This window comes from Acinetobacter sp. ANC 3813 (assembly GCF_002135435.1).
Lineage (GTDB): Bacteria > Pseudomonadota > Gammaproteobacteria > Pseudomonadales > Moraxellaceae > Acinetobacter.
The window spans coordinates 287,927-403,269 of sequence record NZ_NEGK01000001.1; the positions used below are offsets into that span (position 1 = coordinate 287,927).

Consider the following 115,343-nt stretch of genomic DNA (forward strand, 5'->3'; position numbering starts at 1 on the left):
ATCAATAATAAGATGCTTAGCGCTTTGACCAGCCCTTGCTGATAAGAAATAGCCCAAGACAGCATGACCAGCAAAAGAAAAATTTCAAAATAGCCCATCGCAATCAGCACAATGCCCAAAATCCCCAATAGCCATTTCTCTAAGCCCGAATAGCCCTGTTCAACAGCAATATAAACGCCAAGCCAGAGTAGCGGCAGCGCATAAACAATGACTGAACGCATAGCTTGAAGCTGAGTGTAATCAGCATTCATTAAACTGCTGGACAGCGTTTGTAATACCACACCAGCTAAAACAATAAACAGCATCCAAAGTGCAAAAGTTTTGCGGTAAATCGATGACAGCCAATACGGCGCGGTGCATAACAGCGAGATAAGTAAAATATAATTCAAACCCATCACCGCTAAAATCAAAGTATCTTCACCGCGGAAAAACTCCTCCAGTCCCATAGCGGCAACAGTTAATCCATAACATGCAATCAGCTGAATCAGAACAATAAACCAATGCATTCGGCTAAATATGCACAGCAAGGTAAATCCAATTTGCAGCAGAAGAATCAGTAAAAAACTGTCAGTTAAAATCTGGGTATGAACCAGTACTGCTGTTTGCCCGCACACCCAGAGACAGTAAGCAAACTGCCTGCTGAATGCGCTGATTGAACGGTGAATCATCCACCATGCCAAAGCAACAAACACTAAGCCCATAACGATTGAAAAAGCCTTCCAAAATGTCAGCAAAAGGCTCGCCAAAATAATCCCTGCCAGCCACGCGCCAATCGCCAAAGGAATGGCTGCAAATTTTGTTTGGGGAAAAAATTTCATCAGTACCGCACTAATCGCGGCAAACCATGCAAAAATCAGCAGCGCTAAAACCAGCAGACCGCCAATTGAATCCGTCAATAAATGTTCTGCGAACTGGAAAATTAAAATACTGAAACTTGCAGCAAGACCTGCGGTTTGTAAACTGGTTTCGAGCGCGCGGCGCTGCAGATAAAAATACGCAATGAGATATGCAGGCAATGCAATAGACAGCAGCAGATACGGCCATTGATACTGATCTGCCCCCATGCCGCAAAAGAGAAACATGCAATAGATCGACATTAAGCTGATAAACGCGATAAAGACATAACGCAAGGCTGGATAGAATTTTAAGCTCATCGTCACGCAGAGAATGGTCAGCACACTCATACAGAGTAAATACATCGGCTGATGATCCAGCATTAAATAGCTCTGTTTAAAATACATCAATAAAGCCAGCTGACTGACAATACAAAATAGCGCAAACACACCGATATTGGGTCTATACAGCCAAGGTAAAAGCAGCAAAGCCCAGACCACAAACAGCAAATAGCTGTCTGCCCCAGTCTGGTAAACTTGCCCGATCACAGCCATGCTTAAACCCAGCATCAGACCGCATACCGTATCCAAACTCTGCTGTATCCATTGTTTTTGTGAAAAATACATACTGGCAAGCGCACTGCACAACAGCAGAAGCATTGGAATGAGCAACTGAATAAATTTTGGAATCATCAGCCAATTGGCCGCAATCAAATATAAAAAACTTGCCGCAATCAGCGCCAGTCCGATGACTTGCAGATATTGAACAACGTGCAGATCGCAAAATAAGCGCGGTGAGAACTCGTTATACGGCTTTGAATTAAGATGCTGTTTTAGACTTGAATCTGTCATTTTTATCATTATGCAGTCATTATTACTTAATTAAAAAGATAGCATGCTTTTTTACTGACTATAAAATTGCTTACAAATCAATTCATCTGCTTTACTTATCTTAAATTTTGCATAGGTTTCTATACCCCAGCTCCCCCCCGAAACGTTAAAACGGTCTATACTGGCTGCACATCGCTTCAGGGCGGGGCGCAATTCCCCACCGGTGGTAAGTTCAGCATAAAATCATTATGACTGAATCAGCCCACGAGCCAATTGCGCTTTGCAATTTGCAGATTTGGTGAGAAACCAAAGCCGACGGTATAGTCCGGATGAAAGAAGACGACGTCACATATTAACAGCTTGAAATCTCAAGCTGTTTCGTAACGCCACACTATTTCACACGTCCTGAAATGTTCAACCGTATCTTAAAACTTACGAGAGCGTTTCAATGTCCAGCTTAATACAACCCGAAATTTTCTTTTCTGCACTGCCACCTTTCGAGCAGCGCATCGCGCAAGCGCTTGAAGATATGCGCCAAGGCAAGCCTGTTTTGGTCATGGATGATTTTGACCGTGAAAATGAAGCCGACCTGATTGTCGCCGCAGAAACCCTAAATGTCGAAACGATGGCGCGCATGATTCGAGACGGTTCAGGCATAGTTTGCTTAACGTTGACCAATGCGCTGGCCGACCATCTCCAATTGCCGCCTATGGTGACAGATAACTCAAGTCAATTTAAAACGGCTTTTACCATCACCATTGAAGCCGCTGAAGGCGTCACTACCGGTGTGTCGGCCCAAGACCGCACCACAACCATTCATGCAGCCATTAAAGACGGTGCTGCAGCCAGTGACTTAAACAGACCGGGACATGTATTTCCACTGCGCGCACGTGACGGCGGTGTATTAACACGCCGCGGACATACTGAAGGCAGTGTAGATCTTGCGCGTTTAGCTGGACTAAAACCCGCTGGCGTCCTATGTGAGGTCACCAATCCAGATGGCTCAATGGCTGCTGGCATTCAAGTCCTTTCCTATGCGCAAACACACAATCTCACTCTAATTACCATTGATGAAATTGTGCAATATCGGCTTGCGCACCAAATCTAATATAAAGCTTTAACAAAAAGCCCAGCCTGTACGCTGGGCTTTTTTCTATAGGTCGAAAAATGTTTGCTTTTTAAGCACAGTTAATTTAATAAAAGAATATAACCAATAATTAAAAATAAATAAGGTTCAATCATGCTCAGCCATTTTTCAGATTTAAGCCGTGAAGACACCCAATTCATCCAGCGTACTTATCAGGTGCTTTTCGGCGCTTTGGCACTAATGACTTTATTAGGCATATTTTCTTATACCCAGCTCCCACCTGCCTCCGCTGGCCCGCTGATGCTTTTAGATTCTATTATCTGGATTGCATGCGGCTGGTTTGGTCTGCGTAACCCCATTAAAGCGGTTTTTCCAGCATTTCTAGTGATTACAGGATTATGCCTAGGGCAAATCGCGCATTTATACCGTCCAGATGTTTTCTTGACCGCTGCAGCGACCACCTTGGCTATTTTTGCAGGAACAAGCGCCTATGTATTTTTCAGTAAAAAAGATTTCTCTTTTTTACATGCCAGTTTAAATATCGGTTTTTGGGTCATTCTTGCCCTATCGGTTGTTTCGCTCTTTGTTCATATCAACGCTTTATCCATATTTATCGGTATTTTTGGCTCTATCATATTTATTGGCTGGATTCTTTACGATACCAGCCAAATTTTATTACGCGCAGATCAGCTCGGCTATAACGCTCATATGGGTGCTTTCGATTTATTTATGGATATTATCGGCTTGTTCAGCTTTGTTCGTCATCTATTTAATTTCATTGACGATTAATTCAACTGAATCATGCAGCGTCTGAATGCTTTCACGCTGAATATTCGGCTTTAATGCACTTAAATACAAAATCGATTTGCTGCGAAAATTCTGCTTATTTTACGGTGCCATATTAAGCCCAAACACCGTAAATGCCATAGATGGCAACGGCAATCAAAATCAGTCCGCATAAAGCCAGCAGCTTTGGATACCATGCAGATTTCGCTAAACGGTTAAATGACAGATAGACCACACTCAAAGTAACAAAATCCAAAATAATCCAGCTGATGGTCAATATCATTAAACTGAGGTTTAAATCGGAGCTGACGCCAGTAAATTGCGGGAAAAATGAGGCAAAAAAGATTATATCTTTAGGATTGGAAATACCGACGAGAAAGCCTTTTTTAAAGCCGCCAGATACCGCATTAAGCGTCATCGCATTTTCACTGGAAGAGCTTGTGATAACGTCTTTCAGAATGTCAAAACCAATATAAGCAATATACAAACAGCCCAGCACTTTAATGCCATTCAGCCATTGCTCATTAATATTCAGCGCACCTTTTAAAATCAGTATAGACAGTACGATTAATACCAATGACGCCAAATTAGTTCCAAAAATCGTTTGCAGCGCACGCTTATATCCACCTTGCAGGCCAGCACTGGCCACCAGCAGCATGACTGGCCCTGGTGTCGCAATCATCACCACTACAGCCGCGCAATATAAAAAATACTCCGCAAAATTCACCGCCAACCTCTTTATTGATTTTTAAAGGTTCATAAAAAAAGAGGACTCAGTCCTCTTCTGCCATATATTGCATCAAATGAATACTAATGCCGTCTGCCCGTAAAAAAGCCAAGTCATAGCTTGCGGTCGCCAGCGCCAATATGCGGCGCTCAAATTCGTCCCACAATGGGCGCACTTGTTTATAATGAATGCCTAAACCGCTTTCATCGGTAAAATGACGGTTTTTTTCACATAATTTCAAGGCATGGTACAGCTTGCGTCCGCGTGTAGCATCTGGGCGCAGCCGCACACGTTTAGACAGCACAAAACCTTCGACATGGCGTATATCCGCCAGCGGCAGCAGAGGCACTAAAATCTGATCCAGCTGCGCATCCAAGCGATGCCATACCGCACTTTGCTGATCGGCTGTATAGGTATTCCACCGAATGACTTCATGATTAAAACGGCGGCAGCCGCGGCAAACTGAATCCCCAAATACCGTCGAACAGCGTCCCGCACAGGGGGTTAATGAGGCAATCCGGCGATCCGTAGTCAATGCAAGCTCCAAAAACATTCATAAAATCTGCATCGCCGGCATTTTTCCGGCTGGTCAAGAATATACACGCTCTGCTGCTGGATGAGAAGCCGTGAATCTGTAATGGATCACTCGCTTATTCGCGCAATTCACGTTAAAATATGCGCCTTTCAAAATTCTTAATTTTCAATTGGAGTATCCATGAACGCTACTGTAGAACAGCTTGCACCTGTAGAACAGCATGCGGCCGATGGCTGGGTTGTTGCGGCGCTTTATCAATTCAAAGAAGTACAAGACTCTGCTGATTTACAGCAGCGCTTACTGAATTTGGTAAAAACCATCAACCTCTGCGGTACTCTGATTGTTGCTGATGAAGGCATTAACGGCACAGTTGCCGGCGACCGCCAAGCAGTTGATACGATTCATCAATTCCTTCTGAATGAAGGTTTTGCTTCGATGGAATATAAAGAGTCTCATAGCTCTGAAAAACCATTCCGCAAAATGAAAATCAAACATAAAAAAGAAATTGTAACTTTAGGTGTGGAAGTGAAGCCGCGCGACTTGGTTGGCCATTATCTAGACCCGAAAGAATGGAATGAACTGATTGCACGCGACGATGTGATCTTGATTGATACCCGCAACGACTATGAATATAAAGCGGGTACTTTCAAAGGCGCGATTGATCCTCAAACAGAATCATTCCGTGAATTTCCAGATTATGTGAAGAAAGAATTGGAACAGCATAAAGACAAGAAAATTGCGATGTTCTGCACAGGCGGCATCCGCTGTGAAAAATCGACATCTTTATTGCTTCAAGAAGGCTTTAGCGATGTCTACCACCTCAAAGGCGGCATCTTAAAATACCTTGAAGAAACGCCTGCAGAAGAAAGCATGTGGGAAGGCGAATGTTTCGTCTTTGACGGACGTACCGCCGTAACGCATGGTATGGAAGAAGGTGCAAATATTAAATGTCACGCGTGCGGCTGGCCGTTGCTTCCAGAAGAAGTGGAATTGCCAAGCTATGAACATGGCGTGTCATGTAAGTATTGCATCGACAAGACCTCAGAACAGCAAAAGTCTGGCTTCCGCATGCGCCAATCACAAATTTTGGCGGCTAAACGCAAACGCCTCTAAGTACATTGCAAGGTCTCTGTAAAATTTCCGAAAAAGGCGCTCAAAATTGAGGGCCTTTTCTTTTATCTGGCTGAAGCTTTAATTTGTAAGCGATATTTTGATTAATCAAAGGCCATCTCTTCTGTTTAGCCCTTTCTTTAACATTGCACATCTGTACTTTACCTCCGCTGCAATTAAACTTAGGATATTTTCAGCGCTTTTGAATAATGACCTATGAATTTAACTGAATGGATTATTTCCGTTATGGAACAGCTGGGCTATCTGGGCATTGCCTTGCTGATGTTTTTAGATAATGTCTTCCCTCCTATTCCATCAGAAATTATCATGCCTTCTGCCGGCTACACGGCATCCCAAGGCCAGCTGCTTCTCATCGGGGTCATTATTGCCGGCTGTATAGGCTCTTTAGCTGCAGCAGCTGTACTGTATTGGGTTGGGCGCCAATTCAGCCATGCTGCAATTTTTCGATTTGTAGACCGTTACGGCAAATATTTGTTTATTAAATCTGCAGATGTTGAAAAATCCTTAGCTTGGTTTGAACACTATGGACATCGGATTGTGTTCGTCGGCCGTATGGTTCCAGCGGTACGCTCTCTAATCAGCATTCCTGCAGGAATGAGCCGAATGCCCTTTTGGAAATTCATGTTTTACAGCTCACTCGGCACGATTATTTGGACCACTTTCTTGGCCTATGTCGGTTTTTACTTCGGTGAAAATCAAGCCATGATGCACCAAATTTTCAGTCAGGTCGGCTATGTCATTATGGCAATTGTTGTAGTGATTATTCTTTGGATTCTTTACCGCCGCTATCAGCGTAAAAACAACAGAAAAGGCTGAATAATACTGAGTAAATTGACTGCATACCTGACCACACAATCCCGCTTCAAGCCAAAGGACTGTTTGCAGCATCTTTCATCTTGCTGAAAAAATAGATACATTTAAATAAATTTAAGCACTGCCCTTGCCGCTTTTAATAATGACAATGGAGCCAAGCGACATGATAAAAAAATATACCTTCTACTTCGCGCTTTGTTATGGCGCCGCTATGCTGATTACCGGCATTATCATCAGTTTCTTTGATCTGCCCGGCGGCACATCCGTTGCCTGCCTCGTTGCCGCAGGTTTTGCAGCAGCGATGAAATTTGTGCAGGATCAGCAGCGCGCTCCAGAAGCAGCAGAAAAGAAACAGCTGATTTGGGGCTGCCTCATCGCTTCTGTAGCCGTAAGCGTACTTGCTTCTATGGTGTCTTTAATAATTTTTGCCGAAACTGCAGATTTCTTCAGTATGCTGAGTACTGTTCCACTGTGGATCTGGGCAATTGCCATTCTCTTTACCCTGCTCATCCACTATTTTATCTTGGCTTTGTCATTTGGCTGGTTTGCCCGCTGGAATCAAAAAAATATGCTTAAAAAATAATACAGTCCGCACCAACACGCGAAACTACAGCACATAAAAAAGCGCCCCTAAAGGCGCTTTTCAATATCTAAATCAATTAGTTTGGTGTGTGATACATCAAATATAATTCATTCAAATTTTCTGGAATTTCTTCTGCCAGTTCGTCCATCAATTGGCCGTTGCGGCGGAAAGTTTCCATTTGCGGATCTTCTTCATCAATGCCGCTAAACACCATAATCGGCAAAGTTAAATCAATCAGCTGCTCTTCAAATTCTTCTGCAAACCAAGCGTCTTCATTCAGGAACATGGCATCAACAAAGCCCACACTCCAGTCGCCTAAGCTTGATTCAACGTCAGCTTCTTCAATTTCGAAAGGAAACTCAATTCCTTCTTCGTTCGCCAAGTTTTGACGAATCGATTCCAGCCATGCTTTAACTTGAGCGATAATTTCGGCAGGCACTTTCTTTTGATTATTATCAAAAAGCTCATCCAGCCATTTCGCAAATGCAGGGCCTACGGCAATTGCACACAGAAAACCGTGAGTCGCAGCAAAATCCAGACCGTGCTCATTGTCATCACCGTCTAGATATTCACTTAATAGGTCTAAGTTTAAAGCACTCATTTCACATCCAAACTTGGAAACTTAAAGGCGTAGCATAGCATTTTCAACGCTTAGGCAGAATCAGATTTTATTCGTCATCATCATCCAAATCGTCATCGTCGAAATCGTAATCAAATTCTTTTAGTTCTCGCTCCAAACGGCGCTGTGCCAATAAATCATCGATCAAGCGGCGCTTTTCCAATGATTCCTTTGCACTGATCTTGCTGCCGGCTTCATCGAAATTAACGTCATCATCACTGTAGCTATCATCTAGTTCAAAATCTGTAGAAGACACTTAAACTACCTCATAATGAAAAAATGTGAAGGGTCCTAGGCGCTATTTATATGGGTTCTAGAACCATGTCAAGTTTTATTTGTTTTTTTACATTTAATTTGCGTTTAGGGCTATATTTCAGAGCAAATTTTATGGCATGATATAATCCACCCTGCGTCTTTCAGTTTTATGACAGTCCATCTGTGTTAAGCACTGGTTATTGAGTAAAAGTCATAAAGAGAAATACGGTAGGGCTGAACTTGAAAACAACAAATTCACCCCCATCTCATTTACTGAATTAATATTTTAAAATTTTATCAGGCAGCGCCGCGCTGGTTTACCCTGATGAAATACGCAAGCTATTCACAGCTAAATTTAAGCGAATTGTGCTAAAATGCACGGTTTTTTACTGTCACAAATTCAACGATGAGTGAGCAAAGATGAGCGATATGAATTCCCCTACTTCACAAGTAGCGGCGCTGATTAGCCGAGGCAAAGAACAAGGTTACCTAACTTTCGCTGAGGTTAACGATCATCTCCCGGACTCGATCACAGAAAGCGAACAGATTGAAGACATCATTCAAATGCTGAATGACGTTGGTATTCCTGTACATGACCGCGCGCCTGAATCTGACGATACCATGTTTGAAGGCGGCAACGAAGCTGCCGATGAAGTTGCAGAAGAAGAAGCTGCTGCGGTACTTGCATCTGTAGAAAACGAACCTGGCCGCACCACTGACCCCGTCCGCATGTATATGCGTGAAATGGGTACTGTTGAGCTTCTGACACGCGAAGGCGAAATCAGTATTGCAAAACGCATTGAAGAAGGCATCCGCGATGTTCTTCACTCAATTGCTTACTGGCCTAATGCGGTTGAAGTTGTACTGCAAGAATACAAAGATTATGAAGCAGGCGAACGCCGTCTTGCTGACCTTCTTTCAGGCTATTTAGACCCTGAATCAGATGAAGAAATTCCAGAAGTTCTAGAAGAAGAATCCGAAGAAATTGATGAAGAAGAATCTTCGACCAGCAAATCAGCCAAAGATGTAAAATTGGATGATGATGAAGAGGAAGAAGAGTCTGAAAGTGACGACGATTCTGAAGGCGATTCTGGCCCAGATCCTGAAATTGCAAAAGCGCGTTTCACTGAACTTGAAAATGCGTGGAAAAACACTAAAGTTGTAATTGAAAAGCATGGCCGCAGCAGCAAGCAAGGCGAAGAAGCCCTAGAAGCGCTTGCATCTGTATTCATGATGTTCAAGTTCACTCCGCGTTTATTCGATATTATTTCTGAACTGATCCGCGGCACACACGACCAGATCCGTACATCTGAGCGTGAAGTAATGCGTTATGCAATCCGCCGCGGCCGTATGGACCGTACTCAATTCCGTACATCTTTCCCGGGCCAAGAATCAAACTTTGCTTGGTTAGATGAACAAATTGCCAAAGCGCCTGCAGATCAAAAAGGCTACTTGGAAAAAGTCCGTCCAGACATTCTTGCATTCCAGCAGAAAATTGCGGATATCGAAAAAGAACTTGTTCTGAACGTAAAAGAAATTAAAGACATTTCTAAACGTATGGCTGTGGGTGAAGCAAAAGCCCGCCGTGCTAAAAAAGAGATGGTTGAAGCCAACTTGCGTTTGGTAATTTCAATTGCGAAAAAATACACTAACCGCGGCTTGCAATTCCTGGACTTGATTCAAGAAGGCAACATCGGCTTGATGAAAGCGGTTGATAAATTTGAATACCGCCGCGGCTACAAGTTCTCGACTTATGCGACATGGTGGATTCGTCAGGCGATTACCCGTTCGATTGCCGACCAAGCGCGTACCATTCGTATTCCAGTGCATATGATTGAAACCATTAACAAGATCAACCGTGTATCTCGTCAATTGCTTCAAGAAATGGGCCGTGAACCGACACCTGAAGAATTAGGTGAACGCTTAGAAATGGACGAAGTAAAAGTCCGTAAAGTCCTCAAAATTGCCAAAGAACCGATTTCAATGGAAACGCCGATTGGTGATGATGAAGATTCGCACTTGGGTGACTTCATTGAAGACAGCAACATCACTTCTCCAGTCGATGCTGCAACTTCAGAAGGCCTGAAAGAAGCGACTCGCGAAGTGCTGGAAAACTTGACTGAACGTGAAGCCAAAGTCTTGAAAATGCGTTTTGGTATTGATATGCCAACGGATCATACTTTGGAAGAAGTGGGCAAACAGTTTGATGTAACACGTGAACGTATCCGTCAGATTGAAGCCAAAGCGCTGCGTAAGCTGCGCCACCCTTCTCGCTCAGAACATTTACGTTCATTCCTTGAGAATGACTAACCCATTCCTGAGATAATGCAGACTTGAATATTCAGGGTACTCCCCCATAATATTGAGTATGCAGTAAATGAATCAAAATACCTGCTCTGGCAGGTATTTTTAATATAAGAGGTGTCCCATGACTGACATGATCGACCGCACGCCATCACGTGAACTACAAGAGCATCTTTGGGTTTTCCCAATGGACTATCCAATTAAACTCATTGGTAATGCTGGAGAAGAGTTGCGTCAAGCTGTTGCCGAAATCTTTATCAAGCATTTCCCTGATTTTGACGGCGAAAGCATGACAGTGACACCTTCACGTACTGGTAAATATCACTCTATTACCGCACAGCTTCGTTTTATAGAGCTGGAGCAGGTTCATCTGGTTTATGCTGACCTTGCGGCTTGCCCGCACATCAAAACAGCTCTCTAATAAAAAAACACGCTTTCGAGCGTGTTTTTTTATGCGTATTGCAACCCCTCACTTTATCCTTCTCCTCCTCTTTTCTATCAATTTCACTATAATAAGCTTTTCTATCCAGCCATTTTGTCAGGACATTCAGCATGGAGACCGAGGCGTCTAAACCGCAGCTCATCATTCGTCAATACACAGCGCTCACGCCTTATGAAGAACGCTTTTTAGAGATGAAGGCGCTGACCGAACAGCGTGATGAAAACACCCCAGACGAGTTATGGATTCTGCAGCATCCAGATGTGCTGACCCAAGGCCAAGCAGGCAAACCAGAGCATATTTTAATGACCAGCAGCATTCCTGTCGTTCAGTCTGACCGCGGCGGTCAGGTGACATGGCATGGGCCAGGCCAATTGGTGGCTTATTTCATGTTTGATTTAAACCGCCTTGGCTGGAATGTACGCACACTGGTCACTTATGCAGAAAATCTAATGATTGAACTGCTGAATAAGTACGGCATTCAAGCCTATGCCAAACCAGATGCGCCCGGCGTCTATGTCAATGAACGTAAAATTGGCTCACTGGGCTTTAAAATCCGCAAAGGCCGCTCATACCATGGACTTGCGCTGAATATTGATTGTGATCTCTTCGGTTTTCACACCATCAATCCTTGCGGCTATGCAGGGCTGGAAATGGTGCGCGTTATGGATTTAGTGCAAGACTATCCAAAATTTGAAAACTTATGCGTCGATATCATTGAAACATTAAAAAACAGCGGTTACTTTAAAGATGTTCGAATCGAACAGCGATAAAGCTTTTGCTTTCAGCACAAAAATAAATTAGAGTATTTACTCTAAACAAAATAAAACACTAAAAGGGATGAACGCGTGATTGCAGCAAAATCCGTCAAGCCCGCCCTGCAGCTAGCCTATGTCAAACTCATGATGGATGTGATTGGCAGAGGCTTAGTTATGGCGAGCCAAGTAGATGACGAAATCAAACAGGAAGTCTCTAAATTTCCAGAACAATTCACTTTGTCGATGAATGTTTTCCCAAATGGGCCGGCATTCATTGCACGTGTAACTGCCAATAAGCAGCTGGAATTGGTGCCCAATTTGCCTACCAAACCAGATCTGACTATTACTTTTAAGCATCTTAGCCACGCATTTTTAGTTTTTTCTTTCCAAGAAAGTACGGCGCAGGCGTTTGCCAATGACCGTATGATTGCGAATGGCGACATTTCCTATGCAATCCGCCTCGTCCGCTGCCTCAATAAAATGGAAGCGCTGATTTTGCCTAAATTGGTGGCAGAGCTTGCAGTCAAGGAATACCCAAGCGAACTCAGCCTAAAAGAAAAACTTACAGGAGCTGCCAGCATTTATCTCAAAGTGGCTCAATCATATTTCAAACGGAGCGCATAACTCATGGCTAAGCCTTATTACGAATTTTTCTGTCCAGTTAAAGTGATTGCAGGCCATGCAGCTTTAGAACACATTCCGTTTGAACTTGCGACTTTGGGTGCAGCCCGCCCAATGATCATTACTGACAAAGGCGTGCGCAGCAATAATCTATTGACGCCCATCGAAGCGGCTTTTGAATCGACTGATGCAGTCATTGGCTGTATTTTTGATGATGTCCCGCCAGATTCAAGCCTTGAAACTGTGCGCAAGGCCGCGCAGCTGTACCGCGATAACAACTGCGACGCCATCATTGCTGTCGGCGGCGGTTCAGTCATTGACACCTCAAAAGCGACCAACATTTTGGTGTCTGAAGGCGGCGACGATCTGCTGAAATATTCAGGCGCTCATAATCTGCCAAAGCCGCTCAAACCATTTTTTGTGATTCCAACCACGTCAGGTACAGGTTCTGAAGTCACAATGGTTGCTGTGGTTTCTGATAATCAGAAAAATGTAAAAATGCCGTTTGCGTCTTATTATTTGATGCCGCATGCTGCCATTTTAGATCCGCGCATGACGCAGACACTGCCGCCACACTTAACGGCAATGACAGCAATGGATGCCATGACGCATGCGGTTGAAGCTTATACCTGTTTGGCAGCCAACCCCATTTCTGATGCTTATGCAACAGCGGCAATTAAAAAAATCAGCGCCAGCTTATTTAATGTCTTGGACAATCCGACGGATGCCAACGGCCGTTTAGAACTGGCGCAAGCTTCGACCATGGCGGGGATTGCCTTCTCAAACTCAATGGTGGGGCTGGTACATTCACTTGGACACTCTTTAGGCGCAGTTGCACACCTGCCGCATGGTTTATGCATGAACTTGTTCCTGCCTTATGTATTGGAATACAACAAAGAAACCAATAGCGATAAACTAGCGGATTTGCTGCTGCCTTTAGCAGGACCTGATATTTACGCGCAGACCCCTGCCCATCTGCGCGCAGATAAAGCGATTTCAACGATTCAAACCATGCGTGACCGCATTTATGCGCTGACTAAATTGCCGCGTACTTTGCGTGAAACCGGTAAAGTCACTGAAGTGCAGTTTGAAGAAATTGCAGAAAAAGCGCTGAATGACGGATCGATTATTTACAACCCGAAAGAAGCGACCTTGCAAGATCTCAAATCTATCCTAGAAAAAGCTTGGTAATTGCTGAAAAATAAGCGAATATAGCCCCAAATAAGCCTGATGTTTTTTTAAACATCGGGCTTTTATCATGCTGAGCAGATATTTAATTATTATTCAGCATAATTGGCACAATTTCTGCTAAAAAAATCATGCAAAGTTACTGACAAATTGCGTCGTTTTAGAGTAGATTGGCGCGCTTTTGAATCAAATGCTTTTGAATTACACATAGGGGGGATCGTTCGTCTCAAACGGTCCTTATTGTATATGACTGATCCTTGATCAACGATTAAGAGGAAACGCCGTTGACAAATAACTCTGGGACTCAATCGGCAGCTAAACTGCAAAAAACGCTAGGGCTCTGGCACATCATTATTATTGGTTTAGCTTATATTCAGCCAATGACGCTATTTGATACTTTCGGCCTCGTGTCGGAAGAAAGTCATTATCATGTGCCTACCTCTTACATCATTGCCTTAGTTGCAATTCTGTTTACTTCCATCAGTTACGGACATATGATCCGCCGCTATCCATCTTCGGGTTCTGCATATACCTATGCGCAAAAATCCATTCACCCGAATGTTGGTTTCATGGTGGGCTGGTCATCTTGGCTGGACTATTTATTATCGCCAATGGTCAATATCATATTAGCGGTAATCTATTTGGAAGCTCTTTTCCCAGACGTTAATCACTGGGTTTGGGTAATCGGCTTGACCGCATTCATGACAGCAGTGAACTTGCGCGGCGCTAAATTCGTAGCAAACTTTAATGGCTTAATCGTATTTGTACAGCTTGGCGTTATTGCCTACTTTACCTGGATGGTTTACAGCTTGCTTGCAGGCGGTATAAATGCCGACGGCACATTAATCAACGCACCATATCAGCTCTGGAGTTTAGAGCCGTTCTGGAACGAAATGACCCAACTTGGCGCATTAATTACGGGTGCGACCTTGCTGTGCTTCTCTTTCACAGGATTTGACTCACTCAGCTCACTTGCAGAAGAAACCAAAGATACTGAAAAAACCCTGCCTAAAGCCATTTTCTTAACCGCTTTAATTGCAGGTATCATTTTTATTATCAGCACGTACTTCATGCAGATCTATTTCCCGAATGACCCTAAAACCTACTTTGAAGACGTAGCTGCAACTCAGCCAGACATTCTTCAAGCAGTAGGCGGCGCAGCATTCAAAACAGTTGTGCTGTATTTTGCAATTGTGACGGTGATGGCTTCAGGTATTTCTGCACATGCCGGCGTTTCACGCTTAATGTATGTGATGGGCCGTGACGGTGTCATCAATAAGAAGATTTTTGGCCATATCAGCCCGAAAAGCTTTACTCCGTCATACAACATTTTAATTGTTGGCGCAGTGGCTCTAACAGCAGGCTTCATGGATCTGGACATTGTGATTTCAATGATCAGTTTTGGCGCTTTAACAGCATTCACTTTCGTTAACTTGTCAGTGATTTCACGCTATGCACTGCGTGATGGACGCACCAAAAACTTCAAAGACATTCTGAGCTTTGTCATTATTCCAATGCTTGGTTTCCTCAGCATCTTTGCGATGTGGCTGGAAATTGAAGAAACAGCGCTGAAATTCGGATTATGGTGGGCGATGTTCGGTATCTTGTACCTTGGCTATAAGACCAAAGGCTTCAAGCACCCTGCACCGCAGCATAACGAATTCGATGATACTCATCATTAATCGCTGCAATACGGACAATAAAAAAGGCGCTTCATGCGCCTTTTTTATTGTGTACTGATTGAATGGATTAAGGGTCTTCTCTCACCAAACCTGTATTAAGAATCTGATCCACATTACTCTGCTGCAATTTTAAACCAATAGGCAAAACTAAAGGCTGGCATTCTTCCTGCGGCATATCCGGCACGGTTATTTTAAGCTTAGGATGAACCGACCACTGCCCCTCTATCGGCTGATCAAGCTTATATTTCAAATGAAATGATCTCGTCTGCTGCGGCGCAATGATTTCAGTTTTAGATACAGTGCATTCTCTAATTGGAAAATACTGCGTATCTCCCTGATTATTTTGAAGCATCATTGGCACATCACATGATGGATATTCAATACTTATATCTTTGTTATAAACATTATCCAGACTCAAATACACTTCTATCGGCACTGTTCCGCTTTGATCAAAATTTACCGCAACATCTTGCTGATCATATAGCACGTTTTGAGTTTTAGGATCGATAAACAGTATTTCACGGATCAGCATATTGCAGGCATCGATTGCTGCAGCACCCAGTGTAAGCCGCATTGGGCTTTGCTCCCAATGCGAAGGCGGCCCTACATTATCATCACCAGCATTTCCAAGACCTGGCGCTGGCGGCTGGCCATTGCCTGTGCCTTCCAGACTTGCGCCGCCTGCACCAAAATCCAGACCACACCCCGTCAATGCAATGCATAAAATTGATAATGGAAATAGCTTCTGCGGCCTATTCACTATCATGCTGATAAACTCCAAATCTGAAAGACTTATTGGCATCTGCTTTTCCCTCATCTAAAGCACAGCGCTCCGATGCCAACTTTAAAAGCTGCAGTGAATACTGCTGCCACAATTTTAAACTTTGATCATGTAATATATTGATTGATTCTTCTGTTAATTCATCAGCACAAATAGCCTGTTCTAAATAGGAGATCTGATCGGGCTGAAATAGATTATGTAAGCCCGCTGCCATATGAGACTGCAAATTATTGGTTAAAATTTTACGTGCTTCTTGCAAAGAAGGGTCAGGAATAAATTGACCTTTCTGCAACAAAATATGTTCATTTTCTTCTAAAACAACACCTAAACGGAGCAGTTCATTCAGTACCGAACGCGGATGACGCTCTGTAGATACACGCTTAACCAAATGCTCAAAACTATTTTCAGTTTCACTATGAAAAGGCAGGCTCTCCTTCCAGCCCTCGGCAATCCACAGGCCAATGACCCGTGAAGGCACACTTACAGGTTCAGATACCGTCGCTTCTGTTAAAGCCATCCCTGCCGCAGCAACCTCTTTATATGCAGTAACATCCTTGCGGTGTAAACCGGAAAGCAGGCTAAGAGCAGAAATTGTGGTTTTCTGATCGATACGTTGTAATTCTTCCATGGCTTGCTGATAGAAAATAGGTTTTAAAGCCGCAGTAAACTCCGTATAGCCCACCCCTGACCGGATAAGCCACTGGCTTAAATAATTCATCAATACAAGCACTTGCTGTAAATTGAATTCTGCATCGTTGGTGGGAAGTTTGCTCATTGAGTGCCAATACTAGATTGCTGGTTTATAAGTGAAATTTTCGCATTATTTGAACTGTTTAACAATTTCAAAATGATGCGTCCTTGTAGATATTCTAAATAAAAGTGTTTATTTTGATTAATTTCGTAAATTAATCATCTTCAAACAGCCTGTTACATCACCCAAAAAAAATTTAGCAATTGATGATTTAATTTCTGCCTCTCGCTCCATTAGCTGAGCAGTATCCATTCATCATGGCATAAGCAAAAATGTGCCGCTAAGAATAAAAAATTAAATTGAATAAGGCAATTAGACTCCAATTTCAGCTCATGCATTAAGCAACGTATTCAGCTGCCAATGCTTTATACCCTATCAGCGAAATTCTATTGCCATGCTTGTACAAGATTCGCCTTTACAAATTCAGTGAATTTTCCCACTTTACAGAGCAAGTATAATTGAACTATCCTAAAAATGCTAAATTTTCGCATTTATAAATAGCCATAATTTAAATTTTGTAGACCTAAATGTCGCAACTTAATTATTTGCCCCATACAGGAGTGAAAACGATGAAAAAACTAGCCTTAGCTTTAACTGCCGCAACGATATTCTGTGCGCAAGCCCATGCAGGATTTGCAGACTCTATGCGTGATCTGCGCGGAACTCTAAGCCAAATTACCGATACAACCAAAGAAATTACAGGTGTAACGAAAGAATTAGGCGGCTTTAAAAGCGGCGGAAATGCTAACAGCAGCAACTTTAAGTCTGGACAAAGCCTTTATCCGAAAATCAATAATCTTGCCCTCTATCAATCTGCAAATAAGTCGAGCTCTGTGCTGACAAAGCTAACTAAAAATACCGATTTAATCTTTTCAGGGAATGCATCCAATAACGGCTTTATTGAAGTAACAACAGAACACGGTAATGGCTGGGTAGAAGCCCATCTGGTGCAATAAAGCTCTGAACAAAAAAATTATTAAATTGAATGGCCTAGATACTGCTTGAAACACGCTCCGCACATTTAGGCCTCATCCATTTAAGCGCTAGATGCCCTGCCCTCATTTGACGCTTAAATGACTGAAAAATAGAGGAAATGTCATGAACACTTTTACTAAAAGCGGTTTAGCCCTTTCTATACTGATTGGCTTAACAGCTTGCGGCGGCTCTAGCTCGGATGACGCACCATCGGAACCGACACCGACACCGACACCAACGCCAACGCCAACGCCAACGCCAACAACAGTAGCCGATAAATTCACAGGTGAATGGATTCAAGGCAACTCAAGCCTTGGAAATAGCAATTGTAATGTTCCGCAAATTACAATCATTAAAACTAGCGACAATTCAGTCCAAGCTGTGAATGAAGAAGCCGCATATGCCACACACAATAGTACTGAAAAGAGCTGCAGTGGAGAGCTAATTTCTAAACGCTATCAATTACTGCATGATTTGGTCATTAGCGATATACAACCTGCAGCGACTCTTAGCAATTTCCAATATCATGCAATTAAATTTCAACCTGAAAGAGGCAACACTGCGAACAATCGTGTACTGACTTTCTTAAATAACAATAGCTTCTGTATTATTAACAGCACCATTTCAAATCCGAATTACATCATCATGGAGCGAGGCCTGATCAAAGACCCGCTGAAAGATAGCCGCTGCTATACCAAAAATACCGTTGGATTTTTTACCGCCCTCAAACCAAAAACTAAAGTGACTACAGCTGAATTTAAAACTGCCAGTTTTGTAAATTCCATAAGCACAACTGATTTTTTAGCGCAGCTGAATGAAATGGGTCAAAATGGCTATAAAATCATAGGCTATAACAGCAAAACGAATGATCAAAGCAATGTAAACAGCTATATGAAATTAGCCAATGATACGGCACGTTTCAGCCATATCGTTGCTGACCGTAATGCAGCATCTCTCGCTGATAACTATTTCTCATGGCGCAATCAATTAAATGAAAAAGGCAAGTCTGGTTATCAGCACCTGCATAGTGTTAGACCGTCCACCGCACTTAATTACAAAGATTATTTCATTAAAAAAGAGAATGATACTGCGACTTATACCTATGACAGCGGTTATGTTTATCCATTAGTCGATTCCACCCTGCTCATAAATACACTCAATGCACTCGGTGCACAAGGATGCAAAATCATTGGGTTTTCAAGCTACTTCACCGGTTTGCGCTCAGATGTTCTAGGCGGTAAGGAAAATAGTCCTAAAATTGCAACTTGTGTAAATAGCAGTGCACATAACGGCACCTATACTTACCGCTATAAAGACTATCCAACCAACAGCACCAGTGTAGAACGCACTATAGCCCTGCAAACAATGATTGATGAACAGGCTAAAGAAGGCTACCGCATGGTCAGCCGTTCATTAGATATGAGTTCGACCACAAAAAATGGTTTGCTGTTTATGAAAGACAGCGAAAATAGCAATGTAGGCGAGTTTAAAGTCTTCAGCGAAACAGCATTTGGAACATCGACCTATAATGATGTATTGCTGAAACGTTTAAATCAGCAAGGCCAATTAGGCTGGATTTTCACCAATAGCCAGCTGATATATGCCACCCAGCCTAAACATCTGCAGACTGATTTGGTGAGCTTCCAGCTTATTGACTAAATCATCCAGTTTTTTTTGTACGGATGCGCCAATCTTCCAACATTGCCTTCAGCTTGCATAAAGCCGGAGGCAAACTTTTTTCAGCCTACTTTAAGCGGCAATTAAAGCCCATTTGCGTATCGACGATATTATTCTGATACCCCAAAGACTGTATAAATGCATTTCGGTCGTCCAGTAGTTTTTGGTCCGCTTCTGGCAAACGGCTGCGGTTTTGCACGGCCAATTTCAGTGTTTCATCTACAATGCTTTGATAAATACCGCAGACTTCTTGCCGTTTCTGTTTTTTCAAAATGCGCCCAAACCAGCTGCGCTCAAAATCTTCAGGCTTTAATGATGCTCCCCATGCTTCAATACGCTGATTCTGCAGCTCACGTAAATCTGTAATGCCCTTCTGTATTTCTTCTTTCGTCAAAGGCTGTACAGGTGATGCCGCAGCATCATCTGCATAGCTAAATACGCTGCAACCCGTTGCTGTCACAAAAGCTAAAATTGCAGGGAGCTTTTTTAATTTTTTTAAAGTTTTCAAATTGAACCTTAATTTCACCTATTCAATAAATTTCGTTATACACAATTCATCCTGCAATACAAAGCTTTAACAAAAAAACATTACATTTATCTTTCATAATATTTTTGTTAATAAAATATATTTATATTGTTTTCCCACTATTTTTTATAATCTAACTCCATATTATCTTTTAAAAGATGATTTAAATAATCAGGCACTATTATTGCTTTAAATAAATCCTTATTTATACATTTTCTAGGATTTATTTTAATGAAAAAGATGTTTCCATTAGGCTGTGCTGGTTTGGGTATTCAAGCATCTAGTTTTGAACAGCCAGTATCACTTAATGAACCTTCTATTGCTGAAAAATTTGAATTATTGCAAAAAGCCGAGCTTTGGGATTTTATAGATCATATTCCGCTTCATGCAGACTTCATTGATGATTATATCCAAGGCAGTCAAAAAACAGGCATTCCTATTTATTCAGGTTATGGTTGCTATGTTTGGGGTAATCATGAAACTGAATTTAAAACCAATATAGATTTAAGCGCTGCTGTCGGCGCAAAATATCATAATATTATGATGGCCGCTAAAGACATCAGCCGTTCATATTTAAGCAATGAACAAGTCGCTAAGGCTTACCTATATTTTTATGAATATGCACTTAAAAAAGGTGTAAATATCACCTTTGAAAATCATGTCGACAATTGGTCTGAAGACTACCGCCGCGTGATGCAGGTTGCTGAGTTAGTCCAAAAGCAAGGCATACCGTTTCAACTGGCTATGGACTATAGCCATTGTATTTTTAAAATTGAAAACCCAGTGGAATGCCATGTTTCCTTTCAAGGCAGCCCAGATGCCATCCGTAAATTAGATCCCTTTAATACAGACAGTTATGCCGATGACTGGCTCAACAGCAACCTTGTGCATTGGGGGCAAATCCGTCCTGCTGTACCCAATGGCCCTTTAAATATGTGGGCTTCTGAAAGCAGTCCATGGGAAGGTTTTGGTGTAGACCGTCCGGGACGCGGCATTCAGTACCCCTTTGCACAGCCGAATGCAGGCGAATGGCCAACGGAAGTTTGGCATGCGCATAAATTAGCTTGCACTAAAGAAGTCATTAAAAAGCTTATAGACAGCTACCTGTACAATCCTGAATCCAAACTTGAAATAATGACCGTAGACAATATTAATTTATGGTCCTATGGCTTAGGCTGGAAATACAACATGTTCCAAGACAGCTGCCATGTAGCAGCTTATATCCGTGAACTGTACGCAGAACGCAGCGCTATTTATGAAGCTAAACAGAAACTCAGCGTGCAGGATTTTGTGAAACAATACCGCGCCTAAAAACTTTTATTCCGCGCAAAAAAATAAAGCATTATTTTCATAATGCTTTATTTTTATTAACTCAATAGAAAGGATTAAGCGACTGCATTTTCTGCAGCCTTGTTATATGAACGGTTATACATTTGCTCTAGATGTTCGCCTACGGTACAAGGTTCAAATTTAGCCTGCTCGCCTTCTTGCAGCGTTCCTAGCACAGGTGTAATCACGGCATGATAATCAGGCTCATAGAAGAAAGGAATTGAATAGCGGTACTGTCCTTTAGAAAAAGTATTTTTCACCCGGTGCGGGTTGGAATGATAGAGGCCATTGGTCCATTTCGGGATCATATCGCCCAAGTTCACCACAAATGTACCTTCAATAGGCGGAGCGGCAACCCAAGTACCATCCGGCATGCACACTTCCAGACCGCCCACTTGATCCTGCGCCAAAATTGTCACTGAACCCCAATCGGTATGTGCCCCCACGCCATAGGTCAGGCCATCTTCATCTTCCGGTGTAGGCGGATAGCGGATCATGCGCAAAGTCCCCATTGGATCTTGGCTTGATGCATCAAAATAGTCTGCGGGCAATTTTAAAGTTAAGGCCAAAAGTTTCATCAGGTAATCTGCCAGCGAATACATCGCCTCTATATACTCTTGGCAAATTTCTTCGCATTCTGGCAACTCTTCAGGCCATTGATTCGGCCCATAGTTTTGATATTTGGCAATTGCAAATCGATGATCTTGCGGATAATTTTTACCGCAATAAAATCCTTCCTTATGATCTGGCTTACCATAAGGGTCTAACTGCTGGCCGTTCAGCTTGTCAAAACCGCGAAAGCCAAAGAAGTTCTTTACATCATACTTCTGCTTTACTTCATCAGAGAGCGCCAAGAGATCTTTAGAAAGCGCAAACTGGCGCGCAATCATTTGTAATGGAACACTGTGATTTTTCACATAAAAGAAACCCGAATGCATTGCCGCTTTACGCAGTTCTGCCACCACTTTTTGTGTAGCTTCGCATTCTGGATTATTTACATCTACATCTTTTAAATCAATAACTGGGATACTCATACCATTTCAACCTAAAATATAATTCAGCAAAGTTTCAATTCAGCGCATTTGAATTAAAGCAATTCATATGCCATTTAAATATTTTAAAAACAGAAAATAAAAAGCGACTTAATACTCAATTAAATCACTTTTAAACATTAACTTTTTTCAGCCAGCATATTTTCTGTGACAGCTTCCTTTTGCTTTTTCTTACGGTTAAATACAAGGTTCAAAAGAATCCCTGCAAATGTTGCTGTGGTAATCCCGCCCAGATCTAAACTGCCAATATAAATCGAATAATTTCCTGCGCCCATAATCACAGTTACTGAAGCGACAATAATATTGCCGTTTTGGGTAAAATCGACTTTGTTTTCAATCCAGATTTTAGCACCGGCAATCACAATCAAACCAAATACAATCATGGATGTGCCCGTCAAAATAGCAGCAGGCAGTGTACTGATCACTGCACCAAACTTAGGCGACAATCCCAGTAAAATAGCCGCAAGCCCTGCGATCACAAAAACAACCGTAGAATAAATCCGTGTTGCCGCCATGACGCCAATATTTTCTGCATAAGTGGTCAAGCCCGTACCGCCAGCAGCGCCAGACATGGATGTACAGAGACCATCCGCAAGGAAAGCGCGGCCCATATATGGCGTAATATTTTTACCTGTCATTTCACTGACGACTTTAAAGTGTGCAAGATTTTCTGCAATTAAAATGAAGGCAATAGGCAAAATCAGTAAAATTGCATTGAGCTGAAATTCTGGCTGATGAAATGTAGGCAAACCAAACCAAGCCGCATTGGCCACTGGTGCAAAATCAATTGGCTTGCCCAAACCTAGTACGTTAGCCAAAACAAAATAAGCCAAATACGCAATAATAATCCCCACCAGCAGCAGCAAGCGGCGCAGCATGCCTTTGGTAAATACCGCAACACCGCCTATACACATTGCAGTTAGTAACGCCATCCATGTATCAAAAGCATTGCCAGCTACCGCTTTAATTGCGCCAGGCGCAAGATTTAGCCCTACAATCATAATAATCGCGCCAGCAACAACAGGCGGCAGCAGATTTTCCATCCATTTTGAGCCAGTTTTCATCACCACTAAGCCCATCAGTGCATAGAAAAGTCCACAAACAATAATTGCCCCTAAGGCAATGCCAATATTGGGGTTAAGTCCTGAGCCGCTATATCCTGTAACTGCAATGACTGCGCCAATAAAAGCAAAGCTGCCGCCCAAATAGCTTGGCACTCGTCCGCCGGTAATTAAGAAAAATAGAATCGTTCCTATACCTGAAAGCAAAATGGTCAGGCTGGGATCAAAGCCCATTAATAGCGGAGCTAAGACAGTGGCGCCAAACATGGCAAAGGTATGCTGCAAACCTAAAATGACAGATTGGCCTGCTGGCAAGTACTCATTCATTGCCACAGGTGTTGTTTCAATATCACCTTTAAACGGTGTAAAATTTATAAACCAGTTTTCTTTCATCACATATTCCCCAAACCCTTCGGCTATGTGACTGATGCCTATTCTGCTAACTGAATAAACATCAGTAGACCTGCACGCATGTGCTTAAACAGCGTGAATTAAATGCTCGTGCTTGTATTAATTCAATAACCAACACAGCTGGTCAGGATTATGCAACTTATATACCAATGATTAAAAATTATCCAAATTAAGGACTTATTCGCAGATTTTTTTATTTTTACTACTTAATTGCTGTAAATACTGAATAAATCAAAGAATAAATTTGCACCAATTTAAATATTCATGAACTTTATTTGATCAATGAGTAAAAAATGCCCAGTAATTTCATAATTAAACCATCCGAAATTTACAGTATTTTTATAATTAAATTTACAGATTTAATGAACAGAAAATTCCTGACTTACCCTTGATATTGACTGAGTAACTTTCACTCTGCTGTATATCAACCAACAAACACAAAAAAGCCACCTCAATTGAGATGGCTGCTTCACCGCTGCTAAGCTTAAACCAATTCTTTAAAATCTTGCTGACGCCACGCTTCATACAAGATCACAGCAGTTGCATTCGATAAATTCAAACTGCGTGAATTTGGCGCCATCGGCAAGCGAATCCAGTGCTTTTGCGGAAACATCATGCGTACATCTTCTGGCAGACCGCGAGTTTCAGGCCCCATTAGAAGCGCTACTGGACGATTCAAATCTGAAGTATGCGGTGTTTCCGTGCCCTTTGTGGTTAATGGATAAATCGCATCCATATCAATACCGTTGTCTTTCAAATGCGCCAAACACTCTTCAAAGTTTTCCCATACTTTCATGTGCGCCCATTCATGATAATCCAAACCGGCACGGCGTAATTTTTTGTCATCCAGCTCAAAGCCTAATGGCTTGACCAAATGCAGCTGCGCCCCTGTATTGGCGCACAAACGAATGATATTCCCTGTATTTGCTGGAATTTCTGGCTCGTATAAAACTACATGGATCACTGGATTTCTCTACTCTTTAAAAAATGAAGTAAGGTGATCATCACCTTACACTCTGGTACTGACTAAGCTGATGGCTCCAACGCCAAGATATCGACTTATCTTTACGTTGGATAATTTTGGCCTTGTGCTCGGGCAACACAATCATGCTTACCTTTTTACTTAAGCGAAAACAAGACCGCGGCTTATCCTCTTTGCTCGGGCAACGCTTCGCGTTGTTTACCCTCGCTCATGCCATTGAAGCTGATCACGCAGGCTGACCACATCACCAATAATCGTCAGTGTAGGCGCTTGAATCTGGTATTCAGATACTTTAGAAGCAATATCGGCCAAAGTGCCAACCACCACTTTCTGCTCTGGTGTGGTTCCCTTGGAAATTAAAGCCACAGGCATATCTGGGCGCTGTCCATGCTCAATCAGCTTTTCACAAATGCTTTCTAAACCAACCAAGCCCATATACAGTACAAGTGTCTGATTTTGATAAACAAGTTCATTCCAAGGCAATTCTGGTGAACCTTCCTTTAAATGACCTGTTAAAAACCGCACACTTTGCGCATAATCACGATGGGTTAAAGGAATACCCGCATAAGCTGAACAGCCTGAAGCGGCAGTAATACCTGGCACCACTTGAAAAGCGACACCCGCAGCAAACAGCTCCTGAATTTCTTCACCGCCACGGCCAAAAATAAAGGGATCCCCGCCTTTTAAACGGCAAACACGTTTACCCTGCTGCGCGTATTTAACCAATAAAGCATTAATGCCTTCTTGCGGCACAGCATGATTTGAACGCGCTTTCCCCACATAAACTTTTTCAGCATCGCGTCGGCAAAGCTCCATAATTGCTGGCGAAACCAAACGGTCATAGATCACTACATCCGCCTGCTGCATCAGACGCAACGCTTTCAACGTCAGCAGTTCTGGATCGCCTGGACCTGCCCCGACCAAATACACTTCACCTTTAGGCTTAGTCCATTCAATCAGTGCCTGTTCAATTAAACGGTCTGCTTCTGCAACGTTGTCATTAAACACCTGCTCTTTCAGCGGGCTGGCATATAAGTCTTCCCAAAAGATACGGCGTTCATCGGGGTTCGCAATTTTTGCTTTTACAGCTGCGCGCCATTTTCCAGAAAACTCTGCAAGTTTACCCATACCATGCGGAATGCTGGCTTCAAGCTGAGTTCGAATTTGACGTGCAAGTACTGGCGATGCGCCATTGGTTGCAATAGACACCACCAACGGTGAACGGTCGATAATTGCAGGAACCATAAAACGGCAATGCGGTGGATCATCCACACTATTGACCAGTACGTTGTCGCTTTCACAGGCTACAAAGACTGCTTGATTGACCACTGAATCATCTGTGGCTGCGATCACTAAGCGGTAATTGCGTAAAGGCAATCCTTCACGGTACGCCGCTTGTTGATATTCACCGCCGCTTTGCTCAACGATCTCCAATAGATTGGCGTCGATTTCAGGTGCAAGCACATGAACCGCAGCCCCTGCTTTCGCAAGCAAGAGCGCTTTGCGGTAAGCAATATGACCGCCGCCGACAATCAGACAAGGCTGCTGTTGCAGCTTTAACGAGATTGGAAAAATATCCACACAAAACCTCAATATTTTTGTTCTGATTGCCTTAAGCAATTATCGTGCACAAAACTCTGTTAAACATCGGCAATATCAGTCGATATACGTCGCACCGCCCATGTATGGACGCAATACTTCTGGAATTTCAATCGAACCGTCTGCACGCTGATAGTTTTCCATCACTGCAAGCAGTGTGCGGCCCACAGCTAAACCAGAACCATTTAAAGTATGAACCAATTCAGTTTTCTTTTGATCTACACGGTAACGCGCCATCATGCGGCGTGCTTGGAAGTCACCCATGCTTGAGCAAGATGAAATTTCACGGTAAGTATTCTGGCTTGGCACCCAAACTTCTAAATCGTAAGTTTTGGTTGCCCCAAAGCCCATATCACCGCCGCACAGTACAATTTTACGGTATGGCAAGCCTAAAGCTTGAAGAATGCCTTCGGCATGACCCGTCAATTCTTCCAATGCATTTAAAGAATCTTCAGGTTTTACAATTTGCACCATTTCAACTTTATCAAATTGGTGCTGACGGATTAAACCGCGTGTATCACGGCCATAAGAGCCTGCCTCACTGCGGAAACATGGTGTATGCGCAGCATATTTCAAAGGCAGGCGGTCAGCATCAATAATTTCGTCACGGACAAAGTTCGTCACTGGCACTTCAGCTGTAGGAATAAGATAAAATTCTTTTTCGCCTTGAAGCTTGAACAAATCTTCTTCAAATTTAGGCAACTGGCCTGTACCGCGTAAAGAATCTGCATTTACAAGATAAGGAACATAAGCTTCGGTATAGCCGTTCACATCGGTATGTGTGTTCAGCATAAATTGCGTAATTGCACGCTGCAAACGCGCTAATGGGCCTTTTAATACACTAAAGCGCGTACCTGTAAGCTTAGTTGCCGTTTCAAACTCCAAACCGCCCATCATTTCGCCAAGATCGGTATGGTCTTTGATTTCAAAATCAAATTCGCGCGGTGTGCCCCACTTCAGAACTTCAACGTTGTCGCTTTCATCTTTACCTTCTGGCACAGATTCATGCGGCATGTTCGGAATAGACAGAGATTTAGCTTCAATTTCAGCTTGCAGTTCTGTTAATGCAACTTCGGCCGCTTTAATTTCGTCACCAATTGATGACATGCGCGCCATGATTTCAGATGCGTCGCCGCCTGATTTTTTAATTTGGCCGACTTGCTTCGCGCCCGCATTGCGTTCTGCCTGCAAGTTTTCAGTTTTAGATTGGATTTCTTTACGGCGCGCTTCAAGTGCAGACCATTCTGCTGCGTCCAGCTGAACACCGCGTTTTGCTAAGGCTAAATTTACAGCCTCAATATTATTTCTGAGTAATTTCGGGTCGATCATAGCCAATTATTTGCAAAGAAAAAAACTGGCTATAGTGTAAGCTCTTAACAGTAAAAAATACAGTAATCGAGCTTACAGCTGGGGCTTATTAGAACAATAAAATACAAGATTTCTGCAAATTACTGATTTTCATAACTCGGCAAATTGGGCAAATATTCAGGCTTAAACAAAGCTTTCACCAAAGGGTAAGGCAGTTTCAGCTCCGTCATGCCCTCCGCATAACTGGCCAGCTCATACAGCGGGTAAACAAATACAATGCCATTTGCGCCGTAATAAAAATTATCACTGAGCTGAAGCTTGCTGCGTTCAATATTGTGCTCATCCAGCCACATCGTATTGGCTTCATATAAGGCGCTTAGCACTTTACGATCCGCATCTTTGACTAAAATATCCTGCAGCGCCAAGCGTTTTTTGGCTGTTAAGTCAAAATTGACGTATTCGACATGATACATGCCATGCGCAGCACCTGCAGTGTAGGTATAGCTTTCTAGCGCAAAGGTCGCAATATTGCCCCATTGGCTGATAAAACGGACAGACGTGGTGCTTTGACTCAAGCCAGCATCTGAACCTTCAGACAAATTCAGCTTTTCATTCGGCTCAGTAGAAAATGCAATGGGATCCGCTTTTTTGATGCGGTCTGCAAAATACTGATTAATCCAATCCACATTGGTTTCTACAGTTTGAATGGAATAGCGTGTACAGCCTTCCGCATCGCATGCTTCCGGTTTCGGCAGCGTCATTGCAACCGCTTTCGATTCAATCAGCGGAATACTTTCTGCCTTGACTTCAGCAGCTTGGATTTTGGGGTCTTGATCATTTACAGGTTCATTTCGCGGATGGCATGCCGTCAGCACACTCAGTGAAAATATTGCTGTCATAGAAGCTGTTAAAACGCTCTTATGAATTGTATTCATTGTCAAATCCCTATTACCCATACTGCAAAAAACCGTTATCTGACTACACTATACGCACTCTATACAGCTGATAAAATTACGAAATGTATCCATCGTTTAGATCTGGCTGCATCCGCCTAAAAAAAGAGCAGGACCAGCCTGCTCTTTTAAATTTTCATCCCTGCTTCAGGGCGAAATTCTGCATTCCTTATTGATCAATAATATCCGTGCCTTTAGGCGGAGTAAAATTGAAAGTTGATGCAGGAATTGAAGCATTAACTTTCATATTATTGAAACGCACATAAGTCGTTTGACCCAGTGAGTCCGCCAAAATCATCAAAGTCGGCGCTTTATTGGCGCCAAAGCTGATAGTCAAGCTTTGAAATGCTCCATCTTTATCTTTTGGATACAGCGTGTAATACGTTTTAGTTTTATTCGGCTGGGTTACACGGTAAGTCTGCATGATTTGGCTGGTATTGCCCGACAGCAGCAGCGCTGGCGTATTGGCTACCTGCTCATCTAAATTCTGACGTACAGCCTGCTGCAGGTCAGGGTCATAAATCCACACCGTTTTACCCGAAGTGACAATGGTTTGTTTTGCCGGACTGGTGGTTTCCCAGAAGAATTTACCCGGACGTTCAACTTTCATCACACCTTTAAAGGTCTGATTCATATGCTGTGCAGATAAGCCTTTTTTCTGTGGCGCTTTGCCGCTGCTCACTTTTGTTGTTTGCTCAAAATTCGCTGTAAAGCTTTTTACACCGTTGAGCTGGTTCACCAAGCTGGCTGCAGCTTGCTGCTCCGATGCTGCAGTTGCAGCCAAAACTGTTGTACTCATCATCACAGGTGCTAATGTCGCCGCACCTAATGCCATGGCACATATGGTTTTACGAAGCATTTTCATAAATTCACCTTTTATATTTGCAACATTGCAATTTATTCAATGCCCCATCTTAAACCAATTTTTAGGACTAATATGAGCGAAAACAATAAGTTTTGTATTGTTATTAATGCAAAATACCGTTTTTTGTCCATCATGATGGAGAATTGCTGCACAAATAAAAAAGCCCCCAAAATATGCGGGGGCTTTTAGTTACTGTAATTCACTGGCATCATTTCCATTGCACCCCAACTGAGGCGCCAGCGCCAAAATCACCTTCAGTATTGCCTGATGCAGCCATTTTGTAGACATATTTATTGTTTTGGGTTACTCCGCTAAAACCAATGGCAAAACCCTGTTCACTTTTCCAGGTACCTGCGCCAATACTCAGCATACTGTACCCTGCATCAGTCGGCTGCGGCAATGAAGCAATAGCTATGCTGGAAGCAACAGCCGCATAAACACTGCCCTTAAAGTTGTCAAACCGCCTATTCAGATCATTTATCCGGCTGTCTGTATAGTTTTTTGACTCATTTAAGTATTCTTCGCCAGAAAAACTTTGCCCATCCATGCCTTTCAAACTGAGCAGCCACTCTGACTCTGTACCGTCAAAGCCATTACCCAATGCAACTTCATAGGCGCTTAAACCATTCACACCATCAGCACCGGTATCACCTTTTTCTCCAGCAGCGCCAGTTTCACCTTGAGGACCTATCGGACCTTGAGGGCCTATTGGGCCTTGCACGCCGCCATGGCCATTGCCGTGACTTCCATGACCATTGCCATGCCCATGCATACCCCCACCTGAATTACATCCTATTTGACAACCGCCTCCACCCTGTTCCGAATCGTGACTGTTGCCAGACCACGCCAAACTGCTTAATGCAAATAATGTACTGACTGTGATCAGCTTTGGAATAGCCTGCAGCATTTTTGATCTAGATGCGGCGCTCTTCAAGCTATGATTGATGCAGTACAGCGATTTTTTATTTTCAGGAATATTCAAGACACTGTGTTTAAGCCTCTGACTTGCGGAGCTGGCGTGAATGAATATTTTTTCTAATGCTTTATCCATGTCCATTTTCCTTTTTTATTTTATGTATTCTTATTAAACACCTATTAAAATGTGACTTAAATCACATTTAATTACATATTTAAGATTTAATTATTAAGATTTATTTCAATATTATTGTTTATTTTTATAATGATTATTTAACTAATTTTCTTAGAATTTTCTATTTTCAATGATGATGTTGGCATAAAAAAACCCGCAAAATTTGCGGGCTTTTTTCTATTTAAGCTTACGCTTCAACAGATACGTAGCGACGACCGAATTGGCCTTTCACTTCGAATTTGATCACGCCGTCAGCAGTCGCGAACAAAGTATGGTCACGGCCCATACCTACGTTTTGACCAGCATGGAACTCAGTACCACGTTGACGAACGATAATGTTACCAGCAGTCACAGATTGACCGCCGTACATTTTAACACCTAACATTTTAGGATTCGAGTCACGACCGTTTTTAGTCGAACCACCGGCTTTTTTAGTTGCCATGTCTATTTACTCCTCGTAATTAGCCTGAAATAGCTGTAATTTTCAACTCAGTGAACCATTGACGGTGACCTTGTTGTTTACGATAGTGCTTACGACGACGCATTTTGATGATGCGGATTTTGTCGTGACGACCATGGCTAACTACTTCAGCAGTAACAGTAGCGCCAGCAACAACTGGAGCACCGATTTGAATGCTTTCACCGTTAACAAGCATCAATACGTCATCAAACGTAATTGTAGCGCCAGTTTCAGCTTTCAATAATTCTACTTTAAGGGTTTCACCCTCAACCACACGGTGTTGTTTACCACCGCTTTGGATAACTGCGTACATAAAGTACTCCAAACTTGCCCGTGTCGTCGTGCCGATAAAGGAAGATACCGATCTTAAGACGAACGCCACTGGGGTTTACAAGGGCAAGGATTTTAAGCCATATACCCACAAACAACAAGCCATTTGCACAAAAAATTATCGAGAAACAACGATTATTTTATAAACATTTTTTTTTAATAGCCTGTACATTAGCGCCAGCGCATAAAACCTCTTCTAAAAATTCAAATAGGTTTTTAAAATCAATCCGCTAGTATAGACTTAATAAAAAAGACGCCTTGCCTGCCAGATTTACAATGCATTGCAGATCTTAATCCGCTGATAGGAACTGAGAAAAAATTTAAGGTTTTCACTTAATTTTAAATCAAACGCTTAGCTTCCTATCTGTAATTATTATACGAAATTGCTAAACTACAGCAGCAATTCAAAATTATTGAGGTTTTTCTTCACATGGCCATCGACTTCAAGCAAGACATTCTCGCTCCTGTTGCTGCGGACTTTACCGCGATGGACACATTTATTAATGAAGGAATCACCTCAAAAGTTGCGCTGGTCATGGCCGTCAGCAAACATGTGGTCGAAGCTGGCGGTAAACGCATGCGCCCAATCATGTGCCTTTTGGCGGCGAAAGCCTGCGGTGCAGAAGATTTAGAAAAGCACCGCAAACTGGCGGCGATTATTGAAATGCTGCATACAGCTACACTGGTGCATGACGATGTAGTAGATGAGTCAGGCCTGCGCCGCGGCCGTCCTACGGCCAATGCCACATGGAATAACCAAACTGCAGTGCTGGTCGGTGATTTCCTGATTTCACGCGCTTTCGATCTATTGGTCGACTTAGACAACATGGTGCTGCTCAAAGATTTTTCTACGGGCACCTGTGAAATTGCTGAAGGTGAAGTCCTGCAGCTGCAAGCGCAGCATCAGCCTGAAACTTCAGAACAAACCTATTTAGATATTATTCACGGCAAGACGTCCCGCCTGTTTGAACTTGCGACAGAAGGCGCTGCAATTCTGTCGGATAAAGCAGCGTACCGTGAACCGTTGCGCCAATTTGCCGGACACTTTGGCAATGCCTTTCAAATCATTGATGATATTTTAGACTATACCTCTGATGCTGAAACATTAGGTAAAAATATTGGCGATGATTTAATGGAAGGCAAACCGACTTTGCCGTTAATCTCTGCTTTAAAGAATACCACTGGTGAAGAACACGACATCATTCGCCGCAGTATTGCCACAGGCGGTACAGCCGATTTAGAGCGTGTCATTGCAATTGTGCAGAGCTCTGGCGCTTTAGATTACTGCAGCCAGCGCGCAACTGAAGAAACAGATGCAGCCATTGCTGCGCTTTCAGCTCTGCCAGATTCAGAATACCGTCAGGCACTGATTAATCTGGCCAAGCTTGCCTTACATCGAATTCAATAAAATATCCGAATACCCGCTTGCTTATGCATATAAAATTTAATGATTTATTTTTACAAATGCAGCACCAGCTTGATACGCCTCAAGCGGTGCTGGATCAAAACTTATTGATTGAGCTGATTGGCCGCATACGCCCAGCAGACACCCAAAACACAGAAGAAATTCATCAGAAATTCCAAGCCTTTTATACTTCGCTCTTAATCACGCCTGATGCGGCCTCTACCCTGCAAAGTTTTGTTTTACAGCTGATTAGCCATTACAAACAAACCAGCTTATATGCTGATACCGGCATTCTTTCGCTCGATGGATTTTTAAATCAGTTTTTTCAGCGTCTTGGCTCGCATTTTTTACCTTTAATCAATGACGAAAGCCAGCTGCAGGATTTACTGCGCCAAGTTTTTCATCAGCGCAGCGACAAATATTGGCTGGATGAAATTGACACGGAAGAATGGCAAAAACTTTTCCGCCTATTTAATCAGGGTCATCGCAACCAAGATGAAAAAAAGCAGATCCGCCAAGAGCTGATTAAAGCCATTACCGTGCTGTCTTATCGGGTCAGCGGCATTGGACTGTATCCAGAGTTTATTAATGCGCGGCCAGAACTGACCGAATATGAATCGCCTTTTTTGGTGCAAAACCGCGAGATTAATGATTTCATTCAGCATTATAAGCAGTTGCATCAAAATGCAGAAAAGATGACAGCCGTCATTCCGCCCGATGCCTCACAAGCATTGGTGATGCTGGATCAATGCCGTGAAGTGGTTTTAAAAATCCGCAGGGCAACGAAGCGTAGCGGCGTGAGTGTCAGCTTGACCTACCTGCTGTCTTTGCTGGAGCAGTGTTTAGACCGCATTGAAATTCTGCTCAATTTAATTGTGGAAGAAGATGACATCCGCTACAGCTCCATTGGGACACTGCTGGTTGATGTGACTGATGCGCTCTACAGCGAGCGCAGTGTTCGCTCCCTGCTGGCCACCAATAGTGAACTGATTGCGCTGCAAGTTACAGAAAATGCCAGCAAGACTGGTGAACACTATGTGAGCAGTGACAAAAAAGGCTTTATCGACATGTATAAAGCCGCTGCAGGCGCAGGCGCGATTATTGCCACCATGGCAACATTAAAGATATTGGCCTCCCGATTAGCGCTGGCGCCGCTGATGCAGGCGTTCATGTACAGCATGAACTACTCGCTGGGTTTCATGCTGATTCATGTGCTGCATTTTACCGTTGCCACCAAGCAGCCCGCGATGACCGCGGCAGCGCTTGCCTCGACGGTACAGCATCGAAAGGGCTCAAAAAATGCGCAGATCGCCGAATTAGCTGCGCTGATTATTAATATTATCCGCACGCAGTTCATTGCCATTTTAGGCAATATTTCAATTGCGATCCCAACAGCAGCTCTAATTACCTACTTTTGGCAAGCTGCATTGGATGAACCATTACTTACGCATGCTAAGGCAACGCATCTGCTGCACAGTCTAGACCCGTTTACTTCACTGGCGATTCCCCATGCAGCCATTGCGGGTGTGTGTCTATTTTTATCTGGTCTTTTAGCCGGCTATTTTGACAACATGGCCATTTACCGGAAAATCGGCCCGCGGCTGCAAGCGCATCCCTCTTTAAAGCATTGGCTTGGACAGGAGCGCTTAAATAAATTTGCATCCTATATCGAACGCAATTTAGGCGCTTTAGCAGGTAACTTCTTATTTGGCATCATGCTGGGCAGCATGGGAACACTGGGCTACATACTGGGCTTGCCGCTGGATATCCGCCACATTGCTTTCGCTTCAGCCAACTTTATTCAGGGCTTAATGTGCATCAATGGCGGTGCAGAAATTGGCCTGATTATTGTATCGTTCTTGGGTGTGCTCTGTATCGGCTTAACCAACTTGTTTGTCAGCTTCACACTCACCATTATTGTTGCCTTACGTGCGCGCCGCGTGCGTTTTGAACAATGGAAGCCTTTAGCAAAATTAGTGCTGACACATTTTTTAACACGCCCTAGCGACTTTTTTTGGCCGCCTAAACAGCCGCTGGAAATTCAAGACACATCCCATACGCACAAAACAGGGCATTAAAGAATTTGTTAATTTATATTATCAAATGTTAAAAAATCTCGAAAAAGAAATTAGCATAATTTACGCACACTTGAAATAAAGTGTACTGATGAGTACACTTTACTCAGTAATTTATCCGGACAGGCTCCGTTTAAAATAACAAGGATTTCAGCATGCCCAGATTGTTGCTTTCCCTCGGTTTTTTTGGGTTATTAATCAGTATTTTAATGCTTAAGCTACCAGCACTGCATCTTTTTGATATCGGCGCTGTGCAATGGATGTATGAGCATAGAACACCGTTTTTTAACGATTTAGCCAAAGGATTTTCCGCAGCTGGCGGCATGCCATTTGTATTATTTTTAACTGGGCTTTGGTGTTTACACCAAGCATGGTATAAAAATTGTTCAAATACTGTTTTTATCAGTATTGGAATAATCGGAAGTATTTGCATCGCTTGGATGCTGAAGTACGTCGTCTCAAGACCGCGTCCACCTGAAATGTATTTCTTGGTGCAAACCTATGGAGATTCATTTCCAAGTGGGCATAGCCTTTATGCAGCTGCTTTAGGCTGTTTGGCGATATACGCTTCCCTAAAGCATTCAAAGCATAAGCTCATATGCCTATTTGCAAGTCTATGGATCTTGCTGATGGGTATTTCAAGAGTGTATGCCGGCGCGCATTTTCCTTCCGATGTCCTTTCTGGCTGGAGCATAAGTTTTATTTGGATCACGCTGCTGTATTGGACTATAGAAAAATATAGGCAGCCTAAATAAATAATTTTAGAGAAGAATCTCATTGAGGTGAAAGAATGATGTCTGCAAAGCTTTGGGCACCTGCCCTGACTGCTTGCGCATTAGCAACAAGTATTGCACTTGTCGGTTGCAGTAAAGATCCAAAAGATGCTCAGCAAGCTGGCGCTGCGCAGCAAATGCCGCCTACTGAAGTGGGTGTCATTGTGGCTCAGCCGCAAAGCGTAGAACAGTCTGTCGAACTTTCAGGCCGTACAACAGCTTATGAAATTTCTGATGTGCGCCCTCAAGCGAGCGGCGTCGTTCTGAAGCGTTTATTTGCTGAAGGCAGCTATGTGCGTGAAGGCCAAGCGCTTTACGAAATCGACTCAAGTACCAACCGTGCCAATGTTGACAATGCCCGCGCTGCAATTGCCAGTGCAGAAGCGAATCTGCATGTTCTTCGCGTGAAAGAAGGCCGTTACCGCCAACTGGTGGGTACAAACGCCATTTCTAAGCAAGAATATGATGATATCGCTGCACAGGTGAAATTGGCTGAAGCTACGCTGAATGCCAATCAGGCGACGTTGAAAAATGCGCAAATCAACTTAGGTTACTCTACAGTACGCGCGCCAATCTCTGGTCAAACGAACCGCTCTACAGTAACAGCTGGCGCTTTAGTCACTGCGAACCAAGCAGAACCGTTAGTGACTATTCAGCGCTTAGACCCTATCTATGTCGATATCAATCAATCTAGCGCAGAATTGCTTCGTTTACGCCAGCAGCTGAGCAAAGGCTCTTTGGACAGCAGCAACAACACCAAAGTGAAGCTGAAGCTTGAAGACGGAAGCGAATATGCTCAAGAAGGCCGCTTGGCATTTTCTGATGCCAGCGTGAATCCGGAAACAGGCACCGTAACCGTTCGTGCAGTGTTCCCTAACCCGAACCACCTGCTGCTTCCTGGCATGTTTGCCAATGCGAAAATTGTACAGGGCGTGATTCCAAATGCTTACCTTGTGCCGCAATCTGCAATCACGCGTACACCGACAGGCCAGGCAATGGCAATGCTGGTGAATGCCAAAGGCGCCGTTGAAACACGTCCAGTGACTACTGTCGGCTCACAAGGCAATAATTGGATTATTACTGAAGGTTTAAAGACTGGTGATAAAGTGATTGTTGATGGCGTTGCCAAAGTGAAGCCTGAACAGCAAGTTGTCGCTAAGCCGTATCAACCTCAGGCTGCCGCTCCGCAAGCTGCGCCACAACAGCCTGCGGCAAAAGCGGATGAGAAAAAAGAGCAAGCTGAACAAAAACCTGCTGCATCTGCATAAGGAGATTCGTTCATGGCTCAATTTTTTATTCATCGCCCCATTTTTGCATGGGTAATTGCGCTGGTCATTATGTTAGCAGGTATTCTTACGCTGACAAAAATGCCTATCGCGCAGTACCCAACGATTGCACCGCCTACAGTTTCTATTTCAGCGACTTACCCTGGTGCATCTGCAGAAACAGTTGAAAATACGGTTACTCAGATCATTGAACAGCAAATGAATGGTCTGGATGGCTTACGCTACATTTCATCAAACAGTGCCGGTAACGGTCAGGCTTCAATTACCCTCAACTTTGAACAAGGTATTGATCCGAATATCGCGCAAGTTCAAGTACAGAATAAATTGCAGTCTGCTACAGCGCTTTTACCTGAAGACGTTCAGCGCCAAGGTGTAAAAGTCACTAAATCTGGCGCAAGCTTCCTGCAAGTTCTCGCATTCTATTCAGACAGTGATTCACTTTCTGCAGATGACATCAAAGACTACGTCAACTCGAATATCTCTGAACCGCTTAGCCGTGTTCCGGGTGTAGGCGAAGTACAAGTCTTCGGCGGCTCTTATGCAATGCGCATCTGGTTAGACCCTGCAAAAATGGCTAACCTGCAAGTAACGCCAAGCGACGTGGCTGCAGCAATCCGCACGCAGAATGCCCAAGTTGCTGTTGGCCAATTAGGCGGTGCGCCTTCTGTGAAAGGACAGCTGCTGAACGCGACGGTCAATGCTCAAAGCTTATTGCAAACGCCAGAAGAGTTCTCGAACATTTTCCTGCGTAACACAGCATCAGGCGCACAAGTGCGTTTGAGTGATGTCGCGCGCGTAGAATTAGGCGCTGACAGCTACCAGTTTGACTCTAAGTTCAACGGCAAAGCTGCCGGCGGTGTTGCAATTAAACTTGCAACTGGAGCCAATGCGCTAGATACAGCATCAGCTGTTGAAGCGCGCTTGAAAGAGCTTCGTCCGAACTACCCTGCTGGCATGAAAGACCAATTGGCTTTCGATACCACACCATTTATTAAACTTTCGATTGAAAGTGTGGTGCATACGCTGGTCGAAGCGGTCATCCTTGTATTCCTAGTGATGTTCCTCTTCCTGCAAAACTGGCGCGCAACGCTGATTCCAACCATGGCTGTACCGGTTGTTGTGTTAGGCACATTTGCGGTCATTAACGTTTTCGGTTTCTCAATCAACACCTTAACCATGTTCGCTATGGTTCTAGCCATCGGCCTTCTGGTGGATGATGCCATTGTTGTGGTGGAAAACGTTGAGCGTGTCATGGCAGAAGAGCACCTTGATCCTGTAACAGCGACTGAAAAGTCGATGAAGCAGATTTCTGGCGCTTTAATCGGTATTACTTCTGTATTAACAGCAGTATTCGTACCGATGGCATTCATGAGCGGCACTACCGGTGTAATTTACCGTCAGTTCTCTATCACGCTTGTAACCGCCATGATCTTGTCCTTGATTGTTGCGTTGACTTTTACTCCAGCACTTTGTGCGACGATGCTGAAACAGCATGATCCAAACAAAAAGCCGAGCAACAATCCTGTGGCTCGTTTCTTCCGCTGGTTTAACACAAGCTTCGACAAACTGTCTGATAAGTACAAAAATGGCGTGAACTGGCTGACACATGCTAAGTTTTTTGCAAGCCTAGTCTATGTTGCCGTTATCGCAATCTTGGTAACTTTATTCATGAAATTGCCGTCATCGTTCTTGCCGGACGAAGACCAAGGCGTTGTCATGACTTTAGTGCAGCTGCCGCCGAATGCCTCTTTAGAACGTACTGGCGAAACCATCGACAAGATGTCTCAGTTCTTCTTAAAGAATGAAGAAAAATACGTTGACTCTGTGTTCAGTGTTGCCGGTTTCTCATTCTCTGGTGTCGGTCAAAATGCGGGTCTTGCCTTCATTAAATTGAAAGACTGGGAAGAGCGTACAACACCTGAATCTCAAGTTGGCGCAATAATTCAGCGCGGCATGGCCTTAAACATGATTGTAAAAGATGCATCTTACATCATGCCTTTACAGCTGCCTGCAATGCCAGAACTAGGTGTAAGCGCTGGCTTTAACTTGCAGCTGAAAGACTCTGCAGGCAGCGGCCACGACAAACTGCTTGAAGCGCGCAACATGATTTTAGGCATGGCTGCCCAAGACAAGCGTCTGGCTGGTGTCCGTCCAAACGGTCAAGAAGATACGCCGCAGTACAAAATTATTGTCGACCAAGCGCAAGCTGGTGCAGCGGGTGTCAGCATTTCTGAAATCAACTCAACCATGAGCATGGCTTGGGGCGGTTCGTATATCAATGACTTCGTTGACCGCGGCCGTGTGAAGAAAGTTTACATCCAAGGCGAATCGGATACCCGCATGATGCCTGAAGACCTGAACAAGTGGTACGTCCGCAACAACAAAGGTGAAATGATCCCATTCTCTACCTTTGCAACTGGCGAATGGAGCTACGGTTCACCGCGTCTCGAGCGCTATAACGGTATTTCTTCGATGAACATCCAAGGTACGCCGGCACCTGGTATCAGCTCTGGCGACGCAATGATTGCAATGGAAGAAATTGTTGCAAAACTTCCGTCTATGGGCTTAAACGGTTTCGATTACGAATGGACTGGCTTATCGCTTGAAGAACGTGAAGCGGGCTCGCAAATCGTCTACCTGATGGCGCTGTCACTGCTCATCGTATTCTTATGCCTTGCTGCATTGTATGAAAGTTGGTCAATTCCAGTCTCTGTACTCTTGGTTGTGCCGCTGGGTATTGTCGGCGCGATCTTGCTCACCTTTGGCGGAATGGTTCTATTTAAAGATCCAAACTTATCAAATAACATTTACTTCCACGTAGCGATCATTGCCGTGATTGGTCTATCTGCGAAGAATGCGATTTTGATTGTGGAATTTGCGAAAGAGCTGCAAGAAAAAGGCGAAGAGCTGTTTGAAGCGACAATGCATGCTGCAAAAATGCGTTTACGCCCAATCATCATGACGACCCTTGCCTTCGGTTTCGGTGTACTTCCTCTTGCCCTAGCCTCTGGCGCAGGTGCAGGCAGTCAGCACTCTGTTGGTTACGGCGTTCTTGGCGGTGTTATCAGCTCTACACTTTTAGGTATCTTCTTTATTCCTGTATTCTATGTATGGGTACGCAGTATCTTTAAGTACAAACCAAAACAACAAAATACTCAGGAGCACACATCGTGATGCAAAATATATGGTCTATTACAGGTCGTAGCATTGCGGTTTCTTCACTTGCGCTTGCTTTGGCTGCCTGCCAAAGCATGCGTGGTCCAGAACCAGCGGCACAAGCAAACATTCCGCAAGGCTATACAGCAAGCGCGTCTGGCACTTCTGCTGCAGAGCAAGGCTATAAGGACTTTTTCTCAGACCAGCGTTTGGTTCAAGTTTTGGATTTAGCTCTGGCAAACAACCGTGATTTACGCACTGCAGCGCTGAATATCCAGCGCGCGCAGCAGCAATACCAAATTACGGAAAATAACCAGCTGCCGACCATTGGCGCAAGCGGAAGCGTTCTGCGTCAAGACACATTAAGCTCACAAAAGCCGATGACGTCTTATAACGTTGGCCTCGGTGTAACAGCTTATGAACTTGATTTATGGGGCCGTGTCCGCAGCTTGAAAGACAATGCTCTGGACAGCTACCTTGCAACTGCAAGCGCGCGTGATGCAACTCAAATTGCGCTGATTGGTCAAGTTGCTCAAGCATGGCTCAGCTATTCTTTTTCAAATGCAAATTTGAAATTGGCTGACCAAACATTAAAAGCGCAGCTTGAATCTTACAATCTGAACAAAAAGCGTTTTGATGTTGGTATTGACAGTGAAGTACCTGTGCGTCAGGCGCAAATTTCGGTAGAAACTGCGCGCAATGATGTTGCTAACTACAAAACGCAAGTCGCTCAAGCAAAGAACTTGCTGAATCTACTTGTGGGTCAGCAGCTGCCTGAAAACTTATTGCCAACTCAGCGCGTAACTAAAATTACCTCTAACGGCGCAATCGGCTCAGGCTTGCCAAGCGACTTGCTGAACAACCGTCCAGATGTACGCGCAGCTGAATACAAACTGTCTGCAGCGGGTGCAAACATTGGCGCAGCAAAAGCGCGCATGTTCCCAACCATCAGCCTGACAGGCAATGCGGGTTATGCATCTACAGATTTAAGCGACTTGTTTAAATCTGGCAGTTTTGTATGGGGCTTCGGTCCTAGCATCGATATTCCTATCTTTGACTGGGGCACTCGACAAGCAAACATCAAAATTTCTGAAACAGATCAGCAAATTGCGCTATCTGATTATGAAAAATCGATTCAGTCTGCTTTCCGTGAAGTCAACGATGCTTTAGCTGTGCGCCAAAACATTGGTGACCGCCTGTCGGCTCAAAAACGTTTGGTAGATGCGACCAACACGACTTATAAACTGTCTAATGCCCGCTTCCGCGCTGGTATTGACAGCTACTTAACCGTATTGGACGCTCAGCGTACTTCTTATGCTGCAGAACAAGGTTTGTTATTGCTTGAACAAGCAAATTTAAACAACCAAGTTGAACTGTATAAATCACTTGGCGGCGGTATTAAAGCCAATTCGGGTGATGCAGCTCCAGTGCAGCTGTCTAGCGCTGAACGTAAAGCAGATGCTGCAAAATAAGTTAATCGCTTAAAAATTCTATTAAGAAAGCTCACTTCGGTGGGCTTTTTTATTGCTTTTTAAAACCGCATTGCCTATCTTCAAAAGTATTCAAATTAAATACAACCTGCACTTTATGATTTTAAGCAATTTAGAAACAGTACCCGGCCATACCATTACTCAGCAGCTGGATGTCGTTTATGGCAGTACAGTACGCAGCAAACATGTAGGCCGCGACTTTATGGCAGGCCTGAAAAATATTGTAGGCGGTGAACTGAAAGGCTATACCGAACTGCTGGAAGAGTCCCGTCAGGAAGCCATGAGCCGTATGATTGAGAAAGCGCACGGCCTAGGTGCAAATGCAGTGGTTGGCATCCGTTTTTCAACGTCAAATATTGCACAGGGCGCATCTGAACTTTTTGTATATGGCACAGCTGTCCGTGTAGAAGCTAATATGCCAAAACTGGCAGATCCATTCCCTGCACAAGGCTAAATAACATGGATGCATTTCTTTTTAAGATTCTGATCTTTGTCATTTTGTTTGCTGTGGGCTGGGCTTTTGGCCGCCATGCCGAACGTAAGCATTTAAACGAACTTGAAGTACAGGAAAAGCGTTTAGCCCATATCCGTATAGACAATAACCGCTTTAAAACCAGTGAGCATTTTGGACAACTGGTCAGCAGCAATGTGGTGATCTCGCACGATTACTTTAAATATGTGATTGCCAATATTCAAAACTTTTTTGGCGGGCGTTTGACCAGCTATGAAAGCATTGTGGACCGGGCACGACGTGAAGCCGTTGTGCGTTTAAAGCAGGAAGCTGAAAAAATGGGCGCAACGCAGATTATGGGCTTGCGTTTAAGCACTACAGAGCTGGGTATGCAAGGCGGCATGGTTGAGGTTTTTGCATATGGTACGGCAATTCGACCTTAATATTAATCATCCAATTTAAACGGTGATGAAATTTGATCAAATCAGCCATCAAATTTCATCATAGAACGTTATCTTACACACTGATCAGAATTTGAATTGGTCTTTTTCTATTTAGCAGAAAAGATAAGACATGCACCCTCAAGCATATAAAAGTAACTACGTTTAATTTAAAAACAAGTGATCAACATTTCTAAACTAACGCGCCATTTCACATACCCGTTGACCCGCTTTTTCAACGCATTTTTCCACTACTAAAGGATAATTGGTCAATTCTGTAAGATGAAATTCCTGCTGATCAAAACGAATAATGGATTTATATGCACCATCATCCATTTTAATGTCTAAACCGTTGTCTTTAATCCGATACATCGTATTTCCCACTGCCTTTCTAAACCCATCAAAATAATAAAAATTGATCTGATTATTCTGAATACTTAAAAAGCCTATTCCACCATAATACTGTGACTTATGATTGCGCATATCGATAATATGGACGTGGGTATTGTCATACACAAAACGCCCTACTTCTTTAAGCCTGCTGCTATTTAAAATTGACAACTGCTCTGAAAAGATATGCCCATTTAATAAAATACATTGGACTGGACATTTTTTAGTATCTGCCTCTGGGGTTTTTAAATATTGCTGATGATTTAAAATCTCAAAATGATATGGGATTTGACGTGTATCCAATTGAGCTGATGGCAGCCGTGTATTAATGTTCGAATTTTGAGTGTTATAAAATGTCGATTTCAGCCATTTCTGCGTATCAAAAAAATGTTCCCGCGGACGCCAACCTTGTTTCTGTTCTTCAGAAGGCTCTGCATACGCCCGCGCCTCTTCAACTAATCGATCAATCGGTTGAGCTGCGGACAACTTTGGAACCGCTATTGAGCATAAGCAAAGTACGAAACAGCTGACGAATCTATAAAACTGATGTGATAGTTGTTTCATACCCTACTTAAACCTTAAAAGTTCATACTAAAAATTTTAAACCTATTACTTCACTTTCGCTTTACGGATCATTTTATACAGCGTACTTGGTGATAGACGTGAAACCCAAGTTCCTAATACTTCTTTTCGACCGCCTACCACAATATACTCATCCCCTTTCAGCAGGGCTTTTACAGCAATTTGCGCAAACTCATCCGCTTCTAGGCCATTAGCAGTGACTTCATTATCAAAGCCTTGCGCCTTGCCTTCACCATTTAAGGCATTAATTGAAACGTTGGTTTTCACAAAGCCGGGGAAAATAACCGAAACATCCACGCCTTCATCAGCTACTTCCGCACGCAGACTGTTGGCCCACATATGAATAGCCGCTTTGGCTGCCGAATAGGACGCGCGGTACTGCGTACCCAACAGGCCAGCTACACTAGACACAAAAACGATGCGGCCAGACTTTTGCTGCAGGAATGCCGGCAGCGCCGTTTTGGTTAAAAAGACTTGAGAAAAATAATCCAGCTCCATAATGGCGCGTTCAGTCTGCATGGTCGTTTCAGTAATCAGCGCGCGCTGGCTTAAGCCTGCGTTATTGATGAGCCAATCAATACGGCCTTTGCATTCCAATACTTTATCAAAGGCATGGCGTACTTGGCTTTCATCGGTAATGTCTGCAGCAATAGATAGATGCTGATCTGGATTTAACAGGCCGACGCGGACATTTTCCAGCTCTTCAAAACGGCGTGCTGTCAGCACCACATGTGCGCCCTGCAGAGCGCATTCCTGCGCCAAGGCTTTACCTAAACCAGAAGATGCGCCTGTAATCCACACAACTTTCCCGTCTAAATTATCCAGCTTCGCCATGATCCATTCCTTTTCAAAATACTGATCTATAGTCATTTATAAAATAGTTTATGCTTTATTTTACTGAGCTTCGTTATTTAAAAACACCATAAAATGATCAAAATAGCCGCTCATTGAATTGGCGTCATAAATTTTGCCCAATTTATCAAAACGCTTATAGCCCAGCTGCGTGGTCACGTTAATCACCCCGGTTAATGTTTTATCCACCACAACATTAAACTTCAGCATTTTTTTAGGCTGGCGGATTAAATGCGTGACCCCTTGATCCACCACCTCAGTAAAGGCTTTTAATGCGGGCGATACATAAGCATTGTTGCCGTCTTTCATTTTTTCGACATGGCTGAGCAGTTCATTGGCCAATGAATAATCGATGGGATAAATCACATAAAATTGACCCTCTTTTTCGATGGTTAAATCCCGCAAATAATTGACCATCGGCACCAGACGATCATTGCCGAAAAAAGAGACCGACCACGGCATATACTTGCGCGTCGTATCTACAATTTGCTGAATGACTTTTTCAGATTCATGATCGCCAGATTTAGACACTTTTGCGATACTGCCAAAAACTTGGTCAATAATTTCGCAGGCGATATCTGCCAGATTTTCTCCCAGCGGCTTGGCCAAACTGGATGCATCCCCCGAATTTAAACGATGATGCAGGTCAATAAACCGCTGATGGGTTTCAGGCTGTATTTTTAAAGAAATATTATAACTCATTCGGCGGCTCCTCTTTTTTAATTATGGCGGCTGCGAATTTTAGCTTTCAAACATGACATTAGCATAAAATTAAACTGAATATCCTAGCAATTCACTCCACATTTAACGTCAGCTCATACGTTTTTGCATAAAAGCAAGCTGTCTAAAACCTTATTTTTTTTGCTACAATGGATGCAATTTTTTATCTACTTTTGATCTGTTTAGACTATGACTGATTCAGCGCAAAATATTGCTACGACCTACGATCCAACCGAGATCGAAAAAAAATGGTACAAGACTTGGGAAGAGCGTGGTTATTTCAAACCATCTCAAAAAGGTGAATCATTCTGTATTATGATTCCGCCGCCTAACGTCACAGGCAGCTTGCACATGGGTCATGGTTTTAACAATGCCATCATGGATGCCTTGACGCGCTACAACCGCATGTCAGGTAAAAACACCTTATGGCAGCCGGGTACGGACCATGCAGGTATTGCAACGCAAATGGTTGTTGAACGCCAGCTTGGCGCTGAAGGCATTAGCCGCCATGACTTAGGCCGTGAAAAATTCATCGACAAAATCTGGGAATGGAAAGAACAATCTGGCGGAACAATTACCCGTCAAATTCGTCGTTTAGGTTCTTCGGTAGATTGGTCACGTGAACGCTTCACCATGGATGATGGTTTATCCAATGCAGTGAAAGAAGTGTTTGTAAAACTACACGAAGATGGCTTGATCTACCGTGGTAAACGCTTAGTTAACTGGGATCCAAAACTCCAAACTGCGCTTTCTGACTTAGAAGTTGAGTCTGATAAAGAAGAAGCAGGCTCATTGTGGCACTTCAAATACTTCTTTGAAGACAAATCACTACGCACGCACGATGGTAAAGATCACATCGTGGTTGCAACCACGCGTCCTGAAACATTACTTGGCGATACAGCGGTTGCAGTTGCACTGGATGATGAACGTTATGCAGCTTTAGTTGGCAAAAACATCATTCTGCCAATTACAGGTCGTGCTGTTCCAATCGTTAAAGATGAATATGTAGACAAAGAATTTGGTACAGGCTGTGTGAAAATCACCCCTGCGCACGACTTCAATGACTATGAAGTGGGTAAACGTTGCGAATTACCAATCATCAATATCTTCAACAAAAATGCTGAAGTGTTGGCTGAGTTTGAATACATCGCGAAAGCGGGCGAACAAATTTCTAAAACCATTCCTGCTCCTGCGGACTACATTGGCTTAGAGCGTTTTGAAGCACGTAAAAAGTTAGTAGAACAAGCTGAAAGCGAAGGCTGGTTAGACCAAATTCAACCATACACGTTGAAACCACCACGCGGTGACCGTTCAGGTGTAATTGTTGAACCATTATTGACAGACCAATGGTATGTAAAAATTGCACCGCTTGCTGAGCCTGCAATTAAAGCGGTGAAAGATGGCGACATCAAATTTGTACCTGAGCAATACAGCAATATGTACATGGCTTGGATGAACAACATTCAAGACTGGTGTATCTCGCGTCAATTGTGGTGGGGTCATCGTATTCCAGCTTGGTACGATGCTGAAGGTAACGTATTTGTCGGCCGCGATGAAGCTGAAGTTCGTGCGAAAAACAGTATTGCACCTGAAGTTGAATTGAAACAAGACGAAGATGTATTGGATACATGGTTCTCTTCTGGCCTTTGGACATTCTCAACTTTAGGCTGGACTGGCGACGCGGCGAAAGATAAAGAAAACTATTTCTTAAATACTTTCCACCCGACTGATGTGCTTGTAACTGGTTTCGACATCATCTTCTTCTGGGTTGCCCGCATGATCATGATGACCATGCACTTCATGAAAAATGAAGACGGCACACCACAAGTTCCGTTTAAAACTGTGTATGTACACGGTTTGGTACGTGATGGTGAAGGTCAGAAAATGTCTAAATCTAAGGGCAACGTGCTTGACCCATTAGACTTGATTGACGGTGTTGATCTTGAAACTTTAGTACAAAAACGTACAACTGGTTTGATGAACCCGAAACAAGCGGCGAAGATTGAAAAATCAACACGTAAAGAATTCCCTGAAGGCATTCAGTCTTACGGTACAGATGCGGTTCGTTTCACATTCTGTGCGCTTGCCAATACAGGCCGTGACATTAAATTCGACATGAAACGTGTTGAAGGCTACCGTAACTTTGCCAACAAAATCTGGAACGCAACGCGTTTCGTGATGATGAACTGCGAAGAGCAAGTGATTGGTCAAGAAGTACGTCAAGACCTTTGGGAATTACCTGAACAGTGGATCGTAAGCCGTCTGCAAAAAGCGGAACAAGCAGTGCAAACAGCATTCGCGACTTACCGTTTAGACTTGGCTGCACAAGCGATTTACGAGTTCATTTGGAATGAATACTGTGACTGGTATGTCGAGCTGACTAAGCCTGTTCTGAATGACGAAAATGTATCGGTTGAGCGTAAAGCTGAAGTACGTCGTGTTCTACTTGCTGTGATGGAAGCGTCTTTACGTTTAGCTCATCCGTTGATGCCATACTTAACAGAAGAAATCTGGCAAACGCTTGCGCCGAAACTGAATATTTCTGGCGAAACAATCATGTTGGCTCAGTACCCTGTTGCTGAACAAGCATTGATTAACGAACAAGCTGAAGCGGATATGCAATGGCTGCAAGGTTTGATTGGTGCGGTACGTAACATCCGTGGTGAAATGGGTCTAGGTAATGCTCGCTTGTTGCCTGTTCTACTTCAAAACACCACTGATGCTGAAAAATCACAGATCGCGCGTATTGAACCGTTGTTTAAAGCATTGGCAAAAGTTGAAAGCATTACTTTCCTTGCAGATGCTGAGCAACCGCCATTGTCTTCATCAAGTGTTGTCGGTCATGTGTCTGTATTCGTTCCAATGAAGGGTTTAATTGACCCTAAAGCGGAATTGGGTCGTTTGCAAAAAGACTTAGACAAGGTTCAAAAACAGCATGACCAAATTGCAACTAAACTTTCTAACGAAGGTTTTGTGGCTAAAGCACCTGCGGCTGTAGTTGAAGGTGAGAAAGTGAAACTTGCTGAGTTCGCTGACCAGTTAGCGAAGATTAAAGCGAATATGGAGCAAATTGCAGCGCTTTAATGTGTTGTTAGTTTGATCTAATTTGTGTATAAAGGGCTGATTATTCAGCCCTTTATTTTTTAAATGAAAAAATTTAATTTCGTATCTAAGTTTAGCTCTACTTTTCTTAGAAAGGGGAAAACCTTATTTACCATTCAAACTCAATCAAACTATGAGAACCAAGAAGAAGAAAAACAAAAAGAACAAGAAGAACGTTTGAAAAAGTTATATTACATAGCTGTCAAAACCCGTAACTTTGAGATTACGCAATTAGTTCAAAGAAATAACTTCTTTATGATTTTTCAGGGTGTGCTAATTGCTTGCATAATTTATTCAAATAATACTGTCCCTTTCATACACACAGCAATTTGCTTTGTAGGTATTTTCATCTCATTTTTTCAAATGCAGATTGCTGCTGGGGCTAAGTTTTGGCAAGATTACTGGGAGTCAGAAGTAGACATTTGTGAAAAAAAACTTAAAAAATTCTATGAAAATATTAAGAAAACACATTTCCATCAACTATTTAATAAAGATACTGTAGAAATACAACATACTCTTTATTCTAAATATTTTAAGAGACTAACCACACGACTTTTTATAAAAGAAAAATACGATACTGAATATTTTCTATCTCGGAGTACCTTAACTACCTATAATCCTTTTGCAAATATAAATGATCGTATTCTAACTAAACCATCAGTCAGTAAAATTCCTATCAAAACAGCTAGATTACTTTTGATAACTTGGATTTTCCTATTTATATCTTCAACCTTTATAGGTGATTATATTTACAATAATACTTTATCGCATCGTATCTTTACAGGCTTTCCTGGTAAGTCTGTAGCTAGTATAGATATTCGCAATCAAATATCTCCTGATCGAGATGATGGTTATGATGGTTATGATGGTTATGATGGTTATGATGGTTATGATGGTTATGATGGTTATGATGGTTATGATGGTTATGATGGTTATGATGGTTATGATGGTTATGATGGTTATGATGGTTATGATGGTTATGATGGTTATGATGGTTATGATGGTTATGATGATAATAGATATAAAAAAGAAGATTCAAAATATTGTATTTTTGAATGGTGCAAAGAAAATATAGAGAAATAAATATGAGTGGTTATGATTTAGAACAAAAGCTAGTTATCGGTTTAGCTTCAAGTGCTCTTTTTAATTTAGAAGAATCTGACAAAGTATTTAGAACTGAAGGTGAGCTTGGATATCGTGAATATCAAAAAGAAAATGAAAACAAATTATTAGAACCAGGGGTTGCATTTCCTTTCATTCAGCGTTTGTTAAATCTAAATAGTATCTTTCAAACAGATAAGCCCTTTGTTGAAGTCATTCTACTTTCGCGTAACGACCCTAATACAGGTTTACGTGTAATGAACTCCATAGAGCATTATGGGTTAGGTATTAAAAGAGCTATCTTTTTGCAAGGTCGCACACCGCACAAATACATTGATGCTTTAAATATTAGTTTATTTCTGTCAGCCAATGAAACTGATGTTAATCAAGCAATCCTTGCAGGATATCCAGCTGGTTTAATATTAAAAGGTCATATATTTGATGTCGCTCATGATGAAGAATTACGTATTGCATTCGACTTTGATGGAGTCATTGCGGATGATTCATCAGAACAAGTCTATAAAGAGAGTGGACTTGGTGCATTTATTGAAAATGAAAAGAATCTCGCAGATCAACCCGCTAATGAGGGCCCACTCCATAAGCTTTTAAAAGAATTATCTACACTACAAAATGAAGAGCTTAAATATCAGTCTCAACATTTAGATTATAAAAGTCGCTTGAGAATTTCTATCGTTACTGCACGTAATGCACCTGCACATAAACGTGTAATTAATTCTTTACGCTCATGGGGCATTGAAACAGTAAATGAAGCTTTTTTCTTAGGGGGAATTGAAAAACGTAAAGTTTTAGAAATACTACAACCTCATATCTTCTTTGACGATCAAGTTACTCACCTTGAGAGAACTGCTGATAGTATTGCATCTGTTCACATTCCTTTTGGGGTAGCTAATAAAAAAGCTGATGTTAAACAATCTACAACTTCTAATGATATGAACAAACTTGCAGCAGAAGATAGTTAATTTTTAAGCCCTCTCCCATGGGGAGAGGGAATTTTCCATTATTAATTTACTTTTAGCTTAAGATATATATTCAACAACTCTTCCAAAAGTACATCCATTCGCTCCAACACATCATGATTCCAATAGCGCACCACCTTTAAATCCAGAGCCTCTAAAAACTTTGTCCGCTCAGCATCGTATTCAATTGCATCATCCGTTCCATGCTGACCACCATCTAGCTCAACCACTAAACCAATTTCATGACAGTAAAAATCCACAATATAAGGTTCAATTACATGCTGACGTCTAAATTTTAAATCCATAAACCGCTTGGCACGTAAGACTTGCCACATCAGGCTTTCAGCATCGGTGGCTGTTTGCCGCATGGATTTGGCGAATTCTAGTAACTGGGGATCTATTTTCATTTTTATGTTCCCTCTTAAATTTGTTGTCATTATACGATACGTAATGAAGTTCCCTCTCCTCTCAGGAGAGGGCTAGGGAGAGGTGAATCTAAAAACACCCCTCACCCCGACCCTCTCCCAAAGGGAGAGGGAGAAAAGCAAAATCTAAAGAACCCCACGCTCCAACATCATCTGCAAACCACTCTCTTTCTGCATATACCCCAGTCTCTGCTTTTCTACTTTTACCTGCTGTTTTAAAGCCGAAGTATCCACATCTATCTTCTTATACAAGTCCTCAATATTCAGTTTGCCTTTCGACTTCTGCACGGTAATTTTGGCGCTTTCAGACCACACTAGAGCATTAATCAGATCATCTATTTGGTTTTGCAGTTTCTGACATTGCGCATCCAGCGCCATTTTATAAAACTTGATCTGTTCTGCACTTAAGCCCTTTTGCGAACTGCTTTGACTCGACTCAACCTGCAGCTGTAATTTCAGCAGATAAAATAAATCCTGCTGTTCATAGGCTTCATTGGCACGCTGAAATAATTCTGTTTTTTCTAATTTCTTAGTTTCGTCTTGTTCACGGTCTGGGTGAATACTGGCCGCAATTTTTAAATACACCGTTTTTAATGACTGCTCGACTAGCTTTTCTGCTTGTTTCCGCTTTTCTTGCTGACGTTTCAGTTTGGCCTGTTCACGCGCTTGGCTATACTGCTCCCCGCTGCAATCCTCATGCTCCCATTCAGCATTTTTCCAATCCACTTCACCATCTTGCATGCTGTCATTTATGCTTGAAGCATCATCAGCTGAATCATTTTTCTTTTTACTTTTCTTATTCTGCGCATGTTCTGCCGTTTGCTGATAATACGCATACAGCTCATCCACCTTTTGCAGTTGATTCGAGCTTAATATTTTTGATGAGTGCAGCATTTTGGCTAATGCATAAATTTTATCGTCCAGCTGCGCAGCATCCGCTTTGCTGAACTCATAACTGCTTAGGCTACTCCAAAGCTGTTCTAATTGCTTAAATAACACTTCATGCAGCTCTGCATATACAGGGACAAAGCGCTTGCGGCTATAGCTCTGAATTTCTGATTTTGCATTTTCCCATGCCGCCAATTCCCTTTTCAGCTGTTCAATTTGATCAATTAAACGGTTGAGCTTTTTTTCAGGTGTAGAAAGCTCAATATTTGGCTGAACCGTGGTTTTTAAATCAAAAGACATGATCAATCAAAATAGAAAAGAAGCACTATAGCAATTTTGGCAGCACCAAGAAATAACGCAGACAGGCCGATCTAGCCAAGCCACCAGCTGCAACATCTATGCAATCAGTCAGTTGCACATTTATGCCTCAATGATGCCCGATAGAAGGATGAAATACTGGCTAAATCATTTGATTACATATGAGAACATAGACATTCAGTGGTTTACTGAAGCAGTTAGATGCTCCCTCAACCATAAATACAGCCCATCACAATTATATAAATTTATATTTAATATCAATATTTTAAAAATATATTTTCAAAAAATAGCGACTTTTTATCGGTCAACCAATCTTAGCATTTTGTCTAAGCTAAGCATGCTTCGGATTCACTATGGCACATATTGTGCTGTACTTTTCTTATATTCCTAAGCCATAAAAACTGTTTAAATCATAACCATTTACCGTTAACAAATCGTAAAAAAATTTGCTTGAGCAATTCTTCAAATCTCGCTTAAGATGAAATCTAATGTACGCTTTTTGTACATGCCAGAAATCATCTTTGCAACAACCAGATGGCTTTAAACCATCGACAATTAAAGCAAGTGATGAACAAGCAATAAAAAGGAGTTTTGCCAATGATCTATAAACGCACCATGACCTCCCTGTTCTGTGCAAGTGCTCTCATGCTCGGTCTAAGTGCCTGCAGCGACAATAAAGCTCCATCTGCGGATAAGCCTGCGGGCGGCGAAGCAACAGCTTCCGACTCAGGTACTTTAGATAAAATCAAAAAGTCCGGCACCATTGTTTTAGGCTACCGCGACTCATCTATTCCTTTTTCATATATTGCAGACAATCCAAATCAGCCAGTCGGCTATGCGCATGACTTGCAGCTTAAAGTTGTAGAAGCGGTCAAAAAGAAACTGGACATGCCAGACTTGAAAGTCCGTTATAACCTAGTGACCAGCCAAAACCGTATTCCACTGGTCTCTAACGGCACTGTCGATTTAGAGTGCGGTTCAACCACCAACAATAAAGAGCGCCAGCAGCAAGTGGCTTTCTCTACAGGCTTCTTTGAAGTCGGTTCCCGCCTGCTTACCGCCAAAGACTCTGGGGTAAAAGATTTTGCTGACCTTAAAGGCAAAAAGTTAGTGACCACTGCGGGGACAACGTCTGAGCGCTATATCCGTCAGCATGAAAAAGAATTAGGTATTGGCGAAGTCATTTCTGCCAAAGACCATGCAGAATCATTCCTGATGCTGCAAAATGGCCGTGCAGCTGCCTTTATGATGGATGATATTTTGCTGGCGGGTGAAAAATCGAAAGCCAAAGATCCGAATAAATGGGAAATTGTCGGTACTGCGCCAATTCATGAAATTTACGGCTGCATGATGCGTAAAGGCGACACTGGCTTTAAACAAGTGGTTGATGATGCGATCAAAGCGACTTACAGCTCTGGCGATATCAACGCGATGTATAAAACGTGGTTCCAATCTCCAATCCCGCCTAAAAACATTAACCTCAACTTCCCAATGTCAGATCAGTTGAAAGCGCTGATCAGCAATCCGCATGACCGTGACGAATAATCATCCCTAAACATTCAAAATACGCTTAAGCCAAAAGGATTTTGGCTTAAGCTAAATAAAGGGAGTTCCTATGAATTATAGCTGGAATTGGGGTGTGCTCTTCCAATCCACAGGTGTGGGAGATTCCACTTACCTTGGCTGGATTTTAATTGGCTTAGGCTGGCTGTTTGTCATCGCGCTGGTGGCTTGGAGCATTGCTATGGTGCTCGGCAGCATTTTGGGCATTATGCGCACCTTGCCTAGCCCAGTTGCCCGCGGCATTGGTACAGCCTATGTGACCATTTTCCGAAATGTGCCTTTATTGATTCAATTGTTTATCTGGTTCTATGTCGTTCCCAATTTTCTGCCAGCGCCAATTAAAAACTGGTGGATGAATGACTTAGGCGCCAATACCACGGCTCTTATTTCTGCCAGTGTCGGTTTAGGCCTATTTACCGCGGCACGTGTTTGCGAACAGGTGCGTACTGGTATTGAAGCGCTGCCTTTAGGACAAACCAATGCAGGCTACGCCATGGGTTTCAGTACAGCGCAGCTGTACCGCTATGTAATTTTACCGCAGTCCTTCCGTACCATTTTGCCGCCTTTAAGCTCCGAGCTGACCAACTGTGTCAAAAACACGTCTATTGCTTCTTTGGTGGGGGTTGCGGAAATTATTTCTCAGATGAAAACCATCAGTGAATACACGCAAAATACCATCGAAATTTATACCTACGTCACCATTATTTTCATGGTCATTAATGTTTGCCTGATTGGCTTTATGACTTATCTGGAAAAGCGCCTGCGTGTTCCAGGCTTAATTGCAGGAGATAAATAATGGATTGGCTGACTTCATTTATTCAAGACTTGCAACAGTCTGGCCCTGCACTTTGGCATGGCATGAGCATCACCTTAAAAGTGGTGATTGCTGCTACCATTGGCGGTGTTTTCATTGGCACACTGCTGGCGCTGATGCGTTTGTCGTCCATTAAAGCCCTCAATATTTTTGCCAAAGGCTATGTGAACTTATTCCGTTCTATTCCTTTGCTGCTGGTGCTGATGTGGTTCTACTTTGCTGTGCCCTTTATTTATACGGGTATAACAGGCAATTATCTGACCATTGATACTGCACTGGTTTCCAGTATTGTGGCCTTTATGCTGTTTGAAGCGGCTTATTTCTCTGAAATTGTCCGTGCGGGTATCCAGTCTATTCCCAAAGGTCAAACCTCTGCCGCCTATGCGCTAGGTATGAGCTACAGTCAGTCTATGCGCTTGATTATTTTGCCACAGGCTTTTCGCAAAATGACGCCTTTGCTGCTGCAGCAAACCATTATCCTGTTTCAGGATTCCACCATGGTTTATGCCATTGGCCTTTTGGACTTTTTCCGAACCAACTACGTCCGCGGCGACTTAATGTCTCTCTTGACGCAATACATTCTTTTCGCAGGTTTGGTGTACTTCACTATTAGTATGATCGCAACGTATGCAGTTAAAAAATTACAACGGAGGTTAAGTGTATGACAGATCAAAAAACGATGATTGACCTCCAAAATGTCAGTAAATGGTATAAAGATTTTCAGGTACTCACTGATTGCACCACGCAAATTAAGCAAGGTGAAGTTGTGGTGGTCTGCGGGCCATCAGGTTCTGGAAAATCAACTTTAATCAAAACTGTAAACGGATTAGAGCCTTTTCAGTCAGGTCAAATCTTGGTTGATGGCATTTCTATTAATGACCCCAAAACCGACCTCAATAAACTGCGCAGCCGTGTAGGTATGGTATTCCAGCATTTTGAGCTGTTTCCGCATTTGTCTATCACTGAAAACTTGACCATTGCACAGGTAAAAGTTTTAGGCCGCTCAGAAGAGGAAGCGAAGAAAAAAGGCTTGGCATATTTAGATCGAGTGGGTCTAAGCGCGCAAGCTGGCAAGTTCCCAGCCCAGCTGTCTGGCGGTCAGCAGCAGCGTGTTGCGATTGCCCGCGCGCTGAGCATGGACCCCATTGCCATGCTGTTTGATGAGCCAACCTCTGCGCTAGATCCAGAAATGATTAATGAAGTGCTTGATGTTATGGTCGGCTTAGCCAAAGAAGGCATGACCATGATGTGTGTAACGCATGAAATGGGCTTTGCACGCCAAGTGGCTAACCGTGTCATTTTTATGGATCAGGGAAAAATTGTTGAAGACTGCACCAAAGATGAATTCTTTAACACACCGCGTGGCGAACGCGCACAGCAGTTCCTCAATAAAATTTTGCATTAATCCTGCATCTTTTAGTCAGCAAAGTGTTTATCCACTTCACTGACCATTCGATGTTTAAAAAAGCAGATCACTTGACCTGCTTTTTTCATTATTCTTTAGTGTAAAACCAAACGTGCGTTTTGCGGCTGCACTGGACGACTGTTGCCATGCTGAAACATCTGACTGAATATTTGCAGCTGCGCCTTTGACGCCTGCTGTATATCTTTCAGCACAATCCAGCGCACGCCTTCTGTACACGGCGGTGTGGTTAAAGACCCATTAAAGCGGTAATACTCTAGCTGCTTAGGCAGCAGCGAGGCTGCTTAGGCAGCAGCGAGGCTGCTTGGAACGTGACTTTCTTTTTCGTTGCCTGCGGCAATGCAGCCAATTTTTGCAATGTTTTTAATGCCTGATTTTCACTGCCTTCTTCGTACATCAGCGCGACAACTGCCAGTTCTCCTGCCGCATTGACATGCACCAAATGCAGCTCCATAGGATACTGTTTGCCTAACAAAGTATTTTCGCTCGGCGTATGAATATGAAACTGTTTCAGCTGAAATGGCTGACCATCTAATAGGACAAATGCGCCCTCCATAACATTCAGCTGCAGCGTATGTTCATTTTGAATGATTTGCTGCACCTCTGCCTCATAACTGAACTCTAGCGGTGTTAAAGCGGCATTGACTGTTTCTGAAATATTAATAGGCGACTGATTCTGCCCTTCACAAGCCGCATATTGAGCATCTAAATTGGCCCAATGTGCAGGTGCTGTCGATCCGGTATAGCTCCAAGCTGATCCAATACTATCCGCTGCATTTACCTGTGCTGCCGCAGCCGCCAAAAATACGGCCATAGCCGTCATGCTCTTATACAATTTAAAGCCCTCATCTTTAATCTATTTTAATGCCGCAACAGATTGAAAGAGCTGCTGCTAAATTTCAAAACTAAAGCTGCCAATGCTGTAAGGGTTTGTATCTGAAAATAAGGATCAGCTGCACATAAACGTCAACTGTGCTTTTCGAGTGCAATTTCTTCGAAATTCTTCCAAGGCTGATTTATCTTTTTTTAAATTACAGCCCTTTTCTAAATTGGAAACATTTGTGCACCCCGACAAAACACCTAAATAAAGTTGATAGATTAATAAACATTAAGCATTGATATTTAATAAATTTATATAAATATTTCATATTTAAATTTGCACCAAAATAATTCGATATTTGCTTTTTTGCTTTATATCGAGTCTTTTTTCTATTTGTTCCAAATCAATCAAAATTTCCCTTAATCCCCCCTCTGTTAGAAAAAATCTGTATAGATATACTTGGCTTCTTTTGTGACACTACGCACTACTTTAGGACTCACAATGCAAAATATTGATTTACTTTTTCTCCTCCTTGGTGCAGTTCTAGTGCTCGCGATGCATGCCGGCTTTGCTTTTCTTGAGCTGGGTACTGTGCGCCATAAAAACCAAGTGAATGCTTTAAGCAAAATTTTAACGGACTTTTCTATTTCAGCGATTGCCTACTTTTTCGTGGGTTATTACATCTCCTATGGTCAGCACTTTTTCCATATTGGCCCGACACTCGCAGCAGATCACGGCTACAATTTAATGCGCTGTTTTTTCCTGCTGACTTTTGCAGCAGCCATTCCCGCCATTATTTCTGGCGGGATTGCAGAACGCGCCAAAATGCGTTCTCAGGCCATCGCAACCCTATTGCTGGTCGCTTTGATCTATCCTCTGTTTGAGGGCATGATTTGGAATGGCAACTATGGCTTGCAAGGCTGGCTAGAGCGTACTTTTGGCGCAAGCTTCCATGACTTTGCAGGTTCGGTGGTGGTGCATGCTATGGGCGGCTGGATTGCATTGGCGGCTGTACTGCTGCTTGGCCCGCGCTATGGACGCTATAAAAAAGATGGCCGCATCAGCGCGCATCCACCATCCTCTATTCCTTTTCTTGCACTCGGTTCATGGATCTTAATTGTCGGCTGGTTTGGCTTTAACGTGATGAGCGCACAGCGTCTAGATGCCATTTCAGGCTTAGTGGCCATCAACTCTTTAATGGCAATGGTGGGCGGTACGCTCGCTGCCAATATGGTCGGCAAAAATGACCCAGGCTTCTTGCACAATGGCCCCTTAGCAGGATTGGTCGCAATCTGCGCAGGCTCTGATATTGTTCACCCTGTAGGCGCATTGGTGATTGGCATGTCGGCTGGAGTTATCTTTGTTAAACTCTTTACCTATACGCAAAACAAATTAAAAATTGATGATGTACTCGGGGTTTGGCCTTTGCACGGCGTATGCGGCGCTTTTGGCGGTATTGCAGTGGGTATATTCGGGCAGCAGTGGCTGGGCGGTTTAGGCGGTGTATCTTTTATATCGCAATGCATTGGCACAATTTTAGCGATTGCGATTGCTATGGGCGGCGGATTTGCGGTGTACGGCATCTTAAAAGCCACGATGGGTATTCGCCTTAGCCAAGAGGAAGAATTCCGCGGCGCAGATTTGTCCATTCACCGCATTACTGCAAACTCTGAAGATAATATTTTCTAAGCACAGCGCGTCTATAAATCAACATAAAGAATGCGGTCAAAATGACCGCTTTCTTGTTTTAAAACTGAACTCAAAACTAGCGCTGTAAATAATCCCAGATTTGATCCAGCCGCTGAATTCGGTTTGAAATCATCAGCTGATCAGTATGTGCATGAAAGCCTTCCAGCAATACAGCTTGCATGCCAGCGCCCAAAGCACCCTGCACATCATTTACTGGATGATCACCAATAAATAAGCAGTGCTCTGGCGCAATTCCAAGTTTTGCACTGGTTTGCAGGAAAATCTCAGGTTTAGGCTTACTTAAGCCTGCCTGCTCTGAACTGACAATTTCATCAAAGAAATGACTGAAACCTAAACCTTTTAAAATATTTAAACGTGTAGCATGACCGCCATTGGAAATAACCGCCAATTTATAATCACGATCTTTTAAACCTTGCAGCAACTGCTCTGCGCCCTGCATAGCGACTGCATGCGGGCCAAAATGGCTAAACCAAAATTCACTTAAATCTTCTAATTCTGGGGTGGAATTCCAATGCAGTTCCCGCTGCAAAGCATAGCCAACTGATGCACCTATACTGGCATGCGTCAGCAGTTCTTTTTGAGGATAGCCGCCATTGTCTATACGGTGAATAATGCTTTGAATTTTAGCTAGATCGACATGCTGCAAACGCGCAGCATAATACGCTGCAAGAAACTGGCTATAGGCGGCAATACTCTGCCCACGGTGGGTTAAGGTATTGTCCAGATCAAATAATACAGCCTGTATGCGCATATATATCCAATTTATTCAGCATGTTTTCACTCACTTTAGCATATTCATCTTCTCTGCTATTTCAGCATCTTTGATATGCATAGCAAGCATTTGAAAATAGCCATTTTTAACTTTTTTAAGCCATCTTTAAGCTGAATTTGCTGCAATAAGGCATTCTTAAAATACGCTACCCTTCATGAACGACTTACAGCGCTTTACTTTTATTCAATCCATTTTTTTGCTGTTTACGGCTGCAGTGCTGTGGGTATTTTTTCCTGTAGGCGGTGCGCTGGATTTAAGCCTGATTGAACCTTGGATGAATGAAACAGGAAATTTCCCGCTGCGCTATGACTGGGCATTGGCTGTACTGAATCATAGCTGGGTTAAAACCCTGCTGATTGCAGCCTATATGTTGATTCTTTTGCAATGGCTGGCCACTTTTAAAATTGACCGAATGAAAGCACAGCGTTTTGAATTGGGCTATTTTTTTGCCGCCGCCATGCTTTGCACCATCATTGTGGGTATTTTAAAATCACAATCTGCGCATGCCTGCCCTTGGAATATGACTCTACCTGCTCCGCATGGCTTCCTCTGGGAATTCAAAGCTGAACATGGGCACTGCTTTCCGGGCGGCCATGCCTCTACAGGCTTTGCTTTTATGACAGGGTATTTTGCTTACCGGCTTTCGCAGCCCAAACGCGCATACTTCTTTTTATGTACAGGCTTTATTTTAGGATTTGCCATGGGCTGGGCGCAAATGATGCGCGGCGCGCACTTCCTCAGTCATAATTTATGGACAGCTTGGGTCGTGTGGTGCATCAATGTTGTGGTCTATGCGCTTTGCTATAAACGCATTAGCGCACAGAAAACCAATCGAGTGCCTAGCGCCAATGTTGAAACATCCATCTTGCCGCAAGTTTAACTCAGCCTGTGCTCGCGGCGAGAAAATTAAAATATACAGCTTAAGAATTAAGATGCTAAAGGCAGCCGCACGGTAACACTTAAACCGCCTAGACTTTCACTGCTGCCGAAACTTAAAGTACCGTGCAAGCGCTCTACAGCTTTATCCACTATGGATAAGCCCAAACCGCTGCCAATCTCTTGATGGTTCTGCACTCGATAAAAGCGCTTTAAGATTTTTTCATGCAATGCAGGATCTATACCCGGCCCGCTGTCTTCAATTTGAATGACGGCCATGGTATCAGCTGCATATACCGATACATTAATCACGCCGCGCTCTGGCGTATACTTAATCGCATTATCAATTAAATTATAAATCACCGAATGCACAGCGGCTTCCTGTGTATGCAGCCGCAATTCCTGCAGACGCTCCATGCCTAAATCTATTTCTTTTTGCATAGCCAAATCCATCAGCGACTCGACACAATTCGCGGCAGTCACGTTCAATAGAAAAGACTGGCTATGTTCAAATTCAGGCAATGATGCATCCTGTTTGGCCAAACTTAAGAGCTGAGCAACCAAATGCTGCATACGCACTAAACCTAAGGCCAGATTGTTCAAAGCCTTATGTTCTGGATACTCTTGCAGCAGGACTTTAATTTGCAGATTCAATGCTGTAATGGGCGTGCGCAGCTCATGCGCCGCATCGGCAATAAATTGGCGCTGTTCATGCTGCGACAATGAAATCCGCTGAAATAACCCGTTCATTTCATCAATGGTCGGAGCGATTTCAATGGGATAAGGATCAGATTGAATGGGAGACAATTCTTTTGAATCGCGCTGTGACAGTTCAGATTTAAAATCATCCAGCGGCTGTAAAATACGGCTGATCATCCAGCTCAAGCCCCACAGCACAAAAGGCATGAATATCACATAAGGTAGAAACATGTTGCCCGCCAGCTCTAAAGCTAAATTTTGGCGGACGGACTGCTGCTGGCTCACCTGCACTTGATACGCTTTTAGAGGCAGCACATAAGTACGCCAAGTATCATTGGACGTTTTATGCGTATAAAAACCTTCTTTTTCAATCGGCTGAAGCAGCAGATTAAATTCATGAGATTGATGCGCTTGCGCTGAATATGGCCAAACATCAACAAATAAATCTTCTTCATGATAGTGCTTTGCTGGATCAAATTGGCTTTGCATCGGCACAGGCTCATGCGCGGCAACCCGCTCCGCCAAATTCTTCATCTGCGAATCTAAAATTTCATTGGTTTCTTCCAATGAAATTTTATAAGCAGCCACCATCAACAGGCAGCCCAAAATTAAACTGAAAAATGAAGTATAAAGAATCAGCTTCCGCTTTAAAGAATTGCCACTCCACAACGCCATATGTGCAAAATCCTGTCTGTTTACAGCTGGCCTAATCGATAGCCTAAACCGCGTATGGTGCGGATAAAATCTTTGCCCAGCTTATTGCGCAAATGATGCACATAGACTTCGATGGTATTGCTGTTAATTTCGCTATCGAAATCGTACAGCTTATCTTCCAAATTGGTTTTAGAAAATATTTTATTGGGATGTGTCACTAAGGGAATTAAAATCGCCCATTCACGGTTAGACAAATCGATATATTCGCCTTTAAATTTCGCCAAATGCTGCTCTACATCTAAGACCAGATCACCATAAGCGAGTACTGAGTGGCTGTTTTGCAGCTGCTCCTTGCCGCTGCGGCGCAATAAGGCATGTAAGCGCGCCAGCAATTCATCAAATTCATAGGGTTTAATCAGATAATCATCTGCACCTTGATTCAGGCCATCAACCCGCTGCTGCAGCTGATCTCTGGCTGAAATAATCAATACTGGCAAAATCGGGTGGCTTTGACGGATTTGTTTAAGCACTTGCATGCCATCCATCATGGGCAATCCTAAATCCAGCAGCACAGCATCCACTTTTTCTTGCTGAATTTTCTTTAATCCATCAATTCCGTTATTGACCCAAATCACCTCAAAACCTTGATATTTCAGCAAGGTCTGAGTTGATTCCGCAATCATGAAATCGTCTTCAATAATTAATATTTTGATCATCAGTCCGCTACTCACTTAAGCTGCTGGCGCACAACTGTTAAGCATATCATTGTTCCTATCCTTCACCTTGGTGTTTATATCCAGCATACTCAGCAGGCTTGGGAATAAGTTATCCTGACTTAATTCTTTGCTTTTTTGCGCGCCAAGGCAAGCCATTTGCTGCGTATTTTCAGCTTTCCACGCTGGAGAAAACCACATGATCATAGGTACATGAGTTTGCTGTTCAGGCGCAATCGCATATGGCGCGCCATGCAGATACATACCATGCTCGCCAGTGGATTCACCATGGTCGGACAGATACCAAAAACCAGTCTGATATTTTTGATTGGCATTCAAAGTTCCAATAATTTGGCTCAAAACGTAGTCGGTATACACAATTGAATTGTCATAAGTATTGATCAGCTCCTGCGGACTGCAGCCTTGAATGGCATTGGTGTTGCATGTGGGTTTAAACGGCTGGTATTTTGCAGTGCTGCGCTCATAATAAGCAGGCCCATGACTGCCCATTTGATGCAATACAATCAAGCGCGGCGTATGGTCATTTTCTGGAATCGCATCAATATACTGTTTTAAACCATCAACCAAAATTTCATCATGGCATTCACCGCCTAAGTCGCTGCACCATTTCTTTTTCAATTCTGGACTGAACTGAACCTGTTCAACGCGGTTGCAAGTTCCTTTACAGCCTGAATTATTGTCTAGCCAAGCCACTTTATAGCCCGCGCGTTTGGCAATATCCAAAAGCCCTTCACGGTGGTTGGCCAGCTGTTCATCATATTGTTTGCGCGGCATGCCGGAAAACATGCACGGGACAGAAACCGCTGTGGCCGTGCCGCATGAGCTGACTTGGCTGAAATTTAGAATATCTAATTTAGACAGCTCTGGATTGGTATTTTTGCTGTAGCCATTTAATGAAAAGCTTTCCGCACGTGCAGTTTCACCCACCACCAGCACCATCAATTTAGGTTTGCTTTGATTCGAAACATCAATATTGCGGTGCGCATCCGTTCCATAAGCCACCAAAGGCAGGTTTTTTTTAGGCGCTTGATGGCGGTAGTACGACAGGCTTGAAGCAATGGCATTTTGCGGTGAAAGCATGCCTTTAAGATCACGGTGCTCGCGGAATATGGCTGCATAATCAACATAAAAAACAAAAAGCAGACTGCCGATCACCGCAAAAGATGCCAGCAAATTCACTGTTTTTTTGAGCAATACTTTAGGCAGTGCTTCCTTCAAAATTGGAATCTGGGTCATGAGCACAATGGGTAAAATGACCATAACAATCGACCACACGACCAAACGCATAGAGGCAAGATCTTTTGCTTCATTCGGGTCGGTTTGCATGGCATTTTGAATTTGATCAGGAGAAATGACCACACCTAGACTGCTGACAAAATACGCGCTGAAACCGCCGATAAAAAGCAGTACTGCCGCAACGACTTTCGCATTCCAGCGCCAATTCAGCAATTGAAGCAAAGCATTGTACAGCGCAATAACGACTATCACCGTTGCCGCTAAAAATAGCTGTGCTTTTATGCCTTGATAGGGCGTGAGCTGCTGAATTTTTTGATAAAAAGCCAGATTAAGCGCTAGACCAAGCCATAACGCGATCAATAAATTAAACTTTGTAAGTGAAATAGGCATAATTTTGTTTTTTAAGGCAGTGAATATGGTCAGCATCAAAATCATCGTGTTTTTTATCGATGCTGTTAAATTAATTGTTCAAACTTAAAACTTGCTTAAGTCATCAATCGCATTTTCTTGTTATCGCTCTAATCATATAAAAATTGCTTATAAATAAATAGATTAAATCATCTGAATTATTTTTTCTAAAAAAGAGAATTGCCCATTCGCACATTTAAAAATAGTAAAAGAATCAGAAAAAAGATTCGGATAAAACCGCTGCCATAACGTAAAGCTAAAAATGTGCCGCATAAGGCGCCAGCAATATTTCAAGCTGCAACCATGGCGCCTACCATCCATAGGACATTGCCCGTAGTGATAAAATACAGCAGTGATGCGCTGAAAGTGCCTAAGTTCACCAGTTTTGCTGATGCAGAAGCATTGAGAAAATCAAAGCCAAAGACTTTCACAAATAAAAAAGTAAAAAACTGCCGCTGCCAGGTCCAAAACGCCATCATAAAAACCGATCAAAGCGCCAAAGCCAACACCCAATAAAATCTCACGCACGCCCATGTGCATGGCGGTATGCAATTGGCCTAAATCTTTTTTGGCAAAAGTATAAATTGCCATCATAATCAGCAGGAAAAATACGGCATAACGCATCATGTTCTTGGGAATATAATCCACAGACATTGCACCCAAAAATGCAAATACAAATGCAGCCAGCATAATGGGCATGCATAACACGCCAAACGATTTTGATTCTTTTGATATACCCGAAAAAAGAAGATGCTGTGCCTGCCAGCACAGCAAGCTTATTGGTGCCAAATACTGTCGCCAAACTGTATTGCAGCAAGGCATGTATTAAGGAAGGCAATTGAACTACCCCCACCGCCCACGGCTGCATCAATCAGCCCCCCGCAAAATGCAAAGAAACCCAGAATGATAAGAACTTGATCAATATCCATATCAAGCCATGTTCAAATAATAAGCTTTTATCTTTATAGAATTATTATCAGCTGTCAATCGAAGCCACTTCCACAAAATGAGAAACCCCATTGCACCCTAATTATGGCAATTGCATGGTGATCCTAGCTCGATTTCTGCCTAATTCATGACTTTCCTATAAATGTCATAATTTAAGCAAAAAATAAAATTCAACTTTTTGCGCTCTGACTAGTCCATCCAAAAAAGAAAATAATAGTAAAAATACATTTTTAATCCTCAGTAGAAATCTGTTGCGTTTTCCTCAGCTCACGTCCCCAGATGCCAATGGGCACAGTGCTGAGCGCAGCAACTAGGACAATTGCTATTAAATAGCTGCTGTAGCCTAATGCATCCGCTGCTATGCCGCTCATGCTATACAATCCACCGCTGACTGTCGCCATCAGCCCCACCTGAAAAGTGAAATCAGTGCCTGCCAAATGTTTACGGCTGTATTGCATCACCACCGTAAGCATCACCACCAAAAGCATGGCGGATACCATGTCTTCCAGTGCATTCACTGCATAAATAATCCAAGGCTGCACGGCATGCGCCGCATCATATTGCCATGCCAGACATGCATAGGCGGCTAAACTCCCTATTTTAAGTATTGAGAACAGCATCAATACATGAAAGCGTGAGAGCAATTTTAAAGACAACCCTGAAATACCTGCCCCTGCAAGTGCGGCTGCAGCCCCCAGCATGGTCACATAAATGCCAATCTGACTGAAACTTAAACCCATATCCACCATTAGCGGTTTTAACACTGGCCCTGACAGCCCATCGGCAATTTTAAATGTGATCAATACCATCAGCCAGCAGCGTAATTCAGCAGTATGAATAAAGTAGTCTAAATACTCACGAATGATGGCCCACTGCGGCCGAATCGTGCTGTTTGACGTTTCTGCAGCTGAACTTTTCAGCTTTATTCGGTCGGCTTCTGAATAAAATAAAACAGGAATCGTATTCAGCAGGACTAAACCCGCTAAAATTAAAAAAGTGCTTTGCCACTGCAGCCAATCTAGCGCCCATAAAATGGCTCCGCCGCCCACAATAAAACCCAGCCGCGAACCAACGACCTGAAAAGTATTGCCCCAGTGCTGCTGCTCGCCTTTTAGGATATTGACCGCCAACCCGTCTGTCGCGATATCCTGCGTTGCGCCAATTAAATTCATGCTCAGCAAGCCAATAAAAAAACACAGCAGATAAAGCGGTTCATTCAAAGCTTGAATTGGTAAAAATGACAGTCCAATCAGCACGGCAACCGTCAGCAGCTGTGTAGGAATAATCCAAGAACGGTAGTGTCCATATGTGATGGAGCCAACACGGTCTACCCATGGCGCCCAAAAAATCTTTATCGACCACGGCAGCATCAATAGGCCGAAACCGCCAATATGCGCCAGCGATACCCCCTGCGCCCTTAAAATAACCGGCAAGGCGTGCGTCATAAAGCCGACAGGCAAGCCTTGCGCCCAATACAGCGAAAACAGCAGCACATATACATTGCGTATCTGCGGCATGAACGGTCCTTAATTCAAATTATTTATATTCACTCATCAAACAGCCATCTATTGCATAGCTAATCAGGGCAAAGTACAAACTGCACAATCTTGCCAATGCAGTGCCTATATGCAAAGCATATGATAATTTATATTGAATGCAACGCTTTGATAAAAACAATGACTCAACACTTCCCCACTTTGCCTGAGCAAGTGCCTGCACGCGGCTCAGCCTTCAGCAAACAGCTTTTTAAGAAGCTGTTCTTGGCGCAGGGCTGGAGCTTTGAAGGCAACTTTCCAAACCTGCCCAAAGCGGTTGCGATTATTTCACCGCATACCTCCAATATCGATGCTTGGCATGGTTTTACCGCCCTGCTTGGACTAGGCATTCAAATTACCATTTTCGGCAAGCACACTTTATTTGAAACACCGTTAAAGCCCTTATTGGAATGGATTGGCGTGATTCCTGTAGACCGCGGCAATGCGCAGGGCCTGACCAAGCAAATTTCCGATATTATTCAGGCCAAAGACAAAATATGGATTGGCATGGCGCCTGAAGGCACCCGCAAGCAGGCCGAAAAAATCAAAAGCGGCTTTTATTATATTGCCTACGAAGCTCAAATCCCGATTGTGATGTTTTCTTTTGATTATGAACATAAAATTATTCACTGCTTAGGCGTCTTTCAGCCTACAGGCAATTATGAACAGGACTTAGAACAGATTTTACAGCTGTACGAAGGCAAATTTTCTCCAAAAAATCCAGATTGGCTGGCTAAGCCGTTACAAAAGCGATGGAAAAAGCGCTAGTAAAATGTGCATTTTTTTGCTGAGATGTGCGCATATTTGAGCAGATCATCATCTAATTATATTATGAAAATATTGCATTATTCCGCGATTGGCATATTGGCGCTGAGCCTTGCAGGCTGTGACAAAGCCATCAACACACCCGCCAAGACTACACCAATCAAAGCGCGTGAGCCTGTGATTGCCATTGCGCTGGGCGGCGGCGGCGCCAAAGGCTTTTCCCATATTGGCGTGTTAAAAGTGCTGGAATCGCACGGCATTAAACCGAAAATTGTGACAGGCACCAGCGCCGGCAGTTTTGTGGGCAGCCTCTATGCCAGCGGTAAAACACCATATCAGATGCAGCAGATTGCTTTGGGCTTTAAAGAATCCGATATCCGTGATTTAACCTTAAACCGCCAAGGCGTGATTTTAGGTCAAAAATTGCAAGACTACGTCAACAAAAATGTCGGAAACAAGCCGATTGAAAAATTTCCAATCCGCTTTGCTGCAGTTGCCACCCGCTTGGATACTGGCCGTAAAGCAGATTTTATTAAAGGCAATGCAGGTCAAGCCGTCCGTGCATCTTGCAGTATCCCCAATGTCTTTGTTCCAGCCACCATTGGCGGCTTAAAATATGTCGATGGCGGCTTAGTCAGTCCTATTCCTGTTAAAACAGCCAAAGATATGGGTGCAGATATCGTCATCGCTGTGGATATTTCTGCACGCCCAGACAGCAGCAAAGCGCTGAATATGTTTGGCGTACTGGATCAAACCCTGAATATTATGGGGCAGCAAAGCATTAATGAAGAGCTGAACCAAGCCAGCATTGTGATTCAGCCCAAAGTAGGCCATATCGGCACGCTGGATTTGAAATCCAGCAATGCAACGATTTTAGAAGGCGAAAAAGCCGCGCAGCTGAAAATACGTTCTATTCAAAAAGCCATTGCTGATTTTAAAGCATCACCTGCTGCCTTAAAGCTGGCACCTGCTTCTAAATTTTAAAGATGAGTAATTTTTTAAATATTCAAAAACATATTCATCTGCTACATTGATATAGATGCTTAAGATATAAAGGCGTCGCCATCTATATCAATTTAACTCGATCAATTCACTCTAATCTTTAGAGCAATACACGGGCAGATGTATGGAATTTGTTTTAGAACCTTGGCACTGGTTTGTATTGGGCGTTTTACTGATTCTTTCAGAATTGCTATTGCCCGCATTTGCCGCACTGTGGTTTGGCATCGGCGCCATCATGGTCGGTATTTTATATTTTCTATTTCCAATGATGGGCACTACGACCCAATTTGTCACATGGATCATCCTATCCATTTTATGCACGGTCGCTTGGTTTAAATTTATCAAGCCGCTGTCTACCGACAAAACCCAAGCGGGCCTTTCCCGTGAAGCGACCATTGGACAAGTGGGCATGGTCATTCAAACCAATTTAGAGCACGATCAAATTAAAGTCCGTTTTCCAATGCCTGTATTGGGTTCAGATGAATGGAACTGCCGCACACTGTCCCCTGTTCAAGTCGGTGACCGCGTCCGTGTGGTCGACATTTTAGGCAATGATCTGGTTGTGCAATTGCACAGCGCAGCGAATCAAATTGCAAACAGTCAAACCAACAACGAAAAAAGTGAGTAAATAACATGAGCGCAGCTACGATTATTGTCTTTGCCCTGCTGGCCTTCGTTGCCGTAACCATTTTTAAGGGTGTGCGAATTGTGCCGCAAGGCTATAAATGGATTGTGCAGCGTTTAGGCAAATACCACACCACCTTGGGCCCCGGTTTGAATTTCGTCATTCCTTATGTCGATGAAGTGGCTTATAAAGTCACCACCAAAGATATTGTGCTGGATATTCCATCTCAAGAAGTGATTACCCGCGACAATGCTGTGCTGCTGATGAATGCTGTGGCTTATATTAACCTGACCACGCCTGAAAAAGCCGTCTATGGTATTGAAAACTACACATGGGCCATCCAGAACTTAGTGCAGACTGCGCTGCGTTCAATTGTCGGTGAAATGGATCTAGATGATGCATTGTCTTCTCGCGATCATATCAAGGCAAAACTGAAAGCCGGTATTTCTGATGATATTTCTGACTGGGGCATCACCTTAAAAACTGTAGAAATTCAAGATATTAAACCATCTCACACCATGCAGGCGGCAATGGAAGAACAGGCTGCTGCAGAACGTCAGCGCCGTGCGACCGTAACCAAAGCAGATGGTGAAAAACAGGCTGCGATTTTAGAAGCGGATGGCCGTTTAGAAGCGTCCCGCCGTGATGCAGAAGCGCAAGTGGTACTGGCTGAAGCATCGCAAAAAGCCATTGAAATGGTGACATCTGCGGTGGGTGATAAAGAAATTCCAGTGGCTTACCTGCTGGGTGAGCAATATGTAAAAGCCATGCAGGATATGGCGAAGTCGAATAATTCAAAAACTGTGGTCTTGCCTGCAGATATTATGAATACCATTCGCGGTGTCATGGGCCGTAATTAATAATACGCCCCCTTTCCTATCGAGATGTCTGACATCTTTTGAAATACATAATAGACAGCGCTAGCGCTGTCTATTTTTATTTAAACCAATAAAAATTCTGCAAAATTTGTTTATTTGTGGTTAAATTTCGCGTTAATTTTTGAAATCTCCTGAATTGATGGCAGTTCATTTGCCCTCAATTGGCTCTCCTATTGCTGTCAATTCATATTTCGATCTGCTGTCCAACTCGAAAATGGATATTGTATGAGCTCCCTCAATCCAACGTTAATTACGTTTTTATTTTATATCGCCGCCATGATCGCGATTGGTCTGATGGCCTACCGCGCTACGTCGAATTTTTCTGACTACATTTTAGGCGGCCGCCGTTTGGGCAGCTTTGTAACGGCGCTTTCTGCAGGCGCGTCCGACATGAGCGGCTGGCTTTTGATGGGTTTGCCTGGCGCAATTTATCTGTCTGGCCTTTCAGAAATGTGGATTGCCATTGGCCTGATCATTGGCGCTTGGCTTAACTGGCTGCTGGTTGCAGGCCGCCTGCGCGTGCATACCGAAGTGCAGCACAATGCGCTGACTTTGCCAGATTATTTTGCCAACCGCTTTAATGATCAAAAGAAAATTTTGCGTGTGGTTTCAGCCATTGTCATTCTTGTGTTTTTTGCCATTTACTGTGCCTCTGGCATGGTGGCAGGCGCGCGCTTGTTCGAAAGCATGTTTGACATGTCTTACAGCACAGCCCTGTGGATCAGTGCCATTGCCACCATCAGCTATGTATTTATTGGCGGATTCCTTGCAGTCAGCTGGACCGATACCATTCAAGCAGGACTGATGATTTTTGCGCTGCTGCTGACGCCAATCGTCGCCATTCTGTCCTTTTCAGATCTATCGCAAATTACAATCGCGCTCGATGCTGCCCGCCCGCAAGCCACCGATATTTTTGGCAATCTCAGCTTTATTGCCATTATGTCTTTATTGGCATGGGGCTTAGGCTATTTTGGACAGCCGCATATTCTGGTGCGCTTTATGGCTGCAGATTCTGTGAAATCTATTCCAAATGCACGCCGCATTGGTATGGCATGGATGACACTTTGCTTAGGCGGTGCAGTTGCGGCAGGTTTCTTCGGGATTGCTTATTTCCAACAGCATCCAGAACTGGCAGGCGTAGTGAATGCAAACCCTGAAACAGTCTTTATGGAGCTCACAAAAATTCTGTTTAACCCATGGGTTGCAGGGATTGTCTTAGCCGCGATTTTAGCCGCGGTGATGAGTACGCTTAGCTGTCAGCTGCTGGTCTGCTCAAGCACTTTAACCGAAGATTTTTACAAGTCATTCTTACGTAAAAATGCCTCGCAAAAAGAATTGGTGTGGGTTGGCCGTTTAATGGTACTGCTGATTGCCCTGCTGGCAATTTGGATGGCGGGCAACCCTGAATCAAAAGTGCTCGGCTTAGTGGCCTATGCATGGGCAGGTTTTGGCGCAGCATTCGGTCCACTGATTATTCTGTCTTTGTTCTGGAAACGCATGACTTTAAACGGTGCATTGGCAGGCATGATCGTCGGTGCTGTGATGGTTATTCTATGGAAAAATGTCTGGGGCGATACTGGCGTGTATGAAATCATTCCCGGCTTTATCTGTTCATTCATTGCCATTATTGCTGTAAGCCTAATGGGTAAAGCACCTGGTAAAGAAATTACCGACCGCTTTGATGAAGCACAGCGTATTTATAATGAAAGCAAATAATCCGATCTTTTCAGATTGATAAATAAAAAGAGGCCTATACAGGCCTCTTTTTTCAATTAAAAGCATACTCGATACGGAAAATGCTAGCGCTAAAGCCGTATCTGTTTAGCTTTTTCGTGACAGCAAAAATTGCGTGATCTGCGTCAATTGTGCTGCATCTTCACCAAAGTACGCCAGCGCATTCATGGCTTGATTATGCAATTCCTGCGCATAGGCTTTGGCTTGCTCTAAACCAATCAATGCTGGATAGGTCGATTTTTCAACTTGCTGATCTTTTCCGGCAGTTTTGCCGAGCACTTCAGTATCAGAAATAATATCTAAAATATCATCCTGAACTTGGAAAGCTAAACCAATGGCTTGACCATATTCACGCAGTTTTGGAATGGCTTGATCTGTACCCGAAAAAAGGGTTACCGCAGCCATCATAATCGCCGCTGTAATCAACGCGCCGGTTTTATTGCGGTGAATATTTTCCAAAGCTTCTTGCGAAATATGCTTGCCTTCCGCCTGCAAATCCAGCACTTGCCCATTGACCATTTTTGAAGAAGCTGTCGCTAAAATCTGCATTTGCTTTAATACAATAGACGCTTCTACTGCAGGCCCCTGATCAAACAGGCGGCTGCCCAAAATCTCAAAAGCCATGGACTGCAGAATATCCCCTGCCAGCAAAGCAGTATCTTCACCAAAAGCAGCATGGCAGGTCGGCTGACCGCGGCGCAGCAGGTCATTGTCCATACATGGCAAATCATCATGCGCCAATGAATAGCAATGGATAAACTCAATGGCAACCGCAGCGCGGCGTACCGCAGCCGCATTTGGATTCTGTTTTAAGGCGCCTGTCGCAAAGCATAGTGCTGGACGCACTCGTTTTCCGCCTAGCATAACGGCGTGATGCACTGCGCCTTTTAACGGTTCTGGAATGGCAAAAGCATCCAGTGCAGTCAGTAAATCCTGCTGAATGCGGTTCTGTGCTTCTGTCAGTGCATGAGCCTGCACATCAGTTAAAGACGACACGTTCACCTCAATTTTATTATCTATGCGGTATGACAAACTGGCGCTGCATAGAGCCTGAACAATTCGGCCTGCAGCTTTTCTGGCTTGTTGCATGATACTGCTTTTGCCCTGCTTTCTCTATCTCGAAACTGCATTGTTGAAACTTAAATTGATCACCCATGGTTATTCGTACAGAAGATCCGACAATTAAGCTCAGATCATGATTCAAATCTGAAGAGAAAATACCGCTGTGGATGATGCATCGATGATTTTTATTTTATCAATACCAAATACTATTCAAAAATGAGTAAGGTTGAATTAAGCACTTTTCCTATCACAAAAAAACTGCCATTAAGCCTATAAAATTCATCCATAAAATAAGCCCCTAGAAAGGGGCTTTAGAATTAATCGCTTCTGAATATTGTGGCAAACTATTTCACAGTGCAGAACGCTGTCTATGCAATGAATTACTATTCGTTCAATGCATCTTGCGGAATGCGAACCCAGCCTTCCATCAATACACGTGCGCTGCGGCTCATCACGGCTTTTTTCACGGCCCATTGTCCATTTTCATAGACCGCTTGCGCACCTACACGTAAAGTTCCAGACGGATGACCAAAACGCACAGCTTCACGTTCTCCGCCGCCAGCAGCCAAATTGACCAAAGTACCTGGAATGGCCGCTGCTGTTCCAATCGCCACCGCTGCTGTACCCATCATGGCATGATGCAGTTTCCCCATCGACAAAGCGCGTACCAATAAATCTGTATCTTGCTCTGTAATATCTTTACCGCTCGAAGACACATAGGCTTTGGGCTTAGAAACAAAGGCAATTTTAGGCGTATGCTGGCGTTTTTCCGCTTCGGAAATATCTTGGATGAGGCCCATGTGCTTTGCGCCATAGGCACGGATTTTTTCAAAACGCGCTAAAGCAGCTGCATCACCATTAATCACATCTTGCAGTTCCGTACCTTCGTAGCCAATATCTTCTGCATTTAAGAAAATGGTCGGAATACCCGCATTTATAAAAGTAGCTTGAAATTCGCCCACATCAGGCACAGATAAAGTATCAACCACATTGCCCGTTGGGAACATTGCCCCGCCATCTTCACCATCATCTGCCGGATCTAAGAATTCAATCTGCACTTCAGCTGCAGGGAACGTCACACCATCCAGTTCAAAATCACCTGTTTCCTGCACTTGACCCTGGGTCACTGGCACATGCGCAATAATGGATTTTTGAATATTGGCCTGCCAGATATGCACTGTGCAAATGCCGTTTTCTGGAATTTTTGCGGCATCCACTAAGCCATTTGAAATGGCAAATGCGCCTACGGCTGCAGTTAAATTGCCGCAATTTCCGCTCCAATCGACAAAAGCGCTGTCAATGGATACCTGTCCAAATAAATAATCCACATCATGATGCGGCTGCGCGCTTTTATCTAAAATCACCGTTTTGCTGGTACTTGAAGTAGCGCCGCCCATGCCGTCAATTTGCTTGCCATAAGGGTCTGGACTGCCAATGACACGCAGCAGCAGCTGATCGCGAATTGCGCCTGCCTTTTGCGCCGCTTCCGGCAAATCACTCAATTTAAAGAACACACCCTTACTGGTGCCGCCACGCATATAGGTTGCTGGAATTTTAATTTGTGGTGCAAACGGCATATTGTTGAATCCTTATTTATCATTGTACTGCGCAATATCTTTCCGATATTGATCACGCATTATCATAGCGGCTTTTGATAAAAATACATTAGCCGCATGACTTAAGTATAAAAAAACAGCATTTGTGCGTTAACCATCAAGCAGACATATTTTATTTTTATAAATCAAATAAAATTAATCTATTGATTCATTTATTATTTATTGCATAAAAATAGATAAATAATACTTATGAAATTGATAATTATTTTTCATATTTTTTGAGCTACTAGGCTATTTCATCTTGATCTATTACAATCCAAATCACATATTCACTGTCGGGCTGAAATAACTTGAATAAAGAGTCTTCTCAACTTCAGCGTGGCTTAAAAAACCGTCATATTCAATTGATAGCCATGGGTGGCGCAATTGGAACAGGCTTATTTTTAGGTTCCGCACATGTGATTGAATCTGCCGGCCCATCCATTATTTTGGGTTACGCAATTGGCGGTTTAATTGCTTTTCTAATCATGCGTCAACTTGGGGAAATGATTGTTGAGGAACCTGTAGCAGGTTCTTTCAGTCATTTTGCAAACAAATATTGGGGCAAATTTGCAGGTTTTCTTGCAGGCTGGAACTATTGGATTTTATATGTTCTCGTCGCTATGACTGAACTGACTGCCGTCGCAAAATACATCAATTACTGGTGGCCTCATATTCCAGCATGGGCATCTGTACTAACTTTTTTTGTCATTATTACCTTAGTCAATTTAGGCAATGTAAAGTTTTATGGCGAATCAGAGTTTTGGCTATCTATTGTCAAAGTAACCGCTGTTGTATCCATGATCATTTTCGGTATTTATCTGTTGGCGACAGCAGGTGCTGACTCTACAGCTTCATTCAGTAACTTATGGACGCATGGCGGCTTCTTCCCGCATGGTTTTGAAGGCCTATTTTACATGCTTGCCTTCTTAATGTTTGCCTTTGGCGGTATTGAACTGATTGGTATGGCTGCAGCAGAAGCTGATAATCCGCAAAAATCAATTCCTAAAGCGATCAACCAAGTTGTGTTCCGTATCCTCATTTTCTATGTAGGTTCATTGACAATTTTGTTATCACTTGTGCCTTGGAATGAATTGCATTTGGGCGGTCTGGATAAGAGCCCATTTGTCATGATTTTCAGTCAATTGGGTATTGGCTGGGCAGCGCATTTGCTTAACTTTATTATTTTGACTGCGGCACTTTCTGTGTATAACAGCGGCATGTATGCCAATAGCCGTATGCTGTTCGGTTTAGCGCAGCAAGGCAATGCACCTAAAGTGTTTAGCAAAACCAATAAGCAAGGCGTACCCATTCCAGCAGTTTTATTTTCGGCATTGCTGATTTTCGGCTGTGTGCTGCTGAACTATTTTGCACCGGAAGATGCGCTCAGCAACTTAATTTACATTGTGGTCGGCGCTTTGGTATTGAACTGGGCAATGATCAGCTTAACGCACCTTCAATTTAAGAAGGCTATGAAACGCGAAGCGAAAGCATCACTATTCCCTGCGCTTTGGTCTCCATTCAGCAATTACCTTGTACTTGCCTTCATTGCTGTTGTGCTTTACATCATGTGGACACAAGGTTTAAGCGGTGCGGTGATTATGATCCCTATTTGGATCGTGCTTATGTTTATTCTGTTCAAGCTTTTGTATAGAAAAGCATAAAATTTCTTCATTTTTAAAAAAGTTATTGTTTATGCAATAACTTTTTTTTTGCCCGAAATTGGAGTAAATTAACTGCGCTTTTGCGCCTTTAGCTTAACTGGATAGAGCAGTTGCCTCCTAAGCGACCGACGTGGGTTCGAGTCCCTCAAGGCGCACCACTTTCAACATTGTGATGTATTTAACACTTATTCATTTTACAAATCACATTTTTTCATTTTTTTTTGACTACTCAGATATTTTTTTATCACTAATTTAAATATTACAAAACATAGCCTTATGGTTTTTTTTAAAAAATAATTAGTATTAATACTCTAATTTGCTTCTTTTTTAAACTAATTTTTCTTGTAGAGCATTTACTCTTATTTAATTTGTGATATTTTTGTCACATGGAGTAACAAATAAGCATGTAGGAAGCCTAAAAACTTCCGAGCCAGTATCAGCTTAAACTCAAAATAAAATGCAGTAACTTAATTTTGCACACCAAGGAAAGACAAAGAATGAAATTAAAAAAGCTCTCAACAGCCTTAATTCTTGCAACACTGCCAACGACTGGCGTATTTGCAGCAGCCCTAGATCGTTCTGGTCAATCAATTGCTGCATTTTTGCAGCCAGGTAACTATTTTGAAGCTGGTATCTCAGTATTAGATCCAACTGTTTCAGGAACAACTGTAGCAGCTCTAGGCAATCAAAATACTGGTGATATGGCTGGTGACTACTACTTCCCTTCAGCGGCTTTAAAACTACAACTTACTGATAACTTTTCATTTGGATTAATTTACGACCAGCCTTTTGGTGCTGATGCTGAATACACTCAATCAGTAGCATTTACTAACGCACAAGGCAATACGAATGTCGAAGTAGACACACAAAACTTGTCTATGATTTTTGGCTACCAACCAACTGAGAATTGGAATGTTTACGCGGGCCCTGTTTATCAAACGGTAAAAGGTAAAGTCGCTTTACGTGGAGCTGCTTACAGTGTATTAGGTGGTGTTCCTGCAGCAGGCATTGGCGGTTATGATGCAAATATTGGCGAAGATGGTGCGGTAGGCTGGTTAGCTGGTTTTGCATACCAAATTCCTGAAATTGCATTAAAAGCTTCATTAACTTACCGTTCTGAAGTTGAACATAAAATGAATGTGGCTGAAAATATTGTTTCACCTGCTCAAATGACTGCAATTGGACAACCAGCTTTCGGTCTTTTATTGCCAAATGGCTATAGCAATGGCGAAACTGAAATCACAACACCTCAATCAGTTAATTTAGATCTTCAAACAGGTATTATGGCAAATACTGTTGCCTTTGCTAATTTACGTTGGGTAAATTGGAAAGACTTCGGTATTCGTCCAGATAAATTTGGACAATTTACTGAAGTAGCAACAGCAAACCCAGCAACTGGTAAGCTTGGTAAAGGTTTCGATCTTGTTTCTTATACAGATGATCAAATCTCAGCAACTGTCGGTGTCGGCCGTAAACTAAATGAACAATGGGCTGGTAACGTATCTGTAGGATATGACACTGGCGCTGGTAACCCTGTATCGACCCTTGGTCCAACAGAAGGTTACTGGAACGTTGGTTTAGGTCTACAGTTTAGCCCTGCTCCAAACTATTTCATTGCTGGCGGTGTGAAATATTTCATGTTAGGTGATGCAAAAGCACAATCTGCAGCTAAATTTGGCACCTCAGCATATGATGCAGAATTTGAAGATAACGATGCTTGGGCTTATGGCTTGAAAATCGGTTACAAATTCTAATCTGTAAAAGTAAAAGAAGATCATAGTTCGCTATGATCTTCTTTTTTATTATTTAATTAATCAATTGTTTTAAAAACATTCAATTAAATTTGCAGACTTTTATAATAAAAAATAAAACTTTTACTCTAATTTTCTATTTAAAAATCATTAATATACATACGTTTTCTTAGTACAATTACTCTAAGCAAGCACAATATTCAAACTTTTCAGTTCACTTTCCATACGCCACTGAGCATTTACTCTTTTTATTTTTATGTTACTTTTCCTGCGTTTTTTACATAAAGCTACAATCAGGGAATGTTTTAATGAAACAAACCACACTTCGCACAGCTATTTTGCTCTGCCTTCTTCCATCGACATCTATTTTTGCCGCAGGCTTAGACCGCTCAGGCCAATCGATTTCTGCATTTTTACAGCCAGGCAACTATGCTGAAGCAGGAATTACAGTTATTGATCCAACTGTAAAAGGTCAAGCAATTCCGGCTCTTGGCGGTGAAAAAATTGGTGATATGGCTGAAGATTACTACTTCCCATCTGCAGCGATTAAAGTACAAGCAACAGATAAAGTTTCACTTGGCTTAATTTATGATCAACCATTTGGTGCAGACTCTAGTTATGCAAAGAGCTCAAAAACATTTGGTCAACTTAACCCATTAGAACAAACGTTTGAAGGCACAACGGTTGAAGTTAAAACTGAGAGCTTAACGGCTTTAATCGGTTATCAACCAAATGCAAACTGGAATTTATATGCAGGTCCAGTATGGCAAACTGTAGAAGCTGATATTGCGCTTCGTGGTAATGGCTATGGTAACTCTGGCTATAATATTAATGTAGAAACTGAAGAAGCTTATGGCTGGTTAGCTGGTTTTGCATACCAAATTCCTGAAATTGCCTTAAAAGCTGCTGTAACTTATCGCTCTGAAATCAAACACGAAGCAACTGCAAATGAAGCTTTTGCCTTTGGTACACGCCCAGCAGCAGCATTGGGAATTTCTCCAGAAGTAGATGCGACCACACCACAGTCAGTCAATATTGACCTGCAAACAGGTATTGCAGCAAATACCGTAGCCTTTGCTAATATTCGCTGGGTACATTGGAGCCAATTTGCTGTAACACCTAAATTCTTAAAAATGGTGTCAGGCAGCAACTTAATCGACTATTCTGATGACCAGTGGTCTGCTAATGTCGGTTTAGGCCGTAAATTCAGTGAAAAATGGTCTGGCTCAGCTTTAGTAAGTTACGATTCTGGTGCTGGTAACCCTGTGACTACACTTGGGCCAACTGAAGGCTATTGGGGTGTAGGTTTAGGCGCTCAATATAGCCCAGCTGAAAACTACTTCATTCAAACTGGTGTGCGCTACATGTGGTTAGGTGATGCTGATGCTAAAGCTGGTCCAAATGAAGTTGCTAAATTTGAAGACAATACTGCTCTTGCATACGGCATGAAAATCGGATACCGCTTCTAATTTTTCTAAAAAATTAAGGCTGTAAAAAGGGCGCCATTGGCGCCCTTCTCTTTTAGCTTAATAAATTTTAAATATTATGCAGGAATATTACGTACTGAAGAATTACGGATTGCTTCTTTCAATGCTTCATAGCCCTGAATAGGCGGGAATTGCGGAAATTCTGCAATCACATTTTCAGGCGCATCAAATAAGAAACCATGATCGGCTTCGCCCAGCATCGTTGTATCATTATAAGAATCACCTGCCGCAATTACACGGAAATTCAACCCGTGAAGCGCTTTAACCGCCTGACGTTTTTGATCTGGCTGACGCAGTTTGTAATCGGTAATCATGCCATTTTCATCAGTTTCTAATTTATGGCAAAAAATAGTCGGCCAATCCAATTGTTTCATCAATGGATGTGCAAACTCATAGAACGTATCAGACAAAATAATCAGCTGGAAATGCGTACTCACCCATTTCACAAATTCTTTTGCACCTGGGAATGGCCCCATATCTGCAATTACATCTTGAATATCATTCAGACCAAGTCCATGCTCTTTTAAAATATTCAAACGCTGAGTCATCAACACATCGTAGTCTGGAATATCACGTGTCGTTGCTTCCAACTCTTTAATTCCAGTTTTTTTAGCGAAATTAATCCAGATTTCTGGAACTAACACACCTTCAAGATCTAGACATACGATTTCCATGGGTTCTCCCAAATGTCACTGTGGTAAAAAGTTATTAAAAATTCCATCTATCATATCCGAATTTTATGTATAACGGCTTGAGTTTATTAATTCTATTTTTTTCATATCAATCTAATTTTTATTAATAAGTCATGCTTAGCATTTCTATTAAAATACTTGTGAAATAAATTAATATAGGCTTAATGTTTCCAAGCCTATCGCCAGGACAATCATGACAACAATCCCAACGATCGATATTGTAGATGCGCTTGCAGCTGAATATGCAGATAAATCTCCAAACGAAATTATTGAACTTGCACTGAGCCAAGAAGGCGAAATTGCCATTTCTTTTTCTGGCGCAGAAGATGTAGTGCTGATTGATATGGCATCGCACTTAGGCAAGCCTTTTCGCGTATTCAGTTTAGATACTGGCCGCTTGCATGCCGAAACTTATCAATTTATTGATGCAGTACGCAAACACTATAATATTGATATTGAAATTTGCTTCCCAGAAACTGAAGCCGTGCAAAAGCTGGTCACTGAAAAAGGCTTTTTCAGCTTCTATCAAGATGACCACAAAGAATGCTGCGGTATTCGTAAAGTCCAGCCTTTACGCAAGAAATTAGCAACTTTAGATGGCTGGATTACAGGGCAACGTAAAGATCAAAGCCCAGGCACCCGCAACGAAATTCCAGTGGTTCAAGCCGATCCCGGTTTTTCTGGCCCAGGCAAGCAATTGATTAAATATAATCCTTTAGCGAACTGGTCGAGTGCAGATGTTTGGAATTATATCCGCTTGATGGAAATTCCCTATAATCCGCTGCATGAGCGCGGCTTTACCTCGATTGGCTGTGAACCATGCACACGCCCTGTTCTGCCAAATCAGCACGAACGTGAAGGCCGCTGGTGGTGGGAAGATGCAACGCATAAAGAATGCGGCCTGCATGCTGGAAATATGAAAAAATAATCCAGTTTAAACCACTGCCCTGCAGTGGTTTTTTTTCAACTTATTGATACACATAAAGCAGTTTTATTCTGACAGAAAACAGCTATACTTCCTCTGTCATTTATAATTCTAACAAGGCTGCTCATACAGGAGCTCCCACAGATATTGCAGTGAGGCAATCCACGCTATGCGTCCATTACATCCGATTGATTTCATATTTCTCACGTTAGAAAAACGCCAGCAGCCTATGCATGTGGGCGGATTATTTTTATTCACTATTCCAGACAACGCGCCAGCCAGTTTTATTCAAGATTTAGTCAGTGATATTCGAAATTCCAAATCTATACCTGTCCCGCCATTCAACAACCGTCTGAACGGCTTTTTCTGGGATGAAGATGAAGAATTCGATTTAGATCACCATTTTCGCCACATTGCTTTGCCGCAACCTGGGCGCATCCGTGAATTGCTGACTTATATTTCACAAGAACACAGCACGCTGATTGACCGCGCTAAGCCATTATGGACCTGCCATATCATTGAAGGTATTGAAGGCAACCGCTTTGCTATGTATTTCAAAATTCACCATGCTATGGTTGATGGTATTGCAGGCATGCGTCTGGTTGAAAAATCTCTTTCTGACGACCCGAATGCAAAGCGCATCGTGCCGCCTTGGTGTGTCGAAGGCCCACGCGCTAAACGCTTAAAAGCGCCCAAGGCTAGCCGCATCAAAGGCTTAATCGATGGTTTGAAAGGCCAGCTGGAATCTACCCCCCGCGTCATGTATGAACTGTCACAAACTGTGATGAAAGATATGGGGCGCAATCCAGACTACGTATCCAGTTTCCAAGCGCCAAGTTCTATTTTGAATCAGCGCGTGAGCTCGTCTCGACGCTTTGCGGCGCAGTCTTTTGACTTTTCCCGCTTGCACGTTATCGCCAAGGCATTGGGCGTAACGATTAACGATATTGTACTGGCGATCTGCTCAGGCGCATTGCGTGAATATCTGATCAGCCAAAATGCGCTGCCAAAAAAACCGCTGATTGCGATGGTTCCAGCATCTGTACGAACTGATGATTCTGATATGTCGAACCGTATTACGATGATTCTGGCAAACCTAGGCACGCATAAAGATGATCCGCTGGAACGCCTTAAAATTGTCCGCCGCAGTGTACTCAATGCCAAAGAACGCTTCAAACGCATGAATGCCAATCAAATTTTAAATTACAGCGCATTTGTTTATGGCGCTGCAGGTTTGAATATTGCTTCTGGCCTGATGCCTAAGCGCCAAGCATTTAACTTGGTAATTTCAAATGTGCCGGGACCGCGTGAGCCGCTGTATTGGAATGGCGCGCGTTTAGATGCGCTCTATCCTGCGTCTATTGTTCTGGATGGTCAGGCGCTCAATATCACCATGACCAGCTATTTAGATAAATTGGAAGTTGGATTAACGGCATGCCGCAATGCTCTGCCAAAAATGCAAAACCTGCTGACGCATTTAGAAGAAGAAATTCAGCGCTTCGAAGAAATCATCAGCCATGATACCCCAAAGCTTCAGGCGGTTAGCTAACCGCCAACCTCATGGTAGAAATTGCCAATACAATTGGTTATAGATTAGAAATGGATCATTCAAAAAATGATCAAAAAAATTAAGGGGCTTTAAATAGCCCCTTAATTTTTAATATTTCGGCATTGTTTTAATAATTGATGACATGCAGTACGGATCATTGATGCCGTGATTTGCACTTCATTGCCGCGCTCATCTACGATATATGCAGAATGCATTGTCTTAGCATCCAGCATATGCTTTAAACCTGTACTCATTACTGCTTTACTTACACCCATATCCCACCTCATTTTGCTAAACCTGTTGAAAAAAGGTTTTGGCTATACGATGAGTTAAGTATAAAAAATACAGATCAAAAGTAAAATTTCAGTTGTAACAAGTGTTTAACGATATTCTGTTACAATTTCAGCTCAAGATGATATCGTATTGCTCTTGCGTATACAGATTTTCCACTTGGAACTTAATCACGCAGCTAATGAAATGCTCTAAATCCGCCACTGCAGGCGCTTCTGCAGTCAGCAAACGGTCAATGACAGACGGATGCGCAACAACAGTAAAGCCACTCTGATTATCAAAAGCGCGCGCATAGCGCAGAATCTCTCGAAAGATTTCGTAACACACTGTCTCCGCTGTTTTCACATAACCGCGCCCCTGACACGTCGGGCAAGATTCGCAAAGCAAGTGCTCCAAAGATTCGCGGGTCCGCTTACGGGTCATTTCCACCAATCCCAGTTCGGATACTTGGGTAATCTTGGTTTTGGCGTGATCACGCTCCAGCATTTTCTCAAACTGGCTCATCACCTGTTCACGATGATGCGCTTCCTGCATATCAATGAAATCGATGATGATAATCCCGCCTAAATTGCGCAGGCGAAGCTGGCGCGCAATCACTTGTGTCGCTTCCATATTGGTTTTAAATACAGTGTCTTCCAGTGTACGGCCGCCAACATATGAACCCGTATTGACATCAATCGTGGTCATAGCCTCGGTCTGGTCAATCATCAGATAACCGCCAGACTTTAAGGCAACACGGGTTTGCAGCGCTTTTTGAATATCTTCTTCGACATTGTACAAATCAAAGATTGGGCGCTCACCTGGATAGTGAATCAGGCGGTCGCGCATGCTTGGGACAAACTCTTCAACAAATTCGATCAATTTGCCGTGTATTTCACGCGAATCGACATGAATTTTAGAGGTATCTTCATTGGCAAGATCGCGGATCACGCGCTGCGGCAAAGGCAATTCTTCAAAAATCAGTGAAGGCACCGCAATATTTTTTTGTTTGCGCTGAATAAATTCCCACAGTTTAGCCAAGTAAGCCATATCCTGTGCAATTTCAGCTTCTGCAATCCCTTCTGCTGCCGTACGCACAATCACAGAGCCAGGCAATTTATGCTCAGCTTGAATGCGTTCGATCATATTGCGCAGACGCTCACGCTCTTCTTCAGACTCAATGCGCTGCGATACACCTGTATGACTGCCAAAAGGCATCATCACTAAATAGCGCGAAGGTACAGATAGATCCGTGCTTAAACGCGCGCCTTTGGTCCCCAGCATATCCTTCATGACCTGTACGGTCAGGATCTGCCCCGGCTGCAGCAGCTCAAACACATTTGGCGTAGGCTGATTGCGCGGCCAAACCATATCGTTAATATGCAAAAAAGCAGTCCGAGACAGGCCAATATCAACAAAAGCCGCCTGCATGCCCGGCAGTACACGCACAACTTTGCCCTTATAGATATTGCCCACCAAACCACGTTTAACCGTACGCTCAACAAATAATTCATTGACCGTGCCATTTTCAATTAACGCAACCCGGCACTCCATCGGTGTGACGTTAATTAATAACTCGTCAGACATAATAAAACTCAAAACATTATAAAAATTCTTTTCCAGCAGTTAATTTGATGCCTTAACTGTCTGTGATTATCTTTTACAAAGCTGTAGCGCAATCCACGCTTTTATTGTTAATTGCTTTGCTTCAAAATATCGTGCAGCAATTTTGCCGTTTCATGCAAGGGCAGCCCGACCACATTGGAATAACTGCCGTCAATACGGGGAATATACCGCGCTGCAATGCCTTGAATGGCATAAGCGCCCGCCTTGCCCACGGGTTCGCCTGTTGCCCAGTAATCTTCCATGTCACTCAAGCTTAGCGTTTGAAACTCAACTTCTGTCCGCACTACTATACTGTATATTTGATCTTTTGTACGTACGCAGACCCCAGTAAATACATCATGCTTTCTGCCTGAAAGTTGCGTCCACATTTCAAAAGCATGCTGTTTAGATTCAGGTTTTCCTAAAATTTGACCATCGAGGCCTAAGCTCGTGTCGGCAGCAATCACTACTGCATCTGCAAAACGGTCCTGTACAGCTTTGGCCTTTACTCTTGCTAAGCGCTCGACATAAACCGCCGCCTGCTCACCTTTTAATACAGACTCATCAATATTTGGACTGTAAATATCGAAGGTATGACCTAACTGTTCCAGCAAGTCTTTGCGGCGCGGCGAGCTGGAAGCTAAAATTATATGCGCCATTTTTTTAACATATAATAAAGGACAGGCCAAAGCATCACACTGCTAAACAGCGGCAGCCAGTGCCTTGTAAATGAAAAATGTACGCCGCTCATGACTTGCGCCACCCAGATAAAAAATAGATGAGCCAGTATTGCAATTGAAGTAATTATCCACAAATTGCTGAACGTTAAAATACGGCGTTCACGTGTCAGAAAGCGCGCAATAAATGAAATCAATACAAAGCATAATGCATTCATGCCTAAGGGCGCATCGACCAAAAGATCAACAAACAGACCTGTGCCGAAAGCAAACCAGACGCCGCACCACGTTGGCTGGCACAGCACCCAAAACAAGGTGATCATCAGCATGAACAATGGGCGCCAGCCTGAGAGTTCATAAGATAATGGATAAACCATTAATGCAGATGCAAAAACTACTGAAATAACAATGGCAAATAATGGATCTCGGCTTTCTGGACGGTTCAGTTTAGCGATCGACATTTGGCTGCTCCATCGCTAGGGAATCAGAAAACAGCACCACCACATGATGGCCGCCTGCCAATTGCGCTGCCGGAGTAACGTCAATTTGCGCAAACTCGCCTGAATTATGACGCTGCACTTTTGAAACGGTTCCGACTAAATAACCTGCTGGAAAATGCGCTCCAAGCCCTGAGCTATACACTTTTTCCCCTACTTTGATATTGGCGCTGGTCGGAACGTATTCCATTTCCAAGCGTCCCAAATCGCCTGTACCTGTGACAATGGCGCGCATGCCTGTACGCTCTAGGCGAACCGACAATGAATGCTCTTTATCAGACAACAGCATAATGCGGCTGCTGTGCGGATAAACATCCACAATCTGCCCCATGATGCCTTTATCATCCAGTACAGTTTGCCCGACTTTCAAATTGCTGCTTGCACCGCGGTTGATCACAATAATGTGGCGCAGCGGATCGGCATCTGTCCCAATGACTTCTGCAATTTCCATACGGCCGTCAATAATCAGCGGCGTATCTAATAAACCGCGCAAACGGGTATTTTCTGCAGAAAGTTCAGAGAGTTTTTGCAAACGGACTTGAGCCTGTAAAAGCTCGGCTTGCATCGCGGTATTTTCACGGCGCAATTGAGCTTCAGACTTGGTTTGTTGATTCAGCCATTCTCGCGATAACACTGGATAGCTTGCAGCAGCGTAAATTGGATTATACGCCGCATACAAAACATCTCTTGCCGGTTGAATTACATGCGGCATGCGCCAATCAAAGAAAAGCACCACCAAGCATGCAATGACCGCAATGATCAATGAGCGAAAAGATGGCGGCTGTCTTGAAAACAGTTGAGTTTGCACCCGCCGAGTCCTTTTCTTAGCCTACAAACAGCATATCGTGGTTTGGATTGTCGAAGAAATCGAGCACTTTGCCGCCGCCGCGTGTTACGCAAGTCAGCGGATCTTCTGCTACAACAACCGGCAAGCCAGTTTCTTTCGCCAATAATTTGTCTAGGTTGCGAAGCAATGCGCCGCCGCCCGTCAATACAATACCGCGTTCGGCAATATCTGAAGACAATTCTGGAGGTGTTTGCTCTAGCGCAGATTTCACTGCAGACACAATGCTTTGCAGCGGATCTGAAATCGCTTGGGTAATTTCATCAGAAGTCACAGTAATGGCGCGAGGTACACCTTCCGCCAAGTTACGGCCGCGAACTTCAATTTCTAAAGCTTTCGCGCCTTCTTCTGGAAGCGCCATACCCACTTCTTTTTTAATGGTTTCAGCCGTGGTTTCACCAATCACACAGCCATGCGCTTTACGCACGTAGTTGATGATCTGCTCATCAAATACATCGCCGCCGATACGCAGTGAATCTGCATAGACACAGCCTTGCAATGAAATAATTGCAATTTCTGTCGTGCCGCCGCCCACATCTACAACCATTGAACCGCAAGCCTGCTCTACTGGCATGCCTGCACCAATCGCCGCAGCCATTGGCTCTTCAATTAAACGCACATCACGCGCGCCTGCATTATAAACCGCTTCACGGATTGCACGGCGTTCGACCAGTGTCGATTTGCATGGCACACATACCACAACACGCGGCGCTGGCGGGAACAAACGCTTTTCATGCACTTTGCCAATAAATTGGTTCAGCATGGTTTCAGTGACTTCAAAATCTGCAATCACACCATCCTTCATTGGACGGATTGCAGAGATATTTGCAGGCGTACGGCCGAGCATTTGTTTTGCATCAAGGCCTACCGCCGATACAATTTTTTGTGAACCGCTGTGACGAATCGCCACAACTGTCGGTTCATTTAATATAATGCCTCGTCCTGGCGCATAAATAAGTGTATTTGCTGTACCTAAATCAATGGCTAGATCGGGCGAAAACAAGCCAATTAGTCTTTTTAGAATCACGGAGACGTTCTCGATTAAACTTTATGTGGACGCAAGGTGGCAACTTTAACTAAATGTGATGATTTGAACAAGTCAATCGCTTATTATAACGCACGATAATTTGAAATTTTTTAATACTGAATTAGGTAATGTTATGTCTACATCGGATGCACAGCATTCAGCAGATCTCAATGCAGAAACAGTTTCAGCGATTGCTCATTTGGCAAGATTATCGCTGAATGAGACTCAATCGGCTGAATATGCTCAGAGTTTAAATAAAATCTTAGGCATGATGGACACTTTAAAAGGTATCAATACTGACGGTGTTGAACCGCTGAAAAGCCCATTCGACAATCCGCAGCCATTACGTGAAGATACGGTTAGTGAAGTGAATCATCGCGAGGAATATCAAGCTGTTGCACCTGCAACACAAGACGGCTTATACCTTGTACCTCGCGTTATTGAGTGATTTTCACTCAGTTCATCTATTTTTCTTAAATTAAACGTAAAGAATTATTTCTCATGACTGATTTACACCGCTTATCTATTCGCGAACTGACAGAAGGTTTAGCCAGTGCTAATTTTTCGTCACGCGAATTGACCGAACACTATTTAAAACGCATTGCAAAAATTGATACGCAAGTAAAATCTTATGTGACTGTGACGGCTGAACAAGCTTTGGACGAAGCAGATGCGGCAGATGCACTGCGTAAAGCTGGCGGCGCAACTGCACTGACTGGCGTGCCTATTGCGCACAAAGACATTTTTTGTACACACGGCATTAAAACCACTGCTGGTTCTAAAATACTGGACAACTTTATCTCTCCTTACGACGCAACCGTTGTAGCGAAAGGTAAAACTGCAGGTTTGGTGACTTTAGGTAAAGTAAACATGGACGAATTCGCCATGGGCTCTACCTCTGAGTCATCTTACTTTGGCGCAACAGCTAACCCTTGGGCACTTGACCATGTACCTGGCGGTTCATCTGGCGGTTCTGCAGCAGCGGTAGCGGCTGATTTGGCACCGTTTGCGACTGGTACAGACACAGGCGGTTCTATTCGTCAGCCTGCATCATTCTGCGGTTTGACAGGTCTTAAACCGACGTATGGCCGTGTATCTCGTTTTGGTATGATTGCGTATGCATCATCTTTAGACCAAGGCGGCCCAATGGCGCGTTCGGCTGAAGACTGTGCGTACCTCATGAACGTGATGGCGGGTCATGATGCAAAAGATTCAACTTCTGTTGAAAAAGACGTCGACAACTACGTGGCGAACCTAAACGGCACTTCTGTAAAAGGTTTACGTATTGGTATTCCTAAGCAGTACTTTAATGTTGCTGGTTTAGATGCTGACGTAAAAGCACGTGTTGAAGAATCACTGAAAAAATTGGAAGAAATGGGCGCAACGTTGGTTGAGATTGATCTCAACATGACAGACGCTTATGTTCCAACGTACTACCTGATTGCGCCTGCTGAAGCTTCATCTAACTTACAACGTTTTGACGGCGTGCGTTATGGCTACCGTTGTGAAAACCCTGTGGACTTGATGGACTTGTACAAACGTTCACGTTCAGAAGGTTTTGGTAAAGAAGTTCAGCAACGTATCTTGATTGGTACTTATGCGCTGTCTGCGGGTTACTACGATGCTTACTATGTGAAAGCACAAAAAGTACGTCGTTTAATTCAACAAGACTTCTTAAAAGCATTTGAATCTGTAGACGTGATTGCGGCCCCTGCTGCACCTACAACTGCTTATAAGATTGGTGCAAACCTGTCTCCTGTAGAAATGTACTTGGGTGACATCTACACCATCGCGGTGAACTTGGCGGGTCTACCTGCAATTAATGCGCCTGTTGGTTTTGACAAAGACAACTTGCCTGTTGGCTTACAGCTGATTGGTAACTACTGGTCAGAATCTCAATTGTTGTCTGTGGTGCATCAGTACCAGCAAGCAACGGATTGGCATACAAAACGCGCTGTAATTGCTGAGGAGAACGCATAATGTCTAAGAACGCTGCGAAACCAAAATCTAACCTGATTGACGGTTGGGAAGTGGTGATTGGTATTGAGATTCACACTCAGCTTGCGACCAATACCAAGATTTTCTCAGGCTCATCGACTGTATTTGGAAATGATCCAAACACCCAAGCGAGCCTTGTTGACCTTGCAATGCCGGGTGTATTGCCAGTATTGAACAAAGAAGTGGTTGATCTTGCGATTCGCTTTGGTTTGGGTATTGATGCTTACATCGACCAAGCATCTGTGTTTGCCCGTAAAAACTATTTTTACCCTGACTCCCCTAAAGGCTATCAAATCAGCCAAATGGACAACCCGATTGTGGGCTTGGGTCATATCGACATTCAACTTGAAGACGGCACTGTAAAACGAATTGGCGTAACCCGTGCGCACCTTGAGGAAGATGCAGGCAAATCGATCCATGATCAATTCGAAGGCATGTCAGGCATCGATTTAAACCGTGCAGGTACACCGTTACTTGAGATCGTATCTGAACCTGATATGCGTTCGGTTGAAGAAGCAGTTGCCTACATTAAAGCGATTCACACACTTGTACGCTGGTTAGGCATTTCTGACGGCAACATGGCGGAAGGTTCATTCCGCTGCGACTGTAACGTGTCGTTGCGCCGTCCGGGCAATGAATTTGGTACGCGTTGTGAGCTTAAAAACCTCAACTCATTCCGTTTCATTGAGCAAGCAATTAACGTTGAAATTGAACGTCAAATGGAAATCCTAGAATGGGATGGCACGATTGACCAAGAAACGCGTTTGTTTGACCCTGTGAAGATGGAGACACGTTCGATGCGTTCGAAAGAAGAAGCGAACGATTACCGCTACTTCCCTGACCCTGACTTGTTGCCTGTAATCATTGCAGATGCGCAAATTGAAGCGGCGCGTGCTGCTTTGCCTGAGTTGCCTGCTGCACGTCGTACCCGCTTTGTAGCTGACTTTGGCGTGACTGAGTACGATGCTCACGTGCTTACGCTAACTCGTGAAATGTCAGAGTTTTATGAAGACGTGGTAAAAGCTGCTGGCGGTGCTGCGCAAGGTAAAGTGGCTGCTAACTGGGTGATGGGTGAATTCTCAGGCGCTTTAAACAAAGCGAGCCTAGAACTTGCTGACTCTCCTGTAACAGCAGAAAAATTGGGCGGCATGATTGCACGTATTGTGGATAACACGATTAACGGTAAGATTGCGAAGCAAGTGTTCGGCTTTATGTGGGAAGAAGGCAAAACAGCGGACGAAGTAATTGCGGAAAAAGGCTTGAAACAGGAAACTGATACAGGCGCGATTGAAGCGATTATTAAAGACGTACTTGCTGCTAACGAGAAGATGGTTGAAGAGTATAAGTCTGGTAAAGAGAAAGCTTTCAATGGTCTTGTTGGTCAAGTGATGAAAGCAGCGAAAGGTAAAGCTAACCCTGCACAAGTAAATGAATTGATGAAGAAATTGATTGGTTGATTAATTGACTAATTAGTTGTTTTCATGAGATAAAAACCTCACATTATGTGGGGTTTTTTTATGGGAGAAAGTATGGAAATTAAAATTTACTTTAATGAAACTAGTGCACCCCCGCTATTAGAAAACTTTTCAGGTTATCTCATTTTACTCTCTCCCTCTAATTGGGATGATTTTGGATACAAAACAACGTTTAATATCCATATTTGTGACTATTCTAAGAACCCTTGTATAAAGAAAAGTTTTGGTATAATTAAAATTGGTCAACTTGCACAATCACCAACAAATAATATTTTTGAAACAGAATATTTTAAATACTATTTTGATTTACCTATCCCGCAACGCTTTCTAAACACACTACCAAATAATTTATTTTCTTTACCAGAATATGAACACTTTTATTTCGATCTAGAAAATTATTTCTCGGAGGACTTAACTTTACTTTACTTAGTTGCTTTTACGAAAAAATTAGAGATATTGTTAAAAATAACTTACAGCATCAGATTCTAACTGAAAACTTTTTTATTAAATCCTTTAAAAGGACGATGTGTTTTACTACTCAACAAGAGTTTCAATGGTTATATGAAAAAACCAAATCTATAGATATTTTTGAAAAAAATATATTGAAAGCCAAGCAAATTCTTAACCATAATTATCCTGCCGATTTAGAAGAAGATATTAATATAATGCTACATGGTTTTCTTATTGCTACATTAGAAAATTATCTTGAAACAACATTCATTACAACTGTACTTTCATCAGATAGCTTTATCCTCAAGCAAGCTTTAAACGATGGCTCAACCAAAGATTTAACATTTAAAATTCAAGAATTAAATAATTGGAAAGATACTCTTAGAAAAAAAGTAGAAGACTCTCTTAAAACAAAATCATTCCATAATGTTCAAACTGTTATTCCTATGTTTAAGACAACATTAAACTGTGATATTCCCAAAACTACTTGGCTAGTGCCAGCTGTTGAGAAAAGACATGATTGTGCTCATAGAGCTGGATATACTAAAGAACAGAAGAAAATACGAATCTCAAAAGAAGATATCGATACCCTTATTACAAATATCAGTGAGTTCGTTAGCAAAATACAACTTCAAATTCTAAAAATAGATTGAATGTTCTCTCTCCTTTTAAGAGAGAATTATTAATTTATTTTCATAACTTTATTTAAAGAATCGATCCAAACACTTCATATCCAAAACAACATGACCATCAAAAAAGTATCCTCCATCGCCAAACTTGAAGACTTAAAACGCATCCAACTTTCGAAGTCTTTTTTTATGCGTGACTTCTAATACCCCTCATCTCCCCTTTCGAAGCAGTGCTTCTCATCCCAGCGGGAGAAGGAGCTTCCATTACTAATTTAATACCGTTATGGATTTTGTAATAGAAATTCCCTCTCCTACTAGGAGAGGGTTAGGGAGAGGTTATTTTCACTGTTCTATTTTTAGAAAAATCTAATGCAAATTTAGGTCTGTAATCTACACACGCCGCCTGCCTATAATTCAAACATGATTTAAAAACCAGATATGAATAGGCACAAGAAAATGAAATCAATCATCTTAGCAGCACACCAATACGGCCAACCAGAAGTCCTCGAATTTGCACAATACGAACTTCCGCCTTTAGCCGCAAGTATGGCACGTATTCACGTTAAAGCCTCTGGTATTAACCCTATTGATGCCCGCCGCATGACAGGCGAATTTAAACATGCAGCTCTGCCACAAACCTTTGGCACAGAATACGCAGGCATCATTGCAGAAGTTGACGGTACACAAAATGAATGGGCTGTGGGTGATGAAGTGCTCGGCTCTGGCGGTGCATTTACCCATGCCACTGTAATTGATGTGCCATTAGCCAATTTAATTCGTAAACCGAAAAATATTGATTGGTCCATTGCTGGAACAATTGCAGGTGCTGCGCAAACAGCCATGACCATTTTAGATGAAATGGGCCCTGCTCAGTCCTTACTGGTGCACGGCGGTTCAGGCGGTGTCGGTTCTATTGTGGTACAGCTTGCGGTAGAAAAAGGAATTGACGTTGTAGCGACGGCATCGGCTGCCAATCAAGACTATATCCGTAAATTAGGTGCTATAGCTGTCATTTACGGTGAAGGCCTAATTGAGCGCCTAAAAGCAGTACATCCAACACCTTTTGATGTTTCGATTGATATGATTGGTTCTAAAGAAGCTACCCAAGCCTCTCTTGCAACGGTAAAAGCTGGTGGATTTATGGGATCGATTGCAGGCAGAAAATTATCTTCCAATAAAATTCAGCCAATTTGGGTTAAACGCAATCCTGCAAATTTACAGCATGTGGTCAATGGCGTGGCAGATGGCCGTTTTACTTGGACGGTAAGCCGTGAATATGGATTTAAGGATGCACCGGTAGCCTATGGTGATATTTTAGAGGGCCATACCAAAGGTAAAAGTGTTTTGGTTTTTGAATAAGCTGAAAAATAAGCTTTAAATTATGAACGCGGATGTACATTGAAATGACATCCGCGCTTTATTTTAAAAAACCTGATGAATCTATTTAGAGCTAATTAAAAATCACGATTTCACACAATCTAAAAAATTAAATAACCGATTTCTATCGAACTATACCCAGTTTATTCCAAAGCTCTGGCGTCAAGAATGTAGTCACCAATTTATTCAAATCGATATAACGGACTACACCTTTCAGCTGCTCTTTCACTTCAGGCGTTTTTAAAATTTCTTCACCCGTAATACTTCCAAGCTCCTGAAAACTGTCACCCACTGCCTGCACACCTTCTGCCTGAATCACTGCTTTAGTTTGCGCAGAACACTGCTCGACCAATATGCGCTGTAAAATCTGCGCTAAGTTTTTATCCAGCTGCGTGCGCTGCTCTTCATTCACATTGCTGAACTTTTTCAATTCTGGATGTGCTGATAATGCAACAAAAGTCCATTGCAGTACCGTAGTTTTATCCGCAGCGGTAGTCGATTTGACTAGGCAATCACTCAGCTGATCGACCGTTGGGCCAGCAGCAGCCATTTGACTTGCGCCAAGCATAGACAGCGCCAACATACTCAAACATCCAAGGCGGGACAATTGCTGGCGTACAGCAGAAACGTTGAAAGACATTCACAAACTCCTATCAGCAAACTGTCTCTTTGTACCACAAAGTCTAAGGCGATACCTGTTATGACTCTGTAAAACAGCAGTGAATGAGGACTTTTACACAGGACTGAATACAGAACGTATTTTATGGCTTTAAAAGCAACTGATGATGTACTGTGCGCTTTTTATTCCAATACCAGTAAAAATAGCCATCTTCTTGCAGTAAAGTTTCAGTTTCAATAGCGGTTTTCCTCGCCATTCCATGACTCTGCAGCTGATTGTTCACTCCGCCCCAGCATGCCAGCGCCGAATTTCGATTATTGTGCAGATCTATAAATTTCAACTGATCGATAGGTTTTGGCGGAATGTACAGTGCATCTCCCCGTTTGACCCATAAATCTGCCAAATAGATCTTGCCGTCTTTAGGGAAATAACGCGCAACAGAAATCACCAGCGGCAACTCTTGATCAGTAGAAGCAAAAATATGCGGAAAATCATGATGCTCTAGATCTGTACTGACAAAAGGAAATAAGGTTTTGCCCGCTGTTAAACCTGCTTCCAAATAGGGACACCAATACCCTGCATATTTACCGTATTCATAATCAATATGTGCTAAATGCGGGCTTTCATTAACGATCCGAATCGCCTGTCCAGGCTGAATTAAAGTGATTCCAAATGCAGCTGCTGTGTCGGCAGTTGCCCACATGGCCTCATATTCAAAATACTCCCCTTCAAAATCCAGCTGTGTCTGCATTCCAAATTCAGGGGAATTGCTGCTGCCAAGCTGTTGTCTAACTTTATATTGCTTACCTAGCCGCGCTTTCATATGAATCGTCGGCTTTTCTATGAGCTGTGCATGTGATGGCACATTCATTAAATAACTGGGTGCGCCTTGGTCATTATAAAAATAAGGGTTCTCACTCAGAGAAATCTCTTTTTTACGTTTTTCCCGATCAAGCAGCAAAGGTTCGAATGCAGTTTGCTGTAATGCAGTTGTTTTTAAGTCTGTTTGGCTCATAAATGCCTCATTATTCTAATGATTTTTTGATAAATTTTTCGTATATCCCCTTAAGCCAATCTAATGCAGACGCCAAAAAGCTGCCATCGCTATAATTGGGTATTTAATTAAAATCAGTGAGATAAAACAGCAAAATGACTTTATCTACTGACAAATTTAAGGACTATTCCAGCCTTGCACCTAAATTTACGCATCGAGGTTGATCATTTTTAGAGCCAAAATATTTAAACCCAAATTGAAAAAGGCCGCATATGCGGCCTTTTTCATGGGAGAATTGGCATTTTCAAACTTTCATGCATTTATAGATGCTGAATTGTTTTCAACAGCAGATGCAATTTAGGTTCAAAATTACTTCATTTGACTGAGCATGCGCTTAGCACCTGCGTGATTATAGTTTTTAGACAAATTCTGCAAGACCCGCTGCGCTTGGCCTTTGGCATTTGGGAAGCGTGTGCTGTAAGTGGAAATACTGGTTAAACAGCGTGCCACCAGCATGCCAGACTCCGTATAGACCCGTGTGCCTTCAGTTCCTTGCAATTTGCCATAGTTATACGCCCGCTGCGCATTATTGCAGGCATTATTCAAATTTCTACCGCTATTGATGTCTCTGCGTGCATCGACATAAAACTTCATTTGCTGCTGCTGCGGGGTTAAAGAAACCGTGGCAGCTCTGGCTGGCTCTGCTGCTGGAGCTTCTTTTTTCTCTTCCACCTCTTTCACAGCTGCTTTGGCGGAAGCAGCGCTCTTCGCTGGTACTGGAGCTGATTTTTTAGAACTATTATTTGCAGCGGTATTGCTATTGTTCCGATAGAATTTTCGCGCTTCTTCCGCACCCATTAAATCAGTTTTTAAAGTAACTTCTCTTGCGCCAGCATATTGAGCAGAAGCAGACTCAGACACAGGCTCAATCGATACAATCCAACGTTTTCCATCTTTTTGCACACATTGATACGCACCGATGCCTTGTTTCACATTTGCCTTGGACGCCAGTGTACTTCTGTCTCTGGCATCTTTAACCAGACTGAAATTACTTTTAAACAGTAAAGAAAAGTTGCCTTTTTGATCGCTGCAATAATTGCTTAAATACTTGCGCGGATAGAGCGATTGCGGTTCAGCATTGCCCTGCTTTCGACCCCATGCATATACATAGTCTTTGCCGCGGCCATTTGCTTCATTTAAATTTTTTTTATCAATCAATTCTTGAGCAGAATCGTATGAACCCCAAGATTCTGAACCTAATTTTCCGACGGTGGCACAGCCATGCAGCAGCATGCCTAAGCTGCTCATCAACACTATTGTTTTGAAATTCACACATACATTCTCAATCATGCTGAGAAATTGAACATATACGAAAAGCCTTTAAAGCTCAAATTCAACACTTTGTTTTTTATGCGGTTTTTTAATGATGCAATCTATGTTTTCAACATAAACTGCTAATTGAATAATTTATTTTTTAAATTACATGACTCAACTTACAGTTTTATTTGACTAAAAAGCAGCAATTTAAATTTTTGTGAATTTTCATCTTTTAGTTCACGCAATAAAAAAGCCCGCATAATGCGGGCAAATGTTCAGCATGTTTAATCATCTAAGGTCGATTCAAAGGCTTTTAAACGCTTATAAATAGACAATAATTCGATAATCGTCGGCCAAGAAGCAATCAAATATTGAAAAGATTCACGCACTTTGCCAAAGACATTAGAAATCTGCATCATCAGGCCTAAGGTAATTGCACCAGCCGCAATACTCGGAAACAGTACAAAAAGGCCGTATAAATTATCAAGCTGCATATACCAAATGCGCACCATATTAAAATAGGCGTAGTGGAAATACAGTCGGAAATAATTAAAGCGCACTTTAGAAAACAGCTGCTGCAAGGTTAGTGGATCTGCACGCTCTGCATGATCTTCACCATAGACTAGCTCTTTGCGGTAAGCAGCTTCCACTTTCTGGTTATTGAATTCCAAGCCCGGCAGCTTGTAGCCGACCAGCATCAAAATCACCGTACCTGCAATAGACCAAGTGACTGCCGCCCACATCAGTGCATGCGGTATCTCACCGACAATAGGCAATGCTTTTACATGTGATGACAAACTAAACAGCACGGGTAAAAATGCCAGCAGCGTCATCAGCGCTTCAACCAAACTCACACCCAGCCCTTCCATGGTTTTGGCAAAGCGCATAGTGTCTTCCTGTATACGCTGCGATGCGCCCTCTATATGGCGCAGCTTCTCCCAATTGGCCGTGTAGTAATCGTTCATTGCTGTACGCCAGCGGAATACATAATGACTGACAAAGAATAAGTTAAAGACCGCAGTAGTTACATAAACCATCGCTATATATAAGAACGTCAGCGTGCCGCTATAGAGCTGTGTGACATCGCCGCCGCCGCCGCTGAGCATTTTTTGAATGAGATCATAAAATGGGTTGTACCATGCATTGACGACAACGCTGACCTGCACACCAAACCAGATATTAAATAAAATAAAGGCAGAACCCCACACTGACCAGCCCTGCCAAGGATTGTCTGATTTTAAACGCCAAAATACGGCGAAAATTACTGTAGAAATGAAGAACCAGCCATAAAACCATAAAAAAGCAGGTGACCAAAAACGGCTGACACCGATAGGCAATGCTGCATCTGCATAACGCTGCGGCATACCGAGGAATGTGCCCCAACCGCTGCCGCCGCTATACCAAAGCGCAATGTTTATAACAAACCATAAAATGAGTGATCCAAAAAACCATTTTGGATTGGGAAAAAAGGATTTAAACATTCTGCTCTAGGTGTCCTTTATTTTTGATTTGAATGATATAGGCGAATCATAAAACTTAATCCTTAATTTTTCTTTTAAAATTCGTTATTTCAGCAATTATTCTGATCAGGTGATACAGCTTAAGATGAACGATATTACACACGAATTCAACTCAACTCAGCTCTATTTTTGGATAAACAGATGACGCACCTGCACAATGCAAATTCGCTGCATACTGGCCGCCAGAGCTTTGCAATTTAACCGTATAAACCAGCAAAATCATGAATTCTACAGACTCGTCAGGCTATTCATCAAAACAGGTATCGATTTCTGCCCAGCAGCGAAAATCAATTTTAAAAGTAAATTGTGATTAATCTACCCAAACAAAATGAAGCAACACTTAAAAAACTGACTGATTTTTTATATTAACTGTTATTCACAAATGGTTTTTTATATGATGCAAACAACAGTATTTACAACAACAGTTAAAAACTCATAGAATGTGTTAATATCATAAAACACTCGATATAAAATCGAAGGGGATTAAAATGGATAACCTGATTGTAGAACTACTTAAGCCAGTCACCCTTGAAAAAGAAAACTGTGAGCCTCTAACCTTTGAAGAAGGCACCGTGCTTAAAGTTGTCATGCAAACTCCTAAAGGCCTTTTAGTCAGCAATGATGATAACTTTAACTTTATGATTTCCCTCAAAGATCAAGACACCGTTTGGCGTGAAATCTGATCATCTCCTGCTTAAAGCAACAATACTGCATCTGTAAAGTTTATCCCCAAAATAGATGCAGTATTTTTATGTCTGCCTGCCTATTTTAGGATGTTATTTCAGTAAATACCTTTCTAATTCTTATCCCTAATTATAGGGATAGACAAACCGTATTATTTATTTTAATTAATCATCTTATTTTATTAATTGCCTGCTTATTACATTTAAATCAGCGGTTTATTTTTTTCTAAATTTTTCCCTGTTTATTTTATCTAAACAATTGAAAATCGATTGAGTTCACGCTTGCTATACTTAAAACGGCATCCTTTCAGTTTAAGCTAAACTATTCAGCTGCATGCAAATACAGTTATGGGTTTTGCCATGAATTGGAAGGGAAAAATTATGCCCGTCAAATCTATAAAAACAGTCAAAAAGCCTCTTACCCGCTCTGAAAATATGGCTGCGATTCACTCTAAAAATACAATCCCTGAAATCAAAATCCGTAAAGCCCTGCATCATGCGGGCCTGCGCTTTCGTCTGCACAATAAAGACCTAGCTGGAACGCCTGATATCGTGCTGAAAAAATACCGTACTGTCGTTTTTGTGCATGGCTGCTTTTGGCATAAACATGACTGCAAGTATTTTCATTGGCCCAAAAGCAATTTGGATTATTGGCAGCCCAAAATTTTAAAGAATGTAGAACGGGATACTGCGCATACGCTCACTTTGCTGCAAAATCATTGGAAAGTCTGCATCTGGTGGGAATGCTCTACCCGTCAAACCGATGATCTGGCTTGGTCATTGCAGCGTTTTTTAGCATGGCTTTCAGAACCTGATAATCACTATTTAGAATTATAAATCTCCTCAAAATCAGCGCTACTTTGCTTCTTATTGCTTAATACCATTTAATTGATCTCACCTCTATTTCTTTACTTACAAAACTTAACAATACAAAAATAAAGCCTGCAACTAAATTTAAAAAACTTTTTGTTATTTATTTCATTACTTTATGTTATAAAAATAACAGTTTCTAAAATTAATTACGCATTTCGTAATTAATTTATGTATTGAATAATTATTTTAGCCATTTATGATGGGATTATAGATTAATTTTATCGAATGTGTTTTTGGAATGGCCTCCAAAATATTCAAAAAATTAAGACTTGAGCAAATGGAATTGTTATCAAAATTAATCAGATATCTTTTTATAGAACACTGATGCAAGCATCGCGGATATAAAATCTATTTGCTCATGACAACAAGTTGAAAAAAGGCAATTGGATTGCCCAAATAAAATGAGGATGTTTTATGAATGAGTTAGCAAACCCTTTACAACTCTGTGGCTTTGAATTTATTGAGTTTGTCTCTCAAGACGGTGAATTGGACGCAATTTTCTCAACAATCGGCTTCACCAAGGTCGCTAAACATAAATCTAAAAACGTGTATTTATGGCGTCAGGGAAATATCAATATTATTCTGAATTATCAGCCTGAGTCTTCTGCTGCGTATTTTTACCAAGAACACGGTCCTTCTGCCTGCGCCATGGGATTTAGAACCAAAGATGCAGCCAAAGCATTTCATAAAGCAGTCGAGCTTGGCGCAGAGCCGATTTACAGTAAAATTGGCCCAATGGAACTCAATATTCCTGCCATCAAAGGCATCGGCGGATCCCCAATTTTCTTGGTGGACCGTGACATCTACAGCAGCGACTTTGTTTTTATTGAAGGGCAAGACCCGCGCCCTGTTGGCACTGGCCTGCAAGAAATTGACCATTTAACCCATAACGTCTACAAAGGCCGTATGGATTATTGGGCAAATTTCTATGAAAAAATCTTTAATTTCCAAGAAATCCGCTACTTCGATATTAAAGGCGAATATACCGGTTTAACCTCAAAAGCCCTCACCGCGCCCGACGGCAAAATCCGTATTCCGCTGAATGAAGACTCAGACAAAGGAAATGGTCAAATTGCTGAATTCTTAAATGAGTTTAATGGTGAAGGCATTCAGCATATTGCCTTTATTACCGATGACCTGCTTGGCACATGGGATAAATTGAAAGCACTGGGCGCGAAGTTTATGACCCCGCCGCCAAATACCTATTACGAAATGCTGCCTGAACGCCTGCCAAATCATGGCGAGCCAACCGAAGAGCTGCAAAAGCGCGGCATTCTGCTGGACGGCAATACCAAAGACGGCAGCAACCGCCTGCTGCTGCAGATCTTCTCTGAAAATATGCTCGGCCCCGTATTCTTCGAGTTTATTCAGCGTAAAGATGACGACGGTTTTGGCGAAGGCAACTTTAAAGCGTTGTTTGAATCGATTGAACGTGACCAAATCAAGCGCGGTGTTTTAGATATTTCCAACGCTTAAGCGCTCTGCCGATTAGAAAATGTCGGATCTATTTCATTCATAAATGACAGCCTCAGCGCGCAAGTCCGCTTGCGCCTAGGTCCTCTTTTTGCAGATTATTTTCAAAAACTTATGATTCAGTTCAGCCGCACAGCAAAACAATAAATAAAAACTGACGGGCAATATATGAGCTGAATTTTGACATGGATGATGTTAGAAAATGCAGCAAACACAGCAAGGAAACCTAAAAAAAGGTTTAAGTAATCGCCATATTCAATTGATCGCCCTTGGCGGTTCGATCGGTACAGGATTGTTTCTCGGTATTTCACAAACCATTAAATTGGCAGGCCCTTCAGTCATTTTAGGCTATGCCATTGCAGGCTTGATCGCATTTTTAATGATGCGCCAACTGGGCGAAATGATTGTGGAAGAACCCGTCAGCGGTTCATTCAGCCATTTTGCCTATAAATACTGGGGAAAATTTGCCGGCTTCATGTCTGGCTGGAACTACTGGGTGCTGAATATTTTGGTTTGTATGGCAGAGCTTAGCGCCATTGGACTCTATATCCATTATTGGTGGCCTGATATCCCAACATGGATTTCCGCTTTAGGCTTTTTCATTTTTATTAATGTCATAAACCTATTAAACGTGAAACTGTTTGGCGAAATGGAATTTTGGCTGGCCATTATTAAAGTCATTGCCATTATCGCCATGATTGCCTTTGGCAGTTACCTGCTGGCCAGCGGCAGTGGCGGCACATCGTCCAGCCTGAGCAACTTATGGTCACTGGGCGGATTTTTCCCTCATGGCATGATGGGCTTAGTCATGGCAATGGCCATGATCATGTTTGCCTTTGGCGGTATTGAACTGGTCGGCATTGCAGCAGCCGAAACCGATAATCCCAAAACTACCCTGCCCAAAGCCATTAACCAAATTGTGTACCGCGTTTTACTGTTTTACATTTTAAGTTTGGTGATTATTCTTTCGCTGTACCCTTGGAACCAAATGGCGCAAGGCGGCAGCCCTTTTGTTATGATTTTTGATTCATTGGGCAGTCAAACGACCGCCACTATTTTAAATTTTGTAGTGCTGACTGCAGCCGTTTCAGTCTATAACAGCACCAATTACTGCACCAGCCGCATGTTATTGGGCTTAGCCGAACAAGGCAATGCGCCAAAGCTGTTCAGCAAAATTAATGACCGCGGCATCCCCTTTAATGCTGTAATGGCTTCTGCATTTTTTACTTTAATCTGCGTGCTCATCAATTACTTATTCCCTGAAAAAGCATTTAGCCTATTAATGATGCTGGTCGTTGCTGCACTCGTGATCAACTGGATCGTCATTTCTTATACGCACCTGAAGTTTAAAAAGCATATGCTGAATACACAGACTCAAACCTTGTTTCCAAGCATTGCCTATCCATTTACAAATTACTTATGTATTGCGTTTATGTGCGGTATTTTATGGATTATGAGTCAGTCAGATATGCGGATTGCGGTATGGATGATCCCATGCTGGGTATCCATTTTACTGGTGGCTTATTTCTTTAAGCAGAAAAAAGCAGCCAATCAGACGCTGATTGTCAAAGATGAAATCCGCCTTTCTTGAAGGCGGCAGTTAAACACGAATAATGAAGGTTAGACCATGTTCCAACATGTAGATGCCTATGCAGGCGATCCAATTCTTTCCCTGATGGAAGATTTTGTAAAGGATGAACGGACTCAAAAAGTTAATTTAAGTATTGGACTGTATTACAACGAAGATAATATCGTGCCGCAGTTAAATTGCGTACAGGCTGCCTATAAAAATATTGAATCTGGCAATGACAAAGTTAAACTGTACCTGCCGATGGATGGTTTAAAGCCTTATAACCAAGCGACTCAAGCTTTGGTTTTAGGTGCATATAGCCCTGCCCGCCGTGATGGCCGTGCAGTGACCATTCAAACTTTAGGCGGTTCTGGCGCGCTTAAAGTAGGTGCGGACTTTTTAAAAAAATACTTCCCGCAGTCTGATGTTTGGGTCAGCCAGCCGACATGGGAAAACCACATTGCCATTTTTAATGGCGCAGGCATTGCATCGCATTTTTATCCCTATTTTGACGATAAAACCAATGGTGTAAACGTTCCTGCAATGTTGGAAACCTTAGCTGCACTTCCAGCAAAAAGCATTGTGCTGCTGCACCCATGCTGCCATAACCCAACAGGTGCAGATTTAACACCTGCAGAATGGGATCAAGTGATTGCTGTATTAAAACAGCAAGACTTAATTCCATTTTTGGACATCGCATATCAAGGTTTTGGACAAGGCCTTGAAGAAGATGCCTATGCGATCCGTGCATTAGACCGTTCAGGCATGAACTTTATTGTCAGCAATTCATTTTCAAAAATCTTTTCACTGTATGGCGAACGTGTTGGCGGCTTAACCTTTGTTTGTGATGATTCAGAAACTGCGCAAAAAGTTTTGGGTCAGCTCAAAGCGACTGTACGCCGCATTTATTCTAGTCCAGCAACAACAGGGGCTTTGCTGGTTGAAAATGTGTTGAATACCCCTGCACTGAATGCCGAGTGGCAAGCCGAACTGAATGAAATGCGTGTTCGCATCCAGCATATGCGCGAATTGCTCAGTACTAAACTGAATCAAGCTTTGCCAGAACGTAACTTTGATTATCTGCTGAAACAGCAAGGCATGTTCAGCTATACAGGCCTAACCGCAGCACAGGTTGATCAACTGAAAGATCAATACGGCATTTACCTCGTGCGCAGCGGCCGTATGTGTGTAGCTGGCCTGAATTTAAGCAATATTGATTATGTGGCCGATTCTTTTGCCAAAGTTATTCAAGCTGCTTAAACAGCAAGCTCTAAATCACGCTCAAAAATTAAAAATGCCTGCTGATGCAGGCATTTTTAATTTTTGAGTTCAGAATCAGAAATGGCATGACTGTTCAAGCTTAAACCGTAAAATCAAACTCGGTTTTTCGAATATTCGGGCAGCTCTAAACCTTTAAATTTCAACAAGAACAGGCAATTCTCGATGAGCGATTTCAAAAGCTTCTTGTGCATCTAATCCCACCGCAGTCAGCAAAAGTTCTGCAACTTCGGAACCAATCTCCCGCCAAGTCTTATGCCCTTCTAAAACTAGAAAAATAGAGGATAAAACTGATCCCGTGACAATAGCCATAACGGCAGGCAAGAGTTCAGGACGGATATGATAGCGCTGAGTTTCTATGCCTTTATGCAAATCTGAAAGCGGTGAAGCTTCGCCTGTCCACAGACCGCTTAATGATTGTGAATTAAATGAAAACTTACAGATAAAACGCCCCCAATCCGGCTCTTCATGGGCACGGCGAATATACATGCGAACGCCTGTTGCAATGCGCCAAGCCGCGTCTTGATCATCGCCAAAGGTTTTGATCACCCGCGCGTTCATTTCATGTGTCAGCTGATGAGCGATGTCTTCAAATAAAGAATCTGGATTTAAGCCATTATTATAAATCGTGCCGCGGGCGACGCCTGAAACTTCGGCCAATTCACTAACGGTAATTGCCGTTGAACCTTTTTCAGCAAATAAACGCAGCGCCGCTCGGTGGATTCTTTTTTGTGATGAAGAAATTGCCATTTGGCTCCTCTTTTGAACAAATCCATTTAATTTGAACAAACTTTAACATATTTAACACCGACGATCCTCAAGGTTTTTGCGCAACAGAAGCCATCTATTAAAGAGATCTGCTCAGTCATCAACTGAAGATTTAGATTGCACTGCGCAGCCATAGTTCGGTTTTTTCCCAGAGCTGCTGCGCCAAAGCCAAATCTTGCGCTGCAGGTGAAGACTGCACCACTTTACAGTCTTCATAATAAAATCCGCTTTCCCCCGCCAGCTGCGGCTTGGTCGCGCAGTGCAAAGATGTTAATGCGCCCTGCTGCGGCGTGAGCATAAATTTACCCAGCAGCTTAGACATGGGTTTCGGTAATTTGCGCCAAATATCGGTTGCAACCACACCTGGGTGAACCGCATATACCGTTACCCCTGTGCTGAATAAACGGCGCGCCAACTCTTTGGCAAATAAAACATTTGCCAGCTTGGCTGTACTGTATTCCTTAATCGCGCCTATGCTGGATGCGGGCTTTAAAAGCTGATCAAAGTCGATGCCATTGGCATGACGGTGCGCTTTGCTGGCAACCACCACTACACGTGCAGGCGCTGACTGCTGCAGTTTTTCAGTTAATAATTGAATCAGCAGAAAATGCCCGACATGGCATACCCCAAAAGTCTGCTCAAAACCTGAATCGGTGAGGCCTTTTGCTCCTGCTACACCTGCATTGGCAATCAGTACATGCAACGGTAAATTGAGGCTGAGAAAGTTTTTAGCGCAGGCTTTGACGGAATCAATATTGCCCAGTTCCAGTGCTAAATACTCTGCTTTTGCGGTTTGTTCTGAGCATTGATCAATCTCATCCAATACTGGCTTGGCCTTGGCAAAATCACGGCAAGTGATAAATACATGATAGCCTTGCAAGGCCAGCTGATTAGCCGTTTCACGGCCTATGCCTGAACTTGCGCCAGTAACCAACGCCACTTTCCCATTCGGCTGTACTTGTGCCATTTTGATTTCCTTTTATTGGTTCGCTTTTATTCATTGGTTTTTTAGTTTTCGTGCCAGTGATGCCAAGGTCTTTTTAGCGTTGAAACTTTGGCATCATTTTTTATTTATCAGCTTTCATTGATTCGCATGATATTCATTTATAAAGTTGATCTGTAGCCTTAAAGCATGCCGCAGCCCGGAATGCAGTGCAATTTCCATTCATCTCAAACATCAAAATACACAGCATAATCCGAGTGCTTTGTAACTATTTTTGCAGCATCAGCAATGTATCAACCCTGTTTTCAAGTCCAAGCACTTTTAAACCAATAAGGCTTCATCTTGCGGCATTTGGCAAGGACTGGCACTGAGATTCAATTGCAGTTTTAACTGCTGTACAGCCGCATTTAATTGTTCCGGCGCAACCAAAGCAAAGACAAAATGGTCTGGTCTAAGCAGTACAATGCTTTGATCTTTCTGGGTTTTAACACCTTTAAGCCATTGCTGAAACTCGCCGTGAATATCTTCTACTTCTGCCAAGTTAGGGTTTAAATCCCGAAGGATTCGGCCTTGCGGACGCCCTGCGTAGGCATGAATTTGTACGGCTTGTGCATTCAGCCTGCTTAAAATGGCTTTGGACTCTGCAGACAATACCTCACTCGGATCACACTCAAAACCAATCAAAGCATAACTTTCACCTAATACATCATCCAGCAGAATCCGTCTACCGTTAAAACCGCGCAGTGTCGGCTGCGGTATCAATTTACCTTCCGGTGAACGGCGTTTAGTTCTCGGCAATCCTAAATATTGATGCGCTTCATACACCGGCGCAGGTTTAAACCCGCCTTCTTCAGACCATTTCTTTAAAAATGGCACAGCCTGTATGGTTTTGAGCACACCATCGCGTAATTTTGTCGCAATCGGGCTGGTCATTGACACCACATCTTTGAGCAATACCGATGAATCAATCATGGCTTTGGCATGATGAAAGCGCTCTCTGGCATAACTATCGAGCAGGCTTTCATGCGCACGGCCAGATAAAACATCACTGAGTTTCCAGCCGAGGTTATAGGCATCGCGTACGCCTGAGCTTGCGCCTTGCCCCATAAACTGCGGGGTCATGTGCGCAGCATCTCCCGCCAGCACCACATGGCGTTCACGCCATTGATTCGCCACCAAAGCATTGAAGGTATAAACCAGTTTGCGATTCACTTCAAAATCATCTGGATTGACATATTTTGCCAGCAATTCACGTACGGTTTCTGGACGCTCCATATATTCTGCGGTTTGGCCTTTTTGCAGCATAAATTCAAAACGGTGATGACCGTCTGGCTGTACACAGCTCACAACCGGCAAATCAGGATCGACCACAAAATTGAAATACGGCATGTGGCGCAGGCCTTTATTGCGGTCTTTTTGCTTTAAGTCCACCACAAGCCAAGGCTCTGGAAAATTCTTACCCGTCATTTCAATGCCCAGCTTGGCCCGCACTGTACTGCGCCCGCCATCAGCGCCTACCAAGTAGCGCGCGCGGATTTCCTGTACATCCAGATTTCCATCACCTTCAGTTTTATCTGCGCTGCTGTCATGAAATCGGTATTGCTGTGTGGCCTGATGCACAATGGTCACGGTATCGGCATCTTGGCTGAAATTCACCAACTCACGGCCGCGGCGGATGTCCACATTTGAATATTTGCTTAATCCATGGGTTAAAGATGTTTCCAGATAGGGCTGATAGAAGAAATTGACCACAGGCCAGCCATTTGGACGTTTTAAAGGCTTGTACTGCGACAGCACCGTGCCGTCTGGCCGCGCCAGCTGTACAGGCGTATCCAGCAGCATATCTTTTTGCAGCTCTTCCGCCATGCCGATGGACTGGAAAATCCGCATGCATTCATCATCGGTATAGACTGCGCGGGCATTGCCGTAAAATACCGGTTCACGCTCTAAGACCACCACGTGATGGCCGCGCTTGCCCAATATATGCGCCAAAACCAAACCTGTAGGCCCCAGTCCTGAAATAACGACATCTGCAATCTCAGGACGTTTCGTATTGGCTTTTTTTGTATTGCTTCGTTCCATCGTATTCACCATTGTTCTTTCTGTTTTTTCTTGCTTAAACCTAAGCGCGTAATTTTTTTAGGCAAAACGAGGCTAGAGCAAGCGCTCAGCTGCGCCTGCTTTGGGTTTTGCTTCATTGCCGTTTAAATATGGATGCTTTAAATCGGGGAATATTCATCCCGTTTCAGTGATTTCAGCCCGCGGTTTAACTGACCGAATTCGTGCAGCAATTTATGCGCAGGTGTTGGGTTGCGGGGTTTATGCCCCCACACGCTAATCGACGTATGCTTAACAGGTGTCCAAACCGCTTCATCAATTTTGATTGGGTTCCAGCCCAGCTCGACTTCAAAATCGGACGGGCTAGCCACATAAAATGACACTTCACGGTCATTGGTATGCAGGCCAACATCCCACACCACATGAAAGCCATAATCTTTGCAGCGCTGATAAGATGCCGTGACATCTTCAATATCCAGCACCTGAAAATTGACATGCTGAATGCGGGTGCGGATGGGATCAAGATGCACGCTGCCGCGGGTACGCGCCACAGCCACGGAATGATGGCGTTCATTCAGGCGTAAAAAGCTGACATCCAAAATGACGCCATTGATCTTCTGTTCAATGGTATCGGTTAGCCGCGCATCAAAAAATTCCTGCCAAAATCGAATCATTTTTTCGGGTTTGCGTGAGGTCAGCGCCACATGCCCCATACCGCAATCACCAGTATAGAAACCGCTGACTTTGGTCTCTAAGTCATCCTGTGTATGCAGCGCGTCAATAAATAGCTCTAACTGAATATCTTTTGGGCCCCGTAAGGTCCAAAATGCTTTGACCCTACGCAATACCGCATCTTCTGCTGTGCCTTGCGCATAATCTATGCCGCGCTGATCGAAGCGGCGTAGCACCTCCTGCAGTACAGATTGATCTGCCAACTGCACCCCTAAATGCGTTACATCTTCCTGTACGCCTTTTTGAATGATCAAGCGTTTTTGATGATCATCGATACGGAAACTGAGCGCCTGTTCGGTACGTTCTGACAGCATCAGCCCAAGGCATTTTTGTGCAAAATCAATCCATTCATCGAACTTGCTGGATTCTGCAATCAAATAGCCTATTTTTACTTTGCCAAAGATATTCATATCCACCTCTTAACCCGATGACGATGTTGAAGCTTGTGCTGCAGGCGTATGCAGACCCATAAAGCTCGCAGTGACTGCATTAAACTGTTCGGCCCGCTCCCACTGCACCCAGTGTCCCGTTTGCGCAAAATAATATAGATCACAGTTTTTCATGGTCTGGCGCAAGGTTTCGCCGCCGCTCGGACGGTTGACTTTGTCATCCGAACCCCACAGCACCAGCGTTGGCGTATTGCAGCGCTTCAAACGCGGGTCACGGCTGAAATCCATGCGGAGTGCGCCTTTCAGGCCATTTGGACGCTGCAATGGCGGTGATGCAATGACGTCCGGGTCAATGCTGGCTTGATAACGCAGCTCAATTAAATCTTCTGACACTTGCGAGCCGTCATACACCAAATATTCACGTATAAAGGTGCGCAGCTTTTCCCGCGTTGGCCCTTCACCGCTGTAATAATTTAATAATTGCTGCAGGCCTTTGGTCGGCAAACCGCGCGTCGTATTGATGCCGCCCGGCCCCATCAGCACTAAGGAAGCAACCCGCTCTGGCGCTTCCAAAGCCATCCGCAGCGCGCAGGCACCGCCCAATGAATTGCCGACGATATGAATTTTAGGAATATTCAGCTGATCCAATAGACCCAGCATCACTTCGGCTAAATCGCCAAAAGGGTCTGAACGTTTGACGCCTTTGCTGGACTGGCCATAGCCCTGCATATCGGGAACAATCACACGGAAGTTTTGCGCCAAAGCTTCAATATTTTTTGAATAATTGGATAGCCCCGTTGCGCCTGCGCCGCCGCCATGCAGCATCAGCACGGGAAAGCCTTCACCAGCTTCACTGACAAAGACCTTGCGCTGTGCAAATTCAATAAAATAGCTTTTCAGCCCATGTATTTGTACTTGCTGATTCATACCGAGACTGCCTCTTTATGTTTATTTTTAAACCATATTGAACAATAGTGTTCAATTTTTCAATAGATTTATTTATTATTTTTTGATCAATTCAATTGAACTTTAAAAAAACATTTTATACATTAGTGTTCAATTAATAAAAATTGAGTATAAAAATGGCCTTAAATCTGCTGCGTTATCACGATCAAAATCAATTCGCTTGGGGGGTACTGGAACACGGACAGATTTATCCGCTCAAAATTGATGAAAGCACAACTGACACAACAGCTGCAGTGATTCGGCTGGGCATTCAAGGAATACAGCAGCTGGTCAATCGGGAGATTGCGCTGCCCTTAGATGCGGTTGAACTGCTCAGCCCAATTACATCGGAACAGAAAATCATTTGTCAGGGCGCCAATTACCGCCAGCACATGATTGATTCGGGCATGAATCCCGACGAGAAAAATTTCAATATGTTCTTTACCAAATCCAGCGCGTCTATTCATGCGCCTGTTGGCGCCATTGCCAAGCCTAAGCATGTGCAGCTGCTGGATTATGAAATTGAGCTGTGCCTGATTTTAAAACAGGACATCGATCACCAAGTCAGCGTCAACGGCAGCAACCTGCATGAATATGTGGCCGGCATCTGCATCGGCAATGATGTTTCTGCACGGGATGTGCAAATTCCGCAAACGCAATTTTATAAAGGCAAAAGCTATCGCAGTTTCTGTCCGCTTGGCCCCATCCTATGCCTGCTGGAAGCGCATGAAATGCATTATCTGCAGCAAATGAATTTGAGCTTAAAGGTTAATGGCGCGGCGCGTCAGCAGGACTCCAGCGCCAATATGGTGTTTAAGCCTGCCGAAACCCTGAGTGAAATGTCGCAAGTTTTTAACTTCCGCGCGGGGGATGTGGTTATGACAGGAACACCGTCTGGCTGCGCGCTGTCGATTCCCTCTCCGCTTTTGGTAAAAATTTCTGGCCTGCTGCCCGAACATAAAAAATGGGAAATCTTTATTAAAAAACAAAAAGCTACAGGTCATTATTTAAATATCGGCGATGTGCTGGAACTGCAGATTCAAAGCGCTGATGGAAAAATAGATTTGGGCACACAGCGCCACACAGTTGAATTTTTAAAATAATGAACTTCAGTCAGGTTTAAACATTGCGATTCATCTTTTAAGGAAAAAATATGAATAATTACAGTATTGATGTACATCATCATTTAATTCCGCCTGCATTTATCCACACCATGGACAAATACGGCATCGATAAAGTCGCAGGAGCGCCGCTGCCGCCATGGAATGCACAGCGCTCGATTGAAGCCATGGATTTGATTGGCACGCAAACAGCAATCACCTCGCTCTCTGCACCGGGTGTGTACTTTGGCAATTTGCCTGAAGCCTGTGACTTGGCCCGCGCATGCAATGAGTTTTCTGCAGAAATAAAACAGCAGCACCCTGGACGCTTTGGTTCTTTTGCAGTATTGCCCATGCCTTTTACCGCAGAATCCTGCCGTGAAGCCGAATATGCGCTGGATGTGCTGCAAGCCGACGGCATTGTGCTGCTGGGCAGTACCGAAGGTGTCTTTTTAGGCGATCCGAGCTTGGAAGAACTGATGCACTGCTTGAATGTGCGCCAAGCCACGGTTTTTATTCACCCGAATATTCATGAATCCAGTAATCAGGTTCAGCTGAATATTCCCGGATTTATCTTAGAATTTTTATGCGACACCACCCGCGCCTCAGTGAATTTAGTTGCTTCGGGCGTGCTGGAACGATACCCGAAGATTAATTGGATTTTGGCGCATGCCGGCGGCTTTTTACCCTATGTGGCATGGCGTGTGTCCTTATGCAACATGATGCCTGAGCTTGCCGAAAAAACACCGCAGGGCTTTTTGCATTATATCCGCCGTTTTTATTTTGATACCGCACTATCGCCGTCACCCTATGCCATGGCTGCGCTGAGTGAATTGGCCGACCCGAGCCATATTTTATTTGGCAGCGATTTTCCGTTTGCGCCTAAACAGCTGTCGATTTTGCAAAGGCAGAATTTTGATGAACTGACAGTCTTCAGCGCTGAGCAGAAATCACAAATTTTACGTGAAAACGCTTTGGCGCTGTTTCCGCAATTTAAAGTCGAAGCAGATCACAGCATTCCAGAATTGCAGCGCTATTCAACAGCGCCTTTTGGCACCCGCCTGCGCCATTCACTGATGAAACCCATGTTAAAGCTTGGAGAAAATATGCGTAAGCGATAAGCGTATAAACAGAAGATTTGCTGGAGAAAACCTTTTTGAAAATCTTCATCGGCTGCTGCTTAAAGGATAAAGGAGGAATCGGCAAAAACAAGAAAGCTACATACACAAGAAAAGTATATGCACACGAAACCTGTGAACTAGAAAAACCTGTGAAGAAAAAAAGCGCTAAATCACTCAAGGAATGACATAACAATGAAAGACATCGTAAAGGGTTCAAAATTATTTAAATCAGCATTATCTATGGGAATTTTGACCGTCATGTGCGCGCAGAGTCATGCCGCTGCCTTAGACCGGTCAGGACAGCCGATTACCGCATTTTTGCAGGATGGCAATTATGCAGAAGCCTCAATTTCAGTGCTTGATGCGGATGTATCCGGTACGGCGCGGCCAAATTACGTGGCAGCGAATACCGACCCTGCAACGGGCAATATGGCCAATAACTATCAATTTTATAATGCAGCGCTCAAACTACAGCTCACACGGCAATTTTCTTTTGGCCTGATTTATGATCAGCCCTTTGGCGCAGATGTCACCTATGACCGTCTTGCCAACTCAACCTATTCTTCTACCGCAGGCGCAACAACAGCAGAGGTCAGCACGCAAAATTTATCCTTTCTTTTTGGCTATCAGCCAACTGAAAACTGGAATATTTATGCGGGGCCTGTGTATCAAACCATTAAAGGTGACCTTGCCATTAACGGTTTAGGTTTTAGTGAAGCCAGCGGCTATGGCTATGATGTTAAGGAAGACAGCGCGGTCGGCTGGCTCGCTGGCGTCGCCTATCAAATCCCGGAAATTGCGCTGAAAGCCGCGCTGACTTACCGTGCGGAAATCAAGCACGAATTTAATGCAGTAGAAAGCTTTTCCTTGCCGCTGAGCGCATTAGTTCCGCTTGCAGGCACTGGGCAAACGGAGCTGACCACACCGCAATCGGTCAATTTTGATTTTCAGACTGGTTTAAACCCAAGCACACTGGCTTTTTTCAATGCGCGCTGGGTCAATTGGAAAGACTTCTATATTAAGCCTTATCAATTTGGTAAAGTGACTGAAATTTTAACCACGATGAAGCTGAATACCCCGATTTCATTAAATCTTGTGGATTATGATAAAGATCAAATTTCCATCAATGCAGGATTGGCTAAGAAACTGAATGAGCAATGGAGCGTGATGGCCCTGGCTGGCTGGGACAGCGGCGCTGGCAATCCAACCTCGACTTTAGGCCCGATTGACGGATATTGGACTGCTGGTTTAGGGGCACAGTTTAATCCTGCACCCAATTATTTTATTCAAGGCGCATTTAAATATTTATGGTTTGGCGATGCCACGGGACATGCAGCGACCTATGCGATTCCAGGCAATGCCGAAGCAGCAAAAGTCGCAGATTATTCAGATAATACCGCTTGGGGCTATATGCTGAAATTCGGCTATAAATTTTAGAATTATTTCAAACTATTACTGCCATATCTCAAAAAATAAGCCCGCAAAATCCAAGGATCTTGAGGGCTTTTCAATATATAATCAGCTTTAAATCCAAATGATATCTATAAGTATTCTGATAAAATCAGAAACTGAATCCAATATTCAAGTTGACACGGTACATCCATTTTTCACTGTTTTCAGACGTCGCTGAGGTAAAGCCAGTGCCGTTGGTTGCGCCGCCGATAATATTGGCGTTTTTGCCCCATGTATAATCAGCCCAAACCATAAATGGCGAAGCAATAAACATCGCACCTGTGGTGTTCATTTGCGAGGCTGCCCAATCACTGCGCTCTTTGTCTAAATAGCTATAATCATTATAAAAACGGATCGCTTTCAATTTCCCCATATTCTGCACAGGCAAGGTATAAGCTAGGTTTAAACTCGCAACCGTTCCCTCAGAAGCAATGAAATACGATGGCGTTAAACCGTTCGCGCCCATCAGCGTCATATCGTTATTTACACCGTCTGGGTTTTCCACATCATATTGATAATGAATCACTGAAGACTGCAGATTCCAGCGCTGATAGTTGCTGTTGCTATGCAATCCAGCCGCATAGTAGCTGCCGTCTTTTTGCGTGGTTTTGTTGTGCAGCTGAGCCACAGAACCCGATAAGCCAATTTCATGCTTACCGATTTGATCATCGCCAAATTTACGCACAATGCGGGTATTCAGCTGATTCTGCTTTTCATTTTGATAGGCCGCTTGGAAAGGCAAATGATTTTCTGAAAGATCATCATAGGTGGCAGCTTCTGGAGAATAACGCAAATTGGTTTCCAGCATGCGCGGATAATAACCGACTTTAATATCCCACTCAGGATTATTGTAATTCCAGTTCACCCCAGGCGCGGCATTGTTGCCATAACCTAAAAAGAATGGAATGTGGTACGTCCAGCCATTTTGCGGATAAGGATAAAGCGCAAAAGGCTTATAGACAAAACCTGCTTCGATGCTGTTGTTCTTGTTCAGGTTGTAGCCTACATAAGCCTTTTCAATGGAGGTTTTTTCCTGATCTTGCACAAGATAGCTGGCATTCAGATAGGCATCATCCGATTTGCCTTTTAAATCTAAACGGAAAATATCAAAATCCAGCTTGCCAAAACCGCGGTTTGGACTGGCATCCCATTGTTCATAGCGGTGATTGAAACGCAGCACCCCACCGACTTTTAATGAATGCGCCCCATCTTCACTTTTCCATTCCAATGGATCATCTTTGGCTTGAACACTAGCGGCAGCTGCGCCCAATGACATGAAAACCGCAGCTGTTAAAATCGTTTTATTCATCTCTTTTCCCTAAAATCCCATGTTTTATATACAAAACATTGTTTGTTTCTCATTTTGGCTAAAAAAATTTAGCGCTGCGTCGCTGGCTGTTTTAAAAAACAGGCTGGCTGAACTTAAACGCCCTACATTCCTTGTAAGGATTTAAGTTTTGAGTCTTTTGGCATTTCCGCTTGGGCTGATTTAAACGCTGCACCAATGGCAACAATAATTGAATCAGCTCTAACGGCCCCCCATGCCTGAGGCAATCTCCCTGTTGGGAAATTGCCTTCTGGAATTGCTTCAAATATGGTTCATCCTCTAAGGATGAATTAGTACAATTTTTTCTGCGGTGGACCAGCAAATTTCAATGGGCCAATGGCGTTCATATCCAGTTCAATCACTGCTGGGCCATTCAAATCAATCGCTTCTTGAATTGCTGTTTTAAATTCGTCTGCACTGCCGACTTTCCAGCTCTTCACGCCCATCGACTCGCCCAATAAACAGTAGTCTGGCGTATGCAGTTCGTTAAAGTATTGACGGCCGCCAAAGTAATTATTTTGAATACCGCGCATGACGCCATAACCACCGTCGTTCATGACCATCAGCACCATGTCGGTATTTTCTTGCGCCATGGTGGCAATCTCACCGATACCCAGCATCAAACCGCCATCACCCACTAGCCCAACGACTTTTTTGTCTGGGTTAGCAATAGATGAACCAATCGCGTGTGCAAGACCAAGGCCAATTGCACCTGCCAATGAGTGAATGTTTTTATTTGGGGTTTGCACTGGGAACAAACGGCTGCCCCATGTACTGCCTGACATAGTGATGTCGCGTACAAAAATACCGTCTTCTGGCAAAGCTGCACGCAAGTGATCACAAATCAATGCGTATTGATCCATTTGCGTACGCAGTGCGTCTACTGCATGTTCACGTGCGGCTTTAATGTCTGCATCATAAGCGGCATCAATTTTGCTCACGCCATTTAAAGCGCTGAGTACACGTGCAAAAGTATCTTTGGTATCTGCACAGACAAATTGTGAAACCTTATAGTTACGCTGCTGCGCCACTGGGTTGGCATCAATTTGGATAATATTTTCAGGGAATTCTACTGAGTAAGTCTTGGTTTCATTACTGCGTAGACGTGAGCCTGCAACAATAAATAAATCCGCTTCTTTCATCAGTTTTTCAACGGCTGCAGAGTTATGGAATGCACGTAAGTTGCGCGGATGGTCATCAGCCAATACACCGCGTGCATGTGTAGAAGACACCACAGGAATACCCAAATCTGCAAGCGCTTTCACTTCTGCAACTGCATTTAACGTACCGCCACCAATCCAAAGTAGTGGACGCTTCGCCTTTTTCAATGCATCTGCAATCATGTCAATTTCAGCAACTTCCGCCTGCGGCAATTGCATGGCTTTTACTGGACCAAGATTGGCGGGCAAATCAATCTCAGCCGCTTGCACATCAATTGGAATTTCTACACTTACTGGACCCATAGGAACAGTCGTCGCAACGCGGATTGCTTCACGAATTACACCGACAGCATTGTCTGGGCTGGTAATACGAAAAGCTGCTTTGCTCGATGCTTTTAAGAAAGTCAGCTGGTCTTTAGTTTCATGAATGAAGCTGGCATCGCGGTCTAAATATTCACGTTCCACTTGACCTGTTAAA

General features: G+C 43.1%; 105 protein-coding genes, 1 tRNA gene, 1 pseudogene and 1 riboswitch (2 of these 108 running past the window's edge). Of the genes and pseudogenes, 56 read left to right on the forward strand and 51 right to left on the reverse strand.

The window, feature by feature from the left end; all coding sequences use genetic code 11:
- A protein-coding gene (locus B9T34_RS01430) for a DUF2157 domain-containing protein (RefSeq protein WP_086211379.1) crosses the window boundary here: on the reverse strand, positions 1–1,685 show its 5' portion. 145 nt of this gene lie to the left of the window's left edge; only the first 1,685 of its 1,830 coding nucleotides appear in the window; it begins with the start codon at positions 1,683–1,685; its stop codon lies beyond the left edge, outside the window.
- A gap of 169 nt (positions 1,686–1,854) precedes the next feature.
- Positions 1,855–2,009, forward strand: a riboswitch (FMN riboswitch).
- Positions 2,010–2,112: 103 nt separating this feature from the next.
- On the opposite strand from B9T34_RS01430, the gene ribB reads away from it, so the two are divergent.
- The gene (ribB, locus tag B9T34_RS01435) at positions 2,113–2,772 is read left to right on the forward strand and encodes a 3,4-dihydroxy-2-butanone-4-phosphate synthase (protein ID WP_086211380.1); all 660 of its coding nucleotides are present in this window, start codon (positions 2,113–2,115) and stop codon (positions 2,770–2,772) included.
- 132 nt (positions 2,773–2,904) lie between these two features.
- A complete protein-coding gene (locus tag B9T34_RS01440; RefSeq protein WP_086211381.1) occupies positions 2,905–3,540 on the forward strand; it encodes a Bax inhibitor-1 family protein in 636 nt (211 codons plus the stop codon).
- Positions 3,541–3,652: 112 nt separating this feature from the next.
- Here the strand turns inward: B9T34_RS01440 and B9T34_RS01445 are convergent, their stop codons facing one another.
- Together B9T34_RS01445 and B9T34_RS01450 are read right to left on the reverse strand one after the other, a co-directional pair.
- Complete coding sequence (locus B9T34_RS01445) at positions 3,653–4,264, reverse strand: LysE family translocator (RefSeq protein ID WP_086211639.1); 612 nt, start codon at positions 4,262–4,264, stop codon at positions 3,653–3,655.
- A gap of 46 nt (positions 4,265–4,310) precedes the next feature.
- Positions 4,311–4,799, reverse strand: a complete 489-nt coding sequence (locus B9T34_RS01450) for a DUF1289 domain-containing protein (RefSeq protein ID WP_086211640.1) — start codon at positions 4,797–4,799, stop codon at positions 4,311–4,313.
- Positions 4,800–4,979: 180 nt separating this feature from the next.
- On the opposite strand from B9T34_RS01450, the gene B9T34_RS01455 reads away from it, so the two are divergent.
- The 3 genes from B9T34_RS01455 (at position 4,980) to B9T34_RS01465 (ending at position 7,326) form a co-directional block, all read left to right on the forward strand.
- Positions 4,980–5,912 carry a rhodanese-related sulfurtransferase gene (locus tag B9T34_RS01455; protein ID WP_086211382.1) on the forward strand — a complete coding sequence of 311 codons (933 nt, stop codon included), beginning with the start codon at positions 4,980–4,982 and terminating at the stop codon, positions 5,910–5,912.
- A 213-nt stretch (positions 5,913–6,125) separates the two neighbouring features.
- Positions 6,126–6,746 (forward strand): DedA family protein, encoded by a 621-nt coding sequence (locus tag B9T34_RS01460; protein WP_086211383.1) that lies wholly within the window; start codon positions 6,126–6,128, stop codon positions 6,744–6,746.
- 160 nt (positions 6,747–6,906) lie between these two features.
- Positions 6,907–7,326, forward strand: a complete 420-nt coding sequence (locus tag B9T34_RS01465) for an ABZJ_00895 family protein (protein ID WP_139841239.1) — start codon at positions 6,907–6,909, stop codon at positions 7,324–7,326.
- Between the two features lie 76 nt (positions 7,327–7,402).
- Here the strand turns inward: B9T34_RS01465 and B9T34_RS01470 are convergent, their stop codons facing one another.
- Together B9T34_RS01470 and B9T34_RS01475 are read right to left on the reverse strand one after the other, a co-directional pair.
- A complete protein-coding gene (locus tag B9T34_RS01470) occupies positions 7,403–7,927 on the reverse strand; it encodes a YecA family protein (RefSeq protein WP_086211385.1) in 525 nt (174 codons plus the stop codon).
- A gap of 67 nt (positions 7,928–7,994) precedes the next feature.
- Entirely contained in the window at positions 7,995–8,201 is a 207-nt protein-coding gene (locus B9T34_RS01475) for a PA3496 family putative envelope integrity protein (protein ID WP_086211386.1), read from the reverse strand.
- A gap of 419 nt (positions 8,202–8,620) precedes the next feature.
- On the opposite strand from B9T34_RS01475, the gene rpoD reads away from it, so the two are divergent.
- The 6 genes from rpoD (at position 8,621) to B9T34_RS01505 (ending at position 15,192) form a co-directional block, all read left to right on the forward strand.
- A complete protein-coding gene (gene rpoD / locus B9T34_RS01480; protein ID WP_086211387.1) occupies positions 8,621–10,510 on the forward strand; it encodes an RNA polymerase sigma factor RpoD in 1,890 nt (629 codons plus the stop codon).
- A 127-nt stretch (positions 10,511–10,637) separates the two neighbouring features.
- Positions 10,638–10,925, forward strand: coding sequence for a YbeD family protein (locus B9T34_RS01485; protein WP_086211641.1), 288 nt, complete (start codon positions 10,638–10,640; stop codon positions 10,923–10,925).
- Positions 10,926–11,056: 131 nt separating this feature from the next.
- Positions 11,057–11,716 (forward strand): lipoyl(octanoyl) transferase LipB, encoded by a 660-nt coding sequence (gene lipB / locus B9T34_RS01490; RefSeq protein WP_086211388.1) that lies wholly within the window; start codon positions 11,057–11,059, stop codon positions 11,714–11,716.
- A gap of 75 nt (positions 11,717–11,791) precedes the next feature.
- Positions 11,792–12,325 (forward strand): hypothetical protein, encoded by a 534-nt coding sequence (locus B9T34_RS01495; RefSeq protein WP_086211389.1) that lies wholly within the window; start codon positions 11,792–11,794, stop codon positions 12,323–12,325.
- A gap of 3 nt (positions 12,326–12,328) precedes the next feature.
- Entirely contained in the window at positions 12,329–13,513 is a 1,185-nt protein-coding gene (locus B9T34_RS01500; RefSeq protein ID WP_086211390.1) for an iron-containing alcohol dehydrogenase, read from the forward strand.
- Positions 13,514–13,794: 281 nt separating this feature from the next.
- Entirely contained in the window at positions 13,795–15,192 is a 1,398-nt protein-coding gene (locus B9T34_RS01505) for an APC family permease (RefSeq protein WP_086211391.1), read from the forward strand.
- 67 nt (positions 15,193–15,259) lie between these two features.
- On the opposite strand, the gene B9T34_RS01510 is transcribed toward B9T34_RS01505, so the two are convergent.
- Together B9T34_RS01510 and B9T34_RS01515 are read right to left on the reverse strand one after the other, a co-directional pair.
- The gene (locus B9T34_RS01510) at positions 15,260–15,958 is read right to left on the reverse strand and encodes a hypothetical protein (RefSeq protein WP_086211392.1); all 699 of its coding nucleotides are present in this window, start codon (positions 15,956–15,958) and stop codon (positions 15,260–15,262) included.
- Positions 15,945–16,748, reverse strand: coding sequence for a DUF6502 family protein (locus B9T34_RS01515; RefSeq protein ID WP_086211393.1), 804 nt, complete (start codon positions 16,746–16,748; stop codon positions 15,945–15,947). The genes B9T34_RS01510 and B9T34_RS01515 overlap by 14 nt, the downstream gene beginning before the upstream one ends.
- 545 nt (positions 16,749–17,293) lie before the next feature.
- On the opposite strand from B9T34_RS01515, the gene B9T34_RS01520 reads away from it, so the two are divergent.
- Together B9T34_RS01520 and B9T34_RS01525 are read left to right on the forward strand one after the other, a co-directional pair.
- Positions 17,294–17,680, forward strand: a complete 387-nt coding sequence (locus B9T34_RS01520; protein ID WP_086211394.1) for a hypothetical protein — start codon at positions 17,294–17,296, stop codon at positions 17,678–17,680.
- Positions 17,681–17,822: 142 nt separating this feature from the next.
- Positions 17,823–19,358, forward strand: coding sequence for a PT dipeptide repeat lipoprotein (locus B9T34_RS01525; protein WP_086211395.1), 1,536 nt, complete (start codon positions 17,823–17,825; stop codon positions 19,356–19,358).
- Positions 19,359–19,443: 85 nt separating this feature from the next.
- On the opposite strand, the gene B9T34_RS01530 is transcribed toward B9T34_RS01525, so the two are convergent.
- Positions 19,444–19,884 (reverse strand): hypothetical protein, encoded by a 441-nt coding sequence (locus tag B9T34_RS01530; RefSeq protein ID WP_228147386.1) that lies wholly within the window; start codon positions 19,882–19,884, stop codon positions 19,444–19,446.
- A gap of 249 nt (positions 19,885–20,133) precedes the next feature.
- Between B9T34_RS01530 and B9T34_RS01535 the strand changes: the two genes are divergently transcribed.
- Positions 20,134–21,213 carry a TIM barrel protein gene (locus B9T34_RS01535; protein ID WP_086211396.1) on the forward strand — a complete coding sequence of 360 codons (1,080 nt, stop codon included), beginning with the start codon at positions 20,134–20,136 and terminating at the stop codon, positions 21,211–21,213.
- 74 nt (positions 21,214–21,287) lie between these two features.
- Here B9T34_RS01535 and B9T34_RS01540 read toward each other — a convergent pair whose 3' ends face one another.
- The 10 genes from B9T34_RS01540 to rplU all read right to left on the reverse strand — a co-directional run bounded on the left by B9T34_RS01540 (position 21,288) and on the right by rplU (position 31,325).
- Positions 21,288–22,265: an isopenicillin N synthase family dioxygenase gene (locus B9T34_RS01540; RefSeq protein WP_086211397.1), complete on the reverse strand. Its 978-nt coding sequence runs from the start codon at positions 22,263–22,265 to the stop codon at positions 21,288–21,290.
- Between the two features lie 137 nt (positions 22,266–22,402).
- On the reverse strand, positions 22,403–23,737 hold the full coding sequence (locus tag B9T34_RS01545; RefSeq protein ID WP_086211398.1) for a solute carrier family 23 protein: 1,335 nt from the start codon (positions 23,735–23,737) through the stop codon (positions 22,403–22,405).
- A gap of 502 nt (positions 23,738–24,239) precedes the next feature.
- Positions 24,240–24,719 carry a tRNA (cytidine(34)-2'-O)-methyltransferase gene (locus B9T34_RS01550; RefSeq protein ID WP_086211399.1) on the reverse strand — a complete coding sequence of 160 codons (480 nt, stop codon included), beginning with the start codon at positions 24,717–24,719 and terminating at the stop codon, positions 24,240–24,242.
- A 216-nt stretch (positions 24,720–24,935) separates the two neighbouring features.
- On the reverse strand, positions 24,936–26,318 hold the full coding sequence (gene cysG, locus B9T34_RS01555; RefSeq protein ID WP_086211400.1) for a siroheme synthase CysG: 1,383 nt from the start codon (positions 26,316–26,318) through the stop codon (positions 24,936–24,938).
- Positions 26,319–26,393: 75 nt separating this feature from the next.
- Positions 26,394–27,665: a serine--tRNA ligase gene (gene serS, locus B9T34_RS01560; protein ID WP_086211401.1), complete on the reverse strand. Its 1,272-nt coding sequence runs from the start codon at positions 27,663–27,665 to the stop codon at positions 26,394–26,396.
- A 119-nt stretch (positions 27,666–27,784) separates the two neighbouring features.
- The gene (locus B9T34_RS01565; RefSeq protein WP_086211402.1) at positions 27,785–28,579 is read right to left on the reverse strand and encodes an RsiV family protein; all 795 of its coding nucleotides are present in this window, start codon (positions 28,577–28,579) and stop codon (positions 27,785–27,787) included.
- A 187-nt stretch (positions 28,580–28,766) separates the two neighbouring features.
- Entirely contained in the window at positions 28,767–29,462 is a 696-nt protein-coding gene (lolA, locus tag B9T34_RS01570; RefSeq protein WP_086211403.1) for an outer membrane lipoprotein chaperone LolA, read from the reverse strand.
- A 208-nt stretch (positions 29,463–29,670) separates the two neighbouring features.
- Positions 29,671–30,513, reverse strand: coding sequence for a YadA-like family protein (locus B9T34_RS01575; RefSeq protein WP_228147387.1), 843 nt, complete (start codon positions 30,511–30,513; stop codon positions 29,671–29,673).
- A 226-nt stretch (positions 30,514–30,739) separates the two neighbouring features.
- Complete coding sequence (rpmA, locus tag B9T34_RS01580) at positions 30,740–30,994, reverse strand: 50S ribosomal protein L27 (RefSeq protein WP_005097774.1); 255 nt, start codon at positions 30,992–30,994, stop codon at positions 30,740–30,742.
- Between the two features lie 19 nt (positions 30,995–31,013).
- A complete protein-coding gene (rplU, locus tag B9T34_RS01585) occupies positions 31,014–31,325 on the reverse strand; it encodes a 50S ribosomal protein L21 (protein ID WP_004280640.1) in 312 nt (103 codons plus the stop codon).
- Positions 31,326–31,772: 447 nt separating this feature from the next.
- On the opposite strand from rplU, the gene sdsA reads away from it, so the two are divergent.
- The 8 genes from sdsA (at position 31,773) to B9T34_RS01625 (ending at position 42,421) form a co-directional block, all read left to right on the forward strand.
- On the forward strand, positions 31,773–32,750 hold the full coding sequence (gene sdsA / locus B9T34_RS01590) for an All-trans-nonaprenyl-diphosphate synthase (protein WP_086211404.1): 978 nt from the start codon (positions 31,773–31,775) through the stop codon (positions 32,748–32,750).
- 23 nt (positions 32,751–32,773) lie between these two features.
- Entirely contained in the window at positions 32,774–34,825 is a 2,052-nt protein-coding gene (locus B9T34_RS01595) for a site-specific recombinase (protein WP_086211405.1), read from the forward strand.
- Positions 34,826–34,977: 152 nt separating this feature from the next.
- Positions 34,978–35,577 (forward strand): phosphatase PAP2 family protein, encoded by a 600-nt coding sequence (locus B9T34_RS01600; RefSeq protein ID WP_086211406.1) that lies wholly within the window; start codon positions 34,978–34,980, stop codon positions 35,575–35,577.
- 35 nt (positions 35,578–35,612) lie between these two features.
- Positions 35,613–36,863, forward strand: a complete 1,251-nt coding sequence (locus B9T34_RS01605) for an efflux RND transporter periplasmic adaptor subunit (RefSeq protein WP_086211407.1) — start codon at positions 35,613–35,615, stop codon at positions 36,861–36,863.
- Between the two features lie 12 nt (positions 36,864–36,875).
- Entirely contained in the window at positions 36,876–40,055 is a 3,180-nt protein-coding gene (locus B9T34_RS01610; protein WP_086211408.1) for an efflux RND transporter permease subunit, read from the forward strand.
- Positions 40,055–41,509 carry a multidrug efflux RND transporter AdeIJK outer membrane channel subunit AdeK gene (gene adeK / locus B9T34_RS01615; protein ID WP_086211409.1) on the forward strand — a complete coding sequence of 485 codons (1,455 nt, stop codon included), beginning with the start codon at positions 40,055–40,057 and terminating at the stop codon, positions 41,507–41,509. The genes B9T34_RS01610 and adeK overlap by 1 nt, the downstream gene beginning before the upstream one ends.
- 115 nt (positions 41,510–41,624) lie before the next feature.
- A complete protein-coding gene (locus B9T34_RS01620) occupies positions 41,625–41,981 on the forward strand; it encodes a YbjQ family protein (RefSeq protein ID WP_086211644.1) in 357 nt (118 codons plus the stop codon).
- A 5-nt stretch (positions 41,982–41,986) separates the two neighbouring features.
- A complete protein-coding gene (locus B9T34_RS01625) occupies positions 41,987–42,421 on the forward strand; it encodes a YbjQ family protein (protein WP_086211410.1) in 435 nt (144 codons plus the stop codon).
- 195 nt (positions 42,422–42,616) lie between these two features.
- On the opposite strand, the gene B9T34_RS18795 is transcribed toward B9T34_RS01625, so the two are convergent.
- The 3 genes from B9T34_RS18795 to B9T34_RS01640 all read right to left on the reverse strand — a co-directional run bounded on the left by B9T34_RS18795 (position 42,617) and on the right by B9T34_RS01640 (position 44,944).
- Positions 42,617–43,294, reverse strand: coding sequence for a hypothetical protein (locus tag B9T34_RS18795; RefSeq protein ID WP_086211411.1), 678 nt, complete (start codon positions 43,292–43,294; stop codon positions 42,617–42,619).
- Between the two features lie 123 nt (positions 43,295–43,417).
- Positions 43,418–44,224, reverse strand: coding sequence for an SDR family oxidoreductase (locus B9T34_RS01635; RefSeq protein WP_086211412.1), 807 nt, complete (start codon positions 44,222–44,224; stop codon positions 43,418–43,420).
- A gap of 60 nt (positions 44,225–44,284) precedes the next feature.
- Positions 44,285–44,944, reverse strand: coding sequence for a hypothetical protein (locus tag B9T34_RS01640; RefSeq protein WP_086211413.1), 660 nt, complete (start codon positions 44,942–44,944; stop codon positions 44,285–44,287).
- A 207-nt stretch (positions 44,945–45,151) separates the two neighbouring features.
- Here B9T34_RS01640 and B9T34_RS01645 point away from each other — a divergent pair, with 207 nt between their 5' ends.
- The 3 genes from B9T34_RS01645 (at position 45,152) to B9T34_RS01655 (ending at position 50,145) form a co-directional block, all read left to right on the forward strand.
- Entirely contained in the window at positions 45,152–48,046 is a 2,895-nt protein-coding gene (locus tag B9T34_RS01645; protein WP_086211414.1) for a valine--tRNA ligase, read from the forward strand.
- A 63-nt stretch (positions 48,047–48,109) separates the two neighbouring features.
- The gene (locus B9T34_RS01650; RefSeq protein WP_139841240.1) at positions 48,110–49,147 is read left to right on the forward strand and encodes a hypothetical protein; all 1,038 of its coding nucleotides are present in this window, start codon (positions 48,110–48,112) and stop codon (positions 49,145–49,147) included.
- A 2-nt stretch (positions 49,148–49,149) separates the two neighbouring features.
- Positions 49,150–50,145, forward strand: coding sequence for a 5'-nucleotidase (locus tag B9T34_RS01655; RefSeq protein WP_086211415.1), 996 nt, complete (start codon positions 49,150–49,152; stop codon positions 50,143–50,145).
- A 41-nt stretch (positions 50,146–50,186) separates the two neighbouring features.
- On the opposite strand, the gene B9T34_RS01660 is transcribed toward B9T34_RS01655, so the two are convergent.
- A complete protein-coding gene (locus B9T34_RS01660; protein WP_086211646.1) occupies positions 50,187–50,549 on the reverse strand; it encodes an endonuclease domain-containing protein in 363 nt (120 codons plus the stop codon).
- Positions 50,550–50,693: 144 nt separating this feature from the next.
- Complete coding sequence (locus B9T34_RS01665; protein WP_086211416.1) at positions 50,694–51,755, reverse strand: molecular chaperone DnaJ; 1,062 nt, start codon at positions 51,753–51,755, stop codon at positions 50,694–50,696.
- A gap of 615 nt (positions 51,756–52,370) precedes the next feature.
- On the opposite strand from B9T34_RS01665, the gene B9T34_RS01670 reads away from it, so the two are divergent.
- The 4 genes from B9T34_RS01670 to B9T34_RS01685 all read left to right on the forward strand — a co-directional run bounded on the left by B9T34_RS01670 (position 52,371) and on the right by B9T34_RS01685 (position 55,555).
- Entirely contained in the window at positions 52,371–53,318 is a 948-nt protein-coding gene (locus B9T34_RS01670) for a transporter substrate-binding domain-containing protein (RefSeq protein ID WP_086211417.1), read from the forward strand.
- A 70-nt stretch (positions 53,319–53,388) separates the two neighbouring features.
- A complete protein-coding gene (locus B9T34_RS01675; protein WP_086211418.1) occupies positions 53,389–54,132 on the forward strand; it encodes an amino acid ABC transporter permease in 744 nt (247 codons plus the stop codon).
- On the forward strand, positions 54,132–54,815 hold the full coding sequence (locus B9T34_RS01680) for an ABC transporter permease subunit (RefSeq protein ID WP_086211419.1): 684 nt from the start codon (positions 54,132–54,134) through the stop codon (positions 54,813–54,815). Before B9T34_RS01675 ends, B9T34_RS01680 begins: the two co-directional genes overlap by 1 nt.
- A 14-nt stretch (positions 54,816–54,829) precedes the next feature.
- The gene (locus tag B9T34_RS01685) at positions 54,830–55,555 is read left to right on the forward strand and encodes an amino acid ABC transporter ATP-binding protein (RefSeq protein ID WP_171265104.1); all 726 of its coding nucleotides are present in this window, start codon (positions 54,830–54,832) and stop codon (positions 55,553–55,555) included.
- 95 nt (positions 55,556–55,650) lie between these two features.
- Here B9T34_RS01685 and B9T34_RS19090 read toward each other — a convergent pair whose 3' ends face one another.
- Both B9T34_RS19090 and B9T34_RS01690 read right to left on the reverse strand, forming a co-directional pair.
- On the reverse strand, positions 55,651–55,779 hold the full coding sequence (locus B9T34_RS19090; RefSeq protein ID WP_416202695.1) for a hypothetical protein: 129 nt from the start codon (positions 55,777–55,779) through the stop codon (positions 55,651–55,653).
- Between the two features lie 50 nt (positions 55,780–55,829).
- The gene (locus B9T34_RS01690; protein ID WP_265733469.1) at positions 55,830–56,387 is read right to left on the reverse strand and encodes a carbonic anhydrase family protein; all 558 of its coding nucleotides are present in this window, start codon (positions 56,385–56,387) and stop codon (positions 55,830–55,832) included.
- Positions 56,388–56,894: 507 nt separating this feature from the next.
- Between B9T34_RS01690 and B9T34_RS01695 the strand changes: the two genes are divergently transcribed.
- Positions 56,895–58,082: an ammonium transporter gene (locus B9T34_RS01695; RefSeq protein WP_086211421.1), complete on the forward strand. Its 1,188-nt coding sequence runs from the start codon at positions 56,895–56,897 to the stop codon at positions 58,080–58,082.
- 76 nt (positions 58,083–58,158) lie between these two features.
- Here B9T34_RS01695 and B9T34_RS01700 read toward each other — a convergent pair whose 3' ends face one another.
- The gene (locus tag B9T34_RS01700; protein ID WP_086211422.1) at positions 58,159–58,854 is read right to left on the reverse strand and encodes an HAD family hydrolase; all 696 of its coding nucleotides are present in this window, start codon (positions 58,852–58,854) and stop codon (positions 58,159–58,161) included.
- Between the two features lie 175 nt (positions 58,855–59,029).
- Between B9T34_RS01700 and B9T34_RS01705 the strand changes: the two genes are divergently transcribed.
- Positions 59,030–59,755 (forward strand): phosphatase PAP2 family protein, encoded by a 726-nt coding sequence (locus B9T34_RS01705; RefSeq protein ID WP_086211423.1) that lies wholly within the window; start codon positions 59,030–59,032, stop codon positions 59,753–59,755.
- A gap of 47 nt (positions 59,756–59,802) precedes the next feature.
- Here B9T34_RS01705 and B9T34_RS01710 read toward each other — a convergent pair whose 3' ends face one another.
- The 5 genes and pseudogenes from B9T34_RS01710 to B9T34_RS01730 all read right to left on the reverse strand — a co-directional run bounded on the left by B9T34_RS01710 (position 59,803) and on the right by B9T34_RS01730 (position 65,947).
- On the reverse strand, positions 59,803–61,125 hold the full coding sequence (locus B9T34_RS01710) for a sensor histidine kinase (protein ID WP_086211424.1): 1,323 nt from the start codon (positions 61,123–61,125) through the stop codon (positions 59,803–59,805).
- Positions 61,126–61,145: 20 nt separating this feature from the next.
- A complete protein-coding gene (locus B9T34_RS01715; protein ID WP_086211647.1) occupies positions 61,146–61,820 on the reverse strand; it encodes a response regulator transcription factor in 675 nt (224 codons plus the stop codon).
- A gap of 15 nt (positions 61,821–61,835) precedes the next feature.
- Entirely contained in the window at positions 61,836–63,500 is a 1,665-nt protein-coding gene (locus B9T34_RS01720; RefSeq protein ID WP_086211648.1) for a phosphoethanolamine transferase, read from the reverse strand.
- A 149-nt stretch (positions 63,501–63,649) separates the two neighbouring features.
- Positions 63,650–64,411: pseudogene (locus B9T34_RS01725) on the reverse strand (sulfite exporter TauE/SafE family protein).
- A gap of 249 nt (positions 64,412–64,660) precedes the next feature.
- Positions 64,661–65,947 (reverse strand): MFS transporter, encoded by a 1,287-nt coding sequence (locus B9T34_RS01730; RefSeq protein ID WP_086211425.1) that lies wholly within the window; start codon positions 65,945–65,947, stop codon positions 64,661–64,663.
- Positions 65,948–66,106: 159 nt separating this feature from the next.
- On the opposite strand from B9T34_RS01730, the gene B9T34_RS01735 reads away from it, so the two are divergent.
- The 5 genes from B9T34_RS01735 to putP all read left to right on the forward strand — a co-directional run bounded on the left by B9T34_RS01735 (position 66,107) and on the right by putP (position 70,951).
- Positions 66,107–66,733: a 1-acyl-sn-glycerol-3-phosphate acyltransferase gene (locus B9T34_RS01735; RefSeq protein ID WP_086211649.1), complete on the forward strand. Its 627-nt coding sequence runs from the start codon at positions 66,107–66,109 to the stop codon at positions 66,731–66,733.
- Between the two features lie 63 nt (positions 66,734–66,796).
- Positions 66,797–67,714: a patatin-like phospholipase family protein gene (locus B9T34_RS01740; RefSeq protein WP_086211426.1), complete on the forward strand. Its 918-nt coding sequence runs from the start codon at positions 66,797–66,799 to the stop codon at positions 67,712–67,714.
- 142 nt (positions 67,715–67,856) lie between these two features.
- Positions 67,857–68,360, forward strand: coding sequence for an NfeD family protein (locus B9T34_RS01745; protein WP_086211427.1), 504 nt, complete (start codon positions 67,857–67,859; stop codon positions 68,358–68,360).
- Between the two features lie 5 nt (positions 68,361–68,365).
- Positions 68,366–69,217 (forward strand): SPFH domain-containing protein, encoded by an 852-nt coding sequence (locus tag B9T34_RS01750; RefSeq protein WP_086211428.1) that lies wholly within the window; start codon positions 68,366–68,368, stop codon positions 69,215–69,217.
- Positions 69,218–69,460: 243 nt separating this feature from the next.
- On the forward strand, positions 69,461–70,951 hold the full coding sequence (putP, locus tag B9T34_RS01755; protein WP_086211429.1) for a sodium/proline symporter PutP: 1,491 nt from the start codon (positions 69,461–69,463) through the stop codon (positions 70,949–70,951).
- A 105-nt stretch (positions 70,952–71,056) separates the two neighbouring features.
- Here the strand turns inward: putP and B9T34_RS01760 are convergent, their stop codons facing one another.
- Positions 71,057–71,965, reverse strand: a complete 909-nt coding sequence (locus tag B9T34_RS01760) for a polyprenyl synthetase family protein (RefSeq protein ID WP_086211650.1) — start codon at positions 71,963–71,965, stop codon at positions 71,057–71,059.
- Between the two features lie 449 nt (positions 71,966–72,414).
- Positions 72,415–73,608 carry a 2-methylaconitate cis-trans isomerase PrpF gene (gene prpF / locus B9T34_RS01765; RefSeq protein WP_086211430.1) on the reverse strand — a complete coding sequence of 398 codons (1,194 nt, stop codon included), beginning with the start codon at positions 73,606–73,608 and terminating at the stop codon, positions 72,415–72,417.
- Positions 73,609–73,937: 329 nt separating this feature from the next.
- Between prpF and B9T34_RS01770 the strand changes: the two genes are divergently transcribed.
- The 4 genes from B9T34_RS01770 (at position 73,938) to B9T34_RS01785 (ending at position 78,510) form a co-directional block, all read left to right on the forward strand.
- Positions 73,938–75,290: an amino acid permease gene (locus tag B9T34_RS01770; protein ID WP_086211431.1), complete on the forward strand. Its 1,353-nt coding sequence runs from the start codon at positions 73,938–73,940 to the stop codon at positions 75,288–75,290.
- 82 nt (positions 75,291–75,372) lie between these two features.
- A tRNA-Arg gene (locus B9T34_RS01775) sits at positions 75,373–75,448 on the forward strand.
- A 339-nt stretch (positions 75,449–75,787) separates the two neighbouring features.
- Complete coding sequence (locus B9T34_RS01780) at positions 75,788–77,044, forward strand: OmpP1/FadL family transporter (RefSeq protein ID WP_086211432.1); 1,257 nt, start codon at positions 75,788–75,790, stop codon at positions 77,042–77,044.
- Between the two features lie 305 nt (positions 77,045–77,349).
- Positions 77,350–78,510: an OmpP1/FadL family transporter gene (locus tag B9T34_RS01785; RefSeq protein WP_086211433.1), complete on the forward strand. Its 1,161-nt coding sequence runs from the start codon at positions 77,350–77,352 to the stop codon at positions 78,508–78,510.
- Between the two features lie 74 nt (positions 78,511–78,584).
- Here the strand turns inward: B9T34_RS01785 and thrH are convergent, their stop codons facing one another.
- On the reverse strand, positions 78,585–79,202 hold the full coding sequence (thrH, locus tag B9T34_RS01790) for a bifunctional phosphoserine phosphatase/homoserine phosphotransferase ThrH (protein WP_086211434.1): 618 nt from the start codon (positions 79,200–79,202) through the stop codon (positions 78,585–78,587).
- 211 nt (positions 79,203–79,413) lie between these two features.
- Between thrH and B9T34_RS01795 the strand changes: the two genes are divergently transcribed.
- Positions 79,414–80,148 carry a phosphoadenylyl-sulfate reductase gene (locus B9T34_RS01795; RefSeq protein WP_086211435.1) on the forward strand — a complete coding sequence of 245 codons (735 nt, stop codon included), beginning with the start codon at positions 79,414–79,416 and terminating at the stop codon, positions 80,146–80,148.
- A gap of 166 nt (positions 80,149–80,314) precedes the next feature.
- Entirely contained in the window at positions 80,315–81,694 is a 1,380-nt protein-coding gene (locus B9T34_RS01800; protein WP_086211436.1) for a WS/DGAT/MGAT family O-acyltransferase, read from the forward strand.
- 101 nt (positions 81,695–81,795) lie between these two features.
- On the opposite strand, the gene B9T34_RS18800 is transcribed toward B9T34_RS01800, so the two are convergent.
- From B9T34_RS18800 to B9T34_RS01830, 6 genes are all read right to left on the reverse strand, one after another.
- Complete coding sequence (locus tag B9T34_RS18800) at positions 81,796–81,969, reverse strand: PA1571 family protein (protein ID WP_086211437.1); 174 nt, start codon at positions 81,967–81,969, stop codon at positions 81,796–81,798.
- A 127-nt stretch (positions 81,970–82,096) separates the two neighbouring features.
- Entirely contained in the window at positions 82,097–83,551 is a 1,455-nt protein-coding gene (gene rng / locus B9T34_RS01810) for a ribonuclease G (protein WP_086211438.1), read from the reverse strand.
- A 107-nt stretch (positions 83,552–83,658) separates the two neighbouring features.
- Positions 83,659–84,228: a Maf family nucleotide pyrophosphatase gene (locus B9T34_RS01815; protein ID WP_086211439.1), complete on the reverse strand. Its 570-nt coding sequence runs from the start codon at positions 84,226–84,228 to the stop codon at positions 83,659–83,661.
- Entirely contained in the window at positions 84,216–84,707 is a 492-nt protein-coding gene (gene mreD / locus B9T34_RS01820; RefSeq protein ID WP_086211440.1) for a rod shape-determining protein MreD, read from the reverse strand. Before mreD ends, B9T34_RS01815 begins: the two co-directional genes overlap by 13 nt.
- On the reverse strand, positions 84,694–85,551 hold the full coding sequence (gene mreC / locus B9T34_RS01825; protein WP_086211441.1) for a rod shape-determining protein MreC: 858 nt from the start codon (positions 85,549–85,551) through the stop codon (positions 84,694–84,696). Before mreC ends, mreD begins: the two co-directional genes overlap by 14 nt.
- A gap of 16 nt (positions 85,552–85,567) precedes the next feature.
- Entirely contained in the window at positions 85,568–86,614 is a 1,047-nt protein-coding gene (locus B9T34_RS01830; protein ID WP_005011659.1) for a rod shape-determining protein, read from the reverse strand.
- Between the two features lie 133 nt (positions 86,615–86,747).
- On the opposite strand from B9T34_RS01830, the gene gatC reads away from it, so the two are divergent.
- From gatC to B9T34_RS01860, 6 genes are all read left to right on the forward strand, one after another.
- Positions 86,748–87,062: an Asp-tRNA(Asn)/Glu-tRNA(Gln) amidotransferase subunit GatC gene (gene gatC / locus B9T34_RS01835; protein WP_086211442.1), complete on the forward strand. Its 315-nt coding sequence runs from the start codon at positions 86,748–86,750 to the stop codon at positions 87,060–87,062.
- A gap of 53 nt (positions 87,063–87,115) precedes the next feature.
- Positions 87,116–88,594 carry an Asp-tRNA(Asn)/Glu-tRNA(Gln) amidotransferase subunit GatA gene (gene gatA, locus B9T34_RS01840; protein ID WP_086211443.1) on the forward strand — a complete coding sequence of 493 codons (1,479 nt, stop codon included), beginning with the start codon at positions 87,116–87,118 and terminating at the stop codon, positions 88,592–88,594.
- On the forward strand, positions 88,594–90,069 hold the full coding sequence (gatB, locus tag B9T34_RS01845) for an Asp-tRNA(Asn)/Glu-tRNA(Gln) amidotransferase subunit GatB (protein ID WP_086211444.1): 1,476 nt from the start codon (positions 88,594–88,596) through the stop codon (positions 90,067–90,069). The genes gatA and gatB overlap by 1 nt, the downstream gene beginning before the upstream one ends.
- 72 nt (positions 90,070–90,141) lie before the next feature.
- Positions 90,142–90,576, forward strand: a complete 435-nt coding sequence (locus B9T34_RS01850; protein ID WP_139841241.1) for a hypothetical protein — start codon at positions 90,142–90,144, stop codon at positions 90,574–90,576.
- Between the two features lie 35 nt (positions 90,577–90,611).
- The gene (locus tag B9T34_RS01855) at positions 90,612–91,190 is read left to right on the forward strand and encodes a hypothetical protein (RefSeq protein WP_086211446.1); all 579 of its coding nucleotides are present in this window, start codon (positions 90,612–90,614) and stop codon (positions 91,188–91,190) included.
- A gap of 432 nt (positions 91,191–91,622) precedes the next feature.
- Complete coding sequence (locus tag B9T34_RS01860; protein WP_171265091.1) at positions 91,623–92,525, forward strand: NADP-dependent oxidoreductase; 903 nt, start codon at positions 91,623–91,625, stop codon at positions 92,523–92,525.
- Between the two features lie 142 nt (positions 92,526–92,667).
- Here B9T34_RS01860 and B9T34_RS01865 read toward each other — a convergent pair whose 3' ends face one another.
- The 4 genes from B9T34_RS01865 to sbmA form a co-directional block, all read right to left on the reverse strand.
- Complete coding sequence (locus tag B9T34_RS01865; RefSeq protein ID WP_416202696.1) at positions 92,668–93,126, reverse strand: hypothetical protein; 459 nt, start codon at positions 93,124–93,126, stop codon at positions 92,668–92,670.
- 178 nt (positions 93,127–93,304) lie between these two features.
- A complete protein-coding gene (locus B9T34_RS01870; RefSeq protein WP_086211449.1) occupies positions 93,305–94,177 on the reverse strand; it encodes a hypothetical protein in 873 nt (290 codons plus the stop codon).
- A 348-nt stretch (positions 94,178–94,525) separates the two neighbouring features.
- A complete protein-coding gene (locus B9T34_RS01875) occupies positions 94,526–95,506 on the reverse strand; it encodes a hypothetical protein (RefSeq protein ID WP_086211450.1) in 981 nt (326 codons plus the stop codon).
- Positions 95,507–95,757: 251 nt separating this feature from the next.
- Positions 95,758–96,954: a peptide antibiotic transporter SbmA gene (sbmA, locus tag B9T34_RS01880; protein ID WP_086211451.1), complete on the reverse strand. Its 1,197-nt coding sequence runs from the start codon at positions 96,952–96,954 to the stop codon at positions 95,758–95,760.
- Positions 96,955–97,481: 527 nt separating this feature from the next.
- Here sbmA and B9T34_RS01885 point away from each other — a divergent pair.
- The 5 genes from B9T34_RS01885 to B9T34_RS01905 all read left to right on the forward strand — a co-directional run bounded on the left by B9T34_RS01885 (position 97,482) and on the right by B9T34_RS01905 (position 102,852).
- Positions 97,482–97,676: a hypothetical protein gene (locus B9T34_RS01885; protein WP_086211452.1), complete on the forward strand. Its 195-nt coding sequence runs from the start codon at positions 97,482–97,484 to the stop codon at positions 97,674–97,676.
- 360 nt (positions 97,677–98,036) lie between these two features.
- Complete coding sequence (locus tag B9T34_RS01890; protein WP_228147388.1) at positions 98,037–98,513, forward strand: very short patch repair endonuclease; 477 nt, start codon at positions 98,037–98,039, stop codon at positions 98,511–98,513.
- A 450-nt stretch (positions 98,514–98,963) separates the two neighbouring features.
- Positions 98,964–100,025, forward strand: coding sequence for a 4-hydroxyphenylpyruvate dioxygenase (gene hppD / locus B9T34_RS01895; RefSeq protein WP_086211453.1), 1,062 nt, complete (start codon positions 98,964–98,966; stop codon positions 100,023–100,025).
- Positions 100,026–100,224: 199 nt separating this feature from the next.
- Positions 100,225–101,613: an amino acid permease gene (locus B9T34_RS01900; protein WP_086211454.1), complete on the forward strand. Its 1,389-nt coding sequence runs from the start codon at positions 100,225–100,227 to the stop codon at positions 101,611–101,613.
- Between the two features lie 36 nt (positions 101,614–101,649).
- Entirely contained in the window at positions 101,650–102,852 is a 1,203-nt protein-coding gene (locus B9T34_RS01905; RefSeq protein WP_086211455.1) for an aromatic amino acid transaminase, read from the forward strand.
- Positions 102,853–103,005: 153 nt separating this feature from the next.
- Here B9T34_RS01905 and B9T34_RS01910 read toward each other — a convergent pair whose 3' ends face one another.
- The 5 genes from B9T34_RS01910 to B9T34_RS01930 all read right to left on the reverse strand — a co-directional run bounded on the left by B9T34_RS01910 (position 103,006) and on the right by B9T34_RS01930 (position 108,687).
- Positions 103,006–103,620, reverse strand: a complete 615-nt coding sequence (locus B9T34_RS01910) for a TetR/AcrR family transcriptional regulator (RefSeq protein WP_086211456.1) — start codon at positions 103,618–103,620, stop codon at positions 103,006–103,008.
- A gap of 130 nt (positions 103,621–103,750) precedes the next feature.
- Entirely contained in the window at positions 103,751–104,605 is an 855-nt protein-coding gene (locus tag B9T34_RS01915; RefSeq protein WP_086211457.1) for an SDR family oxidoreductase, read from the reverse strand.
- A 297-nt stretch (positions 104,606–104,902) separates the two neighbouring features.
- Positions 104,903–106,663, reverse strand: coding sequence for a bifunctional 3-(3-hydroxy-phenyl)propionate/3-hydroxycinnamic acid hydroxylase (locus tag B9T34_RS01920; RefSeq protein ID WP_086211652.1), 1,761 nt, complete (start codon positions 106,661–106,663; stop codon positions 104,903–104,905).
- A gap of 137 nt (positions 106,664–106,800) precedes the next feature.
- Positions 106,801–107,781, reverse strand: a complete 981-nt coding sequence (locus B9T34_RS01925; protein WP_086211458.1) for a VOC family protein — start codon at positions 107,779–107,781, stop codon at positions 106,801–106,803.
- A gap of 9 nt (positions 107,782–107,790) precedes the next feature.
- A complete protein-coding gene (locus B9T34_RS01930; protein ID WP_086211459.1) occupies positions 107,791–108,687 on the reverse strand; it encodes an alpha/beta fold hydrolase in 897 nt (298 codons plus the stop codon).
- 155 nt (positions 108,688–108,842) lie between these two features.
- Here B9T34_RS01930 and B9T34_RS01935 point away from each other — a divergent pair, with 155 nt between their 5' ends.
- The 3 genes from B9T34_RS01935 to B9T34_RS01945 all read left to right on the forward strand — a co-directional run bounded on the left by B9T34_RS01935 (position 108,843) and on the right by B9T34_RS01945 (position 112,363).
- The gene (locus B9T34_RS01935) at positions 108,843–109,808 is read left to right on the forward strand and encodes a fumarylacetoacetate hydrolase family protein (RefSeq protein WP_086211460.1); all 966 of its coding nucleotides are present in this window, start codon (positions 108,843–108,845) and stop codon (positions 109,806–109,808) included.
- Positions 109,809–109,858: 50 nt separating this feature from the next.
- Positions 109,859–110,926: an amidohydrolase family protein gene (locus B9T34_RS01940; protein ID WP_086211461.1), complete on the forward strand. Its 1,068-nt coding sequence runs from the start codon at positions 109,859–109,861 to the stop codon at positions 110,924–110,926.
- Positions 110,927–111,118: 192 nt separating this feature from the next.
- On the forward strand, positions 111,119–112,363 hold the full coding sequence (locus B9T34_RS01945; RefSeq protein WP_228147389.1) for an OmpP1/FadL family transporter: 1,245 nt from the start codon (positions 111,119–111,121) through the stop codon (positions 112,361–112,363).
- A 124-nt stretch (positions 112,364–112,487) separates the two neighbouring features.
- Here B9T34_RS01945 and B9T34_RS01950 read toward each other — a convergent pair whose 3' ends face one another.
- A complete protein-coding gene (locus tag B9T34_RS01950) occupies positions 112,488–113,687 on the reverse strand; it encodes a hypothetical protein (protein ID WP_086211462.1) in 1,200 nt (399 codons plus the stop codon).
- Positions 113,688–113,995: 308 nt separating this feature from the next.
- Positions 113,996–115,343, reverse strand: the 3' portion of a protein-coding gene (locus B9T34_RS01955) for a thiamine pyrophosphate-binding protein (protein WP_086211463.1). 293 nt of this gene lie beyond the right edge of the window; the window shows 1,348 of its 1,641 coding nt (coding positions 294–1,641); its start codon lies beyond the right edge, outside the window; it ends in the stop codon at positions 113,996–113,998.

Bases quoted from the DNA above. Each gene is read 5' to 3' on its own strand.
- B9T34_RS01870 (WP_086211449.1), bottom strand. From the start codon at position 94,177: ATGAGCCAAACAGACTTAAAAACAACTGCATTACAGCAAACTGCATTC.
- B9T34_RS01605 (WP_086211407.1), top strand. From the start codon at position 35,613: ATGATGTCTGCAAAGCTTTGGGCACCTGCCCTGACTGCTTGCGCATTA.
- B9T34_RS01885 (WP_086211452.1), top strand. From the start codon at position 97,482: ATGGATAACCTGATTGTAGAACTACTTAAGCCAGTCACCCTTGAAAAA.
- B9T34_RS01780 (WP_086211432.1), top strand. From the start codon at position 75,788: ATGAAATTAAAAAAGCTCTCAACAGCCTTAATTCTTGCAACACTGCCA.
- B9T34_RS01935 (WP_086211460.1), top strand. From the start codon at position 108,843: ATGGCCTTAAATCTGCTGCGTTATCACGATCAAAATCAATTCGCTTGG.
- B9T34_RS01625 (WP_086211410.1), top strand. From the start codon at position 41,987: ATGGATGCATTTCTTTTTAAGATTCTGATCTTTGTCATTTTGTTTGCT.
- B9T34_RS01905 (WP_086211455.1), top strand. From the start codon at position 101,650: ATGTTCCAACATGTAGATGCCTATGCAGGCGATCCAATTCTTTCCCTG.
- B9T34_RS01705 (WP_086211423.1), top strand. From the start codon at position 59,030: ATGAACGACTTACAGCGCTTTACTTTTATTCAATCCATTTTTTTGCTG.
- B9T34_RS01710 (WP_086211424.1), bottom strand. From the start codon at position 61,125: ATGGCGTTGTGGAGTGGCAATTCTTTAAAGCGGAAGCTGATTCTTTAT.
- sdsA (WP_086211404.1), top strand. From the start codon at position 31,773: ATGGCCATCGACTTCAAGCAAGACATTCTCGCTCCTGTTGCTGCGGAC.
- B9T34_RS01520 (WP_086211394.1), top strand. From the start codon at position 17,294: ATGAAAAAACTAGCCTTAGCTTTAACTGCCGCAACGATATTCTGTGCG.
- B9T34_RS01460 (WP_086211383.1), top strand. From the start codon at position 6,126: ATGAATTTAACTGAATGGATTATTTCCGTTATGGAACAGCTGGGCTAT.
- B9T34_RS01815 (WP_086211439.1), bottom strand. From the start codon at position 84,228: ATGGCGCATATAATTTTAGCTTCCAGCTCGCCGCGCCGCAAAGACTTG.
- B9T34_RS01730 (WP_086211425.1), bottom strand. From the start codon at position 65,947: ATGCCGCAGATACGCAATGTATATGTGCTGCTGTTTTCGCTGTATTGG.
- B9T34_RS01515 (WP_086211393.1), bottom strand. From the start codon at position 16,748: ATGAGCAAACTTCCCACCAACGATGCAGAATTCAATTTACAGCAAGTG.
- B9T34_RS01545 (WP_086211398.1), bottom strand. From the start codon at position 23,737: ATGAAAGAAAACTGGTTTATAAATTTTACACCGTTTAAAGGTGATATT.
- B9T34_RS01685 (WP_171265104.1), top strand. From the start codon at position 54,830: ATGATTGACCTCCAAAATGTCAGTAAATGGTATAAAGATTTTCAGGTA.
- B9T34_RS01890 (WP_228147388.1), top strand. From the start codon at position 98,037: ATGAATTGGAAGGGAAAAATTATGCCCGTCAAATCTATAAAAACAGTC.
- gatC (WP_086211442.1), top strand. From the start codon at position 86,748: ATGTCTACATCGGATGCACAGCATTCAGCAGATCTCAATGCAGAAACA.
- B9T34_RS01665 (WP_086211416.1), bottom strand. From the start codon at position 51,755: ATGTCTTTTGATTTAAAAACCACGGTTCAGCCAAATATTGAGCTTTCT.
- B9T34_RS01610 (WP_086211408.1), top strand. From the start codon at position 36,876: ATGGCTCAATTTTTTATTCATCGCCCCATTTTTGCATGGGTAATTGCG.
- B9T34_RS01575 (WP_228147387.1), bottom strand. From the start codon at position 30,513: ATGGATAAAGCATTAGAAAAAATATTCATTCACGCCAGCTCCGCAAGT.
- putP (WP_086211429.1), top strand. From the start codon at position 69,461: ATGAGCTCCCTCAATCCAACGTTAATTACGTTTTTATTTTATATCGCC.
- B9T34_RS01740 (WP_086211426.1), top strand. From the start codon at position 66,797: ATGAAAATATTGCATTATTCCGCGATTGGCATATTGGCGCTGAGCCTT.
- B9T34_RS01860 (WP_171265091.1), top strand. From the start codon at position 91,623: ATGAAATCAATCATCTTAGCAGCACACCAATACGGCCAACCAGAAGTC.
- B9T34_RS01855 (WP_086211446.1), top strand. From the start codon at position 90,612: ATGTGTTTTACTACTCAACAAGAGTTTCAATGGTTATATGAAAAAACC.
- B9T34_RS01915 (WP_086211457.1), bottom strand. From the start codon at position 104,605: ATGGCACAAGTACAGCCGAATGGGAAAGTGGCGTTGGTTACTGGCGCA.
- serS (WP_086211401.1), bottom strand. From the start codon at position 27,665: ATGATCGACCCGAAATTACTCAGAAATAATATTGAGGCTGTAAATTTA.
- thrH (WP_086211434.1), bottom strand. From the start codon at position 79,202: ATGGAAATCGTATGTCTAGATCTTGAAGGTGTGTTAGTTCCAGAAATC.
- B9T34_RS01470 (WP_086211385.1), bottom strand. From the start codon at position 7,927: ATGAGTGCTTTAAACTTAGACCTATTAAGTGAATATCTAGACGGTGAT.
- B9T34_RS01500 (WP_086211390.1), top strand. From the start codon at position 12,329: ATGGCTAAGCCTTATTACGAATTTTTCTGTCCAGTTAAAGTGATTGCA.
- mreD (WP_086211440.1), bottom strand. From the start codon at position 84,707: ATGTCGATCGCTAAACTGAACCGTCCAGAAAGCCGAGATCCATTATTT.
- B9T34_RS01600 (WP_086211406.1), top strand. From the start codon at position 34,978: ATGCCCAGATTGTTGCTTTCCCTCGGTTTTTTTGGGTTATTAATCAGT.
- hppD (WP_086211453.1), top strand. From the start codon at position 98,964: ATGAATGAGTTAGCAAACCCTTTACAACTCTGTGGCTTTGAATTTATT.
- B9T34_RS01660 (WP_086211646.1), bottom strand. From the start codon at position 50,549: ATGAAAATAGATCCCCAGTTACTAGAATTCGCCAAATCCATGCGGCAA.
- B9T34_RS01465 (WP_139841239.1), top strand. From the start codon at position 6,907: ATGATAAAAAAATATACCTTCTACTTCGCGCTTTGTTATGGCGCCGCT.
- B9T34_RS01950 (WP_086211462.1), bottom strand. From the start codon at position 113,687: ATGAATAAAACGATTTTAACAGCTGCGGTTTTCATGTCATTGGGCGCA.
- B9T34_RS01540 (WP_086211397.1), bottom strand. From the start codon at position 22,265: ATGAGTATCCCAGTTATTGATTTAAAAGATGTAGATGTAAATAATCCA.
- B9T34_RS01920 (WP_086211652.1), bottom strand. From the start codon at position 106,663: ATGGAACGAAGCAATACAAAAAAAGCCAATACGAAACGTCCTGAGATT.
- B9T34_RS01715 (WP_086211647.1), bottom strand. From the start codon at position 61,820: ATGATCAAAATATTAATTATTGAAGACGATTTCATGATTGCGGAATCA.
- B9T34_RS18800 (WP_086211437.1), bottom strand. From the start codon at position 81,969: ATGGGTGTAAGTAAAGCAGTAATGAGTACAGGTTTAAAGCATATGCTG.
- B9T34_RS01680 (WP_086211419.1), top strand. From the start codon at position 54,132: ATGGATTGGCTGACTTCATTTATTCAAGACTTGCAACAGTCTGGCCCT.
- B9T34_RS01635 (WP_086211412.1), bottom strand. From the start codon at position 44,224: ATGGCGAAGCTGGATAATTTAGACGGGAAAGTTGTGTGGATTACAGGC.
- B9T34_RS01565 (WP_086211402.1), bottom strand. From the start codon at position 28,579: ATGAATACAATTCATAAGAGCGTTTTAACAGCTTCTATGACAGCAATA.
- B9T34_RS01640 (WP_086211413.1), bottom strand. From the start codon at position 44,944: ATGAGTTATAATATTTCTTTAAAAATACAGCCTGAAACCCATCAGCGG.
- B9T34_RS01785 (WP_086211433.1), top strand. From the start codon at position 77,350: ATGAAACAAACCACACTTCGCACAGCTATTTTGCTCTGCCTTCTTCCA.
- adeK (WP_086211409.1), top strand. From the start codon at position 40,055: ATGCAAAATATATGGTCTATTACAGGTCGTAGCATTGCGGTTTCTTCA.
- B9T34_RS01940 (WP_086211461.1), top strand. From the start codon at position 109,859: ATGAATAATTACAGTATTGATGTACATCATCATTTAATTCCGCCTGCA.
- rng (WP_086211438.1), bottom strand. From the start codon at position 83,551: ATGTCTGACGAGTTATTAATTAACGTCACACCGATGGAGTGCCGGGTT.
- prpF (WP_086211430.1), bottom strand. From the start codon at position 73,608: ATGCCGTTTGCACCACAAATTAAAATTCCAGCAACCTATATGCGTGGC.
- gatA (WP_086211443.1), top strand. From the start codon at position 87,116: ATGACTGATTTACACCGCTTATCTATTCGCGAACTGACAGAAGGTTTA.
- B9T34_RS01675 (WP_086211418.1), top strand. From the start codon at position 53,389: ATGAATTATAGCTGGAATTGGGGTGTGCTCTTCCAATCCACAGGTGTG.
- B9T34_RS01620 (WP_086211644.1), top strand. From the start codon at position 41,625: ATGATTTTAAGCAATTTAGAAACAGTACCCGGCCATACCATTACTCAG.
- lipB (WP_086211388.1), top strand. From the start codon at position 11,057: ATGGAGACCGAGGCGTCTAAACCGCAGCTCATCATTCGTCAATACACA.
- B9T34_RS01670 (WP_086211417.1), top strand. From the start codon at position 52,371: ATGATCTATAAACGCACCATGACCTCCCTGTTCTGTGCAAGTGCTCTC.
- B9T34_RS01645 (WP_086211414.1), top strand. From the start codon at position 45,152: ATGACTGATTCAGCGCAAAATATTGCTACGACCTACGATCCAACCGAG.
- B9T34_RS01875 (WP_086211450.1), bottom strand. From the start codon at position 95,506: ATGATTGAGAATGTATGTGTGAATTTCAAAACAATAGTGTTGATGAGC.
- B9T34_RS01925 (WP_086211458.1), bottom strand. From the start codon at position 107,781: ATGAATATCTTTGGCAAAGTAAAAATAGGCTATTTGATTGCAGAATCC.
- B9T34_RS01800 (WP_086211436.1), top strand. From the start codon at position 80,315: ATGCGTCCATTACATCCGATTGATTTCATATTTCTCACGTTAGAAAAA.
- sbmA (WP_086211451.1), bottom strand. From the start codon at position 96,954: ATGTTTAAATCCTTTTTTCCCAATCCAAAATGGTTTTTTGGATCACTC.
- B9T34_RS01945 (WP_228147389.1), top strand. From the start codon at position 111,119: ATGAAAGACATCGTAAAGGGTTCAAAATTATTTAAATCAGCATTATCT.
- B9T34_RS01795 (WP_086211435.1), top strand. From the start codon at position 79,414: ATGACAACAATCCCAACGATCGATATTGTAGATGCGCTTGCAGCTGAA.
- B9T34_RS01595 (WP_086211405.1), top strand. From the start codon at position 32,774: ATGCATATAAAATTTAATGATTTATTTTTACAAATGCAGCACCAGCTT.
- B9T34_RS01695 (WP_086211421.1), top strand. From the start codon at position 56,895: ATGCAAAATATTGATTTACTTTTTCTCCTCCTTGGTGCAGTTCTAGTG.
- B9T34_RS01850 (WP_139841241.1), top strand. From the start codon at position 90,142: ATGGAAATTAAAATTTACTTTAATGAAACTAGTGCACCCCCGCTATTA.
- B9T34_RS01650 (WP_139841240.1), top strand. From the start codon at position 48,110: ATGAAAAAATTTAATTTCGTATCTAAGTTTAGCTCTACTTTTCTTAGA.
- lolA (WP_086211403.1), bottom strand. From the start codon at position 29,462: ATGAAAATGCTTCGTAAAACCATATGTGCCATGGCATTAGGTGCGGCG.
- B9T34_RS01865 (WP_416202696.1), bottom strand. From the start codon at position 93,126: ATGTTGGCGCTGTCTATGCTTGGCGCAAGTCAAATGGCTGCTGCTGGC.
- B9T34_RS01900 (WP_086211454.1), top strand. From the start codon at position 100,225: ATGCAGCAAACACAGCAAGGAAACCTAAAAAAAGGTTTAAGTAATCGC.
- rpoD (WP_086211387.1), top strand. From the start codon at position 8,621: ATGAGCGATATGAATTCCCCTACTTCACAAGTAGCGGCGCTGATTAGC.
- B9T34_RS01745 (WP_086211427.1), top strand. From the start codon at position 67,857: ATGGAATTTGTTTTAGAACCTTGGCACTGGTTTGTATTGGGCGTTTTA.
- B9T34_RS01485 (WP_086211641.1), top strand. From the start codon at position 10,638: ATGATCGACCGCACGCCATCACGTGAACTACAAGAGCATCTTTGGGTT.
- B9T34_RS01735 (WP_086211649.1), top strand. From the start codon at position 66,107: ATGACTCAACACTTCCCCACTTTGCCTGAGCAAGTGCCTGCACGCGGC.
- B9T34_RS01720 (WP_086211648.1), bottom strand. From the start codon at position 63,500: ATGCTGACCATATTCACTGCCTTAAAAAACAAAATTATGCCTATTTCA.
- B9T34_RS01690 (WP_265733469.1), bottom strand. From the start codon at position 56,387: ATGGCCGTATTTTTGGCGGCTGCGGCAGCACAGGTAAATGCAGCGGAT.
- B9T34_RS01750 (WP_086211428.1), top strand. From the start codon at position 68,366: ATGAGCGCAGCTACGATTATTGTCTTTGCCCTGCTGGCCTTCGTTGCC.
- rpmA (WP_005097774.1), bottom strand. From the start codon at position 30,994: ATGGCAACTAAAAAAGCCGGTGGTTCGACTAAAAACGGTCGTGACTCG.
- ribB (WP_086211380.1), top strand. From the start codon at position 2,113: ATGTCCAGCTTAATACAACCCGAAATTTTCTTTTCTGCACTGCCACCT.
- B9T34_RS01440 (WP_086211381.1), top strand. From the start codon at position 2,905: ATGCTCAGCCATTTTTCAGATTTAAGCCGTGAAGACACCCAATTCATC.
- gatB (WP_086211444.1), top strand. From the start codon at position 88,594: ATGTCTAAGAACGCTGCGAAACCAAAATCTAACCTGATTGACGGTTGG.
- B9T34_RS01910 (WP_086211456.1), bottom strand. From the start codon at position 103,620: ATGGCAATTTCTTCATCACAAAAAAGAATCCACCGAGCGGCGCTGCGT.
- B9T34_RS01525 (WP_086211395.1), top strand. From the start codon at position 17,823: ATGAACACTTTTACTAAAAGCGGTTTAGCCCTTTCTATACTGATTGGC.
- B9T34_RS01930 (WP_086211459.1), bottom strand. From the start codon at position 108,687: ATGAATCAGCAAGTACAAATACATGGGCTGAAAAGCTATTTTATTGAA.
- B9T34_RS01455 (WP_086211382.1), top strand. From the start codon at position 4,980: ATGAACGCTACTGTAGAACAGCTTGCACCTGTAGAACAGCATGCGGCC.
- rplU (WP_004280640.1), bottom strand. From the start codon at position 31,325: ATGTACGCAGTTATCCAAAGCGGTGGTAAACAACACCGTGTGGTTGAG.
- B9T34_RS01700 (WP_086211422.1), bottom strand. From the start codon at position 58,854: ATGCGCATACAGGCTGTATTATTTGATCTGGACAATACCTTAACCCAC.
- B9T34_RS01655 (WP_086211415.1), top strand. From the start codon at position 49,150: ATGAGTGGTTATGATTTAGAACAAAAGCTAGTTATCGGTTTAGCTTCA.
- B9T34_RS01510 (WP_086211392.1), bottom strand. From the start codon at position 15,958: ATGATAGTGAATAGGCCGCAGAAGCTATTTCCATTATCAATTTTATGC.
- B9T34_RS01535 (WP_086211396.1), top strand. From the start codon at position 20,134: ATGAAAAAGATGTTTCCATTAGGCTGTGCTGGTTTGGGTATTCAAGCA.